Source organism: Caenispirillum bisanense (assembly GCF_039523075.1).
In the GTDB taxonomy this organism is placed as follows: Bacteria; Pseudomonadota; Alphaproteobacteria; order Rhodospirillales; family Rhodospirillaceae; genus Caenispirillum; species Caenispirillum bisanense.
In genome coordinates, this window is sequence record NZ_BAAAEP010000014.1 from 1 (window position 1) to 83378 (window position 83378).

The 83378-nt window shown below is 71.1% G+C and carries 78 protein-coding genes and 2 tRNA genes; 46 read left to right on the forward strand and 34 right to left on the reverse strand.

All coding sequences use genetic code 11. From position 1 onward, the window contains the following. A partial coding sequence (locus ABD056_RS08245; protein ID WP_343866076.1) for a helix-turn-helix domain-containing protein occupies positions 1-627 on the reverse strand: 627 nt, incomplete at its 3' end. 121 nt (positions 628-748) lie between these two features. Between ABD056_RS08245 and ABD056_RS08250 the strand changes: the two genes are divergently transcribed. Continuing rightward, positions 749-1072 (forward strand): DUF1330 domain-containing protein, encoded by a 324-nt coding sequence (locus ABD056_RS08250; RefSeq protein ID WP_343866077.1) that lies wholly within the window; start codon positions 749-751, stop codon positions 1070-1072. Positions 1073-1357: 285 nt separating this feature from the next. After that, complete coding sequence (locus ABD056_RS08255; protein WP_343866078.1) at positions 1358-2086, forward strand: GntR family transcriptional regulator; 729 nt, start codon at positions 1358-1360, stop codon at positions 2084-2086. An 89-nt stretch (positions 2087-2175) separates the two neighbouring features. Here the strand turns inward: ABD056_RS08255 and ABD056_RS08260 are convergent, their stop codons facing one another. Continuing rightward, a complete protein-coding gene (locus tag ABD056_RS08260; RefSeq protein ID WP_343866079.1) occupies positions 2176-2457 on the reverse strand; it encodes a hypothetical protein in 282 nt (93 codons plus the stop codon). A 227-nt stretch (positions 2458-2684) separates the two neighbouring features. After that, a complete protein-coding gene (parE, locus tag ABD056_RS08265; protein ID WP_343866153.1) occupies positions 2685-4673 on the reverse strand; it encodes a DNA topoisomerase IV subunit B in 1989 nt (662 codons plus the stop codon). A 116-nt stretch (positions 4674-4789) separates the two neighbouring features. Between parE and ABD056_RS08270 the strand changes: the two genes are divergently transcribed. Continuing rightward, positions 4790-5188 (forward strand): acyl-CoA thioesterase, encoded by a 399-nt coding sequence (locus ABD056_RS08270; RefSeq protein WP_343866080.1) that lies wholly within the window; start codon positions 4790-4792, stop codon positions 5186-5188. 448 nt (positions 5189-5636) lie between these two features. Further along, on the forward strand, positions 5637-6119 hold the full coding sequence (locus ABD056_RS08275; RefSeq protein WP_343866081.1) for an Lrp/AsnC family transcriptional regulator: 483 nt from the start codon (positions 5637-5639) through the stop codon (positions 6117-6119). Positions 6120-6165: 46 nt separating this feature from the next. On the opposite strand, the gene ABD056_RS08280 is transcribed toward ABD056_RS08275, so the two are convergent. From ABD056_RS08280 to ABD056_RS08295, 4 genes are all read right to left on the reverse strand, one after another. Further along, the gene (locus tag ABD056_RS08280; RefSeq protein ID WP_343866082.1) at positions 6166-7611 is read right to left on the reverse strand and encodes a catalase; all 1446 of its coding nucleotides are present in this window, start codon (positions 7609-7611) and stop codon (positions 6166-6168) included. Positions 7612-7722: 111 nt separating this feature from the next. Beyond that, positions 7723-8139: an RNA-binding S4 domain-containing protein gene (locus ABD056_RS08285; RefSeq protein WP_343866083.1), complete on the reverse strand. Its 417-nt coding sequence runs from the start codon at positions 8137-8139 to the stop codon at positions 7723-7725. Beyond that, positions 8136-10736, reverse strand: a complete 2601-nt coding sequence (locus ABD056_RS08290) for a helicase-related protein (RefSeq protein WP_343866084.1) — start codon at positions 10734-10736, stop codon at positions 8136-8138. The genes ABD056_RS08285 and ABD056_RS08290 overlap by 4 nt, the downstream gene beginning before the upstream one ends. 123 nt (positions 10737-10859) lie before the next feature. After that, on the reverse strand, positions 10860-11225 hold the full coding sequence (locus ABD056_RS08295; RefSeq protein WP_343866085.1) for an HPF/RaiA family ribosome-associated protein: 366 nt from the start codon (positions 11223-11225) through the stop codon (positions 10860-10862). 424 nt (positions 11226-11649) lie between these two features. Between ABD056_RS08295 and htpG the strand changes: the two genes are divergently transcribed. Then, entirely contained in the window at positions 11650-13530 is a 1881-nt protein-coding gene (htpG, locus tag ABD056_RS08300; RefSeq protein WP_343866086.1) for a molecular chaperone HtpG, read from the forward strand. A 15-nt stretch (positions 13531-13545) separates the two neighbouring features. On the opposite strand, the gene ABD056_RS08305 is transcribed toward htpG, so the two are convergent. Further along, entirely contained in the window at positions 13546-14427 is an 882-nt protein-coding gene (locus ABD056_RS08305) for an AEC family transporter (RefSeq protein WP_343866087.1), read from the reverse strand. 153 nt (positions 14428-14580) lie between these two features. On the opposite strand from ABD056_RS08305, the gene ABD056_RS08310 reads away from it, so the two are divergent. The 6 genes from ABD056_RS08310 to ABD056_RS08335 all read left to right on the forward strand — a co-directional run bounded on the left by ABD056_RS08310 (position 14581) and on the right by ABD056_RS08335 (position 18946). After that, positions 14581-15054 carry an HPr kinase/phosphorylase gene (locus ABD056_RS08310; RefSeq protein WP_343866088.1) on the forward strand — a complete coding sequence of 158 codons (474 nt, stop codon included), beginning with the start codon at positions 14581-14583 and terminating at the stop codon, positions 15052-15054. Further along, a complete protein-coding gene (rapZ, locus tag ABD056_RS08315; RefSeq protein WP_343866089.1) occupies positions 15051-16013 on the forward strand; it encodes an RNase adapter RapZ in 963 nt (320 codons plus the stop codon). The genes ABD056_RS08310 and rapZ overlap by 4 nt, the downstream gene beginning before the upstream one ends. After that, positions 16010-16414 (forward strand): PTS sugar transporter subunit IIA, encoded by a 405-nt coding sequence (locus ABD056_RS08320; protein WP_343866090.1) that lies wholly within the window; start codon positions 16010-16012, stop codon positions 16412-16414. Before rapZ ends, ABD056_RS08320 begins: the two co-directional genes overlap by 4 nt. Before the next feature lie 25 nt (positions 16415-16439). After that, the gene (locus ABD056_RS08325) at positions 16440-16706 is read left to right on the forward strand and encodes an HPr family phosphocarrier protein (RefSeq protein ID WP_343866091.1); all 267 of its coding nucleotides are present in this window, start codon (positions 16440-16442) and stop codon (positions 16704-16706) included. After that, positions 16696-18462, forward strand: a complete 1767-nt coding sequence (gene ptsP, locus ABD056_RS08330; RefSeq protein WP_343866092.1) for a phosphoenolpyruvate--protein phosphotransferase — start codon at positions 16696-16698, stop codon at positions 18460-18462. Before ABD056_RS08325 ends, ptsP begins: the two co-directional genes overlap by 11 nt. 145 nt (positions 18463-18607) lie before the next feature. Further along, positions 18608-18946, forward strand: a complete 339-nt coding sequence (locus ABD056_RS08335; protein WP_343866093.1) for a rubredoxin — start codon at positions 18608-18610, stop codon at positions 18944-18946. 141 nt (positions 18947-19087) lie between these two features. Here the strand turns inward: ABD056_RS08335 and ABD056_RS08340 are convergent, their stop codons facing one another. Together ABD056_RS08340 and ABD056_RS08345 are read right to left on the reverse strand one after the other, a co-directional pair. Continuing rightward, positions 19088-20035 (reverse strand): SPOR domain-containing protein, encoded by a 948-nt coding sequence (locus tag ABD056_RS08340; RefSeq protein ID WP_343866094.1) that lies wholly within the window; start codon positions 20033-20035, stop codon positions 19088-19090. Positions 20036-20049: 14 nt separating this feature from the next. Further along, positions 20050-20832 carry a carbonic anhydrase gene (locus ABD056_RS08345; protein ID WP_343866095.1) on the reverse strand — a complete coding sequence of 261 codons (783 nt, stop codon included), beginning with the start codon at positions 20830-20832 and terminating at the stop codon, positions 20050-20052. A gap of 130 nt (positions 20833-20962) precedes the next feature. Here ABD056_RS08345 and ABD056_RS08350 point away from each other — a divergent pair, with 130 nt between their 5' ends. Further along, entirely contained in the window at positions 20963-22699 is a 1737-nt protein-coding gene (locus ABD056_RS08350; protein ID WP_343866096.1) for a monovalent cation:proton antiporter-2 (CPA2) family protein, read from the forward strand. Positions 22700-22804: 105 nt separating this feature from the next. After that, positions 22805-24646, forward strand: a complete 1842-nt coding sequence (locus tag ABD056_RS08355; protein ID WP_343866097.1) for an ABC transporter ATP-binding protein/permease — start codon at positions 22805-22807, stop codon at positions 24644-24646. A gap of 19 nt (positions 24647-24665) precedes the next feature. On the opposite strand, the gene ABD056_RS08360 is transcribed toward ABD056_RS08355, so the two are convergent. The 4 genes from ABD056_RS08360 to ABD056_RS08375 form a co-directional block, all read right to left on the reverse strand. Beyond that, positions 24666-26030, reverse strand: a complete 1365-nt coding sequence (locus ABD056_RS08360; RefSeq protein WP_343866098.1) for a GH1 family beta-glucosidase — start codon at positions 26028-26030, stop codon at positions 24666-24668. A 179-nt stretch (positions 26031-26209) separates the two neighbouring features. Further along, the gene (locus tag ABD056_RS08365; protein ID WP_343866099.1) at positions 26210-26920 is read right to left on the reverse strand and encodes a hypothetical protein; all 711 of its coding nucleotides are present in this window, start codon (positions 26918-26920) and stop codon (positions 26210-26212) included. Between the two features lie 295 nt (positions 26921-27215). Then, on the reverse strand, positions 27216-27716 hold the full coding sequence (locus ABD056_RS08370; protein WP_343866100.1) for a GNAT family N-acetyltransferase: 501 nt from the start codon (positions 27714-27716) through the stop codon (positions 27216-27218). Positions 27717-27792: 76 nt separating this feature from the next. Further along, positions 27793-28932, reverse strand: a complete 1140-nt coding sequence (locus ABD056_RS08375) for a hypothetical protein (RefSeq protein WP_343866101.1) — start codon at positions 28930-28932, stop codon at positions 27793-27795. A gap of 338 nt (positions 28933-29270) precedes the next feature. Here ABD056_RS08375 and ABD056_RS08380 point away from each other — a divergent pair. The 6 genes from ABD056_RS08380 to ABD056_RS08405 all read left to right on the forward strand — a co-directional run bounded on the left by ABD056_RS08380 (position 29271) and on the right by ABD056_RS08405 (position 34670). Next, positions 29271-29347: transfer RNA gene (locus tag ABD056_RS08380), tRNA-Arg, on the forward strand. Positions 29348-29501: 154 nt separating this feature from the next. After that, a complete protein-coding gene (locus tag ABD056_RS08385; protein ID WP_343866102.1) occupies positions 29502-30524 on the forward strand; it encodes a nuclease-related domain-containing protein in 1023 nt (340 codons plus the stop codon). Positions 30525-30634: 110 nt separating this feature from the next. Next, positions 30635-31309, forward strand: a complete 675-nt coding sequence (locus tag ABD056_RS08390; RefSeq protein ID WP_343866103.1) for a CHAP domain-containing protein — start codon at positions 30635-30637, stop codon at positions 31307-31309. A 128-nt stretch (positions 31310-31437) separates the two neighbouring features. Further along, entirely contained in the window at positions 31438-33309 is a 1872-nt protein-coding gene (mutL, locus tag ABD056_RS08395) for a DNA mismatch repair endonuclease MutL (RefSeq protein ID WP_343866104.1), read from the forward strand. 37 nt (positions 33310-33346) lie between these two features. Next, complete coding sequence (locus tag ABD056_RS08400; RefSeq protein WP_343866105.1) at positions 33347-33844, forward strand: hypothetical protein; 498 nt, start codon at positions 33347-33349, stop codon at positions 33842-33844. Positions 33845-33872: 28 nt separating this feature from the next. Further along, a complete protein-coding gene (locus tag ABD056_RS08405) occupies positions 33873-34670 on the forward strand; it encodes a hypothetical protein (RefSeq protein WP_343866106.1) in 798 nt (265 codons plus the stop codon). Here the strand turns inward: ABD056_RS08405 and ABD056_RS08410 are convergent. Then, a complete protein-coding gene (locus ABD056_RS08410) occupies positions 34654-35826 on the reverse strand; it encodes a DUF2125 domain-containing protein (RefSeq protein ID WP_343866107.1) in 1173 nt (390 codons plus the stop codon). The genes ABD056_RS08405 and ABD056_RS08410 overlap by 17 nt on opposite strands. Positions 35827-35941: 115 nt before the next feature. Between ABD056_RS08410 and ABD056_RS08415 the strand changes: the two genes are divergently transcribed. Beyond that, positions 35942-36547 (forward strand): gamma-glutamylcyclotransferase, encoded by a 606-nt coding sequence (locus ABD056_RS08415; protein WP_343866108.1) that lies wholly within the window; start codon positions 35942-35944, stop codon positions 36545-36547. A gap of 84 nt (positions 36548-36631) precedes the next feature. On the opposite strand, the gene ABD056_RS08420 is transcribed toward ABD056_RS08415, so the two are convergent. From ABD056_RS08420 to ABD056_RS08430, 3 genes are all read right to left on the reverse strand, one after another. Then, complete coding sequence (locus tag ABD056_RS08420; protein ID WP_343866109.1) at positions 36632-37312, reverse strand: hypothetical protein; 681 nt, start codon at positions 37310-37312, stop codon at positions 36632-36634. 218 nt (positions 37313-37530) lie between these two features. After that, positions 37531-37956: a hypothetical protein gene (locus ABD056_RS08425; RefSeq protein WP_343866110.1), complete on the reverse strand. Its 426-nt coding sequence runs from the start codon at positions 37954-37956 to the stop codon at positions 37531-37533. A 256-nt stretch (positions 37957-38212) separates the two neighbouring features. Then, positions 38213-38617 carry a hypothetical protein gene (locus ABD056_RS08430; RefSeq protein WP_343866111.1) on the reverse strand — a complete coding sequence of 135 codons (405 nt, stop codon included), beginning with the start codon at positions 38615-38617 and terminating at the stop codon, positions 38213-38215. A 253-nt stretch (positions 38618-38870) separates the two neighbouring features. Between ABD056_RS08430 and ABD056_RS08435 the strand changes: the two genes are divergently transcribed. Beyond that, on the forward strand, positions 38871-39521 hold the full coding sequence (locus ABD056_RS08435; protein ID WP_343866112.1) for a TetR/AcrR family transcriptional regulator: 651 nt from the start codon (positions 38871-38873) through the stop codon (positions 39519-39521). Here the strand turns inward: ABD056_RS08435 and ABD056_RS08440 are convergent. The 5 genes from ABD056_RS08440 to ftsE form a co-directional block, all read right to left on the reverse strand. Continuing rightward, complete coding sequence (locus ABD056_RS08440) at positions 39503-42871, reverse strand: LAGLIDADG family homing endonuclease (RefSeq protein WP_343866113.1); 3369 nt, start codon at positions 42869-42871, stop codon at positions 39503-39505. The genes ABD056_RS08435 and ABD056_RS08440 overlap by 19 nt on opposite strands. Positions 42872-43086: 215 nt before the next feature. Then, the gene (locus tag ABD056_RS08445) at positions 43087-43860 is read right to left on the reverse strand and encodes a lysophospholipid acyltransferase family protein (protein ID WP_343866114.1); all 774 of its coding nucleotides are present in this window, start codon (positions 43858-43860) and stop codon (positions 43087-43089) included. Beyond that, the gene (locus ABD056_RS08450) at positions 43857-44564 is read right to left on the reverse strand and encodes a YdcF family protein (RefSeq protein ID WP_343866115.1); all 708 of its coding nucleotides are present in this window, start codon (positions 44562-44564) and stop codon (positions 43857-43859) included. The genes ABD056_RS08445 and ABD056_RS08450 overlap by 4 nt, the downstream gene beginning before the upstream one ends. 12 nt (positions 44565-44576) lie before the next feature. Further along, positions 44577-45485 (reverse strand): cell division protein FtsX, encoded by a 909-nt coding sequence (locus ABD056_RS08455; RefSeq protein WP_343866116.1) that lies wholly within the window; start codon positions 45483-45485, stop codon positions 44577-44579. A 2-nt stretch (positions 45486-45487) separates the two neighbouring features. Next, entirely contained in the window at positions 45488-46246 is a 759-nt protein-coding gene (ftsE, locus tag ABD056_RS08460; RefSeq protein WP_343866117.1) for a cell division ATP-binding protein FtsE, read from the reverse strand. A 131-nt stretch (positions 46247-46377) separates the two neighbouring features. Here ftsE and ABD056_RS08465 point away from each other — a divergent pair, with 131 nt between their 5' ends. Continuing rightward, entirely contained in the window at positions 46378-47364 is a 987-nt protein-coding gene (locus ABD056_RS08465; protein ID WP_343866118.1) for a DUF3426 domain-containing protein, read from the forward strand. Between the two features lie 66 nt (positions 47365-47430). Here the strand turns inward: ABD056_RS08465 and ABD056_RS08470 are convergent, their stop codons facing one another. Both ABD056_RS08470 and ABD056_RS08475 read right to left on the reverse strand, forming a co-directional pair. Then, positions 47431-50013: a TIGR02302 family protein gene (locus ABD056_RS08470; RefSeq protein ID WP_343866119.1), complete on the reverse strand. Its 2583-nt coding sequence runs from the start codon at positions 50011-50013 to the stop codon at positions 47431-47433. A 136-nt stretch (positions 50014-50149) separates the two neighbouring features. Next, the gene (locus ABD056_RS08475; RefSeq protein WP_343866120.1) at positions 50150-50365 is read right to left on the reverse strand and encodes a hypothetical protein; all 216 of its coding nucleotides are present in this window, start codon (positions 50363-50365) and stop codon (positions 50150-50152) included. A gap of 97 nt (positions 50366-50462) precedes the next feature. Between ABD056_RS08475 and amrS the strand changes: the two genes are divergently transcribed. Further along, positions 50463-51551 (forward strand): AmmeMemoRadiSam system radical SAM enzyme, encoded by a 1089-nt coding sequence (amrS, locus tag ABD056_RS08480; protein ID WP_343866121.1) that lies wholly within the window; start codon positions 50463-50465, stop codon positions 51549-51551. 7 nt (positions 51552-51558) lie between these two features. Here amrS and ABD056_RS08485 read toward each other — a convergent pair whose 3' ends face one another. Next, positions 51559-51936, reverse strand: a complete 378-nt coding sequence (locus ABD056_RS08485) for a DUF4405 domain-containing protein (RefSeq protein WP_343866122.1) — start codon at positions 51934-51936, stop codon at positions 51559-51561. A gap of 223 nt (positions 51937-52159) precedes the next feature. Here ABD056_RS08485 and ABD056_RS08490 point away from each other — a divergent pair, with 223 nt between their 5' ends. Both ABD056_RS08490 and vapB read left to right on the forward strand, forming a co-directional pair. Then, positions 52160-53143: an HpcH/HpaI aldolase/citrate lyase family protein gene (locus tag ABD056_RS08490; RefSeq protein ID WP_343866123.1), complete on the forward strand. Its 984-nt coding sequence runs from the start codon at positions 52160-52162 to the stop codon at positions 53141-53143. 70 nt (positions 53144-53213) lie between these two features. Further along, a complete protein-coding gene (gene vapB, locus ABD056_RS08495) occupies positions 53214-53426 on the forward strand; it encodes a type II toxin-antitoxin system VapB family antitoxin (RefSeq protein WP_343866124.1) in 213 nt (70 codons plus the stop codon). A gap of 10 nt (positions 53427-53436) precedes the next feature. Here vapB and ABD056_RS08500 read toward each other — a convergent pair whose 3' ends face one another. Together ABD056_RS08500 and ABD056_RS08505 are read right to left on the reverse strand one after the other, a co-directional pair. Then, on the reverse strand, positions 53437-53778 hold the full coding sequence (locus ABD056_RS08500) for an HVO_A0114 family putative DNA-binding protein (protein ID WP_343866125.1): 342 nt from the start codon (positions 53776-53778) through the stop codon (positions 53437-53439). Then, entirely contained in the window at positions 53775-54062 is a 288-nt protein-coding gene (locus ABD056_RS08505) for a toxin-antitoxin system TumE family protein (RefSeq protein WP_343866126.1), read from the reverse strand. The genes ABD056_RS08500 and ABD056_RS08505 overlap by 4 nt, the downstream gene beginning before the upstream one ends. A gap of 150 nt (positions 54063-54212) precedes the next feature. On the opposite strand from ABD056_RS08505, the gene ABD056_RS08510 reads away from it, so the two are divergent. Then, positions 54213-55166, forward strand: coding sequence for an acetyl-CoA carboxylase carboxyltransferase subunit alpha (locus ABD056_RS08510; protein ID WP_343866127.1), 954 nt, complete (start codon positions 54213-54215; stop codon positions 55164-55166). Between the two features lie 39 nt (positions 55167-55205). Here the strand turns inward: ABD056_RS08510 and ABD056_RS08515 are convergent, their stop codons facing one another. After that, positions 55206-55976, reverse strand: a complete 771-nt coding sequence (locus ABD056_RS08515; protein ID WP_343866128.1) for a helix-turn-helix transcriptional regulator — start codon at positions 55974-55976, stop codon at positions 55206-55208. A 159-nt stretch (positions 55977-56135) separates the two neighbouring features. On the opposite strand from ABD056_RS08515, the gene trpS reads away from it, so the two are divergent. The 7 genes from trpS to ABD056_RS08550 all read left to right on the forward strand — a co-directional run bounded on the left by trpS (position 56136) and on the right by ABD056_RS08550 (position 62404). Then, positions 56136-57134 (forward strand): tryptophan--tRNA ligase, encoded by a 999-nt coding sequence (trpS, locus tag ABD056_RS08520; RefSeq protein ID WP_343866129.1) that lies wholly within the window; start codon positions 56136-56138, stop codon positions 57132-57134. A gap of 116 nt (positions 57135-57250) precedes the next feature. Then, positions 57251-58042 carry a TIGR02186 family protein gene (locus ABD056_RS08525; RefSeq protein WP_343866130.1) on the forward strand — a complete coding sequence of 264 codons (792 nt, stop codon included), beginning with the start codon at positions 57251-57253 and terminating at the stop codon, positions 58040-58042. A 19-nt stretch (positions 58043-58061) separates the two neighbouring features. Then, on the forward strand, positions 58062-58568 hold the full coding sequence (locus tag ABD056_RS08530; RefSeq protein ID WP_343866131.1) for a universal stress protein: 507 nt from the start codon (positions 58062-58064) through the stop codon (positions 58566-58568). Positions 58569-58663: 95 nt separating this feature from the next. Continuing rightward, positions 58664-59212, forward strand: coding sequence for a NifU family protein (locus ABD056_RS08535; RefSeq protein ID WP_343866132.1), 549 nt, complete (start codon positions 58664-58666; stop codon positions 59210-59212). 497 nt (positions 59213-59709) lie between these two features. Next, positions 59710-60792 (forward strand): glucosaminidase domain-containing protein, encoded by a 1083-nt coding sequence (locus ABD056_RS08540; RefSeq protein ID WP_343866133.1) that lies wholly within the window; start codon positions 59710-59712, stop codon positions 60790-60792. Positions 60793-60937: 145 nt separating this feature from the next. Then, positions 60938-61030 (forward strand) — tRNA-Ser (locus tag ABD056_RS08545). Positions 61031-61774: 744 nt separating this feature from the next. Further along, positions 61775-62404, forward strand: coding sequence for a hypothetical protein (locus ABD056_RS08550; protein ID WP_343866134.1), 630 nt, complete (start codon positions 61775-61777; stop codon positions 62402-62404). A 77-nt stretch (positions 62405-62481) separates the two neighbouring features. Here the strand turns inward: ABD056_RS08550 and ABD056_RS08555 are convergent, their stop codons facing one another. From ABD056_RS08555 to ABD056_RS08565, 3 genes are all read right to left on the reverse strand, one after another. Continuing rightward, entirely contained in the window at positions 62482-62736 is a 255-nt protein-coding gene (locus ABD056_RS08555) for a hypothetical protein (protein ID WP_343866135.1), read from the reverse strand. Positions 62737-63771: 1035 nt separating this feature from the next. After that, positions 63772-64797, reverse strand: a complete 1026-nt coding sequence (locus ABD056_RS08560; protein ID WP_343866136.1) for a 2-oxoacid:ferredoxin oxidoreductase subunit beta — start codon at positions 64795-64797, stop codon at positions 63772-63774. A 5-nt stretch (positions 64798-64802) separates the two neighbouring features. Next, a complete protein-coding gene (locus ABD056_RS08565; protein ID WP_343866137.1) occupies positions 64803-66716 on the reverse strand; it encodes a 2-oxoacid:acceptor oxidoreductase subunit alpha in 1914 nt (637 codons plus the stop codon). 274 nt (positions 66717-66990) lie between these two features. Between ABD056_RS08565 and ABD056_RS08570 the strand changes: the two genes are divergently transcribed. The 13 genes from ABD056_RS08570 to ABD056_RS08630 all read left to right on the forward strand — a co-directional run bounded on the left by ABD056_RS08570 (position 66991) and on the right by ABD056_RS08630 (position 82008). Next, positions 66991-68181, forward strand: coding sequence for an amidohydrolase family protein (locus tag ABD056_RS08570; RefSeq protein ID WP_343866138.1), 1191 nt, complete (start codon positions 66991-66993; stop codon positions 68179-68181). Between the two features lie 146 nt (positions 68182-68327). Then, positions 68328-69179, forward strand: a complete 852-nt coding sequence (locus ABD056_RS08575) for an FAD binding domain-containing protein (protein ID WP_343866139.1) — start codon at positions 68328-68330, stop codon at positions 69177-69179. Continuing rightward, a complete protein-coding gene (locus ABD056_RS08580; protein WP_343866140.1) occupies positions 69176-71947 on the forward strand; it encodes a molybdopterin-dependent oxidoreductase in 2772 nt (923 codons plus the stop codon). Before ABD056_RS08575 ends, ABD056_RS08580 begins: the two co-directional genes overlap by 4 nt. Before the next feature lie 4 nt (positions 71948-71951). Next, complete coding sequence (locus tag ABD056_RS08585) at positions 71952-73451, forward strand: 6-hydroxynicotinate reductase (RefSeq protein WP_343866141.1); 1500 nt, start codon at positions 71952-71954, stop codon at positions 73449-73451. 18 nt (positions 73452-73469) lie between these two features. After that, positions 73470-74384 carry a UPF0280 family protein gene (locus ABD056_RS08590; protein ID WP_343866142.1) on the forward strand — a complete coding sequence of 305 codons (915 nt, stop codon included), beginning with the start codon at positions 73470-73472 and terminating at the stop codon, positions 74382-74384. Then, positions 74377-74961, forward strand: a complete 585-nt coding sequence (locus ABD056_RS08595; RefSeq protein ID WP_343866143.1) for an amino acid synthesis family protein — start codon at positions 74377-74379, stop codon at positions 74959-74961. Before ABD056_RS08590 ends, ABD056_RS08595 begins: the two co-directional genes overlap by 8 nt. Further along, entirely contained in the window at positions 74958-75542 is a 585-nt protein-coding gene (locus tag ABD056_RS08600) for an amino acid synthesis family protein (RefSeq protein WP_343866144.1), read from the forward strand. The genes ABD056_RS08595 and ABD056_RS08600 overlap by 4 nt, the downstream gene beginning before the upstream one ends. A gap of 82 nt (positions 75543-75624) precedes the next feature. Then, positions 75625-76839: an ABC transporter substrate-binding protein gene (locus ABD056_RS08605; RefSeq protein ID WP_343866145.1), complete on the forward strand. Its 1215-nt coding sequence runs from the start codon at positions 75625-75627 to the stop codon at positions 76837-76839. 161 nt (positions 76840-77000) lie between these two features. After that, positions 77001-78854 carry an ABC transporter permease gene (locus tag ABD056_RS08610; RefSeq protein ID WP_425545025.1) on the forward strand — a complete coding sequence of 618 codons (1854 nt, stop codon included), beginning with the start codon at positions 77001-77003 and terminating at the stop codon, positions 78852-78854. Beyond that, a complete protein-coding gene (locus ABD056_RS08615) occupies positions 78851-79630 on the forward strand; it encodes an ABC transporter ATP-binding protein (protein WP_343866147.1) in 780 nt (259 codons plus the stop codon). The genes ABD056_RS08610 and ABD056_RS08615 overlap by 4 nt, the downstream gene beginning before the upstream one ends. Next, on the forward strand, positions 79627-80331 hold the full coding sequence (locus ABD056_RS08620; RefSeq protein ID WP_343866148.1) for an ABC transporter ATP-binding protein: 705 nt from the start codon (positions 79627-79629) through the stop codon (positions 80329-80331). Before ABD056_RS08615 ends, ABD056_RS08620 begins: the two co-directional genes overlap by 4 nt. 90 nt (positions 80332-80421) lie before the next feature. After that, the gene (locus ABD056_RS08625; protein ID WP_343866149.1) at positions 80422-80910 is read left to right on the forward strand and encodes a MarR family winged helix-turn-helix transcriptional regulator; all 489 of its coding nucleotides are present in this window, start codon (positions 80422-80424) and stop codon (positions 80908-80910) included. Between the two features lie 78 nt (positions 80911-80988). Next, positions 80989-82008 carry a zinc-binding metallopeptidase family protein gene (locus ABD056_RS08630; RefSeq protein ID WP_343866150.1) on the forward strand — a complete coding sequence of 340 codons (1020 nt, stop codon included), beginning with the start codon at positions 80989-80991 and terminating at the stop codon, positions 82006-82008. 13 nt (positions 82009-82021) lie between these two features. Here the strand turns inward: ABD056_RS08630 and ABD056_RS08635 are convergent, their stop codons facing one another. After that, positions 82022-82240 (reverse strand): hypothetical protein, encoded by a 219-nt coding sequence (locus ABD056_RS08635; RefSeq protein ID WP_343866151.1) that lies wholly within the window; start codon positions 82238-82240, stop codon positions 82022-82024. Positions 82241-82318: 78 nt separating this feature from the next. Then, on the reverse strand, positions 82319-83378 hold a 1060-nt coding region (locus ABD056_RS08640; protein WP_343866152.1), incomplete at its 5' end, for a sigma-54-dependent Fis family transcriptional regulator.

Here is an 83378-nt window from a genome sequence, read left to right on the forward strand (position 1 = left end):
GGGCGCGCCCCCGCCGCGGCGGGGCGGCGCGGCGCCGGCGGGGACGGGGTAGGACTCGATCTCCCGCCGCAGGGCGAGGAGGCCGACGTCGGCGGTCAGGGCGATGTCGCGCGCCAGCCGCTCCAGCACATGCGCCCGCCAGTCGCGGTAGTTGACGATCTGCGGCCCCAGGCCGCGCGGGTGCAGGCTGAGGCGCAGCACGTTCACCGGCGCCGCCAGCAGCCCGGCATGGGCCGCCGCCAGCAGCGGCGCCAGCGCCCGGTTGGCGGCCACCAGCGTCCAGCTGCGGTCGACGGCCAGCGCCGGCCACGGCTCATGGGCCGCCAGGATGGTGCGCACCGCCGCCAGGGCGGGCGCGAATCCGGCGTCGGCGAGGTCGTGGCGGGGGAACACCGGGGCGAAGCCGCCGGCCGCCAGCAGGGCGTTGCGCTCGCGCAGGGGGATGTCCAGGTGCTCGGCCAGGTGCAGCAGCATGTCGCGGCTGGCGGCGGCGCGTCCCGATTCGACGAAGCTCAGGTGCCGCTGCGACACCCCCGCCTCGGCCGCCAGCGCCAGCTGGCTGAGGCGGCGGCGGGTGCGCCAGTGGCGCAGCAGGGTTCCGGCGGAGCAGGACGACGAAGGTCTCATGGCCGGCATCATACGCGGCGGCGGCGCGGCGCGCCAATTACCTGCCGGGTTATCGTCCTGCCGCAGCGGCGACGGCATGGTGACGGCATCCACCCCGCCCCGAGCACAGGACAAGCCCGCCATGACCACCTACGCCATCGGACACCTGCACGACGTCGCCATGGGCCCGGAGATCGTCGCCTACCTGGAGGGCATCGACGCCACCCTGGCGCCCTTCGGCGGCCGCTTCCTCATCCACGGCGACCCGCCGACGGTGCTGGAGGGCGCCTGGAGCGGCGACCTCATCGTCATCGCCTTCCCCGACCGCGCCAGCGCCGAGGGCTGGTACGCCTCCGACGCCTATCGCCGGCTGCTGCCGTTGCGGCAGGGGGACAGCCGCGGCGACGTCATCCTGATCGACGGCGTGCCGGCCGACCACCGCGCCACCGACATCCTGCGGCGGTGAGGCCCGCCCGCCGACCGCAGGTGCCGGAAAACCGGCCATGAGGGCGCCTTTCGTCGCAACGCCCCTGCGCCTGCCCCGATCCCTTCGGCAAGGCCGCCGCCCCTGACGCGGGGCCACGTTGACCGCCTTACCGCAGACGGATACCATTACCCGTATTGTGTGTGTTTTCGGCACGATGACGCGGGTGCGGTCAGTGGGGACCGTCGGGGGAGACCGCTGCAGCGTGGGGTGGGGGGAGAAGCGGCCGGACCCCCGGACGGCCGCCGACAGGCGTCGAGTACCGACATGCTGAACGACGACACCATCGCGCGGTCGCCGACGCTCACGCAGAGCGTGGCGGAGCGCATTTCCGCGGCCATCCTTGACGGCCGCTTCGAGCCGGGCGAGCGGCTGGTCGAGACCAAACTGTCCACCATGTTCGGCGTCAGCCGGGCGCCGGTGCGCGAAGCCCTGAAGATCCTGGAGACCAGCGGCCTCGTCCGCATCGTGGTCGGCCGCGGCACCTTCGTCGCCCGGCTGGAGCGCGAGGATCTGCTGCGCGTGGTGGTCGCCTATGGCCTGCTGCTGGGCTTCGTCGCCCGGCTGGCCTGCATCCACGGCACGGCGCGCGACTTCAACGCCCTCGGCCGCGCCCTGCGGCAGCTGGAGCGCTCTGCCGAAGCCGGTCGCGGCGAGGACCTGCGCCTGCACGAGGACGCCTTCCTGACCGCCCTGTTCGATGCTTGCGACGATGCGGTGCTGCGCCAGATGGTGACCGGCCTGCGCGGCCAGATCCTCATTCACCGCCAGTCGGCGGCGCTGGAGACGGCGGCCCTGCTGACCCGGGCCGAAACCTGGGCGGCCTGTCTGGCGGCGGTGGCCGCCGGCGATCCCGACGGCGCCGAGGCGCAGGTGCGGGCGCAGGCCATGCAGGCCGCCTTCGCCCTGGTGGGGCAGGCGCCGCCGCCGTCGCTGGATGCCTACGTCGCCGCCCACAGCGGCGGCAGCCTGCCGCGGGCCATGGCGTCTGCCTGATCGCCGCCTAAGGCGGCGAGGGGCCTGATCGCCGCTGGACGCGGCGAGGGGGCGTGATCGGTCGCGGCGGCGAGCCCCGCCGGGGCCTGTCAGCGGCTGCCGCGACGGCGCAGGATGCCGTCGCGCACCGCCTCCATGGTGGCGATGTCGCCGCTGTCCAGCGCGGCGATGGTGGCGCGCGATTCCCGCCGCGTCGGCGCGATGACCTGCTGGTATTCCTCCAGCCGGTTGCCGAAATCCACCAGGGCGGAGCGCATCTCGCTCAGGGTGTGGCTCGCCTCGCGGCAGTCGGCGGCCACCCGGCGCGACTGACGCGCCAGCCAGCGGCGGTGGAAGGCAGGGTGGTCGTGAAGCGAGACGATGATGGACATGGGGTCCTCCGGCCGGCTGGTGCCCCGCTGTTCCGCAGTTCTTCCCCAAGAACCGCCGAAGCGCCGGCCACCGTGATGATCCCTCCCTGCCCCCTCACCGTGGCCGATCACCCTGTCCGGCGGCAAGTGTCCCACCGGATACGGCAGTTGCGAAAAGGTGGAAACGTCGAACACCCCCGACGGCGCAGGCCGCGGGGGTGACGCAGGGACGGGGGATCAGGCCCGGATCAGATGTCCAGTTCTTCGACGAAGCGGGCGTTTTCCTGGATGAACTGGAAGCGCAGCTCCGGCTTGCGGCCCATCAGGCGCTCCACCAGGCGCGCCGTGCTGGCGGCTTCCTCGCGGCTTTCCTCGGTGCGCACGTCGGGCACGCTGACGCGCAGCAGCGTGCGCGTCGCCGGGTTCATGGTGGTTTCCTTCAGCTGCATGGGCGGCATTTCGCCCAGGCCCTTGAAGCGGCTGATCTCCACCTTGGCGGTGGCCTTGAACGCGGTCTTCAGCAGGCGGTCCTTGTCGGCGTCGTCGCGGGCATAGATGCTCTTGCCGCCGTGGGTGAGGCGGTAGAGCGGCGGCATGGCGAGATAGAGGTGACCGTTCTCGATCAGCTTCGGCATCTCGCGGTAGAAGAAGGTCATGAGCAGGCTAGCGATGTGGGCGCCGTCGACGTCGGCGTCGGTCATGATGATGACCTTCTCGTAGCGCAGCTTCTCGTCGTCGTAATGGTCGCGGGCGCCGCAGCCGAGCGCCTCCAGCAGGTCCGACAGTTCCTGGTTGGCGCGCAGCTTTTCAATGCTGGCCGAGGCGACGTTGAGGATCTTGCCGCGCAGGGGCAGCACCGCCTGGGTTTCGCGCATGCGCGCCTGCTTGGCCGAGCCGCCGGCCGAATCCCCCTCCACCAGGAACAGTTCCGTGCCTTGCGCGATGGAGCGCGAGCAGTCGGCCAGCTTGCCGGGCAGGCGCAGCTTCTTGGTGGCGGTCTTGCGGCTGGTCTCCTTCTCCGCCTTGCGGCGGGCGCGGTCGTCGGCGCGCGACAGGGCGTGGGAGAGCAGGGCGTTGGCGGCCTGGGCGTCGCCCGACAGCCAGTGGTCGAACTGGTCCTTCATGGCCTGTTCGACCAGCCGCGTCGCCTCGGCGCTCGCCAGCTTTTCCTTGGTCTGGCCCTGGAACTGCGGCTCGCGGATGAAGCACGACAGCATGACGCAGGCGCCGCCCAGCACGTCCTCGGGCGTCAGGTTGGCGGCCTTGCGGTTGTTCACCATGTCGCCGAAGCTGCGCAGCCCCTTGGTCAGGGCGTTGCGCAGGCCCTGTTCGTGGGTGCCGCCCTCGGGCGTCGGCACGGTGTTGCAGTAGGAGGAGAAGAAGGCCTCCTGGTCGTCCGGCCAGGCGATGGCCCATTCCACCGATCCCATGTCGTCGGGGAAGTCCTGGCGGCCGGCGAAGACGGCGGGGGTGACGGTGTCGCGCCCCTGCATCAGCTCGGCCAGGAAGTCGGTCAGGCCGTTGGGGAAGTGCAGCTCGGCGCTTTCGGGCGTCGGGTTGTCTTCCTTGATCAGTTCGGGGGCGCAGCTCCAGCGGATGCGCACGCCGCGATACAGGTACGCCTTCGACCGCGTCATGCGGTAGAGCGTGCCCGGCTTGAAGCGGGCGCGCGGGCCGAAGATGTCCGGGTCGGGGTGGAAGGTGACGGTGGTGCCGCGCCGGTTCTGCACCGCGCCCAGGTCCTGCAGCGGGCTGGTGGCGAGGCCGCGGGAATAGGTCTGGCGCACCAGCTTGCGCTCGCGCGCCACCTCCACGATCAGGCTGTCCGACAGGGCGTTGACCACCGACACGCCGACGCCGTGCAGGCCGCCGGACACCTTGTAGGCGCCGCCGCCGAACTTGCCGCCCGAGTGCAGGGTGGTGAAGATCACCTCCAGCGCCGACTTGCCGGGGTACTTGGGGTGCGGGTCGACCGGGATGCCGCGGCCGTTGTCGCGGATGGTCACCACGTTGTCGGGCGCCAGCTCCACGTCGATGACGGTGGCGTGGCCGGCCACCGCTTCGTCCATGGCGTTGTCGAGGATCTCCGCCACCAGGTGGTGGAGCGCCTTTTCGTCGGTGCCGCCGATGTACATGCCGGGCCGCTTGCGGACGGGCTCCAGCCCCTCCAGGACCTCGATGTCCTTGGCGGTGTAGTCGGCGGGTTTGGCGGCGGTGTTCTGGAACAGGTCGGACATGGCGCGCATTATAGGCAGCACCCCAGGGGCCGGCAAGGCGATGCCGTGGCGGCGGCGGGCGGTGTCGGCTATATGGTGGGGCCATGGGAAACCCACCGTCCGAAGGACCAGCCGCCATGACCGATGCCGCCGCCGAACCCGCCCTGCCGCAGGGCGAAATCATGATCCGCACGCTGGCCATGCCGGCCGACACCAACCCCGCCGGCGACATCTTCGGCGGCTGGCTGATGAGCCAGATGGACCTCGCCGGCGGCATGGCGGCCGGGGTGGCGGCGCAGGGCCGGGTGGTCACCGTGGCGGTGGACGGCATGACCTTCCACAAGCCGGTACGGGTGGGGGACGAACTCACCTGCTACACCCGCGTCATCCGCACCGGCCGCACCTCGCTCGCCATCAAGGTGGAAGCCTGGGTGCGCCGCCGCTCGACCCTGGAGCCGGTGAAGGTCACCGAAGGAACCTTCACCTTCGTCGCCATCGACGAAACCGGCCGGCCGCGGGTGCTGGCCGCCGGCTGAGGCGCGCGCCTCCCTGCCCGCCGGGTCGCAGGGCCCGGCGCCGGCAGGTGCAATGCAAATACCCGATGACGGCCATGGGATAAGCCGGCTTGACGCTCCTGCGTGCAGCCGGGACAATCGGGGATATACCAGAGGGTCGGCGTCTTTCGCCCACGGGGGTTCCCCCGTTCTTGCCCACGGGGTCCCCGAACCACGACGGCGGGGGTCGCCACCCGTCCTGGTTCGGGGAATGCCGCCGCGTCCGAGCTTTTGTATCCGGGGTGCACGGGAGGTGCGGCGGCAGGTGGGCGGGTCACTCGGGGGAATGGGCCGCCCGGATTAGAAATACCGTCGAAGCCCCGAAGAATGCGCGCAAATTGCACGGGCCGCATGATAATTTTCCGCGCAATCGCCGTGCATTCTTTCATGCAGGGGTTGCACGAGCGCCGGTTCCGGCCACGGGGAAGACATGCAGCTCGATGCCTATGACATTCGGATATTGACCGAGCTTCAGCGCGACAACAGGCTGACGAGCGCTTCCCTTTCCGAAGTTGTTCATCTGTCTCCCGCCGCCTGTCTGCGCCGGGTGGACCGCCTGCGCCGCGCCGGCGTCATTATCGCCGACGTGTCGGTGGTGGCGCCCGAAAAGGTGGGCGTCACCCTGCAGGCGGTGGTGCGGGTGGCGCTGGAGACCAAGCACGCCGAAGACCTGTCCGCCTTCGAAGGCGCCGCCCGCGCCGCGCCGGAGGTGCAGCAGTGCTGGCACGTGTCCGGCGGCTTCGACTATGTGCTGGTGCTGTCGTGCCGCGACATGGCCGACTACGACGCCTTCCTGCGCCGCTTCCTGACCGACAACCCGCTGGTCCGCAATTACGACGCCTGCATCGCCCTGCGCCGGGTCAAGACCGGCTCCACCGTGCCGCTGCAGCAGCCGACGGCCGAGACCGCCTGAGCGATCCCGGCCCCCGGCCCCCCGGCCTCGGGCCTCTGCCAGTCGGCTACTGCCGCAGCGCCGCCCGCACGCCGGCGCCGTATTCCGGGTCCACCTGGTCGAACAGGGCCAGCTGGCGTTCCACGATCACCGCCGGCACCCCCTGCATGGCCGCCGCGATGTTGGCATGGAGGCGGCTGCGCTGGTCGGCGTCGAACAGGCGGAACAGGGCCCGCGGCTGCGAGAAGTCGTCGTTGCCGGCGCGGTGGTCGTAGCGGGCCGCATCGCCGGTGATGCGCAGCGGCGGTTCCGCCACCGTCGGGTCCTGCGTCGGGCCGTTGAAGGAGTTGGGCTCGTAGTAGGCGTCCGGGTTGCCGGTGTCGTTGCGGAAGAACCGCATGGCGCCGTCCTTGTGGTAGTGGTGGACGGGGCAGCGCGGAGCGTTCACCGGCAGCGCCTCGTAATGGGTGCCGAGGCGGTAGCGGTGGGCATCGGCGTAGGAGAACAGCCGCGCCTGCAGCATCCGGTCGGGCGAGAAGCCGATGCCCGGCACCGCGTTGGATGGCGACATGGCCACCTGCTCGATCTCGGCGAAGTAGTTGTCGGCGTTGCGGTTCAGCTCCATCACCCCGACCTCGATCAGCGGGTAGTCGCCGTGCGGCCACACCTTGGTCAGGTCGAAGGGGTTGTAGGGGGTGGTTTCGGCCTCCAGCTCCGGCATGATCTGCACGAACAGGGTCCAGCGCGGGAACTCGCCGCGTTCAATGGTGCCGAACAGCGCCTCCTGATAGCTCTCGCGGGTCCGGCCGATGATCTCGGCGGCTTCGTCGTTGGTGTAGTGCTTGTGGCCCTGGTGGGTCTTGAAGTGGAACTTCACCCAGAACCGTTCGCCGGCATCGTTCCAGAAGCTGTAGGTGTGGCTGCCGTAGCCGTTCATGTGCATGGGCGTCTGCGGCAGGCCGCGGTCGGAGAACAGGGTGGTGATCTGGTGCAGGCTTTCCGGGCTCAGCGACCAGAAATCCCACATGGCCGTCGGGCTGCGCAGGTTGGTGCGCGGGTGGCGCTTCTGGGTGTGGATGAAGTCGGGGAACTTGAGCGGGTCGCGGACGAAGAACACCGGCGTGTTGTTGCCGACCACGTCCCAGTTGCCTTCCTCGGTGTAGAACTTCACCGCGAAGCCGCGCACGTCGCGTTCCGCATCGGCCGCCCCCTGCTCGCCGGCGACGGTGGAGAAGCGGGCGATGAGCGGCGTCTGCTTGCCGACCTTCGAGAACACCTTGGCGCGGGTGTAGCGGGTGATGTCGTTGGTGACGGTGAAGGTGCCGTGCGCGCCCCAGCCCTTGGCATGCACCACCCGCTCGGGGATGCGTTCGCGGTTCTGGTGGGCCAGCTTTTCGATCAGCTGCCAGTCCTGCATCAGCAGCGGGCCGCGCGGGCCGGCGCTGAGCGAGTTCTGGTTGTCGGCGATCGGGGCGCCGGCGGTGGTGGTCATGGTGGGGCGGCGGTCGGTCATCTCGGCGTTCCTCCTGCGGGTGATGTCCCGACCTTAGGGGAAGCGGATGATGATGATCCAACCGATAGTAGGGTCTTTATTGATCGAACGGAGCGATTACGATTTCGGAGCCTATTCCGCCCCCTCGCCCTTCAGCGAGGCGAGCGCGCGGCGGTCCTTCTTGGTCGGGCGGCCGGTGCCGCGCGGGCGGTGGGGCATGAAGGCGTCGGTCACCCGGTCCGGCGGCGTCGGCTCGGTGTAGAGGGTCTGGGCCTCGGGTGCCGGGCCACGCCGCTCGCCGGGGGCCTGCACCACCACCGTGCGGCGGTAGGGGCCGGACAGGAAGCTGACGGTGTCGCCCGGCTTCACGGTGGTCGAGGGCTTGCTGACGGTGCGGCCGTTGACGGTGACGTGGCCGGAGCCGCACCACGTCTGCGCCAGCCCGCGCGTCTTGCAGAAGCGGGCGTGCCACAGCCACTTGTCCAGACGGATGGCGCCGCCGCCCGGCGGCGGGGCGGCAGGGTCGGGGGTGTCGTCGTCGTCGCTCACGCGGTGATCCTTACCTTGTCGCGCAGGATGGCGAAGGGGCTGTCCTCGAAGTCGCGGCGCGGCCGCTTGGGACCGCCGCCGCCCTTGACCTTGCCCTTGTCCTTCCCCTTGTCCTTCCCATGGCCGGCGGGGGTCGGCGCCTCGCCCGCGCTGGCCGCCTCCGCCTTGCGGGCACGGGAAGCCGGGCGGCGGGGCTTGCGCGCCAGCGGCCGCACCCGCAGGCCGTCGGCCGTCGCCTCCGCCTGCCAGGCCAGCGCCGCCAGCACCGCCGGAGCGTCGTCGCTGCCGATGCCGAGCAGGGTGAGCACCTGCGGCGGCAGGAGGCCCTGCTGCTCGCGGGCGATGCGGCGCAGTTCGGCGGCGAAGCGCTCCACCATGTCCACCCGCACCGCCACCGGGCCGAGCACGCGATAGCCCATGGCCTCGTAGCAGCCGGACGGCACGCCGGCGTCGAACCGCAGGCTGGTGCGGCCCTCCGGCAGGGCCGGCAGCACGCCGCCGGTGCGGGCGGCCCACAGGCGGCCGCGCAGGCGCTGCGGCGCCGCCTTCAGCAGGGCCGGCACGAACACGGTCTCGACCCCGAAGCGGATGCCGAGGCGGGCGAGCGCCTTGCGGTCGGCCTCCGCCAGGGCCCGCAGCTGCGGCTCCACCACCGCCCGCGGCAGGCTGCCGAGCCCTTCCGCCAGCTGGAACACCAGGCCGCGCGGCGCCCCCGTCAGGTCCGCCTCCAGCGCCCGCAGCAGCGGCTTGAGCACGCTGCCGATGTGGGCCTTCACCCAGTCGCCGACGCGGCGGCGCACCTTGTCGCGGGCATCGCCTTCCAGCATGTCGGCGAAGGGCACCTCCACCGCCGGGCGCAGCGGGTCGGCACCGGCGGTCAGCCGCGCCACCGGCTCGCCGCGCCACAGCACGGCGGCGGCATCGTCGAGGGTGAAGGCGTCGTCGCCGTCCTGCACCAGCTGGTCGACGCGGTCGGCGATCTCCCGCCGCAGGGCCTTGCCGGCGGCGTTCATCACCGCCCGGTCGGCGGCGCGGCTCTCGCCCTTTTCGGGGATGAAGCGCAGGCCGGTCAGCTGGCCGAGCGACTGCCCCTCCACCAGCACCGCCCCGGCGGCGGAGACGGTGGGCAGCAGCGGCGTGTCGTCGCGCAGCGCCCGGGCGAGCACGGCGGTGCGCTTGTCGACGAAGCGCTGGGTCAGGCTTTCGTGCAGGGCGTCGGACAGGCGATCCTCCACCGCGCGGGTCTTTTCCTGCCATTCGCGGGTGTCGTGCAGCCAGTCGGCGCGGTGGCTGATGTAGGTCCACACGCGGATGGAGGCGATGCGGTCGACCAGGGCGTGCATGTCGCCATCCACCCGGTCCACCTGCCGCACGTGCCCGGCCAGCCAGTCGGTGGGAATGCGGCCGTCGCCGGCGGTGAGGTGGCGGTAGATCTGGGCCAGCAGGCGCGAATGGCTCTCCGGCATCACCTTGCGGAAGTCGGGCACGCCGCAGACGTCCCACAGCAGCCGCACCCGGTGGGCGGTATCGGCGATGCGGCGGATCTCCGGGTCGCGGGCCAGCGCCTCCAGCGCCAGCTGGTCGTCGGCCGGGCGGCGCGGGCGGATCAGGCCGGGCTGCGGCGGCGGCTTGGCGAGGGAGGCCAGCAGGGCGTCGATGGAGGTCGGCCGCAGGTCGGCGTTGCGCCAGAACAGGCCGGTCAGCGGCGGGAAACTGTGGGCCTCCACCCGCTCCACGATCTCGGGGTCGATGCCGCCGGTGTCGCCGGTGGTGCCGAAGGTGCCGTCGTTCATGCCGCGGCCGGCGCGCCCGGCGATCTGCGCCACTTCCGAGGCGTCCAGCCGGCGCGGCATGTGGCCGTCGAACTTGCGGACGGAGGCGAAGGCGACGTGGTCGATGTCCATGTTGAGGCCCATGCCGATGGCATCGGTGGCCACCAGATGGTCGACCTCGCCGGCCTGGAACATGGCCACCTGGGCATTGCGGGTGCGCGGGCTGAGTGCCCCCAGCACCACCGCCGCGCCGCCGCGCTGGCGGCGCACCAGCTCGGCGATGGCATAGACGTCGGCGGCGGAGAAGGCGACGATGGCCGACCGCCGCGGCAGCCGCGTCAGCTTGCGCGGCCCGGCATAGGTCAGCTGCGACAGGCGGGGCCGGGTCACCACCTCGATCCCCGGCACCAGATCGCGGATCAGCGGCTTGATGGTCTCGCTGCCGAGGAACATGGTCTCGCGCGTGCCGCGGGCGCGCAGCAGGCGGTCGGTGAAGATGTGGCCGCGGTCAGGGTCGGCGCACAGCTGGATCTCGTCGATGCCGAGGAAATCCACCCGGCGGTCGAGCGGCATGCTCTCCACCGTGCAGATCCACCACGACGGGTTGGGCGGGATGATCTTTTCCTCGCCGGTGATGAGGGCGACCCGGTGCGGCCCCTTGGCGCGAACGACCCGGTCATAGTTCTCGCGGGCGAGAAGCCGCAGCGGAAACCCCATCATGCCGGTGGCATGACCCATCATGCGCTCCATGGCGAGGTGGGTCTTGCCGGTGTTGGTCGGGCCGAGGACCGCGGTGATCCTGGCCCCCGAAAGCGTGCTTGTCATAGCCGCAACATCGGGAGGACGGGGCAGGAATGCAAGGCTGCCGGCCGCCGCCATCCCCATGCGCGAACGCCCTTCGCGCAGGCGCGAAGGGCGTCGGTCAGGCTGCCGGACGGCGGCGTCGGATCAGGCCGACTTGTGGGCGTTGCGGTCGAGTTCCCGCTGCTTGCCGACCCAGGACTTCAGCTGCCGCTCCATGCTGTCGAAGGCATCGCGGATGGCCACGCCGATGTCTTCGTGCGCGTGCACTTCCTTCGGGTCGCGGCCGACCACCAGTTCATCGCCCGGAACGGACAGATTGATGGTGATGTGGAACGGCTCGCCCTTGTGGTGCTGGTTGGAGGTGTTCTTGTGGTGCTGTTCGACCACCACGCGGCAGGACACGATGTCCTTGCAGAACTGCTCCAGCTTTTCCACCTTCTCGCGGACGCGCTGCTCGACGGCGTCCGAGTGGTCGAGTCCGTGGAAGGAGATCTGCACGGGAAGCTGCATAAAACTCTCCTGGTCGTCGCACGGCCGTCGGCCTTATGCCAGCACGGTCCGGCCGGGGTTCAGAAATCTGTCGTTCCGGTCGCACGGGCGTCTTCCGACGGCGCGCGGGCCGGCTGTCGTCACGGCGTTGCGGCGCGGGGCGACGGGCCGGAATTAATAGCCCGTCCCTCGCGTGTGGGCAACGTCGAGGATAGGCCACCGCCACCTTTTCTTGTTGCCCTGGCGCGGCACCCGTCCGGCGCGGCCCGCCGGCCGATAGAGGACGCGGCGGCCGGGGCGGCGGTTCGCGCATGGTGGCGACCGGCATCCTGTGCTTGCACTTCGCCGCCGAATTTCCCCATATCGTGCCGCCGCCGGCGCCCGCAGGGGCCGGCGCGCGCCCTCAGGGGACCGAGCCAAGGCCAAGGAACAAGGATTGCTCGAGATGGCTGACGAGAAACTGAATTTTCAGGCGGAAGTGGCGCGGGTGCTGGATATCGTCGTCCACAGCCTGTACTCCCACAAGGAGATCTTCCTGCGCGAGCTGGTGTCCAACGCCTCCGACGCCTGCGACAAGCTGCGCTGGATGGCCCTGACCCAGCCAGAACTGACCGCCGACGACCCCGGCTTCCGCATCACCCTGACGCCGGACAAGGACGCGAAGACGCTGACCGTCGCCGACAACGGCGTCGGCATGAACCGCGACGAGCTGATCGAGAACCTGGGCACCATCGCCCGCTCCGGCACCGGCGAGTTCCTGCGCAACCTGACCGGCGATTCGCGCAAGGACCTGACCCTCATCGGCCAGTTCGGCGTCGGCTTCTATTCCGCCTTCATGGTGGCGAAGCAGGTGGAAGTGGTCAGCCGCAAGGCCGGCGACGCCCACGGCTGGCGCTGGGTGTCCGACGGCAGCGGCACCTTCACCGTCGGCGAGGTGCCCGATGCCGGCCGCGGCACCCGCATCGTGCTGCACCTGAAGGACGGCGAGGAGGAGTTCCTGGAGCCCTTCCGCCTGCGCCACATCGTCAAGACCTACTCCGACCACATCGCCATCCCGGTGCAGCTGAAGGAGGGCGATGCCGAGGTGGAGACGCTGAACGAAGCCTCCGCCCTGTGGACGCGGTCGAAGGACGACATCACCGCCGAGCAGTACAAGGAATTCTACCACCACGTCGCCCACGCCTTCGACGAACCCTGGCTGACCCTGCACACCAAGGCCGAAGGCGCCATCGAATACACCGGCCTGCTGTTCATCCCCGGCCAGAAGCCGTTCGACCTGTTCCAGCCCGACCGCAAGCAGCATGTGCGGCTCTACGTCAACCGGGTGTTCATCACCGACGACTGCGAGGGCCTGGTGCCGGCGTGGCTGCGCTTCGTGCGCGGCGTGGTCGACAGCCCCGACCTGCCGCTCAACGTCAGCCGCGAGATGCTGCAGCACAACCCGCTGCTGAAGAAGATCCAGAACGGCCTCGTCAACAAGCTGCTGGGCGAGTTGAAGAAGAAGGCCGCCGACGCCCCCGACGACTACGCCCGCTTCTGGGATACCTTCGGCGCCGTGGTGAAGGAGGGCATGTACGAGGACTGGGAACGCCGCGACAAGATCACCGAGCTGGTGCGCTTCCGCACCACCCACGGCGAGGGGCTGGTGTCCTTCGACGACTATGTCGGCCGCATGAAGGACGGGCAGAAGCACATCTACTACATCACCGGCGACGACCGCGCCGCGCTGATGCAGAGCCCGCTGCTGGAAGGCTACCGCGCCAAGGGCGTCGAGGTGCTGCTGCTGACCGATCCCATCGACGAGTTCTGGGTCGCCAACGCCCCCGGCTACAAGGACTTCTCGCTCAAGTCGGTGGCCGCCGGCGGCGCCGATCTGGCCGCCATCGCGGGCGGCGCGGAGGAGGAGAAGCAGGCCGAGGAGCGCAAGAAGGACGAAGCGCCGGCCGACCAGCTGGACGGCCTCGTCACCCTGCTGAAGGCGACGCTGGGCGCCAAGGTGAAGGACGTCCGCCCCTCCGGCCGCCTGACCGAAAGCCCGGTCTGCCTGGTGGCCGAGGAAGGCGACATGCCCATGCACCTGGAACGCCTGCTGCGCGCCCACAAGCAGAAGGACGACGAGACGCCGCGCATCCTGGAGATCAACCCGACCCACGGGCTGATCAAGCACATGGCCGGCCGCGCCACGGCGGGGGCGACGCCGGAGCTGGAGGATCTCGCCTTCCTGCTGCTCGATCAGGCCCGCATCGTCGAGGGCGAGGCCCCCACCGACCCCATCGCCTTCGGCAAGCGCCTGGCGCGGGTGATGGCCAAGGGCCTCGCGGTCTGAGGCGCGGCGGCGGCGCTACATCACCACCAGCAGCAGGAAGGGCAGGGTGGCGAAGGACAGGGCGGTGGAAATCACCACCATCCCCGCCACCTCCTCCGGCGCCGAGTGGTAGCGCACCGCGAACAGGTAATTGAACACCGCCACGGGCATGGCGCTCTGCAGGATCAGCACGCCGCGCGCCATGCCCTCCATGCCCAGCAGCTCCGCCGTCGCCCAGCCGAGGCCGAAGCCGAGCGCCAGCCGCATCACCGACAGCACGGCGCTGCGGCCAAGGGTGTGGACATGCAGCCGGCCGAGCGACACGCCGAGCGTCAGCAGCATCAGCGGAATGGTCATGCCGGCCAGCAGGGTCAGGGTGTTGTCGATCCACTTCGGCAGCGTCACGTCGGCGGCCATCAGGCCGATGGCGATCACCACCGACACCACCACCGGGTTGCGCACCGTCTCCTTCACCGAAAAGCGGCCGGAAGCGACGCTGAGGCCCAAGGTGAACTGCAGCACCGCGAAGACGACGAAATAGCCGATGGCGAGCGCCAGCCCCGGCTCCCCGAAGGCGAACAGCGCCAGCGGCAGGCCCATGTTGCCGGTGTTGCCGAAGATCAGGCCGGGCAGGTAGGCGCGGCTCGACCACCCCATCACCCGCACGAAGCCATAGGCGACGGCGGCGGTGGCGATCAGCGACAGGAAGGCGGCGGCGGCCATCTCGGTCAGGGCGTCGGCCGTCAGGTCCGCCTTCAGCAGCACGTTCACGATCAGGCACGGCACGCCGATGTTGATGACCAGCAGGGTCACCATGGGGGTGTCGAACACCTTGCCGCTGCGGCCCCAGAAATAGCCGATGAGCGAGATGAGGAATACCGGCGCGATGACGGAGAACAGGGTCTGAAGAACGGCCATGGGGGAGCTTGGGCTTTCGACGGCGGCGGAAGGGTGCGCCAAGGCTAGCAGCGGCGGCCCGGCGGGGGAAGGCGGCGGCGCAGTGGCCCTGCCCGGCGGTGCCGCAGGGGGCGCCGATTGACTTGGCCCCCGGCGGCGCCCACTCTGGTTTCCATGACCATCACCCTTCACGCCACCACCGTGGCGCTCGGCGGGCGCGGCGTGGTGCTGCGCGGGCCGTCGGGCAGCGGCAAGTCGGACCTGGCGCTGCGGCTGCTCGACGACGGCCGCGGCGATGCCCGGCTGGTGGCCGATGATTATACCGAGGTGACGGCCGACCCCACCTCCGCCGCAGGCCTGACCGGCGCCGCGCCGGCCGCCATCGCCGGGCTGCTGGAGGTGCGCGGTGTCGGCATCCTGCGGCTGCCGGCGGCGTGGCTGCACGCCGGCCCGGTGCCGCTGCGGCTGGTGGTCGACCTGGTACGGCCGGAGGCGGTGGAGCGCCTGCCGCCCGCCGATGCCGCCGTCGAGCTGCTGCCGGGCCACCGGCTGCCGCTGGTGCGGCTCGATCCCTTCGCGGCAAGCGCGCCGGCCAAGGTTCGCCTTGCCCTTATGCTGGCCGTGGGCGATATACTTCAGACACCATGACCGTCGAGCGAGACACCGTGCCGCCCGCAGCGGCCCACCCCGCCCAAGTGCCGCTCAACGCGGCCGGTTGCGGGCGCGTGGTCGTGGTCACCGGCCTGTCCGGCGCCGGCAAGACCACGGCGCTGAAGGCGCTGGAGGACATGGGCTGGGAAGCGGTGGACAACCTGCCGCTGGCGCTGCTCGACGGCCTGCTGCACGCCGGCGGCGGCATCCGACGCCCGCTGGCGCTCGGCATCGACATCCGCACCCGCGATTTCGACGTGGCGCAGCTGAAGCGCGGCATGGCGGCGCTGCGGGCGGAGGATCACCTGGATGCCCGGCTGCTGTTCCTCGACAGCGACACCGAAGTGCTGATGCGGCGGTTCACCGAAACCCGCCGCCGTCACCCGCTGGCGGTGGACCTGCCGCTGCTGGACGGCATCCAGATCGAACGCCAGATGCTGCGGCCGCTGCGCGATGCCGCCGACGTGGTGATGGACACCACCAACCGGCCACCGCGCGACCTGCGGGCCGACCTGGAACAGCTGTTCAGCCTCGGCACCTCGCCCGGCATGACGGTCTGCGTCACCAGCTTCGGCTTCCGCGACGGCGTGCCGCGCGATGCCGATCTGGTGTTCGATGTGCGCTTTTTAACCAATCCGCACTATGTTCCTGAGCTGAAGCCGTTCACCGGCCTCGACCCGCGGGTGGCCGCCTATGTGGAGGCCGACCCCGACTGGAGCGCCTTCTACGCCAACCTGCGCGCCCTTCTGCAGCCGTTGCTGCCGCGCTATGAGGCCGAGGGCAAGAGCTATCTGACCATCGCCATCGGCTGTACCGGCGGCAAGCACCGCTCGGTCTTCACCGTTGACCGGCTGGCCCGGTGGCTGCGCGACGCCGGCATGCGCGTCATCGTCCGCCACCGCGACGTCGACCCCCAGGCCTTGCCCGAGGGGTGGGAGAAGAGGGAAACCCTATGATCGGTATGGTACTCGTAACCCACGGCCGGCTCGCCGACGAACTGGTGGCGGCCCTGGAACATGTGGTCGGGCCGCAGGACCGGATCGCCACCGTCTGCATCGGTCCCGACGACGACATGGAGCAACGCCGCGCCGACATCCTGGCCCGCGTCGCCCAGACCGACAGCGGCGCCGGGGTGGTGCTGCTGACCGACATGTTCGGCGGCACGCCGTCCAACCTTGCCATCTCCATCATGGACAAGGCGAAGGTGGAGGTGATCGCCGGCGTCAACCTGCCCATGCTCATCAAGCTGGCCTCGGTGCGCGGCACGAAGGACCTGGCCGATGCCGTGGCCGCCGCCCAGGAGGCGGGGCGCAAGTACATCAACGTCGCCTCCAAGCTGCTGACCCAGGAGTCGTGAGGCACCAATGGGGACCGTCCAAGACATGATCCGACGCGAGGCGACCATAAGGAACAGCCGCGGCCTGCACGCCCGTGCCGCGGCCAAGTTCGTCAAGCTCGCGGCCGAATACAGCGCCGACATCACCGTCATCAACCGCGGCCAGGAAGTGTCCGGCCGGTCGATCATGGGGCTGATGATGCTGGCGGCGTCGCCCGGCACCACCATCGAGATCCGCGCCGCCGGCGACGATGCCGAGACGGCCATCGCTGCCATCTGCCAGCTGATCGACGACAAGTTCCATGAAGACTGAGCGGGCGCCGCGCGACTGCCGGCGGCTCGACGGCCTGGGGGTGGCTCCGGGAATTGCGGTGGGAACGGTTCACGTGCATGACGCCGGCGCGCTGCACGCCCCCGAATACCGCATCGCCGCCAGTCGCATCGACTCGGAACAGCGCCGCTTCGCCGAGGCGGTGCAGGCCGCCATGCGCCAGCTCGGCACCCTCAAGCGCCGCGCCGGCAAGCTGCCCGGCGCCGCCGGCGAGGAACTGGGCTACCTGCTCGACGCCTACCAGCAGATGCTGTCGGGCTCGCGGCTGGTGCGCGGCGTCAACAGCCGCATCGCCGAGCAGCGCATCAACGCCGAAGCCGCCGTCAAGCACGAGATCGGCGAGCTGCTGACCGCCTTCGCGGCCATGGAGGACAGCTATCTCGCCGGCCGCATGGCCGACATCCGCGACATCGGCCAGCGGCTGATCCGCAACCTGACCAAGGCGCCGGTGCGGGCGTTCTCCTCCCTCGGCCGCAACACGGTGATCGTCACCGAAGACCTGAGCCCGGCCGATACCGCCCTGCTCGACCCCGAAACGGTGTGCGGCTTCGCCACCGAAACCGGCGGCGCCGACAGCCACACCGCCATCATGGCGCGGTCGCTCGGCCTGCCGGCGGTGGTGGGCGTGCAGGGGCTGACCGGGCAGGTGAGCAGCGGCGACACCATCGTCGTCGACGGCACCGCCGGTCAGGTCATCATCAACCCCGATGCCGAGGCGCTGTGCCTCTACCGCAAGCGGCGGGCCGACTTCCTGCGGCACCGGCGGGCGCTGTCGCGCCTGCGCGAGGTGCCGGCCGTCACCCGCGACGGCGTGCGGGTCCACCTCAACGCCAACATGGAACTGCCGACCGAGATCGACGCCACCCTCTACGCCGGGGCGGAAGGGGTGGGGCTGCTGCGCAGCGAGTTCCTGTTCATGAACCGCGACGACCTGCCCGACGAGGATGAACAGGTGGAGCTGATGCGGCCGGTGGTGGAGGCCATGAACGGCCGTCCGGTCACCATCCGCACCCTGGATGCCGGCGGCGACAAGCTGGGGTCGCTGGTGGGCGGGCGGATTTCGCCCAACCCGGCGCTCGGCCTGCGCGCCATCCGCCTCAGCCTCGCCCATGTCGACCTGTTCGAGGCGCAGCTGGCGGCCATCCTGCGGGTGGGGGTGATCGGGCCGGTGCGCATCCTGCTGCCGATGATCGGCACGCCGGAGGAACTGGTGCAGGCCCGCCGCATCCTCGATCAGGTGGTGCGCCGCCTGCATCGCCGCCGCGTGCCGCTGCCCGATCCGCTGCCGCCGCTCGGCGTCATGATCGAGGTGCCAGGGGCGGCGCTGGCGGCCGATGCCCTGGCCTACCACGCCGACTTCTTCGCCATCGGCACCAACGACCTGACCCAGTACACCCTGGCCATCGACCGGTCCGACGACACCGTGGCGCATCTGTACAACCCGCTGCATCCGGCGGTGCTGCGGCTGATCCAGTTCAGCTGCGAGGCGGCGCACCGGGCCGGCATCCCCGTCTCCGTCTGCGGCGAGATGGCGGGCGACCCGCGCCTGACGCCGCTGCTGCTCGGCCTCGGCTTCCGCGAGCTGTCCATGTCGTCGACCAACATCCCGCGGGTGAAGCAACGCATCCGGCAGATGTCCATCCACGAGGCTTCGCGCCGCGCCATGGCCATCATGACCGAATGGGACGCCGCCCGCATCGGCGCCCTGCTGGACGATTTCAACGCCGCCCTGGCGTGATCCTCCGGTTCCCCCGGCCGGCCCCCATCAGGGTGCGCCGGTCGGGGGGCGCAGGCCCTCCGCAGACACAAGGTTGTCACAGCATCGTCACTTCCGTCACCGCCGCCCCTGGCCGACACTCGGGGCATCGGAAGAGGGGGGTGCCATGCTTCAGTCGGCAGTCGCTACCACCATGGCCCGAGCGCCGACGCGGCGCCGGTTTCTGGCGCTGATGAACATCGCGCTGGGTTCGCTGGCGGTCAGCCTGGGCGGCACCGCCAGCCCCAGGCGGGCCTCGGCGGCCGAGGCGGCGGCGGCCAAGTGGGTGTGCACCAACGCCGACTGCGACCCCTACGTCTACGATCCGGCCACCGGCGATGCCGACAACATCGCCCATCCCGGCCACCCCGTTCCCGCCGGCGTGTCGTTTGAAGACCTGCCGCACGACTGGATCTGCCCGCTGTGCGGGTCCGGCAAGAAGTTCTTCCGTCCGCTGACCGCCTAGCGTCGGCGCACGGTTCGGATCGTTCGCCTCCCGGCGGGGACCTCCCTCCCCCGCACCCCCCTGGTTCCCGGGGCGGCGAACGTCAGAAGGGCGGCCCTCCCCCCGGGCCGCCCTTTTCCTTTGCCTGGGCGACAGCGCCCGTCAGCGTTGCAGGCGGCAGTACTGGCCGGCGCGCTCCAGCTCGGCGCAGGCGGCGCGGGCGTCGGTGCCGGCCGGCGGCACCGCCAGCACCCGCACGTAGCGCCCCTTCTCCGGCAGGTCGACGCTGTCGTAGCGCACCTGCCACTGCCGCAGCAGCGGCTGGCGCTGGCGCAGGCCGCGCCATTCGGCGGCGGCGGCGTCTTCCGTCTTCAGCGAGGCGAGATGCAGCGCCGTGCCGCCGGCTGCGGCCGGGCGGCCCTCCGCCGCCTCAGCCTGCGGTTCCGGCGCCGGGCGGCGCAGCGGGCCGAGCACTTCCGGCGGCGGCACCGCCAAGGCGACGGCAAGGGCGTCGTCGTCGCCGGCCTCCCCCGCCGCTGCCGCCGGCGCGGCGGCCGGGGCGGCGGCGGCCAGTTGCGGCGCCGCCGGACGGGCCGGACCGCCGGGCATCAGCACCCGGTTGTAGCGGGCGGTATCCAGGGCCGGCAGGCGCTCCGCCATGCGCGGATCGTCGTCCCGCCGCAGCACCAGGTAGGCATCGCGGTAGCGGCCGACCAGGGCGCCATCCTCGCGCAGGGCGTAGCGGTCGAAGGGATAGCCGGCGCACAGCACGTCCACCGCCGTCAGCGCCACGTCCGGCCCGCGCCGGTCGAGCCAGCCGCCGCCATAGCCGAACCACTCCGCCCCGCTGGTGCGCCGGACCTCGTAGCTGGGGGCCGGGCAGTTGCGGCCGAGCGGATCGGTGATCTGGCTCGGGCTCACCCGCATGGCCTGGTGCTTGAGGGCGTGGCGCTCGGCGGCGGTGGGGCTGTCGGTGCCGCTGTCGTAGACGCCTTCCACCAGCCAGATGCCGGTCAGCGGCTCCGGCGGGGTGGACATGGTCTGGGCGCAGGCGGCCAGCAGCGGCAGCAGGGCGGCAGTGGCGAGCAGGCGGCGGAAGGGTGAGGACATGCGGATGATCAGACTCAGAAGAAATCCAGCAGCAGGTGGCGGCGGCCCAGCGGCTGCACCGGGCGGGCATTCATGGGAAACTGCGCCGCGAAGGCCTGGATCTGCTGCGGCGCCGCCTCGATCGGCTGAGTGTACACCACCCAGCGGACCGATTCGGTGCATGGCGGAGTGGTAAGCGATCCGTGGTAGCGCCACGTCTCCCGCGCTGCCGGCAGCAGCAGGGCGGGGCTGACCAGGGTATCGAGCGCGAGACGCATCCCCGCCTCGCGCGGCATGGCGGCGAAGATGGTCTCCAGCACCGGGTTGAACTGGCCGGAGCGCACCAGCACGCTGGCGATGGCAAGGCCGCGCCCGCCTTCCTCGTCCTCGTGCACGAACTGGATTTCCAGCGGGAAGGCGCGGCCGTTGACGGTGTGCTCGCTCGGGTGGCGGAAGTGGAAGCCGGTCAGCCGCCAGCGGTTGCCGTCGACGCCGAGCCCCATGCGGGCGTAGGCGGTGGCCTCCACCTCCACCGTGTGGCCGCGGTGGGCCATCACCAGCGGCATGGCCGGCCAGTCGATGTCGGGGGTGGCGAGCATGGCCGGCGTCGCCTCGCCCAGGTCGACCGGGCTCTGGCGCTCACCGCGGCCGCAGGCGGCATAGGCCGGGTCGAGGCTGCCCCAGCGGTCCGGCCCGCCGGCCCCGCCGTCGTAGGACCACGGCGCCCCGTCCTGCGCCGCCGCCGGCGGGGAGGCCGCGGCCAGCAGGGGCAGGGCCGCCGCAGCGGCAGCCCGGGTGAGGAAACGACGCCTTTCCATCGCTGTCTCCGTCTTTTCTCTTCCCACGCGCGGCACATGCCATTATGGGCACATCCACAACGGCGGTAACAAGCGCCGCAGGCGGCACCAGCGGGGTAACGCGCAGGTGCAGGAGGACGATGGAGGATTGATGGACATCGCGCATCCGGGCGGCGGTGGCGGGCTGGTCGAACTGCTGGTGATCCTGGCGGCAGCGGCGTTGTTCGTGCCGCTGGCGACGCGCCTTGGCCTCAGTTCCATCCTCGGTTACCTGGCGGCGGGCGCGGCCATCGGCCCGTGGGGGCTCGGCCTGATCAGCGAGGTGGAGCAGATCCGCCATGTCGCCGAGTTCGGCGTCGTCTTCCTGCTGTTCGTCATCGGCATCGAGATGAAGCCGGCCCGCCTGTGGGTGATGCGGCGGCAGGTGTTCGGCCTGGGCGGCCTGCAGGTGCTGCTGTCGGCGGTCGCCATCGGCGGCGCCGGCTGGCTGATGGGGCTGCCGCCGGCGGTGGCGGTGGTGGTCGGCCTTGGCCTGGCGCTGTCGTCCACCGCCATGGGCCTGCAGGTGCTGTCCGAGCGCGGCGAGCTGGCCTCCACCGTCGGCCGCTCCGCCTTCGCCGTGCTGCTGCTGCAGGACCTGATGGTGCCGGTTCTGCTGACCGTCACGCCGCTGATGGCCGACACCGAGTTCGTCTTCTCCGCCGAACTGGGCATTGCCGTCGGCGAGGCGGTGGCGGTGCTGGTGGCGGCGGTGCTGGTCGGCCGCTTCCTCATGCGGCCGCTGTTCCGCGCCGTCGCCGCCGCCCGCTCGGCCGAGGTGTTCACCGCCACCGCCCTGCTGGTGGTACTGGGCATGGCGCTGGCCATGGAGCATGTCGGCCTGTCCATGGCGCTGGGGGCCTTCCTCGCCGGTCTGCTGCTGGCGGAGAGCGAGTTCCGCCATCAGGTGGAAGCCGACATCCAGCCGTTCCGCGGCCTGCTGCTCGGCCTGTTCTTCATGGCGGTGGGCATGACGGTCGACTTCGGCCTGATGGGCGAGCACTGGGCGCTGGTGATCGCCCTGGTGGTCGGCCTGATGGCGGTGAAGGCGGCCATCCTGATCCCGCTGTTCCGCGCCTTCGGCCTCGGCCTGCCCGATGCGGTGAAGGGCGCCTTCCTGCTGGCCCAGGGCGGCGAGTTCGCCTTCGTGCTGTTCACCTATGCGGTCGGCGTCAACGCCCTGCCCGACGATACGGCGCAGCTGCTGGTGCTGGTGGTGTCGCTGTCCATGGCCCTGACCCCCTTCGTCGCCCTGGGCGGCGCCCGCCTGGGCGGCGTGCTGGCGGCGCGGCGGGAACAGCCGGCGGAACAGCCGCCCAAGCTGCACAGCCACGGGGGCCACGTCATCGTCTGCGGCTTCGGGCGCGTCGGCCGCACGGTGGCGCGGCTGCTGGAGGCGGCGGGCCGCCCCTACATCGCCTTCGACCGCGATCTCGACCGTGTCATGCAGGGCCGCGCCTCGGGCATGAACGTCTACTTCGGCGACGCCAGCCGGCCGGAGGTGCTGCACGCCGCCCATGCCGCCGATGCCTGCCTGATCGTCGTCACCACCGACGATCCGGCGGCCACCGCCCGCGCCGTCTCCCACATCCGCCACCACTTCCCGCGCCTGACCATCCACGCCCGCGCCCGCGACCTCACCCAGTCGGCGGTGCTGCGCAAGGCCGGCGCCTCGGCGACGGTGCCGGAGACGCTGGAGGCGAGCCTGCAACTGGGCGGTCAGGTGCTGATGGCCACCGGCCTGCACGCCGACGAGGTGGCGGCGACCCTGGACCACTGGCGGCGCGACGATTATGCCTCGCTGGTGGGCGCCGTCGGCCAGACCAAGGCGACCACGCCGGCGGAATAGCGGCGGCGGCGCACGCAGCCCCTTCCCCGCGGGCGGCGGCATCGCCATACTCCCTTGGTGGTAGACGGGCCGCCAGGGCGGCCACAAGGGGGGATGCGGGCAAGAATGGAAGCGGTTGCGGCGGGTCCGGCGCCGGCGGCTCCGCCGTCGCAGCGGCAGCGGACGGCGGGGTTTCTGCGGCGCTTCTCCCGTCTGGCGGGTGGCTACTGGACCGGCGAGACGCGATGGCGGGCGGTGTCGCTCACGGCGCTGGTGGTGGTGCTGACCCTGTTCCAGGTGGCGGTGCCGGTTGCCATCAACGTGTGGATGCAGCGCCTGTTCGACGCCCTGGAGCAGAAGGCGCTCGGCCAGTTCGGTGGCCTGCTGGGGGCGCTGGCGGCGATCATCCTGGCCAACGTGCTCATCACCGTCGCCCACCTGCGCGCCAAGCGCCACCTGCAGGTCAGCTGGCGGGCGTGGCTGACGCGCCGGCTGCTGGCGACGTGGATGCACGACGGCCGCCACTATCTGGTGACCTTCCTGCCCGGCGAGCACGACAACCCCGACGGCCGCATCGCCGAAGACATCCGCATCGCCACCGAATTCGCCGTCGACCTTGCCCATTCGCTGATGTTCGCCGGTCTCATGCTGGTCAGCTTCACGCAGATCCTGTGGACGCTCTCCGGCTCCCCCTGGGTCAGCATCGGCGGGCTGGAGCTGTATATCCCCGGCCATCTGGTGTGGATCGCGGTGATCTATGCCGCCATCGGCACCACTGTCGCCCTGCTGCTGGGGCGGCCGCTGGTGCGGGCGGTGAACCGCCGCCAGACCTATGAGGCCAACTTCCGCTTCGGCCTCGTCCACGCCCGCGAGAACGCGCTCGCCATCGCCCTGCTGGACGGCGAGGAAGACGAACGCCGCAACCTCGGCGGCCTGTGGAAGGACCTGCGGCGGGCGTGGGATCGCCAGACCCATGCGCTCTGCACCATCTTCTACTTCACCACCGTGTGGTCGGTGCTCAGCCAGGCCTTTCCGGTGCTGGTGGCGGCGCCGCGCTACATGGCGGGGCAGATCAGCCTGGGTGTGCTGATGCAGACGGCGCAGGCCTTCCAGCACATGGTGGGGGCGCTGTCGTGGCCCATCGACAACCTGGCCAAGGTGGCCGAGTGGCGCGCCTCGGTGGAGCGCGTGCAAAGCCTGCACGACGCCCTGGAAAGCCTGCGCGACCGCTCCGCCCTCACCGCCGCCGCGGCCGGGGCGCCGCCAGCGGCAGCGGCGTCGGGCGTGGTGGTGGAGGCGGCGCCGGGCATGGTGCTGGCGTTCGAGGGCCTGACCGTCACCAATCCGGACGGCCGGCCGGTGCTGTGCGACCTGACGGCGCGCATCCCGCTCGGCGACCGGGTGCTGATCTCCGGCGATCCCGGCGCGGCGGTGAAGCTGTTCAAGGTGGTGGCCGGGCTGTGGCCGTGGGGCAGCGGCCGGGTGCAGCTGCCGGTGGGCGAGGCCATCTTCTTCATGCCGCAGCGCCCCTACCTGCCGCTCGGCACCCTGCGGGCCGCCGTCACCTACCCCGGCGACCCCGAGGCGGTGCCGCCGGCGGCAGTGGAGGCGGCGCTGGCGTCGGCCGGCCTCGCCCATCTGGTGCCGCGGCTGGATCAGGTGGAGACGTGGGAACAGGTGCTGGCGGCGTCGGAGCAGCAGCGCCTGGGCTTCGCGCGGCTGCTGCTGCACCGGCCGGCGTGGATCTTCCTGCAGGAAGCCACCGACGCCCTCGACGCCCGCGGCGAGCAGGAGATGATGCGCCTGCTGCTGAGCGAGTTCCCGCAGGCGACCATCATCACCATCGGCCACCACAAGGCGCTGGACAACTACCACCACCGCAAGCTGGCGCTGGTGACCTGCGACGGCGCCCTGACCGCGCAGGAGGTGCCGCTGGCGCCGCCGGTGGCTTACCCGGCGGCGCAGTGACAATCCGGCAGGCGGCGGATCAGACCGCCGCTTCCGCCTTGCGGGCGGCGGCGATGGCGTCGCGGAACCAGGCGTAGGACGCCTTCGGCGTGCGCTTCAGCGTCTCGTAGTCCACATGCACGAGGCCGAAGCGGTTCTGGTAGCCGGTGCCCCATTCAAAGTTGTCGAGCAGCGACCACACGTAATAGCCGCGCACGTCGGCCCCGGCGGCGATGGCCTCCTTCATGGCGTCGGTGTAGAGGGTCAGGTAGCGGATGCGGGTGGCGTCGTTGACCTCGCCCTTGTCGTCCACCTTGTCGTTGCCGCCCATGCCGTTTTCGGTGACGTAGATCGGCAGCTTGTAGGTCCTGGTCAGGTCGATCAGCTCGTCGCGGAAGGCCGCCGGCCAGATGGGCCAGCCGATGTCCGACTTGTCGGCATCGTCGGGCGCCGCGCCCCAGTGGAAGCCCCAGGTGGCGGTCGGCTCGTCGCGGGCGAAGATGGGGCCGTAGTGGTTGAGGCCGAACCAGTCGATGCGGCGGCAGATCTGCGCCATGTCGCCGGCCTGCACATAGGGGGCGATGGTCTCGGCGATCAGGTCGGGGTAGTGGCCGAGCAGCTGCGGGTCGGGGAAGGCCTTGTTCCAGTGGGCGTCGAGCAGGGCGGCGGCGCGGCGGTCGGCGTCGGTATCCTTCTCCGGCCACACGACCTGACGGTTATGCACCGCGCCGATGGAAGCGCCGGGCACCAGGTCGCGGATGACGTCGACGCCCATGCCGTGGGCCAGGTTGGCGTGGTGGATGGCCTTCAGGTGCGCCTCGCGGTCGGTGACGCCGGGCGCCGACCAGTCGATGCAGTAGCCGAACAGGGTGAACACGGCGAACTCGTTGAAGGTCGCCCAGTGCTTCACTCGGTCACCGTAGCGGCGGCAGCAGACGGCGGCGTAATCGGCGAACCAGCCGGCGGACTCGCGGGCTGGCCAGCCGCCCAGGTCATCGAGCGCCTGCGGCAGATCCCAGTGATAGAGGCACAGCCACGGCTCGATCCCGGCTTCCAGCACGCCGTCGATGAGGCGGTCGTAGAAATCCAGGCCCTTCTCGTTCACCCGCCCCTTGCCCTTGGGCAGGATGCGCGGCCACGCCACCGAGAAGCGGTAGACATCGAGCCCGAGGGCCTTCATCAGCGCGATGTCCTCGGGGTAGCGGTGGTAGTGGTCGCAGGCGACGTCGCCGGTGTCGCCGTTGGCGATCTTGCCCTGCATGCGGCAGCGGGTGTCCCAGATGGACGGCAGGCGGCCGTCGGCGTCGTGGCCGCCCTCGATCTGGTAGCTGGAGGTCGAGACACCCCACTTGAAGCCGCGCGGATAGCCGGCGGCGGTGAGAGCACGCGAACGGATGTCGGTCATGATGGGCCTCGCGGGCGGGCGCCGGCCGGGCGGCGCACCGGCGATTGCCGATGCCGCCCTGACCCGGCAGAGGTAGGACACTACCACCTTACGCCCGCCATGGCGGCGGTCAAGGGGGCGCCAGGGCCTATGACGAAGGGCAGGGAGGGGGCGTGCGGCCAGGGGCTTGCGCGGCGGCGTCAGTCGTTGTTGCGGTAGTAGTAGGTGACGGTCACCGCCGCATGGGCAAAGGCCGCCTCCCACTCCTCCGGCGGCAGCTCGGGGGCCGGCGGGCAGTCGGCCGGGGCCAGGGTGCAGGTGAGCGGGCCGAGCCCGAAGGCACTCGGCCAGCGCTGGTCGTAGACCACACGATCGCGCACCGCCGCGGCATGGCCGATGCCGGCATCCACCGCCGCCGCCGCCGCCTCCGGCTGGGTCTGCAGGAAGGTGAGCATGCGCTGGGTCATCTCGTCGCCGGCCAGCAGGAAGGCGCGCTTGAACAGGGCGTGGTTGTGCATCAGCTCCACCCGCCCGGACTCGTCGGTGAAGCGCAGGGCGTCGTACCAGGCCAGGGTGGCGATGGTGCTGATCATCTCCAGGTAGCTGGCCATGTCCGCGGGATCCTTCGGCTCCAGGAACTGGCCGGCGTAATCCATCGCCTCCAGCGGCGTGACGCTGAGGATGTCCTTCTGGAAGGCGAGCATGAAGTCGCGCAGCTCCGGCACCATGGCCCCGCCCTGCGCCTCGCTCTGGGCGATCAGCCTGGTGACGTGGCGGTGGCGCTGCATCCACTCCGGTTCCTGGGCCTGGGTCTGGGTCTGGGCCTGGGCCTGCACCTGCGCCGTCCCCGCCGTCAGCACCACCGCGCCGCAGATCACCGCCGCCGCCAGCATCGCGGCAGCCCGTCGCATCCACCCCATGTCCGCTCCCCTTCCCCCGGATAGGCCCCGCCCGTGCTTAGCACGCGGCGCCGGACCCGTCGCCTGCCCGGACGGCATGCGGCGGCAGCGACCAAAGGGGGGCGATGGTCGGAAGGACGGTGCGGCGGGGGAAGACGTTGGTGCGCCCGGCGGGATTCGAACCCACGGCCCCCGGATTCGGAGTCGGGATGCCAGAGAGCGGCTAGATGTTTGATCCCCGCATCAAACTGGCCGAGCCTCCGGAGTCGTTCGACCACCTGCCGGCCGGGACCGCCGGAGGCGGTGCTCAGGCGGTGGCGCCGAAGGCCGGGTGGAAGGTCACCCGGCCGCTCGGCACCGCCGCGCCGAAGGGCAGCACCAGGAACACCTCCGGCGGCACCCCGTCGAGGATCACGCCGGGATCGGTGCGGAAGCCGAACCAGGTGTAGTAGGCCGGATCGCCCACCAGCATGCAGCCGGCGGCGCCGGCCTGTCGCAGCCGGCCGAGCCCTTCGCTCATCAGGGCGCGGCCGATGCCCTGGCGCTGGCAGTCCGGCCGCACCGACAGCGGCCCGACGCCGTACCAGCCGGTGGCGCCGTCGCTGACGGTGAGCGGGGAGAAGCCGACGTGGCCGACAACCGCGCCGTCGCGCTCCGCCACCAGCGACAGGGCGAGCGCCCCGGCGGCGCGCAGGGCGTCGACGATCAGGTGCTCGGTCTGGCGGCTGAAGGGGTGGTCGCGGAAGGCGGCGGCGGTGACGGCGGCGATGGCATCGCGGTCGGCCGGGGTTTCGTCGCGCACGATCATGGTGGTGCTCTCCCTCAACGAAACAGGCGCCCGCTCCGGCCGGAGGGGCGCCTGCTGGTCATTCCGGCGCGAGGCCTCAGCGCACGAACACCTGCACCTGCGGCGCCGCCACGTCGGCGCTGGTGGTGGCGCTCAGGCGGATGCGGTCGCTGCCGAGGCCCATGTCGGTGAGCGAGCGCACCACCTTTTCCGCATGGCGGCGGGCGGTGTTGGCGTTCAGCGCCTCTCGGCCGCGGATGGCGTTGCTCGGGCTGACCGACACCACTTCCACCCCGGCCATGGGGTTCTGCGCCAGGGCGCCGCTGAGGGCGTTGTAGAGCGCCGGTTCGTAAGCGACGTTGGGATTGTCGAAGTTGATGACCACCAGCGGCTGACCGCCGACCCGCGCGGCCGGCAGGCCGGCGGTGGGGCCGAGGGCGCCGAGCGTCGGCTGGTTGGACGACAGCACCATGCTGCGGTAGCCGAGCGACTGGCCGTAGGTCTGGCCGGTCTTGATGGCGACCGCCAGGGTGTTGAGGTTGTTGCGCTCGTTCGCGACGTAGGTCTGCTGGCGGGCGATGTCTTCCGACAGTTCGGCCAGCAGGCGGTCGATCAGCACCACCGTCTGCGCCGTCTCGTCTTCCAGGGTGCGCAGCTGGGCATGATCCAGCTCCACCGCGCCCGACAGGTTGTAGGCGGCGCGCACGCTTTCCAGCAGGTAGGCGGCCATGGCGCTGTCGGAGGCGATCTGCGTCGACAGCTGGTTCATGTAGGCGACGTTGCCGTTGATGCGGTCCAGCTCGCCCTGGGCCTGGTTCCAGCGCTGCACCAGCAGCGGGTTGCCGGGGGTGGTGCCGACCTGCAGGCGGGCGTTGATGGTCGCCATGCTCTCGTGATAGCCGGCGCTGTCGGCCATCACCGCGTTGCGCAGCTGCTGCAGCTCGCCATTGCGGTTGCGCAGGGTGCCCTGCAGGGCCAGAAGCTCGCTGCGGAACTGCTGCACCTTCTGGCCGACGAACGTGCCGCTGGGCTGGAACGAGGCGACCTGGGACGGCTCGAAGGTGGTGGTGCCGAGGCTCGGCGGGGAGGAGACGAACGACGACCCGCCCATGCCCGACGCCGCGCCGACCGACTGGCCCGTCCCGTCGGCGGGAAACAGGGCGTCGGTCGCGACGGAGCATCCGGCGAGGGCAAAGGTCGCGCCCACCAGGAAAAGACCACTCTTCGACAGCGCCATCGAGCTTTACCTTTTTATGGTTCGGTCCCGGCCAGGGTAATCGAATAACAACTTGTTCCAGCCCGGAAAAACGCGCGCATTCCCCCGAAAGGCTTATGGGCGGGGAGTGTACTGAAAGGGATGATGGGGAACAAGCCGCATTTGCGCCACAAACACCGCCCGTCCGCCGGGCCACTCGCCGGGCAGGCGCGCCGCCGGTCCGGGGGTGTCGGCGGGGTGGGAGCGGGCGGCGACGGGGGCTGACAAAAAAATGCAGCATGGTGCGTTTTTCTCTTGCACGCCCCCTCAGGCCGCGATACATACAGCGCCCTCGGCGGGACGCACCGCCGAAGCAAAAAGCGCCCGTAGCTCAACTGGATAGAGCACCTGACTACGGATCAGGAGGTTGGGAGTTCGAACCTTCCCGGGCGCGCCATGAGGCCTCAGGGGCTAAACCCCTGGGGCCTCTTTGCTTTGCGCGGTCAGCAAACCTCGGCTGGGTCGGAGGGACCATGACCTTCGGCTGGTTGCGCCGTCGCCCGCAGGCTCGTTAGGACAGACATCTTCTGACCTAGGGGCGGGCGAGACCGATGATTCTGAAGGAACTGGACCCCTTCGTCGCGAACGACCGGTTCGGCGCGGCGGGGCGCAAGGCGGAGGAGCAGGTCGCCTTCTACCTGCGCCGCGGCTTCGGCCGTGACGAGGAAATCCGCGTCTTCAACGGCATCCGCCTGGAACACGACGGCGATGCGGCGCAGATCGACCATCTGGTCATGCACCCGCACGGCTTCATCATCATTGAAAGCAAGAGCGTCAGCGACAGCGTCGAGATCGACGCCAACGGCCACTGGACGCGCTGGTTCGACCGCCGGCCCCAGGGCATGCCGTCGCCGCTCAACCAGGCGCGTCTGCAGGCGGAGTTCCTGCGCCAGGTGCTGGCGGACCGGCTGGTCGACGGCAGCGGCCTGCGGGGGTTGATCTCCGGCGGTGTCGAGGCGCGCACCTATGATCTGCTGGTGGCAATCTCCGACAACGGCCGCATCCGCTGCAAGGGCGCGCTGGACCCCGCCATCATCAAGGCCGACGAAGTGATCGACAGCGTCCGCGCCGTGGTGGACAGCCGACGTCCGCGTCTGCGCATCGCCCGCTCGGTGATGGAACTGGGCCTCAAGGAGATGGACCGCATCGCCGATTTCCTGGTGGAGAACCACCGGCCGCTTCCGGCCCGCGCCGCCCCTGCCGCCGTCGCTCCCGGTCTTGCCGAGCCGCCGCCGCCCGCCGTGGACCTGACGCCGCCGCCTCCACCGCCCCCACCGCCGGTGACGGTGAGCGCTCCCCCGTCGCCGCCGTCGCCGGAGCCCGCCGCCGCCGGAGTCGCCTGCGGCAAGTGCGGCAGCGCCGCCGTGGAAGGGCGCTGGGGGCCCTATGGCTATTATGCGAAATGCCGCGACTGCGGCGGCAACACGGCGCTCAAGCCGGTGTGCGCAGCCTGCGGCAAGCCGGCCCGGGTGCGCAAGCAGGGGCCGGAGTTCCATGCCGACTGCAAGGCCTGCGGTACCTCGGCCCTGCTGCTCGTCAATCCGGCCGATGCCGCCGCTGTCGGCGGCGGATGACATCAAGATGTAGAGAAATTTGCCGCAATTTGAACCATAGGCATTGACGGGAGGGGGGCGCTTCCTCACACTCCCTGCCGTCTACCACTGTCGACCCCGGACTAAGACGGATGCTCCTGCGACGCCAGACCGACGCCGCTGCCACCCGCAAGACCACGGCCCCGGGCCGGGTCCTGATCGCGCTGAAGACGCTGCTGGCGGTGGTCTTCTGCGTTGCCCTGTCCGGTGCCCCCGCCGATGCCGCCGACAAGTCCGCTGCGAAGCCGCCCAAGCCGGTGACCAAGCCGGTGCAGGCGCGCATGACCCTGCCGGCGGAAAAGCCGCGGCCGCAGGCCCAGTCGACCACCCGCGCCCAGCGCTGGACCTGCGTGCAGTACGTGCAGGCCTACGGCGACGTCAAGCTGCGCGGCGACGGCTGGCAGTGGTGGGACAATGCCGCCGGCCAGTACGACCGCGGCCAGACCCCGAAGCCGGGCGCCGTGCTGGTGCTGAAGCGCACCGGCCACCTGCGGTCGGGCCATGTGGCCATCGTCTCCAAGGTGATCGACAAGCGCACCATCCTGGTCGACCACGCCAATTGGGGGTGGAGCCGCGACACCAAGGGCCGCGTCCATGTCGGCATGCGGGTGGTGGACGTCAGCCCCAAGAACGACTGGTCGCAGACCCGCTTCTGGTTCGAGCCGGGCAACACCCTCGGCAGCCGCACCTATCCGGCCTATGGCTTCGTCTACTCGCCGACGCCGAAGCGCCCCGGCCTGCCGGAAACCCGCGGCGCCCGCGGCTGACGCCCGCCGCCGCCGGTCCTGTGGCGGGTCTCTCCTCCTTCGTTTATGTTGCGGCCCCGGGCCGCAGCCAATACCGTATGTGGTGAGCCGGCCGCTGCCGGCCCTGACCCCATGCGATGAGAGTGCCTGTGCCCCTGCGTCTGCTGCCCCCGACGCTCATCAACCAGATTGCCGCCGGCGAGGTGGTGGAGCGCCCGGCCTCCGCCGTCAAGGAACTGGTGGAAAACGCCCTCGATGCCGGCGCCCGCCGCATTGATGTCACCCTGGCCGACGGTGGCCGCTCCCTCATCGTGGTGCAGGATGACGGCGCCGGCATGACGCCGGCTGATCTGGCGCTGTGCGTGGAGCGCCACGCGACGTCGAAGCTGCCCACCGACGACCTGTTCGACATCGGCTTCCTGGGGTTCCGGGGCGAGGCGCTGCCGTCCATCGGCTCGGTGTCGCGGCTGACCCTCACCAGCCGCACCCGCGACTCCGACAGCGCCTGGCGCCTCACCGTCGAGGGCGGTGCCAAGGGCGAGCCGGAACCGGCCGCCGGCGGCCCCGGCACGCGGGTGGAGGTGCGCGACCTGTTCTACGCCACCCCGGCCCGGCTCAAGTTCCTCAAGGCGCCGCGCACCGAGACGCAGCACGCCGCCGACGTCATCAACCGGCTGGCCATGGCCCACCCGGAGGTCGCCTTCAGCCTGAGCGACGGCACCCGCAGCGTGGTCAAGCTGGGGGCGGCCCAGGGCGACCTGTTCGCCCGCCGGCTGGACCGTCTGGCCGGCGTCATCGGGCGCGAGTTCTTCGACAACGCCCTGCCGGTGGAGGCGGAGCGCGAGGGCATCCGCCTCACCGGCCACATCGGCCTGCCCACCTACAACCGCGGCAACGCCCAGCAGCAATACCTGTTCGTCAACGGCCGGCCGGTGAAGGACCGCCTGCTGACCGGCGCGGTGCGCGGCGCCTACCAGGATTTCCTGGCCCACGACCGCCACGCGGTGCTGGCGCTGTACCTGGACCTGCCGCCGCGGGAGGTGGACGTCAACGTTCACCCCGCCAAGGCCGAGGTGCGGTTCCGCGACTCGGCGCTGGTGCGCGGGCTGATCGTCTCCGCCCTGCGCCATGCCCTGGCCGCCGCCGGTCATCGCGCCTCCACCACCGTGGCGCTGGGGGCGCTGGGCGCGGCCCGGCCGGAGGGGGAGGAGGCGGAGATGCGCCGCCCGGCGCTGCCGCTCGGCCGCAGCGGCGGTCAGGCGGCATGGAGCTGGACGCCGCCGCCGCGCCCGGCCGCCGGCGATCTGGCTGCCGCCTTCGCCGCCCAGGCGCCGCAGGGCGGGTTCTTCGAGCCGGCCGGCCGCCTGCCCAACCTGTCGGCGCCGCCGCAGGCCCGCGATGCCGGCCCTGCCGCCGAGGCGCCGCGGCGGGCGGCGGCGGAGCATCCCCTTGGCGTCGCGCGGGCGCAGCTGCACGGCACCTATATCGTCGCCCAGACGGCGGACGGCATCGTCATCGTCGACCAGCACGCCGCCCACGAGCGGCTGGTCTACGAGCGCATGAAGCAGGCACTGGCCGACGGCGGCGTCGCCCGCCAGGGCCTGCTGCTGCCCGAGGTGGTGGAGATGGACGAGGCCGATGCCGACCGGGTGGCGGCGCGGGCGGAGGAACTGGCGGCCCTCGGGCTGGTGATCGAGCCCTTCGGTCCCGGCTCCATCCTGGTGCGCGAGGTGCCGGCGCTGCTGGGCGACTGCGACGTCAAGGGCCTCATCCGCGACCTCGCCGACGAACTGGCGGAACTGGGCGAGGCGCTGGCGCTGAAGGACCGGCTGGCCGACGTCTGCGGCACCATGGCCTGTCACGGCAGCGTGCGGGCCGGCCGGCTGCTCAATGCCGAGGAAATGAATGCCCTCTTGCGCCAGATGGAAATGACGCCACACTCCGGCCAGTGCAACCACGGCCGGCCGACCTACGTCGAGCTGAAGCTGAAGGACATCGAGCGCCTGTTCGGCCGCCGCTGAGGCCGCCGACGGGGGGCGGAGCGGAAGGGAAGACGTCATGCGGGCGCGGGCCCTGGTGGTGCTGGCACTGGTCGGGTGGGGATCGTGCGGGGGCGGCGCGGCGGCCCTGGCGGCGTCGGCGGCGGCGGCAGCGTCGGGGCCGAACTACGCCCTGCTCGACACCATGGCCGAACGGGCCGATGCCTGCGATCAGGCGGTGGAGAAGGACTATGCCACCGGCGTGCCGGTGCGCATGACGGCGGCGCTGGAGGTCCAGGCCCGCTGCCTGGAGGATGTGGCGGCGGCCCTGGCGGCGGAGTTCTACCCGCCCGATGCCTTCGGCGACGGCGGCATCCGCGCCCGCGTCGCCGACCTGCGCGCCACCTACGGCCGGCTCTATGGCGCCGTCCATACCCGGCCGCTCACCTGCCGCGGCCGCCCGTGCGGCGACATCTATCAGGTATGGGCGGCGGAGGCCTATGTCTCGGCGGTGCGGGCGCTGGTCGATTCGATCATCGACCGGGTGAAGGACCAGAGCCCCCTGCACCAGCCCTGACCTGACCCCAGACGAGGCCCCGCCCGCCGTGCTGCGCGAAGCCCTTACCCACTGGCTCACCCCGTGCCCGGCGCCCTTGCGCCGGCTCGGCTACCTGCATGACCTGATCGCCGTCGAGGCCCGCAGCCGCCGCTGCCGCGCCGCCTGGCTGCCGCATCTGGAGGCGACGCGGGCGCAGGTGCGGGCGGCGGTGGCGGCGGCGCCGGGGCGCGATCTGTGCGTCGTCGTCGGCGCCGGCCTGCTGCTCGACGTGCCGCTGGCCGATCTGGCGGCGGCCTTCCGCCGGGTGGTGCTGGTGGACATCTGCTGGCTGCGCGCCAGCCGGCGGCAGGCGGCGCGGTTTCCCAACGTCACCCTGGTCAGCCGCGACGTCACCGGCGTTGCCGCTGCCTGCCTGGGGGCGACGGCGATCCCGCCGGTGCCGGCGGCCGACATTCCCCATGCGGCGGAAGCCGACCTGCTGCTGTCGCTCAACTGCCTCAGCCAGCTGCCGCTCAACCCCCGCCACGCGCTGGAGTCGCTGGACGAGGCGACGCCGGAGGCGCTGGACGTCTTCTGCCGCGCCATCGTCGCCGCCCATGTGCTGGCGCTGGCGCAGGCGCCGGGCCTCGCCCTGCTGGTCACCGACGTGGCGGCGGAGCGGGTGCTGGTGCGCGACGGTCAGGCGCTGGGCGAAGACCTGCTGTTCGGCCATCCGCCGCCGCAGGGCGGGGACAGCTGGTGGTGGGATCTCGCCCCGGCGCCGGAGGAAGACCGCCGCTGGCACCTGCGCCACCGGATGGTGGCGGGGCGGGTGGGGGCCGGCGCCGTTACTTCGGAGCGGTGATCTTGGGTGGGGTCGGCGTGACCTCGCCCTCGCGGCCGATCTCGAAGCCGGGCTTGATCTCGCCGCGGCCGGGCGGGGCGTCGCCGCCCCAACGCAGGGGCGGCAGCTGCATCAGCGCCACCGGGCCGAGGTAGAGCATGCGCTCCTGCACCGATACCGGCAGTTCCAGGGCCAGCGGCCCGCCGTCGGGCGGCTGCTTGGCCATGGCGCCCAGCACCACCTTGGCGATGCTGGCATCGCGCGAGCGGATGGTGCCGGCGCGCTCCAGCTGGTCCAGCGCCTCGAAGAAGCCGCGCAGCTGGGCCGAGAACGCCGCCTGCGGCTGCAGCCAGTCGTCCAGCGCCACGGTGCCGACGGCACCCAGGCTGAGCGGGCGGGCGACCAGGGTCAGGCGCTCCACCTCCATCACGCCGCCGGCCTCGCTCCACTGCCGCAGGCGGGAGCGGATGTCGCTGCCGGGCGGGATCTGGCGCGGAATCACCGACCGCAGGGTGGCCTCGTCGATGGTGTCGCCGAACGGCAGGCCGAGGCCGCGCGGCAGCCGCAGGTCGCGCAGGGTGCCGTCGAGCGCCGCCCAGATGCCGGTGTCGCTGGCTTCCTTGCGCTCGAAGATGCTGGCGCGGCCGCCGGGGTTGCGGATCAGCGCCAGGTCCAGGCTGGCCAGTTCCAGCGGCCCCGTGTCGGCCAGCCCGTCGACCCGCACCGAGCGCAGGGCGAGGCTGCCTTCCTCCACCTGGCCGTCGCGGCTGACCACCAGCGTCAGCACGCCGCTGCCGGCGTTGGTGCGGGTGGCGAAGACGCGGCGGTTGGCGACGAAGTTGGTGACGTGTTCCCCCGGCGCGGTGAACACCAGGGTGCGCGGCTTCCATGGTTCCACCATCACCCGCAGGACCGGCGCCGCCCAGCCGCCGCCGCCCTGGTCGGCGGGAAAGCGCAGCTGCGGGTCGCTGACCGTCAGCACCACCCGGGCCGGGAAGCCGGTGGTCTGCATGTCGCTCCAGTACACCTGATAGCCCTGGGCGCGCTGCTGGTCGGCCCAGCTGCGCACCGCCTGCTTGGCGGTGTCGGCGGCCAGGAACCACAGGCCGGTGTAGATCGCCGCCAGCACGGCGAGCAGGGCGAAGGCGGCGGCGAGCGGGACGAGGCGGTTGTTCATGCGGCTTGTCAGGCGCTGTTCCTTCGGCACACCATGGGGCGGCCTGTGAGGGGGTCTCGACTCTGTCTCCAAAACGGATGATTCGAAAGGATTATTTTCGCGTGAGCAGCGTGTCATGAGCGGCGGCGGGGTGCCGCCGATGCCGGCCGGCTTCCTTCCCGGCGGCAGTGCGGAGGGAGAGTTCTGGGTGTTCGCCTACGGCTCGCTCATGTGGCGGCCGGGCTTCCCCCACGAGGAGGAGCAGCCGGCGCTGGTGCGCGGCTGGCACCGGGCGGCCTGCATCCTGTCGGTGCGCTACCGCGGCACGCCGGAAGTGCCGGGGCTGGTGGTCGGCCTCGACCGCGGCGGCGCCTGCCGCGGCCGCGCCTATCGGGTGGCCGCGGCGGAGCGGGCGGCGGTGATCGACTACCTCGATTCGCGCGAGCTGGCGACCGGCGTCTACCGCCGCCGCAACCTTGCCTGCATCCTGGCCGACGGCCGCCGCGTCTCCGCCTACGGCTATGTCGCCGATCCGGCCCACGACCAGTACGCCGGCCACTACACCACCGCCGAGAAGGTGCGGGTGATCCGCCAGGGCGTCGGCTGGGAAGGCCGGTCGCGCGACTACATCGCCAACACCATCGCCCAGATGGAGGCCATGGGCATCCGCGACGGCCACCTGCACGCCCTGCTGCGGGTGGTGGACGGCGAGGAGGCGGTGGACGGCGCCCTCGGGCGCTGACCGCCACGGCCGGCAAGCAAAGCCCGCCCCGGCGGCGTGCCGGGGCGGGCGTTGATGCTGGACTTCAGTCCGTCAGGCGCGGCCTTAGCGGAAGTCGGGCAGGCGCTCGGCCGGGACCGAGTCGCGCAGGTGGACGATGCGCTCGTACCAGCCGCTGCCGTCGTGGGCGAAGCCCGGACGCCACTGGTCGGACCGCTCGATGAAGGTGGAGCTGCCGCCCACACCGCTTTCATCGGGCACGGTGCGCACTTCCATGGCGCTGCTCCAGGCCGGGTCGACCACCACTGACACCTCGCTGGAGGTGGTCAGGTTGCTGCGTTCCGGGGCCAGCATGTAGTAGCTGCCGTCATCGCTGCGCAGGTAGCCGGGGCGCCACACGTCGCTGCGCACCACCTGGGTTTCGGTGCCGGCGCCGCCGGCCATCTGGCCGCGGGCGTCGGGGCGGATGGTGTAGTAGGTGCCGTCGCTGTCGCTGGCCATGCCCGGCTGCCAGGAATCGCTGCGCTCCACCTGGGTCGGATAGGCGCTGCCGCCGGACGTCATGGCGCTGGCACCGCCGTCGCGGCTGATGACCATGGTCTGGGTGCCGGACTCGATCTGGTCGGTCACCACCATGACGGTGCCGCCTTCGGGGATGCCGGTGATGTTGATGCTGGCGGTGCCCGGGGTGATCTGCTCGAACACGCCGTCGGCCAGGGCCGGGGCGGCCAGGGCAGTCATGGCGGTCAGGCCGCCGGCAAGGGCAAGGGTGCGGTTAAGACGCATGGACCTGTCTCCTTTGTCCTCGGGCCGCAGGGCGACGACGATGGCAAGTGCGTCGCCGGTGCTGCGGCTGGTCGTTTGGCGGAGTAACGACTCGAAGGGCGAGGTGGTTCGCGGGTCGCTTGTCCTGCTCCGCCTGTTCTGCCCGGCTACCGCGAAAGGCCCGCCCCGCGCCGGGCGGGAGGCGGGCCGTGGCGATGGGGTCGCGGGCGGCGGGCGCCTTACTGCGGCGTCTGGGCGCTCTGGATGATCATGATGTAGTCGCCGTCATCGCTCTTCATGTAGCCGGGCTGCCAGCTGTCGCTGCGCAGCACGGTCACCGAGTCGCCGGTGGCTTCCTGGGCCGGCACCAGCATCACGTAATCGCCGTCGGAGCTTTTCACGTAGCCGGGCTGCCAGGCGTCGCTGCGCAGGACGGTCATGGGCATGCCGTCGGCCTCGTCGCGGGTATCGGGCACGATCATGCGATAGCTGCCGTCGTCATCCTTGGTGAAGCCGGGGCGCCAGGTATCGCTGCGCAGCACCTGGGTCTCGTAGCCCTGGCCGGTCATGTCGGCCGCCTGGCCCTGGGCGACGGCGGGAACGGCGGCGGTGCCCAGCAGGGCGGCCATGCTGCCGGCGAGGGCGAGGGTGCGGGTGGACATCATGTCGTGTCTCCTTGCGCTGGCGGGCCGGCGCCGGATGGGGCGCGGCGGACCCGCGGTTGCGTTTGCCATATGTCGAACCAACGCAGGGAGAGGCGACGGGTTTCCGCGCAATGCTCGCGCGGCGGCGCTGCGGGCAAGGAAAAGCCGGCGGCTCCCGGGGGAAGGAGCCGCCGGCCTGCGCCGGTCGGGACAGGAGGATCAGGGGAAGCATCGGCCGTCCCGGCCGGGTGAAGCGTGGGGTGGGTGCGGCGAAGGCTCAGTTCACGCCGGCGCCGAGGCGGACGTAGCGGTTGCCGTCGCGCAGGGTGCCCGGCTGCCAGCTGTCGGACACCTCGGCCACCGCCGGGGCGTCGTCGCCGCCGCCGACCGGGGTCTGCACCAGGCGGTAATAGGTGCCGTGGTCGTTGCTGAAGCCCGGCGCCCACACGTCGCTGGTTTCCACCTTCAGGGTGGAGCCGCCGCTGCGGGCGCCTTCCACCAGCACATGGCGGACATAGGTGCCGTCGCCGTTGTTGAGGAAGCCGGGGCGCCAGGTGTCGCTGACTTCGGTGCGCAATTCGGCCGCCTGGGCGGAGGCGGGGGTGACGAGGCCAAGGCCGGCGCCGAGGGTGAGGGCGGCGGCGGCAAGGGCGGCGGAGCGGAACAGGGTCTTGCTGGTCATGTCGGATCTCCCGATCTTGGGCTTGGGGATCAGCGAAACTAAACGGTGCAGTTCGCTGCGGTGATCCCTATGTACGCCCTGCCGACGACCTTTGCAAGATCAAACTGAACCGTTTAGTATCGTGATTGGGTCGGCCGCGTCCGGCGGGGTATCCTCCGCCCGCCCGCAGCGTTGGAAAGTCAGCACCTTTGAGCCATTCTGGCGGCCGGGCCGGGTGCCCTTCACAAGCCTGTTACCGCCTGAGGACCGACCGATGACCGACACCCCTTCCCGCCCGCCCTGCACCGCGCCGCCCTGTCCGCCGGAGGGGCGGTCGGCGCGCAAGCGGCGCCAGATCCTGGACGCGGCGCGGGCGCTGTTCACCGAACACGGCTTCGCCGCCACCAGCGTCGACATGGTGGTGGAGCGGGCGGGGGTGTCGAAGCCCACCCTCTACGGCCACTTCGGCGGCAAGAACGAGCTGTTCGCGGCGGTGGTGCAGGCGCAGGCCGAGGACTTCGCCGCCCACAGCTGCGAGATCGCCCACCTGCCGCCGCCCGAGGGCCTGCGGGCGCTCGGCAGCATGTACCTCGACATGGTGACGGGGCCGGAGGCGGTGCAGATGCTGCGGGCGGTGGTGGCGGAAGGACACAAGTTTCCCGACATCGCCGAAACCTTCTACGCCGCCGGCCCGGCCCGCACCCACGGCATGGTGGAATGCTACCTGCGCGAACAGCACGAGCGCGGCGCCCTGCATGTGCCCAACCCCCACATGGCGGCGGGCCTGTTCCTCGGCATGCTGCGGGTGGTGTTCTATCGCGCCGTCTTCGGCCTGGCGCTGGAAGCCCTCTGCCGCGACGCCGTGCTGGAGGAATCGGTGCGGGTGATGCTGGCCGGCTACGCCCCTCAGCCGCAGCGGGAATAGCCGCAGGCGGTGCAGGTGTCGCAGCCTTCCTGCCGCAGCAGGGCCGCCTGGCCGCACTTGGGGCAGCTGCGCAGGCGCGGCGTCTCGCCGTCGCGCCGAGCGGCGGGGCGGGCGTTGTCCTCCACCACCAGGAAACCGATGCGCACCATGTGCGCCTCGATCACTTCGCCGATGGCGGCCAGGATGGACGGCACATAGCGCCCCTCCATCCAGGCGCCGCCGCGCGGGTCGAACACCGCCTTCAGTTCCTCCACCACGAAGCCGACATCGCCGCCGCGCCGGAACACCGCCGAGATCATGCGCGTCAGCGCCACGGTCCAGGCGTAATGCTCCATGTTCTTGGAGTTGATGAACACCTCGAACGGCCGGCGACGGCCGTGCTCCACCACGTCGTTGACGGTGATGTAGGTGGCGTGGTCGCTCTCCGGCCAGCGCAGCTTGTAGGTGTAGCCGGGCAGGGCGGCAGGGCGGGCGGGCGGCGGCGTCAGGGTTTCCGCCGCCAGCGCCGCCGGAGTCGCGGCCGGCTCTCCGGTGGCGGTGGCGGGGGCGGCGGTCGAGTCGCGGACCGGCTCCAGCACCGCGCCGGTGACGGCATTGGGGCGGTAGGTGGTGCAGCCCTTGCACCCGAGGTCATAAGCCTGGCGGTAGACGTCCTGGAAGGCGTCGAAGGAGATGTCTTCGGGCACGTTGATGGTCTTGCTGATGCCGCTGTCGATGTAGGTCTGCACCGCCGCCTGCATCACCAGATGGTCGCGCGGCGCCAGGTCCATGGCGGTGACGAAGGCCGGCGGTAGCGGCGCCGTTTCCCCCTTCAGGGCCCGGAACAGCCGCCAGGCGTAGTCGGCGACGGTTTCCTCGCGGCGGCTGCCGTCGGGCATCAGCACCCGGCGGGTGTAGGTGAAGCTGAACACCGGCTCCAGCCCCGACGAGACGTTGTCGGCGAACAGCGAGATCGTGCCGGTGGGGGCAATGGAGGTCAGCAGCCCGTTGCGCAGGCCGTGGGCGGCGATGGCCTCGCGCACGTCGGCATCCAGCGCCTGCGCCGCCGGGCTGGCGAGGTAGCGGTCGCGGTCGAACAGCGGGAACGGCCCCTTCTCCGCCGCCAGCTCGGCGGAGGCGAGGTAGGCCGCCCGCCGCAGCCGCGCCAGCCACGACTCGGTCAGCCGCACCGCCTCGGCGCTGCCATAGCGGGCGCCGCACAGGATGAGGGCATCGGCCAGCCCGGTGACGCCCAGCCCGATCCGCCGCTTGGTCTCCGCCTCCGTCCGTTGCTGCGGCAGCGGGTAGTTGGAGATGTCGATGACCGCATCCAGCATCCGCACCGCCACCCGCACCCGCGCCTCCAGCCGCTCCAGGTCGAGCGCCGCCTCGGCCTCGAACGGCCGCTCCACCAGCCGCGCCAGATTGACCGACCCGAGCAGGCAGGTGCCGTAGGCGGGCAGGGGTTGCTCGCCACAGTTGTGGGCGACCAGGCCGTTGGCATCGAAGGCATTGGGTCCCGGAACTCGCACGTCGTAGACCGGCGCCTCGCCGGCCGGCAGCACGGCGGCGACGGTGGCGAAGAAGCGCGGCCGGTTGGGCGCCCGGCAGTAGGCCGCCAGCGCCGCTTGCAGCCGGGTGCGCTTGGCGGTGTCGGCAAAGCCGACCTGTTCGGCGAAGCGAACGAGGCTGGCCCCGCTCACCACCAGTTCATGATCGGCGTTGCAGGCAAAGGCGCGGCGGCCGCCCTTGCCATCGGGCAACAGGCGGGTGCCGGCGGCCCGGCGATCGCGGTAGAGGGTGGACACGATGCCGAAGCGCAGCAGCATCCGTTGGACGGTGGCGAGCAGACCGGCGTCGCTCTGCGCCAGGCGGATGCTGACGCCCTTGCCCTGTCGCCCCTGCACGCTGCCGTCGCTGTCGAACAGGCCGCGCAGCAGGCCGCGTTGAAAGGCGCTGCTGGCCCGCTCCATGGCGGCGGTGATGGTCTTGCGGCCGGGCGCCATGCCGTAGTCATGTGCCAGATGGCGCACGGCGCCGAGCACCAGCCGCCGCTCCGGCCGGCCGGAGACGCTCTGCCAGCCGGCGAAGTCGGCCCGGTGCGGCAGGCTGTGAGCCGCTTCCAGCGCCGCCGCCATGATGCCGCCGCTGCCCTCCGCCGGGGCCGCCTGATCGGGGCGGACCCAGACGCTCAGCACGGCCTTGTCGGTTTTCAGCGTACCATCGCCGATGAGCAGGCCGAGCAGGTAGCCCTCCTCCGCCGTGCCCGTGCCGCCCCAGTCGGCGGCCCCCGGGCGGTGGTCGTGCAGGCGCAGGCGGTCGCCGGGTTCCAGTTCGCCCGCCGCCCGCCAGGTGCCGTCGGCCAGCTGCAGCCGATGGTCGGGTGTCAGCGTCAGGGCCGGGCCCTCGCGGGTCATCAGCCGCACCACCGCACGCACGCCGGTGGGGAAGAAGCCTTCGGGGCCGGAGGCGACGGCGGCGCCGTCCACCAGGGCGGTGAACGGCTGGCCCACCAGGTCCCCCACCATGCGCGGGCCGGCGGCGGTGCTCACCCAGGTGTCGGCGGTGACGCAGGGGTTGGTCGCAATGATCTCTTCCGCATAGGACAGCGGGTTCAGGGTGTTGATGCGGTCGATGAAGACGACGCCCGGCTCCGCCACGTCGTATGTGGCCTGCATGATGCGCGTCCACAGGTCGCGGGCGCGCAGGGTGCGCCAGGTGCGGCCGCCGAATACCAGCGGCCAGTCGGCGTCTTCCCGCACCGCCGTCATGAAGGCATCGGTCACCAGCACCGACAGGTTGAACATGCGCAGGCGGGCGGGGTCGCGCTTGGCGTCGACGAAGTCCTCAATGTCCGGATGGTCGCAGCGCAGGGTGGCCATCATGGCGCCGCGCCGGCTGCCGGCCGACATGATGGTGCGGCACATGGCGTCCCACACGTCCATGAAGCTGACCGGGCCGGAGGCATCGGAGTCCACGCCGCGCACCGGCGCTCCCCGCGGCCGCAGGGTGGAGAAGTCGTAGCCGATGCCGCCGCCCTGCTGCATGGTCAGCGCCGCTTCGCGCAGGTGGGCGAAGATCGAGCCCATGTCGTCGTCGATGCGGCCCATGACGAAGCAGTTGAACAGCGTCACCCGCCGCCCGGTGCCGGCGCCGGCCAGGATGCGGCCGGCGGGCAGCACCACGAAATCGGCCATGGCCTCGGCATAGCGCTGTCGCCACAGGTCGGCATCGGCCTCGCCGGCGGCCAGCGCCGTCGCCACCCGCTGCCAGGTGTCCGCCACCGTCTTGTCCACAGGAGTGCCGTCGGCCGTCTTCTGCCGGTACTTCATGTCCCAGATCTGCTGGGCGATGCCGGAGGGGTCGAGCATCGGCGGCTCCGTGGCTGGGGGCGGCGGCGGCGGGCCGGCTTCCCGCAAAGGGACGGAATCGCAAGGAGATTCGCCGGTATCGGGAAACAACGATGCGCGCCGGCGTCTGTTGCGTCAACCCGGCCGAAGGGCGCCATCCACAGCCGTCGCAGCGCAGCGACTCGCCAAAGCGTGCGGAGTCGCCGGCTTATCCACCGGCGTCCACAGGCTGTGGATCAAATCTTCTCCACCGAGTTTTCCACAGGCTGCGCCGGCGTCGGCGGCAGCGTCGCCGCGCCGGCCTCGGCGTTGAGGCGGGCGCAGGCCGTCTCGATGCGCTCGTGCAGGGTCTGCATGAAGGCCTGCTTGGGCAGACCCGGCGGCAGCGGCGGCAGGAACTCGACGATGATGGTGCCGGGCCGCTTCAGGAAAGACTGCCGCGGCCAGTAGAGGCCGGAGTTGAGCGCCACCGGCACCACCGGGCGGTCGCTGCGGGCATAGAGGGCGGCGATGCCGGGCTTGTAGGGGGCGGTGGCGCCGGGCGCGGTGCGGGTGCCTTCGGGGAAGATGACGATCTGCCGCCCCTGGGCCGCCGCCGCGCCGGCCGCCTCGATCATGTGGCGCATGGCCTTGGCGCCGGCGCTGCGGTCGACGCCGATCATGCCGGCGCGGGCCATGTACCAGCCGACGAAGGGGATGCGCAGAAGCTCCTGCTTCAGGATGTAGACCGGGTCCGGCAGCACGCCGTGGAACAGGAAGGTATCCCACGCCGACTGGTGCTTGGCGGCGATGATGCAGCCGCCGTCGGGCGGCAGGGTGTCGCGCCCGCGCAGTTCGAACCGCAGGCCCACCACCACCCGCGCCAGCCACAGGATGCCGCGCGTCCAGGTGCGGGCGACGCCCTTGACGGCATCGCGGCCCATGGCCAGGGCAGGCAGGGCGCCAAGGCACAGCACGGCCGTCCACGACAGCCACAGCACGTTGAACAGAAGCGAGCGGAGGAAGATCACGACGTGGAGCGTCCTTCTGCGGCAGGGGCGGCGCGGCGCGGGGCGAAGTCCTCGGACAGCAGGTGGCGCAGCGTGCCCGCAAGGTACTTGGTGTATTCGCTGGCGATGAGCAGGGTGGTGCCGGGCCACCGCCACCAGTCGCTCTGGCGCACGGTTTCCGGGAACACCGGGTGCGGCACGATGGTGATGTGCGGCATGGCGCGGCGGAATTCCATCAGGCTGCGGCGCATGTGATAGCCGGCGGTTACCAGCCGCAGGGAGGCGAAGCCGTTCTCCTCCATGAAGACGGCGGTCTCGATGGCATTGCCGATGGTGTCGGCGGCGACGGTGCCCAGTTCGATGCGCCCGGCCAGCGCCGGCGGCAGCTCGTCGGGCACGTTGGGGGTGCCCTTCATGATGGCGGTCAGGTTGAGGTCGCGGTGGACGCCGGAAATGAACAGCATGCGGGCGCGGTCGCGCTGCAGCAGGTCGAAGCCGGTGCGCACCCGCTCCGACCCGCCGGTCAGCACGACGATGACGTCGGTGATGGTGTCCGGGTCGGCGACGTGATCGGGGATGTCGGCGGCATACCACACCAGCCCGGCCAGCCAGGCCGTCGCCAGCACGAGGATGATGCCGAGGCCGCTCCACAGGGTGCGCAGCAGCCGCCGCAGCAGCGGCCGGCGGCGTGGTGGCGGAGGAACGGCGGCGGGTCCGGCTGTCATGGCGGCCCGCCGCTACAGCATGCGGCGCAGCGACCGGCGCACGGTCACCCGCGCCGTCACCAGCGCCAGCAGCGCCGCCGAGGCCGGCACCAGGGCGAGCGAGATCCAGCCGAGGAAGCCGAGGTGGAAGGGCGGCAGGAAGCCCTGGTCGAGATCCTTCGACAGCCAGGCGATGCCCATGAGCGCCGGAATCGCCACCACCAGCCCGATCAGGCCGCCTTCCAGCGTCCACCCCACCATGCGGGCGGCGAACTGCTGGGCGATGTAGCGGTCGTGGGCGCCGATCAGGTGCAGCACCTCGATCTGGCTGCGGTGGACCTCCAGCCCCAGGCGGGTGGCGTGGATGACCGTGGCGGCCAGCGCCGCCGCCACCAGACCGACCACCAGCATGCCGAGCAGTGACAGCCCTTCGGCCAGGCTGATGATGCTCGCCAGCCAGACCTGATGGTCGTCGAGGGTGGCGCCGGGAACGGTGTCGCGCAGGGCGCGGCCGAGGGCGGCGAGGTCGGGGCGGGCGCCATCGGCGATCTGCACGTCGATCAGGCGCGGCAGCGGCAGGTCGCGCACCAGGTCGGAACTGCCGAGCCACGGCTCCAGCAGGCCGACCAGCTGGCTTTCCTCCAGCGGCCGGGCGACCACGATGTAGGACTGCTGGCGCAGGATGGTCAGCGTCTGCTCCACCCGGCGGTCGGTCTCGGCGCGGGCGGCGGCGGCGTCGGAGCCGGCCACCGGCACGATCTGCACCGTCACCGTGCCGGCCACGTCGCGCCGCCAGTCGTCCAGCACGCTGCCGATGGCCAGCGCCGCCGCCAGGGCCAGCACCGCCAGGAACACCATGATCGCCACCAGCCACGGCAGGTAGCGGCCGGTGGAGTCGGCGCTGATCGGCAGGTCGGAGCGCGGCTGGAAGAACGGGATCATGGTCAGCCGAGTCTCCCCTCGCCCAGGGCCTGCGGGAAGGTCTCGGCGGTGGCGTGCTCGGCCTCGGCCAGCGGCGGCAGCACGCTCAGGCGGCCGGCTTCCAGGTGCAGGCGAGGGAAGGCGAAGCGGCGCACCAGCGCCTCGTTGTGGGTGGCGATGACGACCGAGGTGCCGAGGCGGTTCAGTTCGGCGAACAGGTGCAGCAGGCGGAAGGCGATGCGGTCGTCGACGTTGCCGGTCGGCTCGTCGGCCACCAGCACGTCGGGGCGGTTGATGACGGCGCGCGCGATGGCGACGCGCTGCTTCTGGCCGCCCGACAGGGTGGGGGGCTTGGCGTGCAGGTGATCGGCCAGCCCGACCCAGGCCAGCAGTTCCGGCACGTGCTTGTGGATGTCCGACTCCGACACGCCGGCGACCCGCAGCGGCAGGGCGACGTTGTCGAGGGCGCTGAGGTGATCGAGCAGGCGGAAATCCTGGAACACCACCCCCAGCCGGCGGCGGATGGGCGGCAGTTCGTCGCGCGCCATGGCGGTGACGTCGCCGCCGAAGATGGAAATGAGGCCGCGCGACGGCCGCCGCGCCAGATAAAGCAGCGACAGCAGCGACGTCTTGCCCGCCCCCGACGGGCCGGTCAGGAAGTGGAACGAGCCGCGCCGCAGCGTGAAGGTGACGTCCTGCAGCACCTCCGGCCCGTTGCCGTAGCGCAGTCCGACGCTCTCGAAGCGGACGACGGCGTCCGCGGTATCCGGGGAAGTCCGCACCGTTTCCTCACCTTTGCCGGCCCGCAGGTTTACATGGGCCGGCGGCTGCCGTCCAGCGGACGGGTCGTGCTTGTGTTGATAACCCGCAAGTCCTATAAGTATCAGAGCTTTTTGCAAGACAAGCAGAACGGATGATCGTCAGCTGCCCCAATTGCGACTCCCGCTTCACCCTGCCTGACGGGGCGCTGGGCGTTGCCGGCCGCAAGATGCGCTGTGCCCGCTGCGGCCACGTGTGGCATCAGATGCCGCCCGAGGACGATGCCGCCTACGCCGCGCCGGCCGTGGCCGCCATGGAGGTGGCCCCGATGACGGTTGCCGTCACGGCGGCTGCCGCGCCGGCCGCTGCGGCCGCGGTGCCGGCCGGCGATCTGCCCATGGAGATGGAGGCCGACGGCGGGTCCTTCCGCCGCCAGAGCCCGCCCGACGGCGGCGACCTGCCGCTGGAGTCGGGGTTCGATGCGCCGCCGCCGCGCGACCTGCACGATGACGACACCACCGACCTCGACGCCCTGGCCGACCTGCTGAACCAGCAGACCCCGGACGAGGATGCCGAGGCGCGGATGCGCGACCTCGACAGCCTGCTCGACGCCGATTCGCCCGATCCCATCCCGCCCATGTTCGAGTCGCCCGACGAGCCCGGCGAAAAGCGCCGCTGGCCGCTGGTGCTGGCGATGGTGGTGATCGTCGTCGGCGGCCTGGGCGCCGGCGGCTGGTTCGGCCGCCACGAGATCATGGCGACGGTGCCGCAGACGGCGGGCATCTACGCCGCCCTCGGCCTGCCGGTGCAGACCATGGGCATCGGCCTGCGGTTCCAGAACGTCGCCGGCGAGCGCGTCGTCGAGGATGGCGTCGACACCCTGATCGTGCGCGGCTTCATCGCCAACATCTCGGGATCGGCGCAGGCCCTGCCGCACCTCAAGCTCACCCTCTACGACGCCGAGGACAAGCCGATCCAGTCCATGGTGTCGCGTCCGCCGCAGGATGGGCTGGAGCCCGACAGCACCGCCGGCTTCCGCCTGACGCTGGAGAACCCCGCCTCCGCCGCCCGCCGGTTCGAGGTCGACTGGACCGCCGAGCCGCTGCCCGGCGGCGGCGAACGCGCCGAAGCGGAAGGCTGATCCGGCCCCGGGTCCGGCGCCACGTCCGGTTCCGTCCGGCGGCGTCAGGGGTGCGGCCATGGCGGCTCAGAACTGCCGCAGCAGGCGGTGCAGGTAGTCCAGTTCGGGCGCCGGCCGCTCGCGGTCGCTGGCGCGGCGGCGCAGTTCGTCCAGCAGTTCCCGCGCCCGCTTTTCCTCCGGTTCCGTCGGCACCTTGGTGGTGCCGGGATCGACGCCGTTGCGGCGGCCGAGCGGATCGCGCCCCGGCGCCGCACCGCGGCCCGGCATGGGCATCGGCATCATCCCCTGCATCCCCATGGCCTGCATCATCTGCTGCATGGCCTGGCCCATGCCCTGACGCATGGCTTCCAGGGCCTGTCCCTGGGCATCGGCGGCATCGCCGAACTGGTCGCCCTGCAGGGCGCCTTCGGCATTGCGCATGGCCATTTCGGCCTCGCCCAGGTTTTCCGGCACCTCGCCGGCCATCTCGCCCATGCGGCGCATGAGGTCGCCAAGCTGCATGCGCAGGTCCTGCTGCGCCTGAGCCATGTCCTGCCCTGACGGTTGACCCTGGGGCTGGCCCTGCTGCCCGCGTTGTCCCTGCTGGCCCGGCTGCTGTCCCTGCTGCGGCTGCTGTCCCTGCTGGCCGGGCTGCGGCGGTGCCCCGGGGAAGGGCAGGCGGCCGGGCTGGCGGTCTTCCTCGCCGCGGGAGAAGCTCTCTTCCAGCATGCGCTCCTGCTCGCGGGCGAGGCGCTGCAGGTCGCGCATCAGCTCCTGCGCCTCCTGCATCTGCTGCATCTGGTCGGGGCTCATGGGCTGCATGTTGCGCATGGCCTCCATCATGCGCGACAGCTCGTCGAGCATGGAGCGGGCGGCCTCGCGCGAGCCCAGTTCGTTCATCTCGCGCATGCGGTCGAGCATGTCGCGCATCTGGCCGGGGTCGATGGTCTGCATGTCCGGCGGCATCTGCCCCATCATCGGCATCTGCGGCATGGCCTGCATCATCTGCGCCAGCATCTCGGTATAGCGTTCCAGCGCCTGCTGCAGTTCGTTCAGCAGGCGTTCGATCTCGGCGTCGGAGGCGTCGTTTTCCAGCGCCTCGCGCAGGGCGTCCTCGGCCCGCTCCAGGTCGCGGCCGGCCATGGTGAGGCCGCCGTCCTCCAGCCGCACCGCCAGATCCCACAGCAGGTCCAGCACCCCGGCGACGGCGGCCTCGGCGCGGTCGTGGTAGAGGCGGTTGGCGGCGATGCGCAGGCCGAGATAGACCACCGGGTCGCCGTCGAAGGCCTGCGGCTCGCGGTGCAGGCGATCGAGCACCGCCGAGGCGGCGGGGGCGGTGGTGGGGTCGCGGGCGACTTCCTTGCGCACGGCGGCAATGGCGGCGGCCACCGGATGCTGGAAGCGGCGCTCCGGCAGCAGGGTGTCGAGCGGGTCGGACAGGGCCGACTGGCCGGCGGCATCGGTCACCTTCAGGCGCACGGTCACCGGCAGTCCGGCCCAGGGGTGGGGCGTCAGGTCCAGGGTGGCGACCCCGGCCTGTTCCGTCGGGGCGCCGTCGCCGCGCGGTTGGGGCGGCGGATCGAGGGCGACCTCCACCGTTTCGCCGCCGGGGCGGTCGGGGCGCACGATCTGCACCACGAAGGTCTCGATGCCGTAGTCGTCGCCGGCGGCATAGGGCAGGCGCAGGCGGGTGCGGGCGGCTTCGCCCGGCTCTTCGGTGAAGCGGACGGTGGGCGGCATGTCGGGCACTACCGCCAGCGGCCAGTCGCCGATCTGCCGGCGACCGTCGGTGATGGCGAGGCGGCTGCCGCCGGCCAGCGCCGCTTCCAGCCGATGGCTGCCGTCGCCGATGCGCTCGAACGGCACCGGCATGCCGCCGGCTTCCAGCACCGGCTCGTCGGCGCCGTGGACCAGGGCGACGATGGTGGAGCCTTCCGGCACCCGCAGCGGGCCGCCGGCCTGCGGTGCCGCCACGGCGCTGCCGGCGGCGGCGGTGCCGCGCCCGGCCGACAGGGTGATCGGCGGCCGGCCGGTATAGGCCGGCGGCGTGATCCACAGGTCGGCGGTGAGCGGCGTCACCGTCGGCTGCGGCAGGGTGGGGTCGACGCCGCCGGCCAGCCGCTGGCCGAGGTCGCCCCAGCCGACGGCGACACCCACCACCAGCACCAGCACGCCCACCGCCCGCACCCCGAGCGGGTCGCGGCCGGCCATGCGGGGGGCGGGGAAGGGCACGCTCAGGCGGCGGGCGGCGGCCAGCATGCGCTCGCGATGGGCCTGCCACAGGCCGGCGGCGAAGGCATCGCCACCCGGCCGCGCCGGCTGGTCCATGAGGGCGGTGAGCGGCCGGTGATAGGGGCTGCGGCCGTCGCCGGGGGCGCCGCGGGTTTCCAGCAGGGTGCGGGCCTCGTCGTGGCTCGGCCACGGGAAGCGGCGCAGGGCGACGATGACGCAGGCGATCACCGCCAGCCCGAGGGTGGCGAGCAGGCCTAGGTGCAGCCACCCGGGCAGGCGCGGCAGGACGTCGAGGAAGGCCAGCCCGAGGAACAGGAAGGCAAGCGTCAGCGCCGGCCACAGCCGTTCCCACAGCCGCTCGGCCAGAAGCGACCAGCGGGCAAGGGCAAGGCGACCGGCCAGCGGCGGCCGCGGCGAGGGGTGCTTTGGCGTCGTCACAGCACCTAATGTAGCGAGCGCGACCGCGAATCAACAGCGGCCCGGACGCGATTTCGCGCCGGGCCGCCGGAAATAACGGATGGTCTGCTGCGCCCAAGGGGGCAGCAGCCGCTCCGCACGGGGTGCCCTGGTGTTTTCAATGTCGGCTGCCTTGCAGCCAGCGGCGGGTTTCCGGGTGCTGGCGGTCGAGGTGGACCCACAGCGGCCCCTGGTCGGGCGTCCAGGCGGTCACCTCCCGCCAGTCCAGCTGGCGCCCGCCGCCGCGGCCGTCGAGCAGCCAGGCCCGCACCATGGGCCCGGCGTCGTCGAACACTGGCACGTCGGCATTGCGCAGGGGCAGGGGGCTCACCATGTCCCGTTCACTCTTTGTTTGATTGGGTCCGATCCCGCCGCCGTGGCATGATGACTGCGGCGCGAGGTGACCCGCATTCAGCCCAATGGACGCGAAAATGTCGAGCCTCCCCTTCACTGGCGCCGTCATCGGCCGCCACTACGAGACCCTGCCCGACGGCCGGGTGGAGTGCCGCGTCTGTCCGCGCCGTTGCCGGCTGCACGACGGCCAGCGCGGCCTGTGCTTCGTGCGGGCGGCGGAAGGCGGCGCGGTGGTGCTGACCACTTACGGCCGGTCGTCGGGGTTCTGCGTCGATCCCATCGAGAAGAAGCCGCTCAACCACTTCCTGCCGGGCACGCCGGTGCTGTCCTTCGGCACGGCGGGCTGCAACCTGACGTGCCGGTTCTGCCAGAACTGGGACATCAGCAAGGCGCGCGAGCTGGACCGCCTGCAGGACCAGGCGAGCCCGGAGCGCATCGCGGCGGCGGCGGTGGAGCTGGGGTGCCGCTCGGTCGCCTTCACCTACAACGATCCGGTCATCTTCCTGGAATACGCCACCGACGTCGCCGACGCCTGCCGGGCGCGCGGCATCAAGGCGGTGGCGGTGACGGCGGGTTACATGGAGCCGGCCGCGCGGGCCGATTTCTTCGCCCACATGGATGCCGCCAACGTCGACCTGAAGGCCTTCACCGACGGCTTCTACCGCTCGCTCTGCACCGCGCAGCTGGCGCCGGTGCTGGAAACCCTGACCTACCTGACGCACGAGACCGACGTCTGGGTCGAGATCACCACCCTGCTGATCCCCGGCCACAACGACTCCGACGCCGAGCTGACGGCCCTGGCCGACTGGGTGGCGGAGCATCTGGGGCCGGACGTGCCGCTGCACTTCTCCGCCTTCCACCCCGACTACCGCATGCGCGACGTTGCGGCGACGCCGGCCGCCACCCTGGCGCGGGCGCGGCGCATCGCCCGGGCGGCGGGCTTGCGCTACGTCTACACCGGCAACGTCCACGACGCCGAGGGCGGCTCCACCTGGTGCCCCGGCTGCGGCGCCCTGCTGATCGAGCGCGACTGGTACCAGCTGGGACACTGGGGGCTGACCGCCGACGGCGCCTGCACCTCCTGCGGTACGGCGGTGCCGGGGGTGTTCGAGGCCGCGCCCGGCACCTGGGGCCGCAAGCGCCTGCCGGTGCGGCTGGCGGGGTGAGCGGCGCCTACAGCAGCAGCGCCCCCGCCGCCGCCGACAGCGCCATGAGGCCGAGCGTCACCAGCACCCGCCCGAGGCCGCCGCTGCGGCTGGCGTAGGAGACCAGGGCACGGCCGTTGAACCACACGTGCAGCAGGCCGAAGGCCATGAAGGCCACCGCCACCCCAAGGTGGATGTCCTGCCACGCCCCCTTGCCCATGCCGAGCAGGGTGTAGCCGGTTGCCATCGCCACCTCCCGCGGCGGCCACAGGTACATGACCAGCCCGGTGACGGTCAGGACGGTGAAGGCGGCCGCCATCACCAGGCCGGTGAGGCGCCGCGAGGGCAGCGGCAGCCGGGTGATGGCACCGCCGGCGGCGGGACGGGGGGCGGCAGAGGCGGACATGGTTCATCTCCTGCGGGAATGAGCTGCGATGCAATCCCGCCATGCTCGCCCCCGCCGGTAACCACATCATGTCCGCCGGCCGGCCGTTCGGTAACAGAGGGTAACGGCGGCGCCCCGCATCCCCCATTGACTTCCTCCCCCGATTCCGGCCATCAATGCCGAACGTTTCGCTGCGGCGCAGCAGATTGAAATATTATTTCTGGCTTTTTGGGAGGATTTCCGCATGAGCTTCACCATCGTCGAGCAGGCTCCGGCCCGCCTGAATCGCAGTGAACAGGCCGTTCCCGGCTCCAACACCCGGTTCCTGGAGAAGGCCGCGCAGGGCAACGCCGACATGGTGTTCCTCGACCTGGAGGACGCCGTTGCCCCCTCCGAGAAGGAGCAGGCGCGCAAGAATATTATCCAGGCGCTGCATGACCTCGACTGGTCGGGCAAGACGGTGTCGATCCGCATCAACGGCCTCGACACCCACTACATGTACCGCGACGTGGTGGACATCCTGGAAGCCTGCGTCGACAAGGTCGACCTCATCATGATCCCGAAGGCCGGCACCGCCGCCGACATCTACGCCCTCGACATGCTGGTCACCCAGATCGAGCAGGCCAAGGGCTGGACCAAGCGGGTCGGCTTCGAGATGATCATCGAGACGGCGCTCGGCATGCAGAACGTCCACGAGATCGCCGCCGCCTCCAAGCGCAACGAGAGCCTGCACTTCGGCGTCGCCGACTATGCCGCCTCCACCAAGGCGCGCACGGTGAACATCGGCGGCCCGAACCCGCTCTACGGCGTGCTGACCGACCCGCTGGACGACGGCCGCCGCGACTTCCACTGGGGCGACATGTGGCACTACGCCATCGCCCGCATGGTGGTGGCCGCCCGCGCCAACGGCCTGCGCCCCATCGACGGCCCGTTTGGCGACTTCTCCGACGCCGAGGGCTACAAGGCCCAGGCGCGCCGCGCCGCCATCCTCGGCTGCGAAGGCAAGTGGGCCATCCACCCGAGCCAGGTGGACCTCGCCAACGACCTGTTCTCCCCCTCCGACGCCGAGGTCGCCCAGGCCCAGGCCATCCTGGACGCCATGGCCGAAGCCCAGCGCACCGGCAAGGGCGCCGTGACCCTGAACGGCAAGCTGATCGACATCGCCTCGATCAAGCAGGCCGAGGTGCTGGTCAAGAAGGCCGAGCAGATCAAGGCGCTGGGGAAGTAAGGTAGTATGGTCCCCTCCGTCGCCCTCGGGTGGCGGAGGGGAAGACTTCTCCGGTCGGGAGGGCTCCGCCATGGCACATCGCACCAGCCTGTTCGACAGCGACGGCCTGCAGGCCGTGCGACTGCCGGAGGACCTCGCCTTCCCCGCCGGGGTGACGGAGGTGGCCGTGGTCAAGGACGGCACCCGCCGCATCCTCGTGCCGGTGCAGGCGGGGTGGGACGACTTCTTCGATGCGCCAGGGGTGGACCTCGGCCCGCGGGAGCAGCCCACAGGCGGTGCGTGAGTACGGCCGCTCACGCCGCCTTCAGGGTGAAGTCCACGTGGACGGCGTCGTAAGGGAACAGCAGGCGCCCGTCGTCGGTGCGGTCGAGCAGGCCGGCGTCCAGCAGCAGGTGGGCGTCGCCGTGGACCGTCTTTACATCCCGCCCGACCCGCCGCGCCACCTCCCGAAGGCTGAGAGGCCCCTGGCCTGTCATGGCGCGCAGCACGTCCCACCGCTTGGGCGTGAGGGTTTTCCACAGCGCCTCGACGCTCTCGAACGAGATGCGGACGCCCTGCGGCTCGCCGGCGAAGGCGGCCAGGGCGCGGCGGGTGACCTCGTCGCGATGGGCCACCGATACGGTGACGGTCGTCATGGCTTCAGCCTCCATGCGTCCACATCGGCCCAGAAATCCCGCAGCAGGGCGGCGGGGGTAGTGAAGCGATAGGGCTCCTCACGATCGCCCAGATGGCGGTGATCGCCCTTGCCGGCCTCATTATCGTAGCGCAGGACACAAACGCCCTGCACCACGTAGGCCAGCGAGTATTTGTAGCCGTGGAACGACGCGCGGACGGGAGCCGGCACCTGCCAGACCCGCAGTTCGACAAATGCGTCGTCGGCAACAATGTGCCGCTCATCCAACAGCAGTCTCGCCCCCATGTTGGTAATTTGACCAACAATTGGCGGCGCCGTCAAGGGCTGCGGACCGTACCTGGGCCGATCACGGCGATCCCTCCTGCCGTTTTTGGGCTTCACCCGTGCGCCGGCTGTGTTATCCCTTGGGCCGCACACGGACGAACCCGGGACGCCATGAACTTTCTCGACTTTGAAAAGCCCATCGCCGAGCTGGAAGGCAAGATCGCCGATCTGCGCCACCTGTCGGACGACGACGGCATCAATATCGCGGACGAAGTCGCCCGCCTTCAGGCCAAGGTGGAAAAGCAGCTGAAGGCGACCTACGCCAAGCTGACGCCGTGGCAGAAGACGCAGGTGGCGCGCCATCCCGACCGCCCCCATTGCCTCGACTACGTCACCCAGCTGATCGAGGACTTCCAGCCGCTGGCCGGCGACCGCACCTATGCCGAGGACGAAGCCATCGTCGGCGGCGTCGGCCGGTTCCGCGGCCGCAGCGTCATGGTGATCGGCCAGGAAAAGGGCCACGACACCGAGACGCGGGTGAAGCACAACTTCGGCATGGCCATGCCCGACGGCTACCGCAAGGCCCGCCGCCTGATGCGCATGGCCGACAAGTTCCGCCTGCCGGTCATCACCCTGGTCGACACCGCCGGCGCCTATCCCGGCGTGGCGGCGGAGGAACGCGGTCAGGCCGAGGCCATCGCCCGCGCCATCGAAACCTGCCTCGACATCCGGGTGCCGCTGATTTCCTGCGTCATCGGCGAAGGCGGTTCGGGCGGCGCCATTGCGCTGGCCGCCGCCAACGTGGTGCTGATGCTGGAGCACTCGATCTATTCCGTCATCAGCCCGGAAGGCTGCGCCGGCATCCTGTGGCGCTCCGGCGACCAGGCCCAGGCCGCCGCCGAGGCCCTGAAGCTCACCGCCCAGGACCTGCACCGCCTGGGCGTCATCGACGAGATCGTGCCGGAGCCGCTGGGCGGCGCCCATCGCTCGCGCAAGAGCGCCATCGACGCCGTCGGCGACTGCATCGACCGCCACCTGACCGGCCTCATCACCACCGAGGGCGGCGTGCTGCGCGCCAAGCGCCGCGACAAGTTCCTGGAAATGGGCCGCCACGGCCTCGACTGACGCCGCCGCAAGCCGGCGCGGGCGGTGGGGCGGGCGGGATCATCCGCCCGCCGCCCCCTGTCGCCGCAAGGCTGCCGGCGTCACCCCGCGCTCCTTCCTCAGGGCGCGGGTGAGGGCGGTCTGGTCGGCATAGCCGCAGGCGAGCGCCACCTCCACGATCGGCATGTCGCTGCCCGCCAGCAGCGCCGCCGCCCGGTCCAGCCGGGTGCGGCGCAGGTATTCCGCCACCCCGCAGCCGAGCAGCCGCCGGAACTCCGCCTGCAGGTGGCTGGGGCTGAGGCCGGCGGCCTGCGCCACCTCCGCCACCGACAGCGGCTGATCGAGCCGGGCATCGATGCAGGCCACCGCCGCCGCCACCCGCGCCGAGGCCGGCACCGCCGCCGGAGCCTCGCCGCCAGTCGGCTGCGCCTCCAGCAGCAGCAGGCTGAGGGCGTGGTGGGCGGTGGCGGCATCGGCGGTGCCGCCGATCTCGGCCAGATAGCGCACCAGATGCTGCGCCGGCTGCCCCAGGGAAAAGAACGTGCCGGCCGCCAGCCGCGGCAGCAGGCGCTGCGGCAGCCCGGCGGCGTGGCTGGCGAAATCCACCACCAGGAAGCGGTTGCCCTGGCCCTCCACCCGGAAGCGGTGGGGCACCTGCGGCGCCAGGAACACGCCGCGGCCGTCGCGCACCGTATCGGCGCGGTCGCCGACGTGCAGCGGCATGCCGCCGGCCAGCGGCAGCACGATCTGGTGGTGGTCGTGGGTGTGCGTGTCCTCCGCCTGGCGGGGGCGGTAGGAACGCACCTCGACCCGGATGGGGGGCGCCTTCATCCCCGCATGGTCCGCCGCCCGGCCGCCGCTGGCAAGGGCCGAGTCGCGGCAGCCCTGCAGCGGCCGCGGTTGACGCCCCGGCGGCCATGGGCTACCTCCGTTGCCGGGCCGGCCCTCCACCCGCCGGCGACATCCACAGCCAGACGGAACCCACACACGATGAGCCGCATCTTTTCGGGCGTTCAGCCCACGGGCAACCTGCACCTCGGCAACTATCTCGGCGCCATCCGCAACTGGGTGCGGCTGCAGAACGAGTTCGAGTGCGTCTTCTGCGTCGTCGACATGCACGCCATCACCGTCTGGCAGGACCCCGCCGCGCTGACCCAGGCGACGCGCGAGGTGACGGCCAGCTTCATCGCCGCCGGCATCGACCCGGAAAAGCAGGTGCTGTTCAACCAGTCGGCGGTGGCGGGCCACGCCCAGCTGGCGTGGGTGTTCAACTGCGTCGCCCGCATCGGCTGGCTGAACCGCATGACCCAGTTCAAGGAGAAGGCCGGCAAGAACCGCGAGAACGCGAGCGTCGGCCTCTACGCCTACCCGAACCTCATGGCCGCCGACATCCTGCTGTACAAGGCCACCCACGTGCCGGTGGGCGAGGACCAGAAGCAGCACCTGGAACTGGCCCGCGACATCGCCCAGAAGTTCAACACCGACTTCGGCCGCGAGGTCTTCCCGCAGCCGGAGCCGCTGATCTTCGGCGCCGCCACCCGCGTCATGTCCCTGCGCGACGGCACCGCCAAGATGAGCAAGTCGGCGGAAAGTGATTACTCGCGCATCAACATGACCGACGATGCCGACACCATCGCCCAGAAGATCCGCAAGGCCAAGACCGACCCCGAGCCGCTGCCCGCCGACGCCGACGGCTTCGAAGGCCGCGCCGAGGCCCGCAACCTGGTGAACATCTACGCCGCCCTGCGCGACGTGTCGTTCACCGAGGCGGTGGCGGAAGTGGGCGGCAAGCCGTTCAGCGAGTTCAAGGGCATCCTGACCGACGTGGCGGTGGACGTGCTCGGCCCCATCAACGCCGAGATGAAGCGCCTGCTCGACGACGTGTCGGAGATCGACAAGGTGCTGGCCCGCGGTGCCGAACGGGCCCGCGCCATCGCGCAGCCGACCATCGACGAGGTCTATGACACCGTCGGCTTCCTGCGGGTCTGAGGCGCAGCGGCGCGGCGGGCGGCGGGGCGGGCTGCAACTGGCCCTTCCGTACCGCCGCGTCCTGGCCTATGACTGAAGGACCGATCGATCCGATCCCCCTCCGGCCGAGGTTGCCGTTGCGCGCTGCCGTTCGCCGTCCCCTGTTCCTCGCTCGCCTGGCCGGCCTGATCGCCGCCGTGGTGGGGGCGCTGTGGCTGACGCTGATGGCGGCGCGGGCGGTGGAACAGCCGCTGGTGGCCGACCTGTCCAAGCATCTGGTCGCCATCACCACCGGCTTTGCCGGCACCGACGTGCTGCTGTTCGGCGCCACCGACGGCCCCGGCGACGTGGTGCTGGTGGTGCGCGGCCCCGACCAGCCGGCGGTGGTGCGCAAGAAGGACAAGGTGGCCGGCCTCATCTGGGCCAACACCGAATCCGTCACCTTCACCGGCGTGCCCAGCTTCTACAAGGTCGCCAGCTCGCGCGCCTTCACCGACTTCATGGCCGAAAGCCTGCGCGAACGCCACCGCATCGGCACCGACAACCTGGACCTGCGCCCCGCCGACGGCAGCCTCGCCACCCCGGCCGAGGTCGCCGCCTTCCGCGAGGCGCTGGTGCGGCTGAAGACCGAGGCCGGCCTGTACCTGGAGCGGGAGGAGGGGGTGCGCATGCTCGCCAACCGCCTGTTCCGGTCGGAGCTGTACTTCCCGTCCAACGTTCCCACCGGCACCTACATGGTGGAGGTCTATCTGGTGCGCGACGGCGAGGTGGTGTCGGCCGAGGTGACGCCGCTGGTCATCAGCAAGGTCGGCATCGGCGCCGAGATCTTCCACTTCGCCTACCGGCAGTCGGTGCTGTACGGCCTGGCGGCCATCCTGCTGGCCGTCGCCGCCGGCTGGATCGCCGGCCTGATTTTCCGCAAGACTTGACCCGGAGGTTCCCCCCTTCATGAGCGACGATGCCTCCCCTGCCGCCCCGACGGGCGCCCCGACGTCGCCCCGCACCTTCCTGGTGGTCGTCGACGAGACCGAGGAGATGCAGGCGGCGCTGACCTATGCCTCCTGCCGCGCCCGCTCCACCGGCGGCGCCGTCGCCCTGCTGAAGGTGGTGGAACCGGCGGAATTCCAGCATTTCGCCGCCATCGGGGCCCGCATGCAGGACGAAAGCCGCGAGGAGGCGGAGCAGCTGCTGCAGCGCCTGTCGGCGGAGGTGGTGAAGCTGTGCGGCCGCATGCCCATCCTGTTCATCCGCGAGGGCAAGGCGCAGGACGAGCTGCTGCGCCTGATCGAGGACGAGCCCGGCATCTCCATCCTGGTGCTGGCCGCCGGCACCGGGCCGGAAGGGCCGGGGCCGCTGGTGTCGGCGCTGACCGGGCGCATGTCGTCCAGGCTGCGGGTGCCGGTGACCATCGTGCCGGGCACCCTGTCGGCAGACGACATCCGCCGGCTGGCTTGACGTTTCGGCCGTCGTGGACCACATACCGACCAAGCAAGAGACTCAGGAATAGACGCCCCTGCGGCGGCGCGAGAGACGACGACGAAGGACCACCCATGTTCATCCAGACCGAGCCGACCCCGAACCCTGCCACGCTGAAGTTCCTGCCGGGCCGGCAGGTCATGCCGCAGGGCACTGCCGATTTCACCTCCGCCGACAAGGCGGCGCCGTCGCCGCTCGCCACCCGCCTGTTCGGCGTCGATGGCGTGACGGCGGTGTTCCTCGGGGCCGACTTCGTGACGGTGACCAAGGAAGAGGGCCGCGACTGGCAGGTGCTGAAGCCGATGATCCTCGGCGCCATCATGGAGCACTACACCAGCGGCGTGCCGGTCATCCACACCGTCGCCCTCGACAGCCTGAACGACGGCGACGACGACGAGATCGTGGCCCAGATCAAGGAACTGATCGAGACCCGCGTGCGCCCGGTGGTGGCCCGCGACGGCGGCGACATCGTGTTCCGCGGCTTCGAGGACGGCGTCGTCTACCTGCACATGCAGGGCGCCTGCTCGGGCTGCCCCAGCTCCACCATGACGCTGAAGAACGGCATCGAGAACATGCTGCGCCACTTCGTGCCGGAAGTGCGGCTGGTGGAAGCGGTGAACTGACCGACGCCTCGCGCGCGGTCCCTGCCGATCGACACGACGGCGGCCGGAGAGGGCTTCTCCGGCCGCCGTCTTTTGTCCGCCAGGCGAGCGACTCCGGTGGCACAACTGTTGCGCCTGGGCATCATCCGCCCCTGAATCACCCTGCCGCTGCCGCCGCGCGGCCCTTCCTCTGCCCCATTCCCCTGCCATGACGGAGGCCGCAGAGCGCCGAGTCGCGCGGCGTTCTCATGCCTGAGCGCCGGCTGACGACAGTCGAAGGGGGTAGCCATGGTTGACGCAGGAGGTGGTATCCGTATCATCCCCCTCGGTCTGACGTGGCCGGGCGAGGGTCCGGCGCGGCTGGCCGACAGTCGCCGGACCGATGCCGGCGGCTCCCCGCCGGCCCTGTGCGACAGGAGAATGAAGGGGGATACCCGGCCCGCCCCGGCAGCGCGACCGCACGCGCCAAGGCGCGGTTGCCGGCCGACCAGAGAAGAGACCGCGGAATGACGACTCCGATGTCCGGTCGATGGTACGACCGTATCGCCCTTGGCTTCGTGGGCGCCTGCGTGGTGACGCTGTATGGCGTTGCGCTGGTGGACTTTGCCGCCCCCTACGCCCCCGGCGCGCCGGTGCGGGGCGAGCTGCGTGCCGCCATGTCCGGGTCGGTGCCGGCGCTGCGCCAGGTCTATGCCTCCGACGGGGTGGAGGCGCGCAACCTGCGCCCGGCGGTGATGAGCAAGCTGTCCTTCCCCGAGCCGCCGCCGCTGCCGGTGCGCATCTCGCTGCCCATCGACCGCTTCGGGCCGGTGTCGGCCGAAAGCGTGCGCGAGGTGCGGCGCCTGTATGACGCGCTCGGCTACGACATCGCCGGGGTGATCGAGGGCAACGGCGTGCCGCGCCTGTACCTTTCCGCCGTGCCGGCGGACATGCCGCACGTGAACGACCCCGAGCTGCGCAAGAGCGTGTTCATCCGCACCGTGCTGCCGCTGGTGCTGCGGGTGAACGAGGAAGTCAGCCGCGACCGCGCCCGCCTGATCGAGATCGACAGCCGTCTGTCGCGCGGCGAGCCGGTCCACCCGAGCGACCTCGACTGGGTGCGGCGGATGGCCGACGATTACCGGGTGGCCGACGGCAGCATCCCGAAGCTGCTGCGCAAGGTGGACGCGGTGCCGCCGTCGCTGGCGCTCGCCCAGGCCATCGAGGAAAGCGGCTGGGGCACCTCGCGCTTCGCCCGCGAGGCCAACGCCCTGTTCGGCCAGTGGACCACCGACCCGCGGGTGCCGGGCATCGCCACCGGCGTGCCGCCCACCGACCCCAACTACAACAACCGCATCCGCGCCTTCCCGACGCTGCTGGACGCGGTGCGGTCCTACGTCCGCAACCTCAACACCCACCGCGCCTATGCCGATTTCCGCGACGAACGCTGGCGCCTGCGCACGGCCGGCAAGGACCTGAGCGGCCACGACCTGGCCGGCCACCTGCACCACTATTCGGAGCGCGGGCCCGATTACATCCAGGCCCTGCGGGTGATCATCCGCACCAACGCCCTGGCCGAGCTGGACAGCACCCGGCTTGGCAGCCAGCTCGCCGCCCGCTGAGCCAAGGGCCTGCAAACGCTGGAGAAACCGGCGTGAAAATTGGCAAAATCGGATATTGCCAGGGGCGCCGGCTGCTTATATAGTGCCGGCCTTCCAGGCGGGGGATCGACCCGCAAAGACGGGTGCGCATCCCCTCTCCTCGTGCGGAGGGATGGCCGAGTGGTTGAAGGCGCACGCCTGGAAAGTGTGTATACGGTGTTGAGCCGTATCGAGGGTTCGAATCCCTCTCCCTCCGCCACCTGCCCGCCCAGCCTTTGATTTTTGGTTAGAGCGGGCGACCTTTTCCCAAATTTGCCCTCAGGCCCTGCATGGGATTGCCTCGGAACAGCCGGGAACGATCTCCCCTTGCGGCGGCCGCGGTTCGCGGGGTCGCACCCGGACATCAAACAGCGGGCTCCGAAACTCCACGTGATACTCCTGGCGGTCGCAGGGTCCGTTCGGCCGCGGACTTTTCCCCCTCCCCCTCCCACCGGTCGGGCGCGGGTCATGATCAGAAACGTGGATGCGGACGAAGTCGGTGGGCCGGTTTCGCCAACCATCAGCCCCTCGTCTATTTCCGCCCCTTTTTCGGGCGGCGAGAACACGCGCGGGCCGCGACCCGCTGCATCGCTCGTCCCGAGTTGCCGGTGCGCTTGGCTGTCCCAGCCGTGAAGCGGTCGTTGTTCAACTTGCCACTTTGGCGACCTGATATCCGGTCCCCCGCGGTGCCGCGTCTCCGGGTGCAGGGACTTTCAGCACCTGCAGAAGTTAGGCGACACCCCTCAGGCCCCCACATCCCTGCATTTTCGGCGGCCCGTTTTCATGATCTCGTGCCACCGGCCGAGCACCATTCCCCAAGTCGGGTTGCGCCACCATTAATCGAAAGCGATCGAAGGATGCTGGTGAGGTAGGCATAGCCTCCCGCGACTTAGCAAGCATGCGCCCACACAACGTGTCTAGAAACGGCGATGATAGTTTGCTCTAAGTTACGGAGACCTCGGCCATGCGATATCAAAAGCTGCTGATGTCGGTACTGGCGCTATCGAGCGTGCCGGCGTGCTCGGCGCCACGTGAAGAAGTGCTCTATGAGCGACATGTACCTGGCCTGTTTACACGACACACTGCCGAGATCGGTGTAATCGCGACTAGCGCATCGCACCGGACGATCATGTTCCGGGTGAATGGAAACCCCAAGGGGTCGTTCTGCGCCGAGCCTCCACCAGATGTAGCCGAAGCCATTGCCAGCCAACTGGCGCTTTCGGCCAAGGGTGCGCTCGAAAACACCAGCTCAGAACCCACTGCATCGCAGAAGTCATCGGCCGAGCTTGTGTATGCGCGTGCGCTGGCTACTTCCATTCTAGCGCTGACCAGGCGAAGCCAAGGCCTTCAATGGGCGCGAGATCAAAATTTTGTTCTCTGCGTCGATCGACTTACCGAGAAAATAGGGCCAGAAGATTATTTGCGATACAAGGAGTATATATTGACCACATCAGCAGCGCTCATAGAGAAAGAAATAGACAAGCTTCCGCAACTATCCTTGACGCCGCTGCAGGCGCCGCCACAGCTGCAACCGCCGCCGCCGCAGCAACCGCGGCCGACAGAGAAACCCCAGGACGATCCCGCGAAGAAGTAGTTCGCGCGCCGTCATGAATGGGATCGCCACCATCACTGCTCAGGCTCAGCCTACCGCTATACCCGACGGCTCCGGCTTCAGTGGAGCAGGCGGCGACAGGGGCGCTCGGCTCGCCCCAGTCTGGCGGCCATCGACTCGACAGCCTGCGCCACCGCAAGCGCCCGTTGATCGTCCGGCAGGTGCGCCAGGTGCTCGCCGGCGTAGGTGTTCGCGCCGGCCCGGCACTCCGTCAGGTTAACCGGGCGGTGGCGCATGACAGCGGCCTCGATTTCGCGGGCCAGCTCCTGCAAGTCGTCAGGGGCAAGGCCGCGGGGGAGCATGGTCTTCGTCATGGGGAGGGAGGCGTCCCTGCCTGTGGCGCTGGAGTGGCTCAATGCCGGGACGCAAAGCTACTCTGGTCGGTCCGGCGCCGCTACCTGAGTGAAGATACAGGGTACGTCAGTTGGCGTGGATGTTCCGTAGATCTAGCCGGCCATCAGGTGCAATGAGACAGGAGTCGGGCCAATCGGAGGAGGCAGATCATCCGTCAGCTAGGGCTTGCGTCGTCGCATGTGCATTTCAAATGGTGGCTGGCTGGGAGCTACCGTTGCAGGACACATTAGGGGAGTGCCGCACGATGCGTAGCCCTGGACTTGCCGTAGCCCTTACTGCTGCCGCGCTTTCTCTTGCAGGATGTGCTCAGAACCCGACTCCTACGGTTGGCGCGCGGACTGTGTCCGCGCCGGAAGCCACAAAAACGGTCGCTGAGGAAAGAGTAAGTGGCGCGGAACTTGCCAGCATGTTCTCCGGCGACACTCGGTGGGCCTGGAGAAATGAGCGAGCACAGGGTATTGCCGAATACCGCCAGGACGGAACGGCATCCGCACGATGGAGCAACGCGGGCGGTCAGCGTCGGACTGCGGAGGGTACTTGGCGTCTCGCAGGCGACGCTATGTGCGCGACCTGGGCGGAGGTGCGCGATGGCGAGGAGACCTGCTTCCACTACGTGCCGGGCGAAGGCGGCTACCGGGTCATCCACGCAAGCAGCGGCCAAGTCGAGATGGAGGCGCGGCGGATCCGGTAACCGAGCCGAAAACGACTGAGGACCCAGGACGGGTTTCCGGACGTCAGATTGCTCCATTTCATCCTCATGTCACCTTGTGACGTCGCGTCACGGTTCATCGCCTCCCGCTGGCGCCTTCCCTCGCGCTTCCACGGGATCGCGGTCGGCGGGAAGCAGGCCTACGATGGCCGCCGGCCTGGTGGTGTTCGCCGACGGCGACACCATCACCCTGCTCGGCGTGATGCGGGAGCAGGTGCAGGCCGGCTGGTTCATCACCGGCTGAGGCGTATATGCACTCCGCATGACCGGCGGCACCGGCCGTCCCTCAGGGGACTGTCCAGGTGTCGCCGGCGTGCAGCAGGGCCATGATGTCGGCGGCCGCATCGCCGCCGGCCGGCACCTCCGGCGCCCGGCAGGCGGTTTCGAAGCTGTCGCCGGGGGCGCAGTGGATCACCCCCATCACCATGGGGAACAGCGGCGGCCGCAGGGCCGCCAGCGCCATGCCGAGCAGGCGGTTGGTCTCGTCGTGGACCAGCACGTCGGCCTCGGTCACGCCGTTCTCGCCCACCGTCGCCACAGCCAGGCCGAAGCCGTCGGGGCTGCGCACCAGGCCCTTGCGGCCGTCGCGGCCGAACAGCATGGGCTTGCCGTGCTCGACGAACAGCACGCTGTCGGGCGCCGTCTTCTTGTCGGTGACGGCATCGAAGGCGCCGGGGTTGTAGATGACACAGTTCTGCAGGATCTCCACGAACGACGCGCCCTTGTGGGCGTGGGCGCGCTTCAGCACCTCCGGCAGCTGCTTGAGCAGGGTGTCGCCGCCGCGCGCCACGAACCGCGCGCCGGCCCCCAGCGCGAAGACGCAGGGCATCAGCGGCGCGTCGACGGAACCGCCGGGGCTCGACGGCGAGCGGGTGCCGCAGGGCGAGGTGGGCGAGTACTGGCCCTTGGTCAGGCCGTAGATCTCGTTGTTGAACAAGAGGATGTTGAGGTCGATGTTGCGCCGCAGGGCGTGCAGCATGTGGTTGCCGCCGATGGAAAGCCCGTCGCCGTCGCCGGTCACCACCCAGACGTCAAGGTCGGGGTTGGTGATCTTGAGCCCCGTCGCCACCGCCGGGGCGCGGCCGTGGATGGTGTGGAAGCCGTAGGTCGCCATGTAATAGGGGAAGCGCGACGAACAGCCGATGCCGGAGACGAAGACGGTGGTATCGGGCGTCGCGCCGATCTGCGGCAGGGTGCGCTGCACCGCCTTCAGGATGGCGTAATCGCCGCATCCGGGGCACCAGCGCACGTCCTGGTCGGAGGCGAAATCCTTGTCGGTGAGGAGGCGGGGGGTATCGCTCTGGATGCCCATGGCGGTCACTCCGTCAGGGAGGCGAGAACGGCGGCGATTTCCGCCACCTTGAAGGGCTGGCCCTGCACCTTGGTGTGCGAGCGCACGTCGCGCAGCAGTTCCGACCGCAGCAGGGTCGCCAGCTGGCCGGTGTTCAGCTCCGGCACCACCACATGGCGGAAGCCGGCGAGCAGGTCGCCCAGGTCCGGCGGCAGCGGCCACAGGTGGCGCAGGTGGATATGCGACACCGCCTTGCCGGCCGCCCGTGCTCGCCCCACCGCCACGCGGATGGCGCCGTAGGTGGAGCCCCAGCCGACCACCGCCACCTCGCCGCTGCGCTCGCCCTGGTCGACGGTCAGCGGCGCCAGGTCGCGGGCGATGGCCGTCAGCTTGCCCATGCGGGCGTCGGTCATGCGCTGGTGGTTGGCGGGGCTATAGGAGATGTTGCCGCTGTCGTAATCCTTCTCGATGCCGCCGATGCGGTGGGCGAGGCCGGGGGTGCCGGGCTTCACCCACGGCCGCGCCAGGGTGTCGGCGTCGCGCAGGAAGGGATGGAAGCCCTGCGGCTCGGTGCGGAAGGTGGTGGGGAAGGGCGTCAGCGACTCCATGGCCGGCAGGCGCCAGGGCTCCGCCGCATTGGCGATGTAGCCGTCCGACAGCAGCATCACCGGCGTCATGTGGCGGATGGCCAGGCGCACCGCTTCGATGGCGCAGTGGAAGCAGTCGCCGGGGGTGGCGGCGGCGATCACCGGGATCTGGGCGTCGCCGTTGCGGCCGTAGACCGCCTGCAGCAGGTCCGCCTGCTCGGTCTTGGTCGGCAGGCCGGTGGAGGGGCCGCCGCGCTGGACGTCGACGATCACCAGCGGCAGTTCCGTCGCGATGGCAAGGCCGATGGCTTCCGTCTTCAGCGCCACGCCGGGGCCGGAACTGGTGGTGACGCCGAGCGCCCCGCCGTAGGAGGCGCCGATGGCGGCGCAGATGGCGGCGATCTCGTCCTCCGCCTGGAAGGTGGTGACGCCGCGGTCCTTCATGCGCGCCAGGGTGTGCAGCATGGAAGACGCCGGCGTGATGGGGTAGGAGCCGAGGAACAGCGGCAGCCCGGCCAGCCGCGCCCCCGCCCACAGGCCCCACGACAGCGTCTCGGCGCCGGTGACGGTGCGGTAGGTGCCCGGCGCCACCTGGGCGGCGGGGATGTCGAAGCGGCGCACGTCGCCGCTCAGCTCCATGGTCTCGCCGTAGGCATGGCCGGCCTTCAAGGCGGCGAGGTTGGAGTCGCGCACGGTGTCCTTGAACTTGCGGCCGAGCCACGCCTCCACCGCCTCGGTGCCGCGGCCGAACATCCACAGCACCAGGCCGAGGGTCCACATGTTCTTGCAGCGCAGGCCGTCCTTCTGGCCGAGGCCGAAGTCCTTCACCGCCGCCAGCGTCAGGGCGGAAATGTCGAGCCGCAGCACCCGGTGGCGGCCGAGGCTGCCGTCCTCCAGCGGGTTGCCGTCGTAGCCGGCCTTCTTGAGGTCGCGGTCGGTAAAGGTGCCCTCGTCCACCACCACCAGGCCGCCGTCGCGCACGTCGGCCAGGTTGACCTTCAGCGCCGCCGGGTTGAGCGCCACCAGCACGTCGGGGCTGTCGCCGGCGGTGAGGATTTCCGTCTGGCCGATGTTGATGGAATAGGCCGAGACGCCGTAGGTGGTGCCCACGGGGGCGCGGATTTCCGCCGGATAGTCGGGGAAGGTGGCGAAATCATTGCCGAACTGCGCCGACGAGGCCGCCATGCGGGTGCCGGTCAGCTGGATGCCGTCGCCCGAGTCGCCGGCGAAGCGGATGCGGACGAAATCCACCTCCGGCGTCAGCGACACCCGCCCGGCGGCGGCGCGGCGGCCGGCCAGCGCCTGGACGGCAGCGGGGGCAGGGGCGGTAACAGGGGGAGTGGGGGCGGTCATGACGGAGTCCTCCGCGCTTGGGCCTGATTGAGTGTATGCAAACGAATGAAGGGCCGTCAACCGGACGCAAATCAGGCCCTTTGCCGCCGCCCGCCCCGCCGAGACGGCCGACATCGCCTTTCGTGCCGCTCCCGCGTCGAGAAAGGGACTTGCGTCCGCCGTCACCTTCTGGAACACTTGCTTCACAACGATAGCATACTAACGAGTTGCCGGCGCTGATCCCGCATCGAACGGGGCGTGCGAAACCGGCAGCCGCACGAACAGGAGGCGAAGCATGGCAGCCGTCGCGCAGCCGAGTACCGCCGGTAAACTGGTCGTCCGCAACATTGGTCTGTTGCTGTCGGGCGACGTGAAGAACCCCATCCTCGACGCCGACTGCATCGTCTGCGTCGACGGCAGGATCACGCAGGTGGGCCGCGAGGCCGACTGCGACACCGGCGCCGCCGACCGGGTGGTCGACGCCCGCGGCACCACCGTCGCGCCGGGCCTCATCGACAGTCACGTCCACCCGGTGCTGGGGGACTGGACGCCGCGCCAGAACCAGTTGGGCTGGATCGACAGCTTCCTCCATGGCGGCGTCACCACCATGGTCTCGGCCGGCGAGGTGCATGTGCCCGGCCGGCCGAAGGACATCGTCGGCGTCAAGGCCATGGCGATCTTCGCCCAGCGCGCCTTCCTCAACGCCCGTCCGGGCGGGGTGAAGGTGCATGCCGGGGCACCGGTCATCGAACAGGGCATGACCGAAGAAGACTTCAAGGAAATGGCCGCCGCCGGCGTCAGGCTGCTGGGCGAGGTCGGGCTCGGGAGCGTCAAGGCCGGCGAGGAAGCCCGCCAGATGGTCGCCTGGGCCCGCAAGTACGGCATCCAGTCCACCATCCACACCGGCGGCCCGTCGATCCCCGGCTCCGGCCTTATCGACGCCGACGTGGTGCTGGAGGCGGATGCCGACATCATCGGCCACATCAACGGCGGCCACACCGCCCTGCCGCAGAACCAGATCCGCTGCCTGTGCGAAAGCTGCCACCGGGGCATCGAGATCGTCCACAACGGCAACGAGAAGATGGCCCTGTTCGCCATGCGCACCGCCTTCGAACTGGGGGCGCCGGAACGGGTCATCCTCGGCACCGACAGCCCGGCGGGCTCCGGCGTGCAGCCGCTCGGCATCCTGCGCATGGTCAGCATGCTGTCGAGCCTGGGCGACGTGCCGGCGGAAGTGGCGTTCTGCTTCGCCACCGGCAACACCGCCCGCATGCGCGACCTCGACTGCGGCCTGATCGAGGTCGGCCGCGCCGCCGACTTCGTCATCATGGACCGCGCCCAGCACTCGGCCGGCAAGGATCTGCTGGAGAGCGTCCGCCTGGGCGACCTGCCGGGGATCAGCATGACGATCATCGACGGGCTGGTCCGCACCGGCCGATCGCGCAACACCCCGCCGGCCGAGCGGCTGGCGGAGGTGGTGCCGTGAGGCGCTGACCGTTCCGGGCGCCGGTGCGGTGGCTGTTCCTACCCGGCCGCCGCACCCGCCCGATCCTGGGGGCCGCCTGCTCCCGCTCACCCTCCCGACAGGCGGCCCCCTTTCTTCCCGCGTGACGCAACCACGGGGACCATGGCATGGCGAAATACGTGCGCGTCCACAGCGTCGATCAGGCGCTGGAATGCCTGGCGGAACGGCCCTTCCGCATCATCGCCGGCGGCACCGACGTCTACCCGGCGTTGGGCGAGGCGGTGATCGGCGACGACATTCTCGACATCTCCGGCCTGCGCGACCTGCGCGGCATCCGGTGCGACAACGGGCCGGCGGGCGACAGCTGGCGCATCGGCGCCCTGACCACTTGGACCGACGTCCTGCGCGCCGACCTGCCGCCGTGGTTCGACGGCCTGAAGCTGGCGGCGCGGGAGGTCGGCTCGGTGCAGATCCAGAACGCCGGCACCGTCGCCGGCAACATCTGCAATGCCTCCCCCGCCGCCGACGGCACCGCCGCCCTGCTCGCCCTGGACGCGCGGGTGGAGATCAGCGGCCCGGCCGGCCTCCGCGTCCAGCCGCTGGCCGATTTCGTCACCGGCGTGCGGCGGACGACCCTGGTGCCGGGCGAGCTGGTGACGGCGATCATCGTGCCCGACGGCGGCGGCGACGGCGCGTCCGACTTCCTCAAGCTGGGCGCCCGCCACTACCTCGTCATCTCCATCGCCATGGTGTCGGTGGTGCTGCGGCGGCGCGACGGCGTCATCACCGGCGCCGGCATCGCCGTCGGCTCCTGTTCCCCGGTCGCCCGGCGGCTGGACGGGCTGGAACGGCGCCTGACCGGCCGCCCGCCGCAGGGCCTCGCCGCGCTGGTGGAAGAGGCCGACGCCGCCCCCTTGAGCCCCATCGACGACGTGCGCGCCACCGCCGCCTACCGCCGCGAGGCCGCCCTGACCCTTGTCCGCCGCGCGCTCAGCCGCTGCGAGGAGGCCCTGCGATGACCCTCGACCTCCGCCCCGCCGCCCTCCGCCCGGTGGAGGTGACCGCCACCGTGCCGGTGTCCTTCACCCTCAACGGCCGGGCGGTCACGCTGCAGGTGGAGCCCATGCGCCGCCTGACTCAGGTGCTGCGCGAGCAGATGGGCCTGACCGGCACCAAGGTCGGCTGCGATGCCGGCGACTGCGGCGCCTGCACCGTGCTGCTGGACGACGAGCCGGTATGCGCCTGCATGGTCCAGGCCGGGCGGCTGGAAGGGGCTCGCGTCGAGACGGTGGAGGCGCTGGCCGCCGACGGCACGCCGCACCGCCTGCAGCAGGCCTTCCTGCGCTACGGCGCTGCCCAGTGCGGCATCTGCACCCCCGGCATGCTGATGGCCGCGACGGCGCTGCTGCGGCGATGTCCGCACCCGACCGAGGTGCAGGTGAAGGATGCCCTCGGCGGCGTGCTGTGCCGCTGTACCGGCTATGCCAAGATCATCCAGGCCGTCATGCACGCCAACGACCCGCTGCCCGAGGCGGTGACGGCGGCGGCGGGGGCGGCGGTCGGCAGCCGGCTCGACCGCCTGGACGGGCTGCCCAAGGTGCTCGGCACCGATGTGTTCGGCGCCGACGCCTGGCCGGCGGGCAGCCTGCTGGTGCGGGTGATCCGCAGCCCGCACCACCGCGCCCGCTTCCGCCTGGGCGACCTTGACGCCTTCGTCCGCGCCCATCCCGGCGTCGAGGCGGTGCTGACCGCCGCCGACATCCCCGGCCGCAACCTGTTCGGCGTCATCCCGCCGCTGGCCGACCAGCCGGTGTTCGCCGTCGACGAATGCCGCTTCAAGGGCGAGGCGGTGGCCGCCGTGGTGGGCGAGGAAACGGCGCTGCGCCACCTCGACCTCGCCGCCTTCCCGGTGGCGTGGGAGGCGTTGCCCGCCGTGCTCACCCCGCCCGAGGCGCTGGCCGAAGGGGCGCCGGCCGTCCATGCGGCGCGGGCCGGCAACGTGCTGGTGCGCGGTCTCGTCCGCCACGGCGACCCGCAGGCCGCCATGCCCTCCGCCCATGCGGTGGTGGAGGGAACCTATTCCACCGGCTTCATCGAACATGCCTACATCGAGCCGGAAGCCGGCTGGGCCCGCCGCGTCGGCGACCGCATCGAGATCGCCGCCTGCACCCAGGCGCCTTACATGGACCGCGACGACATGGCGGCCATTCTGGGGCTGGAGCCGGAGGCGGTGCGCATCCTGCCGACCGCCGTCGGCGGCGGCTTCGGCAGCAAGCTTGATCTGTCGCTGCAGCCCTACATCGCGCTGGCGGCGTGGAAGACCGGCAAGCCGGCCCGCATGGTCTACAGCCGCAGCGAGAGCATGGCGACCACCACCAAGCGCCACCCCTCCGCCATCACCGCCCGCATCGGCGCCGATGCCGAGGGCCGGCTGGTGGCCATGGAGTTCGAGGGCGTGTTCAACACCGGCGCCTATGCCTCGTGGGGGCCGACGGTCGCCAACCGGGTGCCGGTCCACGCCAGCGGCCCTTACCGCCATCCGAATTATGAGGCGCGGTCGCTTGCCGTCCACACCCACACCGCCCCGGCCGGCGCCTTCCGCGGCTTCGGCGTGCCGCAGTCGGCGGTGGCGCAGGAGACGCTGTTCGACGAACTGGCCGACAGGCTGGGCCTCGACCGCCTGGACTTCCGCCTGCGCAACGCCCTGGACAACGGCCTGCCCACCGTCACCGGCCAGGTGTTCGGCCAGGGCGTCGGCATCAAGCGCTGCTTCGAGGCGCTGCGACAGCCGTGGCAAGAGGCCCGCGCCGCCGCCGCCGCCTTCAACGCCGCGTCCGACGGCCCCCTGCGGCGCGGCGTCGGCGTCGCCGGCATGTGGTACGGCTGCGGCAATACCTCGCTGCCCAACCCCTCCACCATCCGCGTCGGCCTGACCGCGGAAGGGCGCCTCGTGCTGCACCAGGGGGCGGTGGACATCGGCCAGGGCTCCAACACGGTGATCGCCCAGATCTGTGCCGACGCCCTCGGCCTGCCGGTGGCGCAGGTGAGCCTGCTCGGCGCCGACACCGACCTGACGCCCGATGCCGGCAAGACCTCCGCCTCGCGCCAGACCTTCGTGTCGGGCAAGGCGGCCTTCCTGGCCGGCAAGGCCCTGCGCGACCAGATCCTGCTGCGCCTCAACGCCGCGCCCGATACGCCGCTGGTGCTCGACGGTCCCTGCCTGCGGGCCGGCGACCGGGTGCTCGACCTGCGCACCCTGACGGCCGACGCCCACGGCTATGTCCTGGCGGCGGAGGAAACCTTCGACCCGCCGACCTCGCCACTCGACGCCAACGGCCAGGGCGAGCCCTACGCCGCCTTCGGCTGGGGCGCCCATGTGGCCGAGGTGGAGGTGGATGTGGAGCTTGGCCGCGTCTTCGTGCGCCGGCTGGTCTGCGCCCACGATGTCGGCCGCGCCATCAACCCGACGCTCATCGAGGGGCAGGTGGAGGGCGGCGCGGCGCAGGGCCTCGGCCTCGCGCTGATGGAGGAGTTCATCCCCGGCCGCACCGAGAACCTGCACGATTATTTGATCCCGACCGCCGGCGACGTGCCCGAGGTCCGCACCATCCTGATCGAGGATGCCGACAGCCACGGCCCGTTCGGCGCCAAGGGCATCGGCGAGCAGGTGCTGATCCCGACCGCGCCGGCCATCCTGAATGCCATCCGCGACGCCACCGGCGTGCTGGTGCGCGACCTGCCGGTGACGCCGGACAGGCTGCGCCGGGCGCTGCGCGAGAAGGGGTAACGCCATGTCCGTCACCACCACCGCCCCGCCGGCCGGGCCGGTCACCGACGCCTCCGGCAAGATCCGCTGCGATGCCTGCCCGGTCATGTGCTACATCGCCGACGGCAAGTCGGGCGCCTGCGACCGCTATGCCAACGTGGGCGGCGAGCTGACCCGCGTCGATCCGCTGGTGGTGCTGGAAGGCACCCTGGAGAAGGGCGAGCAGGTGGTGCCCTTCATGGCTGCCGGCACCGACTGGGACGGCGATCTGGTCAATCCCGGCGACCGCTTCGTCACCGCCGTCGGTGCCGGCACCACGTACCCGGATTACAAGCCGGCCCCCTTCATCGTCTCCAGCGAGGCGGACGGGGTCGACATGGTGACGGTGGTGACGGAAGGCATCTTCAGCTACTGCGGCGCCAAGCTGAAGATCGACACCGACCGCCACCTCGGCCCGGAGCGCGCCCTGGTGCGGTTCAAGGGTGAGCCGGTGGGCCACGTCACCACCGGCGAATACGGCTCGCAGATGCTGTCGGTGGGCGGCGTCAACCACCTGACCGGCGGCAGCAAGAAGGAAGGCCGCATGACCTGCCAGGCCATCCTGGACCTGTGCAACCGGCAGGCGGTGGAACTGACCATCGACGACGGCGCCGCCGTCATCGTGCAGGCCGGCAAGGCGCCCATCGTCGACGGCGAGCCGGAAACCCGCATGCGCGTCGGCTGCGGCTCGGCCACCATCGGCATGTTCGCCCGCCAGTGGTTCGACCATGTGGACGAGGTGGTGGTGGTTGACGACCACATCACCGGCGTGCTGTCGGAACACCAGGCCGGCAAGGTGCTGGGGGTGCAGCCGACCGGCATCAGCATCAAGGGCCGCCGCTCCACCCCCGGCCGCTACTTCCAGGTGGCGGAGCCGGGCACCGGCTGGGGCGGCACCGACATATCCGACCCGCTCACCATCCTCGGCGACTTCAGCGCCAAGGAGGCGCGGCCGGGCCTGACCCTGCTCATGGTCTCCACCACCGGCGACCACGCCGCCTTCTTCGTGCTGGACGAGGCACTGAAGCCGGTGCCGGCGCCCATGCCGGAGCCGTTGCGCCTGACCGTCGACCGCATTCAGGAAAACTGCGAGCCGGCGCTGTGTTCCGTCGTCTTCATCGGCGGCGCCGGCGGCTCGCTGCGGGCGGGGGTGACCGAGAACCCGGTGAAGCTCACCCGCTCGGTCAAGGATACCCTGACCTATGTGTCGAGCGGCGGCGCCCCGGTCTACGTCTGGCCGGGCGGCGGCATCACCTTCATGGTGGACGTGACGCGCATGCCGGAAAACTCCTTCGGCTACGTGCCGACGCCGGCCATCGTGGCGCCCATCGAGTTCACCATGCGGCTGGACGACTACCGCACTCTCGGCGGCCACATGGAGTCGGTGGTGCCGCTGGAGCGGGTGCGCGACGTGGCGCGCAAGCGCAACCTGCTCGCCAGCGCCACCAACCCCTGGCCCATGAACCGCACCAACTTCCGCTGGTAGCCGCAGGAGGCGCATGTCATGCAATCCGCATCTCACCGCCTGCTGCCCGATGGCCGCCGTCTGCACCTGCACCACGGCCCCATCGACCTGATCGTCGAGGCCCAGGGGCCGGCGGCGGAGGTTCAGGCCGCCCGCACCCAGGCGGTGGCGCGGTTCCAGACCGTGCTGACCGAGCTGGTGGCGGAACTGCCGCTGCTGCGCCGGGCGGTGGCGGGCGGCGCCTGCCCGCTGACCGGGCCGGTGGCGCGGCGCATGTGGGCGGCGGTGCAGCCGCACCGCCCGGCCTTCGTCACCCCCATGGCGGCGGTGGCCGGCGCGGTGGCGGACGAGGTGCTGGCCGCCCTGACCGCCGGGCGGACGCTCACCCGCGCCTATGTCAACAACGGCGGCGACATCGCCCTGTTCCTGGCCCCCGGCGCCCAGGCATGGCGGGCGGGCATCGTGGTCGACCCCGCCGATCCGCGCAGCCCCGGCGCCCTGACCGTGCGGCCCGACATGCCGGTGCGCGGCATCGCCACCAGCGGCCGGCTGGGGCGCAGCCTGTCGCTCGGCATCGCCGACTCGGTCACCGTGCTGGCCGGTACCGCCGCCGAGGCCGATGCCGCCGCGACGCTCATCGCCAATGCCGTCGACCTGCCGGGGCACCCGGCGGTGGCGCGCCAGCCGGCGCGGGAGATGCAGCCCGACAGCGACCTCGGCGACCGGCCGGTGACGACGGCGGTCGGGCCGCTCGCCCCGGAGGACGTCGCCGCCGCCCTGACCGCCGGCCGCCATGCCGCCGAGGCCATGCGGGCCCGCGGCCTCATCGCCGCCGCCGTGCTGGTGCTCGACCGGCAGGTGCGGCTGGTGGGGGCGCCGGACCTGCTCATGGCGCCGCCGTCGCCGCGCCGCCTGTCCACGCCGTCACAGAGGGAGGACCGCATCCATGCCTGAGGTCGTGCTGCGCAAGCAGCAGGTGGTGGTGGAAGACATCTTCCACGAAGGCGGCCCGCGCGCCGCCGAGCCGTTGCGGCGCGCTGCCATCGTCAGCGTCATCGCCAACCCCTACGCCGGGCGCTACGAGCCGGACATCCAGGGCTTCATGGAAGACCTGAAGCCGCTCGGCCTCGCCATGGCGCAGCGCCTGATCCAGGCGCTCGGCGGTGATCCGGCGGTGGTGCAGGGCTACGGCAAGGGCGCCATCGTCGGCGCCGGCGGGGAACTGGAGCATGGCGCCCTGTGGCACGTCCCCGGCGGCTACGCCATGCGCGAGGCGCTGGGCGGTGCCATGGCCATCGTGCCGTCGACCAAGAAGGTCGGCGGGCCGGGCACGCGGCTCGACGTGCCGGTGACCCACGTCAACGCCTCCTACGTGCGCAGCCACTTCGACGCCATGGAGGTGGGCATCCCCGACGCCCCCCGCGCCGACGAACTGGCGGTGGTGCTGGTGATGACCACCGGCCCGCGCATCCATGAACGGGTCGGCGGCCTGAAGGCGTCCGACATCAAGGGGGAGGACGGGTTGCGATGAGCGCCGACATCCGCAAGCTGATGGTGGTGGTGGACGAGATCCACCGCGAGATGGACCGCGAGATCAGCCCGCCCACCCGCCGCGCCGCCGCCGTGGCGGTGATCGCCAACCCCTTCGCCGGCCGCTATGTCGAGGATCTGACGCCGCTCATGGACATCGGCGCCGAACTGGGCGACCTGCTCGGCCGGCGGGCGGTGGCGGCGCTCGGTATTGCGCCGGCGGCCGTGGAAAGCTATGGCAAGGCGGCCCTGGTGGGCGAGAACGGCGAACTGGAACATGCCGCCGCCATCCTCCACCCCAAGCTCGGCGCGCCCCTGCGCCAGGCGGTGGAGAAGGGGGCGGCGCTGGTGCCGTCGTCGAAGAAGCGGGGCGGGCCGGGGCAGGTGCTCGACATCCCTCTCGGCCACAAGGATGCTGCCTACGTGCGCAGTCACTTCGACGGCATGGAGGTGCAGATCAACGACGCCCCGCGGGCGGACGAGATTCTGGTGGCCGTGGCGGTCACCGACAGCGGGCGGCCGCTGCCCCGGGTGGGCGGGCTGACCACGCAGGAGGTCAAGGGAGAAGACGGTCTGCGGTAATGGCTCTTCACAGGAGAAACGGGCCAGGCGGACGATAAATCAACCAGAGACGCCGGCCCACAGGGCGAACAGGAGGCTCACAATGGTGCGTAAGACTGGGTTCGTGCGGACTGCCCTTGCCGCGCTGGCGGCGACGGTGGTGCTGTCGTCGACGGCGGCGCAGGCGGCCGATGCCATCAGGATCGGCGAGATCAACAGCTATACGGCGCTGCCCGCCTTCACCGAGCCCTACCGCAAGGGCTGGCAGCTGGCGCTGGAGCAGATCAACCAGGCCGGCGGCATCAACGGTGCCGAGGTGGTGGTGATCTCCAAGGACGACGCCGGCAAGCCGGGCGATGCCGTCACCGCCGCCAACGAACTGGTGTCGCGGGAACGGGTGGACCTGCTGATGGGCACGTTCTTCTCCCACATCGGCCTCGCGGTCGCCGATTACGCCAACCAGCGGCGCATCTTCTTCATGGCCGCGGAGCCGCTGACCGATGCCATGGTGTGGCAGAAGGGCAACCCCTATACCTTCCGCCTGCGGCCGTCCAACTACATGCAGGCCAACATGCTGGCCGAAGAGGCCGCCAAGCTGCCCGCCAAGCGGTGGGCGACCGTGGCGCCGAACTACGAATACGGCACCTCCGCCGTCGCCGTGTTCAAGGAAGCCCTGAGCAAGCGCCGCCCCGACATCGAGTGGGTGGACGAACAGTGGCCGCCGCAGGGCAAGATCGACGCCGGCTCGGTGGTGCAGGCGCTGGCGCGGTCGCAGCCGGAGGCCATCTTCAACGTCACCTTCGGCCCTGACCTGATCAAGTTCGTGCGTGAGGGCACGACGCGCGGCCTGTTCCAGAACCGCCAGGTGGTCAGCCTGCTGACCGGCGAGCCCGAGTACATGGACCCGCTGGGCGCCGAAACGCCGGAAGGCTGGATCGTCACCGGCTACCCCTGGAACAAGATCGACAGCGCCGAGCATCAGGCGTTCCTGGATGCCTACCAGGCCAAGTTCAACGACTATCCGCGCCTGGGCTCCATCGTCGGCTACGCCACCATGATGTCGGTGGCCGAGGTGCTGAAGAAGGCCGGCTCCACCGACACCGACGCCCTGGTGCAGGCCGCCAAGGGGATCGAGGTGGACACGCCGCTCGGCCACATCACCTTCCGCGCCGCCGATCACCAGTCGACCCTGGGCGCCTTCGTCGGCCGCACGGCCGTCGAGGACGGCAAGGGCACCATGGTCGACATCGAGTACCGCGACGGCGCCGATTACCTGCCGCCGGAGGACGAGGTGAAGGCCCTGCGTCCGGCCGGCTGACGGCCGCCGCCGCCGGCATGGCGCCCGGCGGCGGGGGAGGGACGGACGGGTGCCGCCGCTGCGGTGCCGGCTCCCCCCTTCCGCCCGCCGCCGCGGCTGCCCCCGTTCCTTCCAGACCCGCCCCTTCGGCGATCGGAGTGCAGGACGTGGACTTCCTTTTCGTGCAGTTTCTCAATGGGCTGGCCAGCGCGTCGTCGCTGTTCCTGGTGGCGAGCGGCCTGTCCATCATCTTCGGCGTCACCCGCATCGTGAACTTTGCCCACGGCGCCTTCTACATGCTCGGCGCCTATGTCGCCTTCACCCTGACGCAGCACCTCAGCGGCCCGCTGGGCTTCTGGACGGCGCTGCTGCTGGCGGCGGTGATCGTCGCGGCGCTGGGGGCGCTGGTGGAAATGACCCTGCTGCGCCGCATCTATGAGGCGCCGGAGCTGTTCCAGCTGCTCGCCACCTTCGGCCTGACGCTGATGATCGAGGACCTGGTCATCATGATCTGGGGTCCGATGGAACTGCTCGGCCCGCGCGCGCCGGGGCTGGAGGGGGCGGTGTCGGTCTTCGGGCAGATGTTCCCGGCCTATGACTTCCTGCTCATCGCCCTCGGCCCGCTGGTGCTGGGCGGCCTGTGGCTGCTGTTCAAGAAGACCCGCTGGGGCGTGCTGGTGCGCGCCGCGACGCAGGACCGCACCATGGTGTCGGCGCTGGGCGTCAATCAGTCGTGGCTGTTCACCTCGGTCTTCGCCCTCGGCATCTTCCTGGCCGCCCTGGGCGGCGCGGTGCAGCTGCCGCGCGAGGCGGTGCATCACATGATGGGCCTGCAGGTGATCGTCGAGGTCTTCGTCGTCGTGGTCATCGGCGGCCTCGGCAACGTGTTCGGCGCCTTCCTGGCCGCCGTCATCATCGCCGAGCTGAACGCCTTCGGCATCCTGCTGTTCCCGAAGATCAGCCTGGTGCTGGTGTTCCTGGTGATGGCGGTGGTGCTGGTGGTGCGGCCGCATGGCCTGCTCGGCCGCGCCGAGAGCCACGCCCGCCCGGCCATCGGCACGGCGGTGCAGCCGTTCCGCCGCTTCGGGGCGCGCGGGCGCAACGCCATGGTGGCGGTGCTGATCGCCCTGGCGCTGGTGCCGCTGTTCGCCGGCACCTACGTCACCTCGGTCGGGGCCGAGCTGCTGATCTTCGCCCTGTTCGCCGCCAGCCTGCACCTGATGATGGGGGTGGGCGGCATGGTGTCCTTCGGCCACGCCGCCTATTTCGGCCTCGGGGCCTATGGCGCCGGGTTGCTGGTGAAGTTCCTCGGCGCCCCCATGGAGATGGCGCTGGTGGTCGGGCCGCTGCTGGCGGTGGCGGGGGCCATCGTGTTCGGCTGGTTCTGCGTGCGGCTGTCGGGCGTCTATCTCGCCATGCTGACGCTGGCCTTCGCGCAGATCGTGTGGTCGATCATCTTCCAGTCCTACGACGTCACCGGTGGCGACAACGGCATCCTCGGCATCTGGCCGAGCCGCTGGGCATCGGACCCGGCGGTGTTCTACTACCTGGCGCTTGCGCTGTGCGCGGCCGGCATCTTCGCCATCCGCCGCATCGTCTTCTCGCCCTTCGGCTATGCCGTGCGCGGCTGCCGCGACAGCGTGGTGCGGGCGGAAAGCATCGGCATCGACCGCCGCCGCATCCAGTGGATGGCCTTCACCCTGGCCGGCGCCTTCGCCGGGGTGGCGGGGACGCTCTACGCCTACCTCAAGGGCAGCGTGTTCCCCGACGTGGTCGGCATCCCGACCTCGGTCGACGGTCTGGTGATGGTGCTGCTGGGCGGGCTGCAGACGGTCGGCGGGCCCATCGTCGGTGCCGCCGCCTACAAGGCGCTGTCCATCTACATGATGAGCCAGATCGAGTTCTGGAAGCTGGTGCTCGGCGCTCTCATCGTGGTGCTGGTGATCGCCTTCCCCGAGGGCATCGCCGGGTTCTGGCAGCGCCGGGTGTCGCCGCTGTTCCGCCGATCCGAGACCGAAGAGGAGGCCGTTCCATGACCGCCCTCGTCGTCACCGACCTGCGCAAGTCCTTCGGCGGCGTCGAGGCCGCCAAGGGCATCACCTTCACGGTGGGGGAGAGCGAACTGCTCGCCCTCATCGGCCCCAACGGCGCCGGCAAGAGCACCTGCTTCAACATGCTGAACGGCCAGCTGAAGCCCGACAGCGGCTCGATCCGGCTGTTCGGGCAGGAGATCGTCGGCCTGCCGCCGCGCGCGGTCTGGCGGCTGGGGGTGGGGCGGACGTTCCAGATCACCGCCACCTTCGGCTCCATGACGGTGATCGAGAACGTGCAGATGGCGCTGATTTCCCACCACCGCCGCCTGCGTGCCCTCATCCCCTTCGCCGGCGACCTCTACCGCGACGAGGCGTGGGAACTGCTGGAACTGGTGGGCATGGCGGAACAGGCTGGCCGCGCCTGCGGCACGCTGGCCTACGGCGACCTCAAGCGGCTGGAGCTGGCCATCGCGCTCGCCAACCAGCCGCGCGTGCTGCTGATGGACGAACCCACCGCCGGCATGGCCCCGCGCGAGCGGGTGCAGCTGATGCAGCTGACCGCCGACATCGTGCGGGCGCGCGGCGTCAGCGTGCTGTTCACCGAACACGACATGGATGTGGTGTTCACCCACGCCGACCGGGTGATGGTGCTGAACCGCGGCGAACTCATCGCCCACGGCACCCCGCAGGAGGTGCGCAACAACCCCGACGTCCAGGCCGTCTACCTGGGTTCGGGCGCCCTCTACAACGCCGAGCCGGCCATGGAGGCAAGCGCATGAAGCTGGAAGTCCACGGTCTCAACAGCTGGTACGGCCGCGCCCACATCCTGTTCGACGTCCACATGCGGGTGGCCCGCGGCGAGGTGGTGGCGCTGCTCGGCCGCAATGGCGCCGGCAAGTCGACCACCTTCGCGAGCCTCGTCGGGCTGGTGCCGACCCGCACCGGCGACGTGGTGTTCGACGGCCACCCGGTCGACGGTCTGAAGACGCACGACATCGTCCGCCTCGGCCTCGGCTACGTGCCGGAAGACCGCCGCATCTTCACCGACCTGACGGTGGAGGAAAACCTGCTGGTCGGCCGCCAGCCCGCGCGCGAGGGCGCTCCCACCTGGACGCCGGAGATGCTGTATGACCTGTTCCCCAACCTGGCCGCCATGCGCCGGCGGGCCGGCGGGCACATGTCGGGCGGCGAGCAGCAGATGCTGACCATCGCCCGCACCCTGATGGGCAATCCGTCGCTGGTGCTGCTGGATGAACCGTCGGAGGGCCTCGCGCCCAAGATCGTCGAGCAGATGGCGCAGGCGCTGATCGAGATGAAGCGCCAGGGCCTGACCATCATCCTGTCGGAACAGAACCTGCACTTCGCCCGCCTGATTTCCGACCGCGCCTACATCATCGAACGCGGCCGCGTGCGGTTCGAAGGCACCCTGCCGGAACTGGACGCCAACCCGGAAATCCGCGACGCCTATCTGGCGGTATGATCCGCTTTCGGGTAGGTATCACGGCGGGAGACCGCAGGGTGGGAGGCATGTGCGATGACTGAGGCAGGAGCGCCGGACCGCGCCGGCCCGATGGCGGACACGACGGCCGAGGCCGACGGCACGGGCGCCGCCGCCGCCGCGGACCCGCAGGCCAAGCGCGGCGGCCGCCGGCGCTATGCCCTCGACGGCCAGATCGGCTTCCTGCTGCGCAAGGCCCAGCAGCGCCACCTCAGCATCTTCAGCACCCACATCGGCGAAGACCTGACGGCGCAGCAGTTCGCCGCGCTCGCCAAGCTGAACGAGGTCGGCCCCAGTTCGCAGAACTCCCTCGGCCGCCAGACGGCCATGGACGTGGCGACCATCAAGGGGGTGGTGTCGCGCCTGAAGGACCGCGGCCTGATCGACAAGGCGCCCGACCCCGACGACAAGCGCCTGCACCTCATCGACCTCACCGCCGAAGGGCGGCGGACCATCGAGCGGGTGCTGCCGCTGGCGCAGGAAATCTCGCGCATGACCCTGGCGCCGCTTGATCGTGCCGAACAGCAGACGCTCATCCGGCTGCTGAAGAAGATCACCTGAGCGGCGCCGGCAACACCCCCGGCGGTGGCGCGTTGAGGCTCTCGCGGCGACGACGGCACGGCATCGGGGGTGGCTTCCATGCGCCTGTTCGAATGCGACACCTGCGGCAACCTGATCTACTTCGAGAACACCCGCTGCGAGCACTGCGGCGCGGACCTGGCGTTCAACCCGGATCACCTGCGGCTCTACGTGCGGCCGCCGCAGGCGCGGCTGTGCGACAACGCCCGCCATGACGCCTGCAACTGGCTGCTGGCCGCCGATGCGCCGGCCGACGAGATCTTCTGCCCGGCCTGCCGCCTCAACCGCACCATCCCGGACCTGTCGGCGCCGGGCGCCCTGGGGCTGTGGCAGCGGGTGGAGATCGCCAAGCATCGCGCCGTCTACGGCCTGCTGCGCCTCGGCCTGACGCTGCCGAACCGGGTGGACGAGCCGGAGACGGGGCTCGCCTTCGACTTCCTGGCCGACCCCGACCCCACCTTCCGCGAGGTGATGACCGGCCACGCCGCCGGCCTCATCACCCTCAACATCGCCGAGGCCGACCCGGTGGAGCGCGAGCGCCAGCGCACCACCATGGGCGAGCCCTTCCGCACCCTGCTCGGCCACCTGCGGCACGAGCTGGGGCATTACCTGTGGGACCGGATGGTGGCGGCCGATGCGGCGCGGCTGGCCGAGTGGCGGCTGCACTTCGGCGACGAGCGGGACGATTACGCGGCGGCGCTGGATCGGCACTATGCCGCCGGCGATGACGGCAGCTGGCGCGATGCCTTCGTCAGCCACTACGCCGCCGCCCACCCGTGGGAGGACTGGGCGGAAAGCTGCGCCCACTACCTGCACATGGTCGACACCCTGGAAACCGCCTGGGCCTTCGGCCTGCGCTCCCGCCCCCGCCGCGGCCCGCCGGAGGTGGCGACGGCGGCCGATTTCGACCCCTACGCCGAACCCGACTTCGACCGCATCGTCGAGGCGTGGCTGCCGCTGACCTTCGCCGTCAACAGCCTCAACCGCTCCATGGGCCAGCCGGACCTCTACCCCTTCGTGGTGGCACCGCCGGCGATGGACAAGCTGGGCCACGTCCACCGCCTGCTGCGCGGCCTGTAAGAGGGGGAAGGGCTCAGAGGCCGGCGCGCTTGCGCCAGCGCTCCGCCGACTGCTGGTCCGACGCCTCCAGTCGGCCGGCCGCCACCAGCAGTTCGGTGGCGCGGGCGAGGGCGGCGAAGTCCTGCCGGCGTTCGTCGTCCATCGCCTCGTCGGTGCCGTCGAGCCAGCCGAGCAGCGCCAGCCGGGTGGCGTCGAGGGCGTCGAGCAGGTCGTCCTGGGTGGGTTTCGCCATGGGGGCCTCCGTTGATGGTGCGCCCCACCTACGCGCCAGCCGCCCGCGACGCTGCCCCGTCCGCCACCTGTCGCCGTGTCAGTGGCGGGTGCCGTGCAGGCGGCGGTAGAGGGTGTTGCGGCTGATGCCGAGGCGCCGGGCCGCTTCCGACATGTTGCCGCCGCTGGCCGCCACCGTCTGGCGGATGAAGCTGTCGGACACCCGCCGCAGGCTGAGGCCGGCGTCGTCGCCCGCCCCGTCGGCCGCCGCGGCGCCGGACAGCGGCAGCGGCAGCGGCACCGTCACCGGGTGCAGGGGCGGCCGGCAGCGCAGGTCGTCGGCCAGGTCCTCCGGCAGGTGGTGCCAGTCGATCACCGTCTCGCCGGGATCGAGCAGCGCCCAGGCCGCCCGCAGGGCGTGGGACAGCTGCCGCAGGTTGCCCGGCCAGCGGTGGGCGGCGAAGGCCTCCGCCACCGCCGGGGCCAGCACCACGCCGCCGCCGGGGGCGATGTCGTCCAGCAGCCGGCGGATGAGCAGGGCGGCGTCGCTGCGCTCGCGCAGGGCCGGCAGGGTCAGGGTCAGGCCGTTGATGCGGTAATAGAGGTCGGCGCGGAAGCGGCCGGCCTCCACCTCCGCCTTCAGCGGGCGGTGGCAGGCGGCCATGAGGGCGAAGTCCACCGCCTCCGGCTTGCCGCCGCCGAGCGGGCTGACCTCGCCGTCCTGCAGCACCCGCAGGAGGCGGGCCTGCAGTGGCAGCGGCATGTCGGCGATCTCGTCCAGGAACAGGGTGCCGCCGCGCGCCTCGCGGATGCGGCCGGGGCTGCCGTCGCGGCGGGCGCCGGTGAAGGCGCCGGGGGCATAGCCGAACAGTTCCGCCTCGATCAGGTGCTCGGGCAGGGCGGCGCAGTTGATGGCAACGAAGCGGCCGGCGCGGCGCGGGCCGCTGGCGTGGATGGCGCGGGCCAGCACCTCCTTGCCGGCGCCCGATTCGCCGTGCAGCAGCAGCGGGATCGGCTTGTCGGCCACCTTGCGGGCGCGGGCGATCAGCTGCGCCATGCGGGCATCGCCGGTATCCAGCGCCGCCAGGGCATCGGCCGGCCGGGCGGCGGCGCCGGTGGCAGAGCGGCGCGGGCCGCCGCCGACCGCCGCCCGGGGGGCC

What these genes read in the sequence shown, in the direction of transcription:
- ABD056_RS08250 (WP_343866077.1), top strand. Translation starts at nt 749, where the DNA reads ATGACCACCTACGCCATCGGACACCTGCACGACGTCGCCATGGGCCCG.
- ABD056_RS08255 (WP_343866078.1), top strand. Translation starts at nt 1,358, where the DNA reads ATGCTGAACGACGACACCATCGCGCGGTCGCCGACGCTCACGCAGAGC.
- ABD056_RS08260 (WP_343866079.1), bottom strand. Translation starts at nt 2,457, where the DNA reads ATGTCCATCATCGTCTCGCTTCACGACCACCCTGCCTTCCACCGCCGC.
- parE (WP_343866153.1), bottom strand. Translation starts at nt 4,673, where the DNA reads ATGTCCGACCTGTTCCAGAACACCGCCGCCAAACCCGCCGACTACACC.
- ABD056_RS08270 (WP_343866080.1), top strand. Translation starts at nt 4,790, where the DNA reads ATGACCGATGCCGCCGCCGAACCCGCCCTGCCGCAGGGCGAAATCATG.
- ABD056_RS08275 (WP_343866081.1), top strand. Translation starts at nt 5,637, where the DNA reads ATGCAGCTCGATGCCTATGACATTCGGATATTGACCGAGCTTCAGCGC.
- ABD056_RS08280 (WP_343866082.1), bottom strand. Translation starts at nt 7,611, where the DNA reads ATGACCGACCGCCGCCCCACCATGACCACCACCGCCGGCGCCCCGATC.
- ABD056_RS08290 (WP_343866084.1), bottom strand. Translation starts at nt 10,736, where the DNA reads ATGACAAGCACGCTTTCGGGGGCCAGGATCACCGCGGTCCTCGGCCCG.
- ABD056_RS08295 (WP_343866085.1), bottom strand. Translation starts at nt 11,225, where the DNA reads ATGCAGCTTCCCGTGCAGATCTCCTTCCACGGACTCGACCACTCGGAC.
- htpG (WP_343866086.1), top strand. Translation starts at nt 11,650, where the DNA reads ATGGCTGACGAGAAACTGAATTTTCAGGCGGAAGTGGCGCGGGTGCTG.
- ABD056_RS08305 (WP_343866087.1), bottom strand. Translation starts at nt 14,427, where the DNA reads ATGGCCGTTCTTCAGACCCTGTTCTCCGTCATCGCGCCGGTATTCCTC.
- ABD056_RS08310 (WP_343866088.1), top strand. Translation starts at nt 14,581, where the DNA reads ATGACCATCACCCTTCACGCCACCACCGTGGCGCTCGGCGGGCGCGGC.
- rapZ (WP_343866089.1), top strand. Translation starts at nt 15,051, where the DNA reads ATGACCGTCGAGCGAGACACCGTGCCGCCCGCAGCGGCCCACCCCGCC.
- ABD056_RS08320 (WP_343866090.1), top strand. Translation starts at nt 16,010, where the DNA reads ATGATCGGTATGGTACTCGTAACCCACGGCCGGCTCGCCGACGAACTG.
- ABD056_RS08325 (WP_343866091.1), top strand. Translation starts at nt 16,440, where the DNA reads ATGATCCGACGCGAGGCGACCATAAGGAACAGCCGCGGCCTGCACGCC.
- ptsP (WP_343866092.1), top strand. Translation starts at nt 16,696, where the DNA reads ATGAAGACTGAGCGGGCGCCGCGCGACTGCCGGCGGCTCGACGGCCTG.
- ABD056_RS08335 (WP_343866093.1), top strand. Translation starts at nt 18,608, where the DNA reads ATGCTTCAGTCGGCAGTCGCTACCACCATGGCCCGAGCGCCGACGCGG.
- ABD056_RS08340 (WP_343866094.1), bottom strand. Translation starts at nt 20,035, where the DNA reads ATGTCCTCACCCTTCCGCCGCCTGCTCGCCACTGCCGCCCTGCTGCCG.
- ABD056_RS08345 (WP_343866095.1), bottom strand. Translation starts at nt 20,832, where the DNA reads ATGGAAAGGCGTCGTTTCCTCACCCGGGCTGCCGCTGCGGCGGCCCTG.
- ABD056_RS08350 (WP_343866096.1), top strand. Translation starts at nt 20,963, where the DNA reads ATGGACATCGCGCATCCGGGCGGCGGTGGCGGGCTGGTCGAACTGCTG.
- ABD056_RS08355 (WP_343866097.1), top strand. Translation starts at nt 22,805, where the DNA reads ATGGAAGCGGTTGCGGCGGGTCCGGCGCCGGCGGCTCCGCCGTCGCAG.
- ABD056_RS08360 (WP_343866098.1), bottom strand. Translation starts at nt 26,030, where the DNA reads ATGACCGACATCCGTTCGCGTGCTCTCACCGCCGCCGGCTATCCGCGC.
- ABD056_RS08365 (WP_343866099.1), bottom strand. Translation starts at nt 26,920, where the DNA reads ATGCGACGGGCTGCCGCGATGCTGGCGGCGGCGGTGATCTGCGGCGCG.
- ABD056_RS08370 (WP_343866100.1), bottom strand. Translation starts at nt 27,716, where the DNA reads ATGATCGTGCGCGACGAAACCCCGGCCGACCGCGATGCCATCGCCGCC.
- ABD056_RS08375 (WP_343866101.1), bottom strand. Translation starts at nt 28,932, where the DNA reads ATGGCGCTGTCGAAGAGTGGTCTTTTCCTGGTGGGCGCGACCTTTGCC.
- ABD056_RS08385 (WP_343866102.1), top strand. Translation starts at nt 29,502, where the DNA reads ATGATTCTGAAGGAACTGGACCCCTTCGTCGCGAACGACCGGTTCGGC.
- ABD056_RS08390 (WP_343866103.1), top strand. Translation starts at nt 30,635, where the DNA reads ATGCTCCTGCGACGCCAGACCGACGCCGCTGCCACCCGCAAGACCACG.
- ABD056_RS08400 (WP_343866105.1), top strand. Translation starts at nt 33,347, where the DNA reads ATGCGGGCGCGGGCCCTGGTGGTGCTGGCACTGGTCGGGTGGGGATCG.
- ABD056_RS08410 (WP_343866107.1), bottom strand. Translation starts at nt 35,826, where the DNA reads ATGAACAACCGCCTCGTCCCGCTCGCCGCCGCCTTCGCCCTGCTCGCC.
- ABD056_RS08415 (WP_343866108.1), top strand. Translation starts at nt 35,942, where the DNA reads ATGAGCGGCGGCGGGGTGCCGCCGATGCCGGCCGGCTTCCTTCCCGGC.
- ABD056_RS08420 (WP_343866109.1), bottom strand. Translation starts at nt 37,312, where the DNA reads ATGCGTCTTAACCGCACCCTTGCCCTTGCCGGCGGCCTGACCGCCATG.
- ABD056_RS08425 (WP_343866110.1), bottom strand. Translation starts at nt 37,956, where the DNA reads ATGATGTCCACCCGCACCCTCGCCCTCGCCGGCAGCATGGCCGCCCTG.
- ABD056_RS08430 (WP_343866111.1), bottom strand. Translation starts at nt 38,617, where the DNA reads ATGACCAGCAAGACCCTGTTCCGCTCCGCCGCCCTTGCCGCCGCCGCC.
- ABD056_RS08435 (WP_343866112.1), top strand. Translation starts at nt 38,871, where the DNA reads ATGACCGACACCCCTTCCCGCCCGCCCTGCACCGCGCCGCCCTGTCCG.
- ABD056_RS08440 (WP_343866113.1), bottom strand. Translation starts at nt 42,871, where the DNA reads ATGCTCGACCCCTCCGGCATCGCCCAGCAGATCTGGGACATGAAGTAC.
- ABD056_RS08450 (WP_343866115.1), bottom strand. Translation starts at nt 44,564, where the DNA reads ATGACAGCCGGACCCGCCGCCGTTCCTCCGCCACCACGCCGCCGGCCG.
- ABD056_RS08455 (WP_343866116.1), bottom strand. Translation starts at nt 45,485, where the DNA reads ATGATCCCGTTCTTCCAGCCGCGCTCCGACCTGCCGATCAGCGCCGAC.
- ABD056_RS08465 (WP_343866118.1), top strand. Translation starts at nt 46,378, where the DNA reads ATGATCGTCAGCTGCCCCAATTGCGACTCCCGCTTCACCCTGCCTGAC.
- ABD056_RS08475 (WP_343866120.1), bottom strand. Translation starts at nt 50,365, where the DNA reads ATGGTGAGCCCCCTGCCCCTGCGCAATGCCGACGTGCCAGTGTTCGAC.
- amrS (WP_343866121.1), top strand. Translation starts at nt 50,463, where the DNA reads ATGTCGAGCCTCCCCTTCACTGGCGCCGTCATCGGCCGCCACTACGAG.
- ABD056_RS08485 (WP_343866122.1), bottom strand. Translation starts at nt 51,936, where the DNA reads ATGTCCGCCTCTGCCGCCCCCCGTCCCGCCGCCGGCGGTGCCATCACC.
- ABD056_RS08490 (WP_343866123.1), top strand. Translation starts at nt 52,160, where the DNA reads ATGAGCTTCACCATCGTCGAGCAGGCTCCGGCCCGCCTGAATCGCAGT.
- vapB (WP_343866124.1), top strand. Translation starts at nt 53,214, where the DNA reads ATGGCACATCGCACCAGCCTGTTCGACAGCGACGGCCTGCAGGCCGTG.
- ABD056_RS08500 (WP_343866125.1), bottom strand. Translation starts at nt 53,778, where the DNA reads ATGACGACCGTCACCGTATCGGTGGCCCATCGCGACGAGGTCACCCGC.
- ABD056_RS08505 (WP_343866126.1), bottom strand. Translation starts at nt 54,062, where the DNA reads ATGGGGGCGAGACTGCTGTTGGATGAGCGGCACATTGTTGCCGACGAC.
- ABD056_RS08510 (WP_343866127.1), top strand. Translation starts at nt 54,213, where the DNA reads ATGAACTTTCTCGACTTTGAAAAGCCCATCGCCGAGCTGGAAGGCAAG.
- ABD056_RS08515 (WP_343866128.1), bottom strand. Translation starts at nt 55,976, where the DNA reads ATGAAGGCGCCCCCCATCCGGGTCGAGGTGCGTTCCTACCGCCCCCGC.
- trpS (WP_343866129.1), top strand. Translation starts at nt 56,136, where the DNA reads ATGAGCCGCATCTTTTCGGGCGTTCAGCCCACGGGCAACCTGCACCTC.
- ABD056_RS08530 (WP_343866131.1), top strand. Translation starts at nt 58,062, where the DNA reads ATGAGCGACGATGCCTCCCCTGCCGCCCCGACGGGCGCCCCGACGTCG.
- ABD056_RS08535 (WP_343866132.1), top strand. Translation starts at nt 58,664, where the DNA reads ATGTTCATCCAGACCGAGCCGACCCCGAACCCTGCCACGCTGAAGTTC.
- ABD056_RS08540 (WP_343866133.1), top strand. Translation starts at nt 59,710, where the DNA reads ATGTCCGGTCGATGGTACGACCGTATCGCCCTTGGCTTCGTGGGCGCC.
- ABD056_RS08550 (WP_343866134.1), top strand. Translation starts at nt 61,775, where the DNA reads ATGCGATATCAAAAGCTGCTGATGTCGGTACTGGCGCTATCGAGCGTG.
- ABD056_RS08555 (WP_343866135.1), bottom strand. Translation starts at nt 62,736, where the DNA reads ATGACGAAGACCATGCTCCCCCGCGGCCTTGCCCCTGACGACTTGCAG.
- ABD056_RS08560 (WP_343866136.1), bottom strand. Translation starts at nt 64,797, where the DNA reads ATGGGCATCCAGAGCGATACCCCCCGCCTCCTCACCGACAAGGATTTC.
- ABD056_RS08565 (WP_343866137.1), bottom strand. Translation starts at nt 66,716, where the DNA reads ATGACCGCCCCCACTCCCCCTGTTACCGCCCCTGCCCCCGCTGCCGTC.
- ABD056_RS08570 (WP_343866138.1), top strand. Translation starts at nt 66,991, where the DNA reads ATGGCAGCCGTCGCGCAGCCGAGTACCGCCGGTAAACTGGTCGTCCGC.
- ABD056_RS08575 (WP_343866139.1), top strand. Translation starts at nt 68,328, where the DNA reads ATGGCGAAATACGTGCGCGTCCACAGCGTCGATCAGGCGCTGGAATGC.
- ABD056_RS08580 (WP_343866140.1), top strand. Translation starts at nt 69,176, where the DNA reads ATGACCCTCGACCTCCGCCCCGCCGCCCTCCGCCCGGTGGAGGTGACC.
- ABD056_RS08585 (WP_343866141.1), top strand. Translation starts at nt 71,952, where the DNA reads ATGTCCGTCACCACCACCGCCCCGCCGGCCGGGCCGGTCACCGACGCC.
- ABD056_RS08590 (WP_343866142.1), top strand. Translation starts at nt 73,470, where the DNA reads ATGCAATCCGCATCTCACCGCCTGCTGCCCGATGGCCGCCGTCTGCAC.
- ABD056_RS08595 (WP_343866143.1), top strand. Translation starts at nt 74,377, where the DNA reads ATGCCTGAGGTCGTGCTGCGCAAGCAGCAGGTGGTGGTGGAAGACATC.
- ABD056_RS08600 (WP_343866144.1), top strand. Translation starts at nt 74,958, where the DNA reads ATGAGCGCCGACATCCGCAAGCTGATGGTGGTGGTGGACGAGATCCAC.
- ABD056_RS08605 (WP_343866145.1), top strand. Translation starts at nt 75,625, where the DNA reads ATGGTGCGTAAGACTGGGTTCGTGCGGACTGCCCTTGCCGCGCTGGCG.
- ABD056_RS08615 (WP_343866147.1), top strand. Translation starts at nt 78,851, where the DNA reads ATGACCGCCCTCGTCGTCACCGACCTGCGCAAGTCCTTCGGCGGCGTC.
- ABD056_RS08620 (WP_343866148.1), top strand. Translation starts at nt 79,627, where the DNA reads ATGAAGCTGGAAGTCCACGGTCTCAACAGCTGGTACGGCCGCGCCCAC.
- ABD056_RS08625 (WP_343866149.1), top strand. Translation starts at nt 80,422, where the DNA reads ATGGCGGACACGACGGCCGAGGCCGACGGCACGGGCGCCGCCGCCGCC.
- ABD056_RS08630 (WP_343866150.1), top strand. Translation starts at nt 80,989, where the DNA reads ATGCGCCTGTTCGAATGCGACACCTGCGGCAACCTGATCTACTTCGAG.
- ABD056_RS08635 (WP_343866151.1), bottom strand. Translation starts at nt 82,240, where the DNA reads ATGGCGAAACCCACCCAGGACGACCTGCTCGACGCCCTCGACGCCACC.